This window comes from Photobacterium atrarenae, assembly GCF_024380015.1.
GTDB lineage: Bacteria > Pseudomonadota > Gammaproteobacteria > Enterobacterales > Vibrionaceae > Photobacterium > Photobacterium atrarenae.
Genome location: NZ_CP101508.1, coordinates 1974972 through 2090314 on the forward strand (window position 1 = coordinate 1974972; position 115343 = coordinate 2090314).

The 115343-nt window shown below is 52.9% G+C and carries 91 protein-coding genes and 2 pseudogenes (1 of these 93 only partly in view); 35 read left to right on the top strand and 58 right to left on the bottom strand.

The annotated features are described in order from the left end of the window. Window positions 1-3046: the 3' portion of an ExeM/NucH family extracellular endonuclease gene (locus tag NNL38_RS09420; protein WP_255387794.1), read on the top strand. The gene continues 86 nt to the left of window position 1, outside the view; only the last 3046 of its 3132 coding nucleotides appear in the window; the start codon falls outside the window, past its left edge; the stop codon is at window positions 3044-3046. A 103-nt stretch (window positions 3047-3149) separates the two neighbouring features. Here NNL38_RS09420 and deoR read toward each other — a convergent pair whose 3' ends face one another. Both deoR and NNL38_RS09430 read right to left on the bottom strand, forming a co-directional pair. Next, window positions 3150-3902 (bottom strand): DNA-binding transcriptional repressor DeoR, encoded by a 753-nt coding sequence (deoR, locus tag NNL38_RS09425; protein WP_255387795.1) that lies wholly within the window; start codon window positions 3900-3902, stop codon window positions 3150-3152. Between the two features lie 200 nt (window positions 3903-4102). Further along, window positions 4103-4366 carry a hypothetical protein gene (locus tag NNL38_RS09430; RefSeq protein WP_255387796.1) on the bottom strand — a complete coding sequence of 88 codons (264 nt, stop codon included), beginning with the start codon at window positions 4364-4366 and terminating at the stop codon, window positions 4103-4105. 14 nt (window positions 4367-4380) lie between these two features. Between NNL38_RS09430 and NNL38_RS09435 the strand changes: the two genes are divergently transcribed. Both NNL38_RS09435 and NNL38_RS09440 read left to right on the top strand, forming a co-directional pair. Next, on the top strand, window positions 4381-5481 hold the full coding sequence (locus NNL38_RS09435) for an efflux RND transporter periplasmic adaptor subunit (RefSeq protein ID WP_255387797.1): 1101 nt from the start codon (window positions 4381-4383) through the stop codon (window positions 5479-5481). Then, window positions 5481-8660 (top strand): efflux RND transporter permease subunit, encoded by a 3180-nt coding sequence (locus NNL38_RS09440; protein ID WP_255387798.1) that lies wholly within the window; start codon window positions 5481-5483, stop codon window positions 8658-8660. Before NNL38_RS09435 ends, NNL38_RS09440 begins: the two co-directional genes overlap by 1 nt. A gap of 108 nt (window positions 8661-8768) precedes the next feature. Here NNL38_RS09440 and NNL38_RS09445 read toward each other — a convergent pair whose 3' ends face one another. From NNL38_RS09445 to NNL38_RS09465, 5 genes are all read right to left on the bottom strand, one after another. Beyond that, a complete protein-coding gene (locus tag NNL38_RS09445) occupies window positions 8769-9188 on the bottom strand; it encodes a GNAT family N-acetyltransferase (RefSeq protein ID WP_255387799.1) in 420 nt (139 codons plus the stop codon). A gap of 172 nt (window positions 9189-9360) precedes the next feature. Beyond that, window positions 9361-9756: a RidA family protein gene (locus tag NNL38_RS09450; RefSeq protein ID WP_255387800.1), complete on the bottom strand. Its 396-nt coding sequence runs from the start codon at window positions 9754-9756 to the stop codon at window positions 9361-9363. A gap of 173 nt (window positions 9757-9929) precedes the next feature. Beyond that, entirely contained in the window at window positions 9930-10352 is a 423-nt protein-coding gene (locus NNL38_RS09455) for a DUF1801 domain-containing protein (RefSeq protein ID WP_255387801.1), read from the bottom strand. 58 nt (window positions 10353-10410) lie between these two features. Further along, window positions 10411-10899: a GNAT family N-acetyltransferase gene (locus NNL38_RS09460; protein ID WP_255387802.1), complete on the bottom strand. Its 489-nt coding sequence runs from the start codon at window positions 10897-10899 to the stop codon at window positions 10411-10413. Next, window positions 10883-11224: a GFA family protein gene (locus NNL38_RS09465; protein WP_255387803.1), complete on the bottom strand. Its 342-nt coding sequence runs from the start codon at window positions 11222-11224 to the stop codon at window positions 10883-10885. The genes NNL38_RS09460 and NNL38_RS09465 overlap by 17 nt, the downstream gene beginning before the upstream one ends. Before the next feature lie 181 nt (window positions 11225-11405). Here NNL38_RS09465 and NNL38_RS09470 point away from each other — a divergent pair, with 181 nt between their 5' ends. Beyond that, window positions 11406-12713 carry a YjiH family protein gene (locus NNL38_RS09470; protein ID WP_255387804.1) on the top strand — a complete coding sequence of 436 codons (1308 nt, stop codon included), beginning with the start codon at window positions 11406-11408 and terminating at the stop codon, window positions 12711-12713. Between the two features lie 339 nt (window positions 12714-13052). Here the strand turns inward: NNL38_RS09470 and cydB are convergent, their stop codons facing one another. Continuing rightward, complete coding sequence (gene cydB / locus NNL38_RS09475) at window positions 13053-14051, bottom strand: cytochrome d ubiquinol oxidase subunit II (RefSeq protein ID WP_255387805.1); 999 nt, start codon at window positions 14049-14051, stop codon at window positions 13053-13055. Between the two features lie 8 nt (window positions 14052-14059). Further along, window positions 14060-15427: a cytochrome ubiquinol oxidase subunit I gene (locus tag NNL38_RS09480; RefSeq protein WP_255387806.1), complete on the bottom strand. Its 1368-nt coding sequence runs from the start codon at window positions 15425-15427 to the stop codon at window positions 14060-14062. A 280-nt stretch (window positions 15428-15707) separates the two neighbouring features. Here NNL38_RS09480 and NNL38_RS09485 point away from each other — a divergent pair, with 280 nt between their 5' ends. Both NNL38_RS09485 and NNL38_RS09490 read left to right on the top strand, forming a co-directional pair. Further along, window positions 15708-16121 carry a RidA family protein gene (locus NNL38_RS09485; protein ID WP_255387807.1) on the top strand — a complete coding sequence of 138 codons (414 nt, stop codon included), beginning with the start codon at window positions 15708-15710 and terminating at the stop codon, window positions 16119-16121. A 687-nt stretch (window positions 16122-16808) separates the two neighbouring features. After that, on the top strand, window positions 16809-17297 hold the full coding sequence (locus tag NNL38_RS09490) for a L,D-transpeptidase family protein (RefSeq protein WP_255387808.1): 489 nt from the start codon (window positions 16809-16811) through the stop codon (window positions 17295-17297). A gap of 153 nt (window positions 17298-17450) precedes the next feature. On the opposite strand, the pseudogene NNL38_RS09495 reads toward NNL38_RS09490, so the two are convergent. From NNL38_RS09495 to xsc, 9 genes and pseudogenes are all read right to left on the bottom strand, one after another. Next, window positions 17451-17834: pseudogene (locus NNL38_RS09495) on the bottom strand (cache domain-containing protein); the annotation flags it as partial. A 122-nt stretch (window positions 17835-17956) separates the two neighbouring features. Then, window positions 17957-19297 (bottom strand): TRAP transporter large permease, encoded by a 1341-nt coding sequence (locus NNL38_RS09500; protein WP_255387809.1) that lies wholly within the window; start codon window positions 19295-19297, stop codon window positions 17957-17959. A gap of 24 nt (window positions 19298-19321) precedes the next feature. Continuing rightward, window positions 19322-19885 (bottom strand): TRAP transporter small permease, encoded by a 564-nt coding sequence (locus tag NNL38_RS09505; protein WP_255387810.1) that lies wholly within the window; start codon window positions 19883-19885, stop codon window positions 19322-19324. 74 nt (window positions 19886-19959) lie between these two features. Beyond that, window positions 19960-20958 carry a TRAP transporter substrate-binding protein gene (locus tag NNL38_RS09510; protein ID WP_255390609.1) on the bottom strand — a complete coding sequence of 333 codons (999 nt, stop codon included), beginning with the start codon at window positions 20956-20958 and terminating at the stop codon, window positions 19960-19962. A gap of 200 nt (window positions 20959-21158) precedes the next feature. Then, window positions 21159-22631: an NAD(P)/FAD-dependent oxidoreductase gene (locus NNL38_RS09515; protein WP_255387811.1), complete on the bottom strand. Its 1473-nt coding sequence runs from the start codon at window positions 22629-22631 to the stop codon at window positions 21159-21161. Window positions 22632-22666: 35 nt separating this feature from the next. Continuing rightward, on the bottom strand, window positions 22667-23089 hold the full coding sequence (locus NNL38_RS09520; protein ID WP_255387812.1) for a nuclear transport factor 2 family protein: 423 nt from the start codon (window positions 23087-23089) through the stop codon (window positions 22667-22669). 464 nt (window positions 23090-23553) lie between these two features. Continuing rightward, a complete protein-coding gene (locus NNL38_RS09525) occupies window positions 23554-24504 on the bottom strand; it encodes an FRG domain-containing protein (RefSeq protein WP_255387813.1) in 951 nt (316 codons plus the stop codon). Between the two features lie 12 nt (window positions 24505-24516). Further along, window positions 24517-25560 (bottom strand): YeiH family protein, encoded by a 1044-nt coding sequence (locus NNL38_RS09530; protein WP_255387814.1) that lies wholly within the window; start codon window positions 25558-25560, stop codon window positions 24517-24519. Window positions 25561-25670: 110 nt separating this feature from the next. Beyond that, window positions 25671-27482, bottom strand: a complete 1812-nt coding sequence (gene xsc, locus NNL38_RS09535) for a sulfoacetaldehyde acetyltransferase (protein WP_255387815.1) — start codon at window positions 27480-27482, stop codon at window positions 25671-25673. A gap of 287 nt (window positions 27483-27769) precedes the next feature. Here xsc and NNL38_RS09540 point away from each other — a divergent pair, with 287 nt between their 5' ends. After that, window positions 27770-28747 carry an AAA family ATPase gene (locus NNL38_RS09540; RefSeq protein ID WP_255390610.1) on the top strand — a complete coding sequence of 326 codons (978 nt, stop codon included), beginning with the start codon at window positions 27770-27772 and terminating at the stop codon, window positions 28745-28747. Continuing rightward, window positions 28747-30483, top strand: a complete 1737-nt coding sequence (locus NNL38_RS09545; protein WP_255387816.1) for a cobaltochelatase CobT-related protein — start codon at window positions 28747-28749, stop codon at window positions 30481-30483. The genes NNL38_RS09540 and NNL38_RS09545 overlap by 1 nt, the downstream gene beginning before the upstream one ends. Before the next feature lie 16 nt (window positions 30484-30499). On the opposite strand, the gene NNL38_RS09550 is transcribed toward NNL38_RS09545, so the two are convergent. Both NNL38_RS09550 and pta read right to left on the bottom strand, forming a co-directional pair. Further along, a complete protein-coding gene (locus NNL38_RS09550; protein ID WP_255387817.1) occupies window positions 30500-31258 on the bottom strand; it encodes a sulfite exporter TauE/SafE family protein in 759 nt (252 codons plus the stop codon). Window positions 31259-31286: 28 nt separating this feature from the next. After that, complete coding sequence (gene pta / locus NNL38_RS09555; RefSeq protein ID WP_255387818.1) at window positions 31287-32363, bottom strand: phosphate acetyltransferase; 1077 nt, start codon at window positions 32361-32363, stop codon at window positions 31287-31289. A 177-nt stretch (window positions 32364-32540) separates the two neighbouring features. Here pta and NNL38_RS09560 point away from each other — a divergent pair, with 177 nt between their 5' ends. Next, window positions 32541-33350 carry an IclR family transcriptional regulator gene (locus NNL38_RS09560; RefSeq protein WP_255387819.1) on the top strand — a complete coding sequence of 270 codons (810 nt, stop codon included), beginning with the start codon at window positions 32541-32543 and terminating at the stop codon, window positions 33348-33350. A 100-nt stretch (window positions 33351-33450) separates the two neighbouring features. Here NNL38_RS09560 and NNL38_RS09565 read toward each other — a convergent pair whose 3' ends face one another. Further along, window positions 33451-35841: an ATP-dependent helicase gene (locus NNL38_RS09565; protein ID WP_255387820.1), complete on the bottom strand. Its 2391-nt coding sequence runs from the start codon at window positions 35839-35841 to the stop codon at window positions 33451-33453. A 281-nt stretch (window positions 35842-36122) separates the two neighbouring features. Here NNL38_RS09565 and NNL38_RS09570 point away from each other — a divergent pair, with 281 nt between their 5' ends. The 6 genes from NNL38_RS09570 (at window position 36123) to NNL38_RS09595 (ending at window position 43292) form a co-directional block, all read left to right on the top strand. Next, complete coding sequence (locus NNL38_RS09570; RefSeq protein WP_255387821.1) at window positions 36123-37229, top strand: phosphoribosylaminoimidazolesuccinocarboxamide synthase; 1107 nt, start codon at window positions 36123-36125, stop codon at window positions 37227-37229. A 256-nt stretch (window positions 37230-37485) separates the two neighbouring features. After that, window positions 37486-39354: a methyl-accepting chemotaxis protein gene (locus NNL38_RS09575; RefSeq protein ID WP_255387822.1), complete on the top strand. Its 1869-nt coding sequence runs from the start codon at window positions 37486-37488 to the stop codon at window positions 39352-39354. A 410-nt stretch (window positions 39355-39764) separates the two neighbouring features. After that, complete coding sequence (locus tag NNL38_RS09580; RefSeq protein WP_255387823.1) at window positions 39765-40559, top strand: FRG domain-containing protein; 795 nt, start codon at window positions 39765-39767, stop codon at window positions 40557-40559. A gap of 120 nt (window positions 40560-40679) precedes the next feature. Next, on the top strand, window positions 40680-41462 hold the full coding sequence (locus tag NNL38_RS09585) for a class I SAM-dependent methyltransferase (RefSeq protein ID WP_255387824.1): 783 nt from the start codon (window positions 40680-40682) through the stop codon (window positions 41460-41462). A 98-nt stretch (window positions 41463-41560) separates the two neighbouring features. Beyond that, window positions 41561-42403 carry an MBL fold metallo-hydrolase gene (locus NNL38_RS09590; RefSeq protein WP_255387825.1) on the top strand — a complete coding sequence of 281 codons (843 nt, stop codon included), beginning with the start codon at window positions 41561-41563 and terminating at the stop codon, window positions 42401-42403. Between the two features lie 292 nt (window positions 42404-42695). After that, a complete protein-coding gene (locus NNL38_RS09595) occupies window positions 42696-43292 on the top strand; it encodes a DUF998 domain-containing protein (RefSeq protein ID WP_255387826.1) in 597 nt (198 codons plus the stop codon). Window positions 43293-43465: 173 nt separating this feature from the next. On the opposite strand, the gene NNL38_RS09600 is transcribed toward NNL38_RS09595, so the two are convergent. From NNL38_RS09600 to NNL38_RS09610, 3 genes are all read right to left on the bottom strand, one after another. Further along, the gene (locus tag NNL38_RS09600; protein ID WP_255387827.1) at window positions 43466-43939 is read right to left on the bottom strand and encodes a GNAT family N-acetyltransferase; all 474 of its coding nucleotides are present in this window, start codon (window positions 43937-43939) and stop codon (window positions 43466-43468) included. Between the two features lie 68 nt (window positions 43940-44007). Then, window positions 44008-44226, bottom strand: a complete 219-nt coding sequence (locus NNL38_RS09605) for a VF530 family protein (RefSeq protein ID WP_255387828.1) — start codon at window positions 44224-44226, stop codon at window positions 44008-44010. 545 nt (window positions 44227-44771) lie between these two features. Next, window positions 44772-45674 (bottom strand): LysR substrate-binding domain-containing protein, encoded by a 903-nt coding sequence (locus tag NNL38_RS09610; RefSeq protein ID WP_255387829.1) that lies wholly within the window; start codon window positions 45672-45674, stop codon window positions 44772-44774. 161 nt (window positions 45675-45835) lie between these two features. Between NNL38_RS09610 and NNL38_RS09615 the strand changes: the two genes are divergently transcribed. Further along, entirely contained in the window at window positions 45836-46597 is a 762-nt protein-coding gene (locus tag NNL38_RS09615; protein ID WP_255387830.1) for an isocitrate lyase/PEP mutase family protein, read from the top strand. Between the two features lie 48 nt (window positions 46598-46645). Here NNL38_RS09615 and map read toward each other — a convergent pair whose 3' ends face one another. From map to NNL38_RS09665, 10 genes are all read right to left on the bottom strand, one after another. Beyond that, window positions 46646-47425 (bottom strand): type I methionyl aminopeptidase, encoded by a 780-nt coding sequence (gene map / locus NNL38_RS09620; protein ID WP_255387831.1) that lies wholly within the window; start codon window positions 47423-47425, stop codon window positions 46646-46648. After that, window positions 47418-47624, bottom strand: coding sequence for a ParD-like family protein (locus NNL38_RS09625; protein WP_255387832.1), 207 nt, complete (start codon window positions 47622-47624; stop codon window positions 47418-47420). The genes map and NNL38_RS09625 overlap by 8 nt, the downstream gene beginning before the upstream one ends. Before the next feature lie 151 nt (window positions 47625-47775). Further along, window positions 47776-49323 carry an alanine/glycine:cation symporter family protein gene (locus NNL38_RS09630; protein ID WP_255387833.1) on the bottom strand — a complete coding sequence of 516 codons (1548 nt, stop codon included), beginning with the start codon at window positions 49321-49323 and terminating at the stop codon, window positions 47776-47778. 677 nt (window positions 49324-50000) lie between these two features. Next, window positions 50001-51449, bottom strand: coding sequence for a decarboxylating NADP(+)-dependent phosphogluconate dehydrogenase (gnd, locus tag NNL38_RS09635; protein WP_255387834.1), 1449 nt, complete (start codon window positions 51447-51449; stop codon window positions 50001-50003). 10 nt (window positions 51450-51459) lie between these two features. Next, window positions 51460-52176 (bottom strand): 6-phosphogluconolactonase, encoded by a 717-nt coding sequence (gene pgl / locus NNL38_RS09640; RefSeq protein WP_255387835.1) that lies wholly within the window; start codon window positions 52174-52176, stop codon window positions 51460-51462. Beyond that, window positions 52176-53675 (bottom strand): glucose-6-phosphate dehydrogenase, encoded by a 1500-nt coding sequence (gene zwf, locus NNL38_RS09645; RefSeq protein WP_255387836.1) that lies wholly within the window; start codon window positions 53673-53675, stop codon window positions 52176-52178. The genes pgl and zwf overlap by 1 nt, the downstream gene beginning before the upstream one ends. 172 nt (window positions 53676-53847) lie before the next feature. Beyond that, entirely contained in the window at window positions 53848-55440 is a 1593-nt protein-coding gene (locus tag NNL38_RS09650) for an ABC transporter ATP-binding protein (RefSeq protein ID WP_255387837.1), read from the bottom strand. A 3-nt stretch (window positions 55441-55443) separates the two neighbouring features. Next, complete coding sequence (locus NNL38_RS09655) at window positions 55444-56460, bottom strand: ABC transporter permease (RefSeq protein WP_255387838.1); 1017 nt, start codon at window positions 56458-56460, stop codon at window positions 55444-55446. A gap of 5 nt (window positions 56461-56465) precedes the next feature. After that, window positions 56466-57551, bottom strand: coding sequence for a microcin C ABC transporter permease YejB (locus tag NNL38_RS09660; protein ID WP_255387839.1), 1086 nt, complete (start codon window positions 57549-57551; stop codon window positions 56466-56468). A gap of 55 nt (window positions 57552-57606) precedes the next feature. Beyond that, window positions 57607-59430 carry an extracellular solute-binding protein gene (locus NNL38_RS09665; protein ID WP_255387840.1) on the bottom strand — a complete coding sequence of 608 codons (1824 nt, stop codon included), beginning with the start codon at window positions 59428-59430 and terminating at the stop codon, window positions 57607-57609. A gap of 231 nt (window positions 59431-59661) precedes the next feature. Here NNL38_RS09665 and NNL38_RS09670 point away from each other — a divergent pair, with 231 nt between their 5' ends. Both NNL38_RS09670 and fusA read left to right on the top strand, forming a co-directional pair. Next, window positions 59662-60120, top strand: coding sequence for an RNA methyltransferase (locus tag NNL38_RS09670; RefSeq protein WP_255387841.1), 459 nt, complete (start codon window positions 59662-59664; stop codon window positions 60118-60120). A gap of 388 nt (window positions 60121-60508) precedes the next feature. Further along, window positions 60509-62596 carry an elongation factor G gene (fusA, locus tag NNL38_RS09675; RefSeq protein WP_255387842.1) on the top strand — a complete coding sequence of 696 codons (2088 nt, stop codon included), beginning with the start codon at window positions 60509-60511 and terminating at the stop codon, window positions 62594-62596. Window positions 62597-62689: 93 nt separating this feature from the next. Here fusA and NNL38_RS09680 read toward each other — a convergent pair whose 3' ends face one another. The 6 genes and pseudogenes from NNL38_RS09680 to NNL38_RS09705 form a co-directional block, all read right to left on the bottom strand. Next, entirely contained in the window at window positions 62690-63058 is a 369-nt protein-coding gene (locus NNL38_RS09680; protein WP_255390611.1) for an ATP adenylyltransferase family protein, read from the bottom strand. Window positions 63059-63094: 36 nt separating this feature from the next. Continuing rightward, window positions 63095-63471, bottom strand: a pseudogene (locus tag NNL38_RS09685) (ATP adenylyltransferase family protein); the annotation flags it as partial. A 395-nt stretch (window positions 63472-63866) separates the two neighbouring features. After that, window positions 63867-65063, bottom strand: coding sequence for an amino acid permease (locus NNL38_RS09690; RefSeq protein WP_255387843.1), 1197 nt, complete (start codon window positions 65061-65063; stop codon window positions 63867-63869). Between the two features lie 162 nt (window positions 65064-65225). Continuing rightward, entirely contained in the window at window positions 65226-65387 is a 162-nt protein-coding gene (locus NNL38_RS09695) for a hypothetical protein (RefSeq protein WP_255387844.1), read from the bottom strand. Window positions 65388-65729: 342 nt separating this feature from the next. Next, window positions 65730-66164, bottom strand: coding sequence for a YeeE/YedE family protein (locus NNL38_RS09700; protein WP_255387845.1), 435 nt, complete (start codon window positions 66162-66164; stop codon window positions 65730-65732). A gap of 9 nt (window positions 66165-66173) precedes the next feature. After that, the gene (locus tag NNL38_RS09705; RefSeq protein WP_439651351.1) at window positions 66174-66587 is read right to left on the bottom strand and encodes a YeeE/YedE family protein; all 414 of its coding nucleotides are present in this window, start codon (window positions 66585-66587) and stop codon (window positions 66174-66176) included. Between the two features lie 261 nt (window positions 66588-66848). Between NNL38_RS09705 and NNL38_RS09710 the strand changes: the two genes are divergently transcribed. Next, window positions 66849-68552: an FAD-dependent oxidoreductase gene (locus tag NNL38_RS09710; protein WP_255387846.1), complete on the top strand. Its 1704-nt coding sequence runs from the start codon at window positions 66849-66851 to the stop codon at window positions 68550-68552. Window positions 68553-68752: 200 nt separating this feature from the next. Here the strand turns inward: NNL38_RS09710 and NNL38_RS09715 are convergent, their stop codons facing one another. The 7 genes from NNL38_RS09715 to NNL38_RS09745 form a co-directional block, all read right to left on the bottom strand. After that, on the bottom strand, window positions 68753-70105 hold the full coding sequence (locus tag NNL38_RS09715) for a hypothetical protein (protein WP_255387847.1): 1353 nt from the start codon (window positions 70103-70105) through the stop codon (window positions 68753-68755). Between the two features lie 597 nt (window positions 70106-70702). Next, window positions 70703-71545 carry a DUF4434 domain-containing protein gene (locus tag NNL38_RS09720; RefSeq protein WP_255387848.1) on the bottom strand — a complete coding sequence of 281 codons (843 nt, stop codon included), beginning with the start codon at window positions 71543-71545 and terminating at the stop codon, window positions 70703-70705. Between the two features lie 26 nt (window positions 71546-71571). Continuing rightward, window positions 71572-74637: an NfrA family protein gene (locus NNL38_RS09725; RefSeq protein ID WP_255387849.1), complete on the bottom strand. Its 3066-nt coding sequence runs from the start codon at window positions 74635-74637 to the stop codon at window positions 71572-71574. 23 nt (window positions 74638-74660) lie between these two features. Next, window positions 74661-76862: a glycosyl transferase family protein gene (locus NNL38_RS09730; protein WP_255387850.1), complete on the bottom strand. Its 2202-nt coding sequence runs from the start codon at window positions 76860-76862 to the stop codon at window positions 74661-74663. Beyond that, window positions 76849-77940 carry a non-hydrolyzing UDP-N-acetylglucosamine 2-epimerase gene (gene wecB / locus NNL38_RS09735; RefSeq protein ID WP_255387851.1) on the bottom strand — a complete coding sequence of 364 codons (1092 nt, stop codon included), beginning with the start codon at window positions 77938-77940 and terminating at the stop codon, window positions 76849-76851. Before wecB ends, NNL38_RS09730 begins: the two co-directional genes overlap by 14 nt. Window positions 77941-78001: 61 nt before the next feature. After that, a complete protein-coding gene (locus NNL38_RS09740; RefSeq protein ID WP_255387852.1) occupies window positions 78002-78397 on the bottom strand; it encodes a DUF805 domain-containing protein in 396 nt (131 codons plus the stop codon). Between the two features lie 188 nt (window positions 78398-78585). Then, on the bottom strand, window positions 78586-79488 hold the full coding sequence (locus tag NNL38_RS09745; RefSeq protein ID WP_255387853.1) for a LysR family transcriptional regulator: 903 nt from the start codon (window positions 79486-79488) through the stop codon (window positions 78586-78588). A 168-nt stretch (window positions 79489-79656) separates the two neighbouring features. Between NNL38_RS09745 and NNL38_RS09750 the strand changes: the two genes are divergently transcribed. After that, window positions 79657-81351, top strand: a complete 1695-nt coding sequence (locus NNL38_RS09750) for an L-lactate permease (protein WP_255387854.1) — start codon at window positions 79657-79659, stop codon at window positions 81349-81351. A gap of 83 nt (window positions 81352-81434) precedes the next feature. On the opposite strand, the gene NNL38_RS09755 is transcribed toward NNL38_RS09750, so the two are convergent. After that, window positions 81435-82691, bottom strand: a complete 1257-nt coding sequence (locus NNL38_RS09755; protein WP_255387855.1) for an MFS transporter — start codon at window positions 82689-82691, stop codon at window positions 81435-81437. Between the two features lie 114 nt (window positions 82692-82805). Between NNL38_RS09755 and NNL38_RS09760 the strand changes: the two genes are divergently transcribed. Then, window positions 82806-83699 carry a LysR family transcriptional regulator gene (locus tag NNL38_RS09760; protein WP_255387856.1) on the top strand — a complete coding sequence of 298 codons (894 nt, stop codon included), beginning with the start codon at window positions 82806-82808 and terminating at the stop codon, window positions 83697-83699. A gap of 41 nt (window positions 83700-83740) precedes the next feature. On the opposite strand, the gene NNL38_RS09765 is transcribed toward NNL38_RS09760, so the two are convergent. From NNL38_RS09765 to NNL38_RS09780, 4 genes are all read right to left on the bottom strand, one after another. Continuing rightward, the gene (locus NNL38_RS09765) at window positions 83741-84016 is read right to left on the bottom strand and encodes a hypothetical protein (RefSeq protein WP_255387857.1); all 276 of its coding nucleotides are present in this window, start codon (window positions 84014-84016) and stop codon (window positions 83741-83743) included. 437 nt (window positions 84017-84453) lie between these two features. Beyond that, window positions 84454-85671, bottom strand: a complete 1218-nt coding sequence (locus tag NNL38_RS09770) for a NupC/NupG family nucleoside CNT transporter (protein ID WP_255387858.1) — start codon at window positions 85669-85671, stop codon at window positions 84454-84456. Window positions 85672-86003: 332 nt separating this feature from the next. Then, window positions 86004-86924, bottom strand: a complete 921-nt coding sequence (locus NNL38_RS09775; protein WP_255387859.1) for a LysR family transcriptional regulator — start codon at window positions 86922-86924, stop codon at window positions 86004-86006. A 165-nt stretch (window positions 86925-87089) separates the two neighbouring features. Further along, window positions 87090-88718: a methyl-accepting chemotaxis protein gene (locus tag NNL38_RS09780; protein WP_255387860.1), complete on the bottom strand. Its 1629-nt coding sequence runs from the start codon at window positions 88716-88718 to the stop codon at window positions 87090-87092. A 363-nt stretch (window positions 88719-89081) separates the two neighbouring features. Between NNL38_RS09780 and NNL38_RS09785 the strand changes: the two genes are divergently transcribed. The 4 genes from NNL38_RS09785 to pstB all read left to right on the top strand — a co-directional run bounded on the left by NNL38_RS09785 (window position 89082) and on the right by pstB (window position 92560). Continuing rightward, window positions 89082-89900, top strand: a complete 819-nt coding sequence (locus tag NNL38_RS09785) for a phosphate ABC transporter substrate-binding protein (RefSeq protein WP_255387861.1) — start codon at window positions 89082-89084, stop codon at window positions 89898-89900. Between the two features lie 109 nt (window positions 89901-90009). Continuing rightward, a complete protein-coding gene (gene pstC / locus NNL38_RS09790; RefSeq protein ID WP_255390613.1) occupies window positions 90010-90921 on the top strand; it encodes a phosphate ABC transporter permease subunit PstC in 912 nt (303 codons plus the stop codon). A gap of 4 nt (window positions 90922-90925) precedes the next feature. Next, window positions 90926-91792 carry a phosphate ABC transporter permease PstA gene (pstA, locus tag NNL38_RS09795; RefSeq protein WP_255387862.1) on the top strand — a complete coding sequence of 289 codons (867 nt, stop codon included), beginning with the start codon at window positions 90926-90928 and terminating at the stop codon, window positions 91790-91792. 18 nt (window positions 91793-91810) lie between these two features. After that, entirely contained in the window at window positions 91811-92560 is a 750-nt protein-coding gene (gene pstB / locus NNL38_RS09800; protein ID WP_255387863.1) for a phosphate ABC transporter ATP-binding protein PstB, read from the top strand. A gap of 139 nt (window positions 92561-92699) precedes the next feature. Here the strand turns inward: pstB and NNL38_RS09805 are convergent, their stop codons facing one another. Next, entirely contained in the window at window positions 92700-93626 is a 927-nt protein-coding gene (locus tag NNL38_RS09805; RefSeq protein ID WP_255387864.1) for a LysR family transcriptional regulator, read from the bottom strand. A 158-nt stretch (window positions 93627-93784) separates the two neighbouring features. Here NNL38_RS09805 and NNL38_RS09810 point away from each other — a divergent pair, with 158 nt between their 5' ends. The 3 genes from NNL38_RS09810 to NNL38_RS09820 all read left to right on the top strand — a co-directional run bounded on the left by NNL38_RS09810 (window position 93785) and on the right by NNL38_RS09820 (window position 98919). After that, window positions 93785-94924, top strand: a complete 1140-nt coding sequence (locus NNL38_RS09810; RefSeq protein WP_255387865.1) for an efflux RND transporter periplasmic adaptor subunit — start codon at window positions 93785-93787, stop codon at window positions 94922-94924. A 3-nt stretch (window positions 94925-94927) separates the two neighbouring features. Beyond that, entirely contained in the window at window positions 94928-98029 is a 3102-nt protein-coding gene (locus tag NNL38_RS09815) for an efflux RND transporter permease subunit (protein ID WP_255387866.1), read from the top strand. Between the two features lie 452 nt (window positions 98030-98481). Continuing rightward, window positions 98482-98919 (top strand): META domain-containing protein, encoded by a 438-nt coding sequence (locus NNL38_RS09820; protein WP_255387867.1) that lies wholly within the window; start codon window positions 98482-98484, stop codon window positions 98917-98919. Window positions 98920-99035: 116 nt separating this feature from the next. On the opposite strand, the gene metE is transcribed toward NNL38_RS09820, so the two are convergent. Then, on the bottom strand, window positions 99036-101342 hold the full coding sequence (gene metE / locus NNL38_RS09825; protein ID WP_255387868.1) for a 5-methyltetrahydropteroyltriglutamate--homocysteine S-methyltransferase: 2307 nt from the start codon (window positions 101340-101342) through the stop codon (window positions 99036-99038). Window positions 101343-101608: 266 nt separating this feature from the next. Between metE and metR the strand changes: the two genes are divergently transcribed. Then, on the top strand, window positions 101609-102520 hold the full coding sequence (gene metR / locus NNL38_RS09830; protein WP_255387869.1) for an HTH-type transcriptional regulator MetR: 912 nt from the start codon (window positions 101609-101611) through the stop codon (window positions 102518-102520). Window positions 102521-102570: 50 nt separating this feature from the next. Here metR and NNL38_RS09835 read toward each other — a convergent pair whose 3' ends face one another. Both NNL38_RS09835 and NNL38_RS09840 read right to left on the bottom strand, forming a co-directional pair. Continuing rightward, window positions 102571-102759 (bottom strand): DUF4250 domain-containing protein, encoded by a 189-nt coding sequence (locus NNL38_RS09835; protein ID WP_255387870.1) that lies wholly within the window; start codon window positions 102757-102759, stop codon window positions 102571-102573. Between the two features lie 155 nt (window positions 102760-102914). Beyond that, window positions 102915-103586, bottom strand: a complete 672-nt coding sequence (locus tag NNL38_RS09840; protein ID WP_255387871.1) for an HI_1241 family integral membrane domain — start codon at window positions 103584-103586, stop codon at window positions 102915-102917. Window positions 103587-103896: 310 nt separating this feature from the next. Between NNL38_RS09840 and NNL38_RS09845 the strand changes: the two genes are divergently transcribed. The 4 genes from NNL38_RS09845 (at window position 103897) to glpC (ending at window position 109553) form a co-directional block, all read left to right on the top strand. Then, window positions 103897-105069 (top strand): GGDEF domain-containing protein, encoded by a 1173-nt coding sequence (locus NNL38_RS09845; protein WP_255387872.1) that lies wholly within the window; start codon window positions 103897-103899, stop codon window positions 105067-105069. A 238-nt stretch (window positions 105070-105307) separates the two neighbouring features. Then, window positions 105308-107002: an anaerobic glycerol-3-phosphate dehydrogenase subunit A gene (gene glpA / locus NNL38_RS09850; RefSeq protein ID WP_255387873.1), complete on the top strand. Its 1695-nt coding sequence runs from the start codon at window positions 105308-105310 to the stop codon at window positions 107000-107002. Beyond that, on the top strand, window positions 106999-108342 hold the full coding sequence (glpB, locus tag NNL38_RS09855; protein ID WP_255387874.1) for a glycerol-3-phosphate dehydrogenase subunit GlpB: 1344 nt from the start codon (window positions 106999-107001) through the stop codon (window positions 108340-108342). The genes glpA and glpB overlap by 4 nt, the downstream gene beginning before the upstream one ends. After that, window positions 108339-109553: an anaerobic glycerol-3-phosphate dehydrogenase subunit GlpC gene (glpC, locus tag NNL38_RS09860; protein WP_255387875.1), complete on the top strand. Its 1215-nt coding sequence runs from the start codon at window positions 108339-108341 to the stop codon at window positions 109551-109553. Before glpB ends, glpC begins: the two co-directional genes overlap by 4 nt. A gap of 153 nt (window positions 109554-109706) precedes the next feature. Here the strand turns inward: glpC and NNL38_RS09865 are convergent, their stop codons facing one another. Further along, window positions 109707-110933, bottom strand: a complete 1227-nt coding sequence (locus NNL38_RS09865; RefSeq protein ID WP_255387876.1) for an MFS transporter — start codon at window positions 110931-110933, stop codon at window positions 109707-109709. 102 nt (window positions 110934-111035) lie between these two features. On the opposite strand from NNL38_RS09865, the gene NNL38_RS09870 reads away from it, so the two are divergent. After that, window positions 111036-111908 carry a LysR family transcriptional regulator gene (locus tag NNL38_RS09870; protein WP_255387877.1) on the top strand — a complete coding sequence of 291 codons (873 nt, stop codon included), beginning with the start codon at window positions 111036-111038 and terminating at the stop codon, window positions 111906-111908. A gap of 284 nt (window positions 111909-112192) precedes the next feature. Beyond that, complete coding sequence (locus NNL38_RS09875; protein ID WP_255387878.1) at window positions 112193-113752, top strand: methyl-accepting chemotaxis protein; 1560 nt, start codon at window positions 112193-112195, stop codon at window positions 113750-113752. Window positions 113753-113858: 106 nt separating this feature from the next. Here NNL38_RS09875 and NNL38_RS09880 read toward each other — a convergent pair whose 3' ends face one another. Beyond that, window positions 113859-115307: a hypothetical protein gene (locus tag NNL38_RS09880; protein ID WP_255387879.1), complete on the bottom strand. Its 1449-nt coding sequence runs from the start codon at window positions 115305-115307 to the stop codon at window positions 113859-113861. Window positions 115308-115343 lie beyond the last annotated feature (36 nt).

Below are 115343 nucleotides of genomic sequence, written 5' to 3' on the forward strand. Positions count from 1 at the left end.
TTCCGAGTATGTTGAAGGCTCAAGCAACAACAGAGCAATTGAACTGACTAACCTTGGCACTACCGACTACGCCTTTGACGGCACGATTGCGCTCTATTATGACAACGGCAAATACACAAATGCCATTCAAGATAAAGACGGCAATCCAATCCTGAAGAATGTCATCATTCCGGCGCAAAAGTCCGTAGTCATTATTCATGGCGATGCCAGCCAGGCGCTTAAAGATGCTGTTACATCCAATAACTCCAACACTGTGCCCTCCGGCAACTGGACTCAATCTGGTCATAATTCTTTAAACTTCAATGGTGATGATGCCGTCTTGCTGGCAAACACTAATGATACATCCCAAGTTCACGATATTATCGGTGTCAAAGGCTCATACTGGGGCGCAGATAGAACCCTTCGCCGTCTGAAAACAGCCACCATGCCGAGCGCAACATACAAAGGCAGTGACTGGGCACGATCTGATGTAGATGACTTCTCCGGCCTAGGCGATCCAACCCTTTCCGAACAACCTCCTATCCCAACCCCTTGTACGGATGCCAACGGCAAGTTCGAAACCAAAGCGATTGGTGAGGTTCAGGGCACAGGATTCCGCTCACCTCTCCTGGCGGACGGCAAGTTTGTCAGCGACAACGAATACCAGATAGAAGGCGTGGTCAGCGCAGTGGGTACTAGTCTGATGCAAGGCTTCTACCTCTACAGCAGCGATGGCAATGAGCTGACCTCCGATGGTGTGTTTGTGGCAACCGACTCTTATGTAGATGAAAACCTAGTCGGTCAAACGGTTTGTGTGATCGGCCAGGTTGAAGAAGCCGGCGGCCTGACGCAAATTCTGCCAACCGACGCTCAATGGGAAGTCATTGGCGCTGGTACAGTGCCATCCGCTGTTGACTTAACTCGTATTTCGGCTGATGGCGACAACTTCCGTGCTACCCTGGAGCGTTTTGAAGGCATGAAGGTCAGGCTGCCGCAAGATATGGATAGCAGCGAGGACGGTGCGCAGGATATGCGGGTGTCGCGAGCATTCAGCTATGACTTCGACAGTAAACGCAATAATATGGTGCTGGCCTATAAACGCCCGAACATGCAACCCAACCAGCAACATGTCGCCGGCAGCGTGGAATCGCAACTTCAGGCCAGCCAGAACCAGAACTACCGCCTTTTCGTCGATTCCGACAAGGAACCACAAAGCGGCAAAATCCCATACTATCCAGGTTTCAACACCAAGCCGCACGAAAACTATATCCGAGTTAACGACAGCATCGTTGGCCTGGAAGGCATGCTCACCTACAAAGAAGATGAGTTCCGCCTGGTCCCGACCAATAATATCAACAGTGATAACATCACACACAACACACCGCGCACTTCATCGCCGAAGCTCAACGACGACACCACCTTCGAGCAGTTCCCCATTCGGATAGCGACGCAAAACGTGCTGAACTTCTTCAACTCGCCATACGGCGGCGCGGAGAACCAGCATGGGGATAACCGTGGAGCCGAGAGTGAGATTGAATATACCAAGCAGAAAGATAAAATCGTTGAAGCGATTTATGGCCTGGATGCAGACATCATCGGCCTGATGGAAATCGAAAATAACGGCTTTGGCGATTTTAGTGCCATTACTGAGTTGGTCAACGCAATCAATGCCAAGTACACCGAAGAAGACTATTCAGATCGCCACGGCAAAGAATCGATTGAAAACAAGTATGTGTTCGTCGGGTTCGATTCAGACGGCAACACGGTTCTGGATGAGCTTGACTCAGTGGGCGGCGATGCGATTGCTTCCGGCCTGCTCTACCGCCCGAGCAAAGTGACCCTGGAGTTCTCGAAAGTGATCCCGATGCCGTACCAGAAAGCACCGATGATCACCGATGAGAACGGCGCGGCAATCGTCGACGGCAAAGGCGAAGTTCGTGAAAGCGGCAAGAACTACCAGCGGGATACCGTGGCGGCGACCTTCTGGGTCAATCACACCGGGAAGAAACTGACGGTCGCTGTCAACCACCTGAAATCCAAAGGCTCAACCTGTTGGGAAGACTGGCAGGGCTGGGAGAAATGGGACAACTTTGATCCGACGGAAGACGATGTCAAAGATGATGACTTCCAGGGTTCTTGCGAAAACTTCCGCGTCGCGGCTGCCGTTCAGCTAGGCAAAGAAATGACCAAGATGGGCGGCGATCAAGTGATTATGGGGGATATGAACTCTTACGCCCAGGAAGACCCGATGCTGGTACTGACAACTATCCCAACCGGGAAAACAGTGAAAGCAGCACGGGATACCTTCATTGGCTACAAACCGCAGTTCGGTGAAAACGGCGCAGTGATCACCGACAGCTACGGCTATCTCAATGCGGTGGCCATGAAAGATAAAGAGCATGGCCGAAGCAGCTGGAGCTACTCGTACAATGACGAGATCGGCTCGCTGGATCATGTCCTGATCACTAAAACGCTGGAAAAGAAACTATTGGATGCGACGGACTGGCACATCAACGCAGCCGAATCACCGCTGTTTGATTACAGCGAAAAGCATAAAGGCAGTGCCGCAGATAAACTCTACAAAGCCGATGCATTCCGCTCGTCCGATCATGACTCTGCAATTATTGCCCTGGGCTATGGATATGGTGAAACCGAAGGTGAGCGCGTCATACTACCAAGCAAGAGCGGCCGGATTGAAGTGGCTTACCCGGTGAAAGGTGCGACAGCTGGCCAGGTTGCCAAAATTTCATTCTCGCCAGAGCCAGAAGACATGGCTAATGTTGCCCTGCCGTCTGTGACGCTGACTGAAAATGGCGATCAAACCGTCATGTTCGATGTCAACGGCATCGAACCCGGTGAGTACACCGTCACCATGACGCTGGAAAATCCACTCACCAAAGCCGCGGTTGAGGAATCCACACGGACCATGCAGGTCACGGTGATCAAGCGTGATTCGCTGACGCCGAAAACCACCGTTGAACCGTATGACGGCAGCGGCGGCTCATTCAGCCTGTTTGGTCTGCTGTCGATGCTGGGGCTGGGCTTCCTGCGCCGTAACAAACGTTAACCCGTCGACCAAAAGACACAACCAACATCAAGAGGCCGGGTTCCGGCCTCTTTTTTTATGTGTTGTTTATGAGATAAATGCCCGACGGCATCATAAATGGACGTTACTCTGCCTGACTGAGTGCCGCTTGGTACGCCTCCGGAATATCCCCGTCACAAATAAACTGATCAATCTGATCCAGCTGGCACACAAAAGCCGATTTGACGACGCCCAGCTTGCTGTGATCCGCCACCAGAATTTTCCGCCGGGATTGCGCAATCGCCTTCAACTTATACGGTAACTCTTGGTAGGAATAACAGGTGATCCCCATTGTCGCATCAATACCGGCTGCAGAGACAAACATCAAATCGAAACGCAGATGATCGATCTCGCTCTGTACCCCAAGCGGGTAGAAATTATCATGCTCAGGGTCATATGCCCCGCCGCACAGAATCGCGCGACAGTTGGCTTTCTTTTTCAGAGCCATAAAGGTATTGAACGAGAAGCACACCCCGGTAAATGGGATGGTCGCGTCAATCGCCTCAATTAAATGGATATTGGTGGTACCGTTATCGAAAAAGACCGTCTGATCCTTCGCCACATGTGCCGCAGCGATCGATCCGATCAGCTGCTTTTCCTGCACATGATTGCCGCTTTGCTCCTGCAAGATATAGCGACCGCCCGGCTGATTTCTTGGCTTGCTGACAATATAGCCACCAATCAGACTGACCAGCTCGCTGGGCTCGCTGAAATCCCGGCGGATCGTCATTTCAGATACGCCCAGATGTTGCGCAGCTTGCTTCAAATGGACCTTTTCCCGGCTTGCCAGCAGTTCATTGAGTTGCTGAAGTCTGCGCTCTCTTTTTGTTTCTGCCATTCGCAGCCCTGCTAGTTATCAATCACCAGTCGCCTCAGCATCCATCATTCCAATCACGATGATGTGCAAGGCAACTACTTGTTTCCTGCTAGGATAGAACATGTGTCGCGGGCAATAAAACGAATATTATCAACAGTTTGATCAAGACGAAGAATTCACGGCTTGTGGGATCCAATTCCCACCCGGCAAACCGAGCTTCATCATACAGGATGCTTGTCATCATACTCAGAAGAGGCGACCACGTCATATGTCCCCTCATCATTTTCCCCACTCGAAATTCCCTCTCTGGAGAGGAGCGACCGGATTGTTCCAACTGTTAATTCTCTCATCACAATATTTGAGACATTACGCATAAAAACCAATGAAACTAAACGCATTAGCAGGGTGAATATCTTATCAAGGCCGACAGTCTGGCTGTAAACTAACAATAATCTGTGCTGCTTTTTGCCCACGCTTTCTGCCACAAGGACAGTTGCTCATGTTGCCGTTAAAACAATTACTTTCCAGAAAACCTTGGATTATTTCACTGTGCGTAGTCCTGGGTATTGGCCTCTGGCTGCTCAGCGGACAGACTTCCGATGACGCTACCAAGCAAGACCCGTCAGCGGCCACACGGCAGTCCTCTACACCGCCTTTGGCTAAAGTTGTGGTTGAACAGTTTCAGACCAGCCCAACCCAGAAAGCCATCACGCTGTATGGCCGGACCGCCCCGGATCGCGAAGCAACCCTGGCTGCTGAGGTAGCAGGCACCGTTGAGCAACTCCAGATTCGCAAAGGCCAACGCGTCACCAAAGGCCAGCCGCTGATCCGGCTGGACAAGGCAGACCGCGAACTGCAACTCAAACGAGCCCAGGCACTGCTGCGTGTCAGAGAGAAAGAATTCAATGCCTCCCGCTCCTTGCGGGCGAAAGGCTTACAGGGTGAAGTCGCCCTCAGCCAGGCGGAAGCGGCGCTCATCGAAGCCAAGGCCACCGTGCGGAATCTGGAACTGGCACTGGAAGATACAGTGGTCACGGCTCCTTTTGACGGTATTATTGAAAACCTGCTGGTTGAGCAAGGCGATTATCTCGGCGTCGGCGATCCGGTGGCCACCATCGTCGATCTCAACCCCCTGGTGATCGGCGCTGATGTCAATGAACGCCATATTCAGCAAATTCAGCGCGGTATGGATGCCAATATCACGTTGGTGGACGGCGCAACCACCAAAGGTGAGCTCAGATACCAGGCTTCCGTGGCCGATCCGCAAACCAACACCTTTGCCATTGAAATCGAAATTCCCAATCCCGACATGCGGCTCAACGCTGGGGCCAGTGCCAGTGTCGAGTTGGTCCTTGATACCCGTGAGGCGATTAAGGTCAGTCCGTCCATGCTGGCACTCGATGAGGCCGGCAACCTCGGCATTAAAACCCTGGTCAAAGATAACAAAGTCAGTTTCGTTCCTATCTCGATTGTCAAGGTTGAACCAGACGGCATCTGGCTTGATGGTGTCGGCAAACAGGTATCCGTGATCACGGTTGGTCAAGGGTTCGTCCGTGATGGCGAGAATGTTATCCCGGTACAACAGGCGGAGGCGAAGTAATGCTGACTTTGATTGACGCCGCACTCAGCCGCGCGAGGACCATGATCACCCTGCTGATCCTGATTTTGATCGCCGGGGCCATCATGTACCGCATGATGCCGAAAGAATCGAACCCCGACATCACCATTCCGGTCATCTATACCTCCGTCACCCATGAGGGGATCAGCCCGGAAGATGCCGAGCGCCTCCTGGTACGCCCACTGGAAAAAGAATTGCGCACGATTGAAGGCATCAAGGAAATGGAGTCTTCAGCCGCAGAAGGCTATGCCTCCGTAGTACTCGAATTTAATGCCGGTACCGATATCGAAGAAGCCCTGACCGACGTGCGAGAGGCCGTCGATCTGGCTAAGGTGAAACTGCCCAGCGACAGTGACGAACCCAAGGTGAAAGAAATCACCATCGCCAGCTTTGATCCAGTGCTATCGATGGTCCTTTATGGCACCGTCCCCGAGCGCACCATCGTCCAAATTGCCCGTAAGCTGCAGGATGAGCTGGAAAGTTACCGCCAGATCCTCGAAGTCGACATTGCCGGGGACCGGGAAGATGTGGTCGAAGTCGTGGTCGAGCCGCTGCTGATGGAAAGCTACGGCCTGGATCAGGCCGATGTGTTTAACCTGGTCGCCCGGAACAACCGGGTCGTCGCGGCCGGTTATATCGACAGTGGTTACGGCCGCTTCTCGGTCAAAGTGCCTTCCGTGTTTGACTCGCTGAAAGATATCCTCGAGCTGCCGATCAAAGTCGAAGGCAATACCGTGATCACCTTCGGTGATATTGCAACGGTTCGCCGGGCATTCCGGGATCCCGACAGCTTTGCCCGCCTCAACGGCCAACCGGCCGTCGTGCTGGATGTGAAAAAGCGCGCCGGGGAAAATATCATTGAAACCGTCGAAATCGTCAAAGCGGTGATGGCGGAAGCCCAACAGTTAGACGACTGGCCCGATAACCTGCTGGTGGAATACACCCTGGATCAGTCCAGGGATGTCAAAACCATGCTGGTGGACCTGCAGAACAATATCTTGTCTGCGATCATCCTGGTGGTGATCGTGATCCTGGCTATCCTCGGTGCCCGCACGGCATTGTTAGTCGGGATCTCGATCCCCGGCTCTTTCCTCACCGGCTTATTAGTCCTGGCCGTCAGCGGTATTACCATCAATATCGTGGTTTTGTTCTCGCTCATCATGGCCGTCGGGATGCTGGTCGACGGTGCCATTGTGGTCACTGAGTATGCCGACCGTCGGATGCAGGAAAACATCCCGCGCAAACAAGCCTATCAGGAAGCGGCCAAGCGGATGGCCTGGCCGATCACCGCATCGACCGCCACCACCCTGGCCGCCTTCGCACCCATGCTGTTCTGGCCGGATACCACTGGGGAATTCATGCGCTACCTGCCGCTGACTCTGATTGCCACTCTGAGTGCCTCACTGGTGATGGCAATGCTGTTCGTCCCGGTTCTCGGCAGCGTGATCGGTAAACCGCAATACATCAGCCCGGCGGCGCAACAACGCAAAATTGCCGTAGAAAACGGCCAGTTTGAGCAGGCCACGGGGCTGACCCGCTTCTACCTCCGCAGCCTGAGTATCGCCCTGCGTCACCCGCTGAAAATCCTGATTGCTGCACTGGTCTTTGCAGCAAGCGTCGGCTTTGCCTATGACAGAGCCGGACTGGGTGTAGTGTTTTTCCCGGAAGTCGATCCCCCCCACTTTACCATCAAAGCCCGCTCGTACGGCGATCTGTCGATCTATGAAAAAGATCAGCTGATGCAACAACTCGAAGCCCGGGTGCTGGGCACAGAAGGGATCAGCAGCGTCTACACCCGTACCGGGGGCGACGATCAGATTGGCCACATTCAGATTAACCCGCTCGACTGGCAATACCGGCCACCCGTGAAAGACATTATTGCCGAACTACGGGATAAAACGGCAGATCTGGCCGGCATTGAGCTTGAATTTACTTCTCCGGAAGCCGGGCCACCAAGTGAGCATGATCTGCTGATTGAAATCAGCGGGACCGACAGCGAAGAAATGTCGGATACTGTGCAGCAACTGCGCCGTTGGATGGAATCCCAGGCTGCATTTACCAATATCTCCGACTCCGATAACAAACCGGGGATCGACTGGGAAATCAATATTGCGCGGGACGACGCTGCCCGCTTCGGCGGTGATGCGACCCTGGTTGGCAACACGGTGCAATTTGTCACCAATGGGTTGAAAATTGGTGATTATCTCCCGAACGATACCGATGAAGAAGTGGATATTCTGGTTCGTTATCCGCAGGAAAAGCGGGATATCGGCCAGTTCAACGAGCTGCGAGTCAAAACCCAGTACGGCCTGGTGCCCATCACCAACTTCTCCAGCATTACGCCGTCGCCCAAACAACATACGATCAGCCGGATTGATGGCAAGCGCGTAGTTCAGGTGATGGCGGATATGGCACCGGGCTATAACCTGAGCCTGGAGATCCCCAATATTCAGGCAGCGATTGACAGCATGCCAATTCCTTCCAGCGTCAACGCTGAAATCCGCGGCCAGAACGAGGAGCAAGCCAGCTCACAGCGTTTTCTGGAAACTGCGTTTGTTGTCGCCCTGGCTGTCATGGGACTCATCCTGGTGACCCAGTTCAACAGCTTCTATCAGGCATTTCTGATCTTGAGTGCCGTGCTGTTCTCAACGGTCGGTGTATTCCTCGGCTTACTCGTGTTTCAGCGCCCGTTCGGGGTGATCATGTCCGGGATCGGAGTCATTTCACTGGCCGGGATCGTGGTCAACAACAACATCGTCCTGATCGATACCTATAACCAGCTCCGCAAGCAAGGCTATGAGAAAACCGTCGCGATTATGCACACCGGTGCCCAACGTTTGCGCCCGGTGTTGTTGACGACGATTACCACGATTCTGGGGCTGCTGCCGATGGTGATGGAAATGAATATTGACCTCATCGGCCGCAAGGTCGAGTTCGGTGCACCGAGTACTCAGTGGTGGTCGCAACTGGCCACCGCAGTTGCCGGCGGGCTGACCTTCGCGACCCTACTGACCCTGATCCTCACCCCATGCCTGCTGATGCTGGGCCGGGATCAACACCAGAAAATCCAGCGTCGACGCTTTGTCTATGAGCCCAGCCACCACCAGCAACAAAAGAAGCAAGAAGAAGTGCCGCTGGAGAAAACAGAAGATATTTACTAGCGGTTCACCGCAGTCGCTTGAAGACGAACAACACGCCTGAAAAAACAGCCAGCATCTCGCTGGCTGTTTTTTCTCTGTTCTCAGGCTGCCTTAATGCCGTCAATCACCTCAAGACGGTTGAAGGCTTGGCTTAAACTTCTTCGTCATCCCATGGCTCGACGGCGCGACCATTCTGTAGCCCAGTTTTTCATAAAACACAGGTTCGTCCGCAATCATAGAGACATAAGAACCTTCAAGGGCTACAGAGGCCAGATAGCTGTCAATATGTGCCATGATTTGGCGCCCCAACCCTTGCCCCTGATACTGAGGGTCCACTGCAACATCCACCACCTCAAAATTACAAGCGCCGTCACCGACCACACGCCCCATCGCGATGAGGGCTTCGCCATCGTAAATTGAAACACCATACAAGGAATTCGGTAATCCGATGGTCGCCGCTTGCAGGGATTTTGCGGAGAGGCCGGCTTTCACGCGCAATGCACAGAACAGTTCTGCACTGGGTAATTGTTCAACAATATTTAATGTCATGATTGATCACTCCTTGTTCAGCGGTTAATCATACATCAGAACACTGTATATACAAACAGTATCGTGGTGTTCAGCCCCCAAAAAGCAACTTCAACATGCTAGCTTGGGGACATAGAATTGGTCGTTTCGACATCCACCAACGAAGCAATCCCCGCAGGCACCTGCCCTGGTTTCAGAGTGAGTCGTCCAGCGATATCACTGCATCCAACTCTGTTTCCACCAGCCAGGCAGGATCTATAAACCCTTTCACTTCAACGAAAGTGCAAGCCGGACGGATCGCAGAAAACAGCTCACCATGTGCCCTGGCCGCTTCTTCCCAGCGCGTAATATCGGTCAACATCATTCGGGTTCGGATCACATCCTCCGCCTTACCGCCTGCTTCTTCGAGCGCTTTCAGTGAGATTTCCAGACAATATTTGGTCTGGTTATAAACATCTCCGGGGAAAGCAGTGCCACCCTCTTTAATGGGTGCGGTACCGGCAACTGCAATTTGATTGCCAATCCGGCAGGCACGTGAAAACCCAATTGGTTTTTCCAGGTGAGATCCGGAACTGATGAGTTTCTTCATCTGAGTAGCCCTCCTTGACTCTAGGTTTAAGTCGAAAAATGCGTTGAAGCCAAAACATTCCAGTATTTTTCCAACGCTAAGTGGTTTATCAACATCGCTAATATACCACAGCGCACATAGCCACCATTAAGCATCCAGTATTATATTTTCGAGGTTAACAGCAAGAACAGGAATCAATCGATATTTAATGGGGATGCCCCCAAAAGCGGCTGGTGCTTGATCTTGTGGTAAGTCATCGCCAGCTGAAGACAATGCTTGAGCACGGGCTCAGGCAGCGGCTCAGCGACATTGAGTACAATCGCCCGGTTTCCCTGAAACACCAACGCTTCACCGTACAGCTCCCGAAAAGTATCCACCAGCTTGGTTTGGCAGTTAAAGAAGAGGTAATAGTGGTGCGGCGTTTTCAGTTTCCAGTCGATACGCACAGGGCTCCCAGCAGTGACGGTATAACTCGGCTCTCCCCACTTGAGCGTTTCCTCAACTTCCCCCAACGCATATTCCTCAGCGATTTGATAAATCAGCGACCGTAAATTATCGAGTAAAGGTTGAACGGCTGCCGGATAATCGTTGAATCGGATTTGTACTGCCTTGTCCATGGCGTGTCTCCAGTAAAAATTCATTTTCACGATTTAAAATAACCTCCCCGCCAGTCATCTACCAGCTCATTTCCAGCACTTCCACTGGCTGGCCATTCACCTGAGCCACAAATTCATCCACCACTTTAAACTGATACTTCAGATACAGGCCGAGTGCCGGGCGATTGGACTTGACGATATTTAACGTCAGTGCCCGGCCTTGAGACAAAGTCATGACATGCGCTAATAAAGCACGCCCCAGCCCCAACCGGCGACATTCGGGATGAACGTATAACCAGCCAATCTCTTGATTGGATACCGTGATAAAGCCAGCGATGCTTTTGTGCATCTCCATGACATAAACATCGGAGTTCGTGAACTGCGCCAAGCGCATCGGATCATCCGTCAGAGCACGAGTTTTTATTTTCACCGCTTCATGGGCGAACTCATCAGGTTTACACAGTGCGTAGATATGCTGGATATCGGAAAAGTCATCCGCAGCATATGTTCGAATGATGAAATCATGCTTAGTCAATGCTTCAAACCCACACTTAATAGCTGGCCCCATCGATTTTCCGCACCGGGATGGTGCTGAGCAATTCCGGCTCTGCCATTTGCATGTTGATAGCAAATATATCGGCATCACATTCCGGCGTGGTGACATAGTGGGTGATACAGCCGCACAACCGACAACGGTGGAACTCGACTTCTTTATCGCCCCAGATGTAATGGACCGATTTTTCCTGTTTAAACTCTACCGTGACCTCCTGCGGCGTGTAATAAGCCCAGGACGCCGCATAACGGCGACAAATCGAGCAATTACACTGCGCAACCTCATCCGGCACAGATGCAGCCGAGATCTGAACATTTCCGCAATGGCAATTCACATTCATTTGCAATCATCCCTTTGCTAAACAATCTATACAAATAAAGCCAATTGCCTAATGTACCACCCTTTAAAACGCAGGGATAAGTGCTTTTTTAGTCACACCGATCACATAAACAAAACAGATTGATAACAAGATTGCGTTTTTGTATATACATTTCTATCAGTAAACTATGGAGGGACGACTGATGGAAAATTCCAAATCTGTAACACAGGGACAAGGGCTGCACTACTTCCGGCTATTCGGACTCAGTGCACTGGGTGTATTTATCTTTTTTATTCCGATCAGCTTCAACGGCAAAACCAGTATTCCGCTGGATCATCTGGTCAGTCTGCTCAAAAGCGGGCTCGGCAGCGGGACCAGTTGGTACGCGATGGCGATGATCCTTGCAGGCGCCATTTATCCACTGATCACCAAATCCTGGCGTCAAAGTACCACGGATACTGTCTTTCTGGGCCTGAAATGGCTCGGGGTGGTCGCCGGAATTTTTGCCATCACCGGCACCGGACCGGCGGCGCTGCAATCTCCGGATATGCTACCGTTCTTGTTCAACAAGCTGGTGATCTCCGTGGGCCTGATCGTACCCATCGGCTCCGTTTTCCTGGCGTTTCTGGTCAGCTACGGCTTGCTGGAGGCCATCGGGATCCTGGTCCAGAAGCTGATGCAACCTATTTGGCGCACGCCGGGCCGCTCAGCCATTGATGCCGTGGCATCCTTTGTCGGCAGCTATTCGATTGGTCTGCTGATCACCAACCGGGTGTATACCGCCGGGCAGTACTCTGCGCGGGAAGCGGCCATTATTGCGACCGGTTTCTCGACCGTCTCCGCGACCTTTATGATTATCGTGGCGAAGACGCTGGGTCTGATGGACATCTGGAATGTTTATTTCTGGGCGACGCTGCTGATCACCTTTATCGTCACCGCAATCACTGTGCGGATCCCACCACTCTCGACCATGGATAATCACGCGCAGCACCGTGAGCCGGAATGCGAGCCGGGCAACCGAATCAAAACCGCGCTGGAGACCGGTTTGACCGTGGCCGAAAAGGCGCCAAGCCTGAGCAAAAGTATTCTCGAGAACTTCAAAGATGGCCTGATCATGACCATCAGTATCCTGCCGTCCATCATGTCAGTCGGCCTGATCGGGCTGCTGGTTGCCAAATACACCCCGGTGTTTGACTGGCTGGGGATGGTGTTTTATCCGATAACGATGATTTGGGGACTGGAAGATGGCATGGCTTTGGCGCGTGCCAGCGCCGCCGGCCTGGCTGAAATGTTCCTTCCTGCGCTGCTGATGACCGAAGCCAGCGATATCGCCCGCTTTGCCGCCGGTGTCGTCTGTGTCTCATCAGTGCTGTTTTTCTCGGCCTCGATCCCGTGCATCCTGGCAACCCGGATCCCACTGACGGTAGCGAAACTGGTGATCATCTGGCTGATCCGAACCATGCTGAGCCTATTCCTAGCGATCCCGACGGCCATGCTCCTGCTTGGCTAAGCCACGGCTTGAACAAGAAACGAGTCAGAACGACACACTGACTTAGCGTAGAAACATCAATGGAGGCCGCGGCCTCCATTCTTTTGGCTTTCATCGCTTAATGGCAGTTGGTGACCACTTGCCAAAGCCACTGTAGCCCAGTCCCGGACGGCTTAATCCACGCCACCAAATCTAAGGCAACTTAATCCAAAGCAACTGAGTCTCAGACAGCAACTTCCCAAGCATCTACATCCCGGGCAACGCCCAGCGGATCAACATCGCCATCAGCAGCAAGGCCACGACTCCGCCGGCCCACAGGGCCAGAAACCACAGCCAGCGTTTGAGGCACGGATTAAGCATTTAATGATACCCCTCCCCTTCTTTGAGCCGACCGCGGAACACCCAATAAGAATAAGCGGTATAGGCGATGATCAACGGCAGCAGGAACACGGTTCCGGTTAACAGGAACTTCAGGCTGGTATCCGGCGCCGCAGCTTCTGCATACGTCAGGCTATGCGGCACAATGTAAGGATAGGTACTGACCCCAAACCCCAGCGAAGCGAGGAAAAACAGCCCCAGGCTCGCCAGATAGGCCTTCACCGGTTTATGCTCGATCAGATCTTTGAACAGCAAATAAACCAGGTAGCCAGAGCCAGCCGGGATCAGTAAAAACAGCAAAGCTTGCGGAAACGAGAACCACCGCGCTGCGATTTCATGATTGGAGATCGGCAGCCAGAGGCTGAGGATCGCCACCATCACCACCATGATCAGTGCGCAGCGCTTGGCCGTCACGTAATAACGGCGATGATAAGGCTTTGGCAACTTGATCAACAGCCAGCAGGCACCTAACAAGGTGTAGGCGGCAACCGTCACCAATCCGCAAAACACAGTAAACGGCGTAAACCAGTCAAACCAGCCGCCGCTGTACTGCCGATCCACCACGGCGATCCCTTGCAACAAAGTCCCCAACATCATCCCCTGGGTAAACGTGGCAATCAGCGAACCGATGAAAAAGGAGCTGTCCCACAGGAATTGGCCGCGATGGGTACGAAAGCGATACTCAAATGCCACACCACGGAAGATCAGTCCCAGTAGCATCATGATCAAGGGCGCATACAGCGCCGGCATCACCACGGAATAGGCCAGTGGAAAGACGGCAAACAAGCCGCCACCACCCAGCACCAGCCAGGTTTCATTGCCATCCCAGACCGGCGCAACACTGTTCATCATCAGATCCCGCTCCTGAACCGACTCACCGCCGAGAAACAAGATCCCGATCCCTAAGTCGAATCCATCCAGCGCAACATAAGCAAACACCGCGATGGCAATCAGCATGTACCAGATCAATGCATAATCCATACGGCCTCCTAGAGATTTGAGTGGGTCGTTGAGGTGACGGTGTCACTATCAAGTGGGCGCTCGTACTTGGTGGGTGATTTGCGCATCAGTCGCAAGAGATAGTAAAAGCCCGCCCCGAACACGGTAAAGTAGACCACCACAAACGCCGCCAGAGACACACTGACCGCAGCGGCATTAACCGGAGAAATCGAATCGGCGGTGCGTAACAATCCATACACAGTGAAAGGCTGGCGACCCACTTCGGTGGTGATCCAGCCACAGAGAATGGCGATAAACCCGGACGGTGCCATCACCACACAGCAGCGGTGAAACCAGTCGGCATGGTACAGCTCTTTTTTCTTGCGCAGCCACAGGCTGACCAGACCAACCGCCAACATCAGAAAGCCGAGGGCTACCATGATGCGAAAACTCCAGAAGACGATCGCCACCGGGGGATGATCTTCCTCAGGGAAGGCATCCAGCCCTTTCACTTCGCCGGTAAAGGAATGGGTCAGGATCAGACTCCCGAGGTACGGAATCGACACCTGATAATCTACGGTCTTATTTGCCTGATCCGGCAGTCCGAACAGGATCAACGGCGCGCCTTCATGGGTCTCGAAATGCCCTTCCATCGCCGCCACTTTTGCCGGCTGATGCGCCAGGGTATTGAGGCCATGCAAGTCGCCGACAATCACCTGGATGGGCGTCACAATCGCTGCCATCCACATCGCCATGGAAAACATGGTTCGCGCCAGATGATTTTTCTGAGAGCGCAATAAATGATAAGCACCGACCCCACCCACCACAAAAGCCGTCGTCAGGAAGGCTGCTAACACCATATGGGTTAACCGGTACGGGAAGGAAGGATTAAAGACGACCGCCCACCAGTCTTCGGGAATAAACTGACCTTGCGTATTCATACCGTATCCGGCTGGTGTCTGCATCCAGCTGTTTGCCGACAGGATCCAGAACGCCGAAAGCAAAGTGCCGATCGCCACAATCACCGTGGCCATAAAGTGCAACCGTCTTCCGACCCGGTTCATCCCGAACAGCATCACACCCAAAAAGCCAGCTTCGAGAAAAAAAGCCGTGAAGACTTCGTATCCCAGTAGCGGCCCGAGCACCGGCCCGGTTTTGTCCGCAAAAACGCTCCAGTTGGTCCCGAACTGATAACTCATCACAATCCCGCTCACGACCCCCATCCCGAAGCTGATGGCAAATATCTTGATCCAGTATTGATAGAGCTCGATATATTTTTGCTGGCCCGTCTTCAGATACAGGCCTTCCAGAACCGCCAGATAACTGGCAAGGCCAATCGTAAACGCCGGAAAAATAATATGAAATGACACCGTGAAGGCAAATTGAAATCTTGCCAGATCGACTGCGAGTTCACCCATTGCTCCCCCTTCTCGCCCGACTCACTTAACCACCGCGAGAGCCAGATCACCCCTTCATGAAACTCTCATGCAGATATGAACAAAGTTAAATTATGGTTCATCTCGCTCCGGGCTGGAGGGTTTTCCGGCACTTTCCAGCCCCCCGCCCCCGTTTCTCAGCACACAGCATCACTTATGCCGCTGAGCTATCAATACCATGGTGATGATTCATTAGACGATCCACCGCAAAAACCACACACTGAAGGCACAGGTTAAGCGATTGAAAAACAAGGAGCGAATGATGAGTAAGAAACAAGCCTTCCATAACCCGCACATGCCGGATTTTCGCAATGCTTTCAGCTGGGGGCTGAAACTGAGTGAGTTTGATGAGATCTTTTTCGTGACCGGCCATGCGGACTGCAATCCGGAATTTATCACTCAGTTCCCGGATGATCCGGTTTCCCAAACCCGGCTGATCCTGGATCAGATTGACAACCTGATCCAGGAAGCCGGATTCAGCCGCGACGACATCATTCGAACCGACTGGACGTTTACCAACGATGTCACCCCTGAACAGTTCAGCGACATCGCGAGTGTCTGGGAAGAGTACCTGGCCGATGTCGCCGTCAAACCGGCTACCGGTACCCTGCGCTATGTCCAGCGACTGGGGATGCCGGACATGATGGTCGAGTACGAAATGATGCTGGCAAGATAGGTTTGAAGGAAAGCACAGCCGGTGCCTGACTTCAATAAACGCCTTCACAAGTCCCCCACATGTCACGCCCCATCGCTCGCAGTCGGCTTTACCGGATAAGCCGACTGCCATTTTTCAACCCTTCGAGTTTGTGAGGACTTTCTTATCCATAACAAACAAAAATATTAACAATAAAATCCCGTCAATCACTCTTGTATAAAACAGCACCAAAATCTTTGTAGATACATTTATCAAAAAACTGAGTTTAAACTCAAGAATGCATAATAAAAAAGACATCATAGACTAAACAATCAAACAATTTAGATGTTTGCTTTGCTATTTTTAATGAAAATTAAAAACCAGCAACGACAACATTTTGACGACAAATAAATGACGCATAAAAATGCAAGTATTGGTGTAAAAAAATACTAATTGCAGATCAAGATGTTGAAATAAAGCCGGTTAAAATGGGACCAATATCACCTGTTTTGCACACTGTTTTAAGTTGATCCCTCATCCGGCATTGATTAAAGTCAGCTTTGTCAGGGCAATGTCAAGACGCTAAAAAATCACTAGTAATCACGGCATCATTTCGGGAGGACAGCATTTACGCTCAGGGATGAATACGCATATTTTGCATCTTAATTTCAAAAAACAAATGCCAGTTCAATTTAAAACAAAACAATTGACTTATATATTAATAAGAAAATGAAAACATTATTAGTTATTTTATTCGCGCTATTTTCAAACAGTGTCCTCGCTTTCAGTGCTCTACCTATCGCCGACCTGGTGTTGGTCAAAAAAGCAGAAAGAAAGCTATTTCTGATTAAAGATAATCAAGTCCTCAAAGAATACCCCATCAGTCTGGGTAAACGACCCGTTGGGCATAAACAATATCAGGGCGATTATCGAACCCCGGAAGGCCTGTATACCATCGATTTTCGTAATCGAAATAGTAAGTTTCACCTGAGCCTACACATTGATTACCCAAACGAGCAAGACAGAGACCGTGCCCGTCAGCAAGGGGTCAACCCGGGTGGCGACATTTTCATCCACGGCCTCCCAAACGGCAAGAATATGCCACTGGTCTACCAGGGCGTTGACTGGACCCGTGGTTGTATTGCAGTCAACAACAAGCAAATCCGGGAAATAGCCAGCTATGTTGTCGACGGTACGCCCATCCGGATCCATCCCTAGCACAACCCTTCACAGCCGGTGCAACCGAACCAACAAGCGCCTTAAACGGACATACTGAATCAGCGTAGCAACCTGCCACGCTGATTGAGTATCAGTTCAACCAGCCTCTGACTCACCGCTTCACTCGGGCAATTCCGCTGGTCATGGCTGACGGTGATATCCGACGGCTACAATCACATCCCCCACTCGCATAAAGAGGGTATGTTTGGGCTCACCCCGGCTGTCGACCGGGCTGGTCCAGTGGTATTCAATGCTCCCTTTTCCTGCTTCAACGGCGGTGGTGATCATCTCACGAAAAAAAGGTTTCCCGTACACATCCACCGTGTCCAGCACCGTTTCGCCGGCCAGCACGGTCGACGACCCGCCGCTGGCCAGAAACTGCCCGTCCACCCGGACCGCATAAACGTACAACTCACGGTCGAAGAATTTCGGATTGGTGTTGAAGTCGGTTACCACCTCTGGCCCATATTTCTCAACATGCTTCACCGCTTTATCCAGCAAGGTCATAGCACGGCGCTCATCTTTAGAAATGATGTGCTCGACGGTGGCCTGATTGGCCCAGACAATCGACGCGAACACCACGGCCAACAACGCCGCCAGACCCAGCACCATTTTCGTCGTCATCTTACGCATGACTTCTTCCTCAAAATGATTGTTCATCAATACCCCACCATGGACGGTAGCCACAACGACAGTTGCGGAAAGAATGCCACCAGGAACACACCAATCACCGAGGCAACGACGAACGGGTGGATCCGGGCGGTAATTTGCTCCACGCTTGAGCCGCCAATCCCTGACGCAACGAAGATGTTCTCACCAAGCGGCGGGGTGGCAAAACCAATCGATAAAGCACACACCACCACCACACCGACATGGGTCGGATCAGCCCCCAGCATATACATGATCGGCAGCAGCACCGGCACGATAATCATGATCGCCGCCAGGGTCTCCATAAACATGCCGACAAACAGCAGCAGCATGATGGTCAGCGCCCAGACCAGGTACATATTCTCAGTCAGGCTGAGCAACGATTCCGCAACCACCACCGGGATCTGCTGCTCAATCAACAACCGACCAAACACGGTTGCAGCAAACAGGATCAGCAATACCCGCCCGGTGATCCAGGTTGTCGTGGTCAGCGACGTGAAAATACTCTTGACCGACAGCTCGCGATGGAGGAAAAAGCCAACAAACAGCGAGTAGAAGATTGCCACAATGGCCGATTCCGTCGGGGTGAACATCCCGCTGTAGATCCCGCCGAGGATCAGAAACGGCGCCAGAATCGACCAGGTTCCCCGCTTCACTGTTGCCTTGATATCTGACACCGACCAGGTTTCAGTCAGTCCTTTGTAACCGCGTTTTTTCGCGATCAGATAGTTGGTCAGGATCAGGGTAGAAGCCATCAGCAGCCCCGGGATCACCCCGGCAACAAACAGTTTCGGGATCGACAGCGAAGCAAACTGGCCGTGCTGCGCGACCGCTTCCGGCGGCGGCATCAGGCCCATGGCTGAGATGCCGAATATCACAATCGGGATCGACGGCGGAATAATAATCCCCAGCCCGCCGGATGCCGCGGTTACTGCCGACGCATAGCTGCGTTCATAGTCCCGCTTGACCATCGCCGGGACCATCAGCATTCCCACCGCCGCAGTCGTTGCCGGCCCGGAGCCGGAAATTGCACCGAAAAACAGACAGGCGAACACGGTTGCGGCGCCAAGTCCGCCGGTGACCGGCCCGGCCAGGCTTTCTGCAATATCCACCAGCCGTTTCGAAATCCCGGCTGCCTCCATCAGCGCCCCCGCCAGCACAAACGCCGGCAGGGCCATCAGCGGAAAGTTACCAACCGAGGTAAACGCAATTTGCACCAACGCAATCGGGTTCTTGTCCAGGATCAGATAAGCCGCCATGGATGCCCCGGCCAGCGAGACAGTGATCGGCGCGCCTAAAATCAGCATCAGCAGAAAGCCGCCAAACAAAATCAGGGTTAAGTAATCTTCCATGATAATTTCCTCCTCCTTGGCCCGTTACTGCGCCGCCGCTTGGCGGCTCGCATGCTGCTGGCGCTGTTGCAGTTTTTTCAGCTGCAGGGTTTCCGGATCACTGGCCTCTTTGCCCAGGAACAGGCGCTCGTAGTTGTTCCACAGGATCCGGATGGTCATCAGGGAAAAGGCAATCGGCAGGATCAAATAGAAATACTTCATCGGGATCCCGGTCGTCTGTGACTTCCAGAACAGGTTCATTTTATTAAAAACAAAGTCATAGCTGAGATAGACAAAATAAAGATTGAACGCCACCCAAATCATGTCGGCGGACACTTCACAAACCGTGCGCACCACCGGCGGAAAGAACTTAAAGTGAAAGCTGACCCGGTTATGGGCCGACATCTTGGCCGCAACCACGGCGCCCAGATAGGCGAACCAGACAAACATATAGGTTGCGACTTCATCGCCCCAGGGGATCGAGTATTGAAACAACTGACGAACCAGGATCTGAGTAAACAGCAGCAGAACAAACGCCGCCAGCAGTAAACAGCAGGTGTATTCTTCAATGTTATTCAGGTGCTTGCGCACTGTGTGCATTGCAGACATATGGCCTCCGGAATAGACAACCGGCTGCCCGCCCGGTGTTACATCAGCGGCGGGCAGCACAGACAGCGGTTGGATTAGCGCCCCAACACAGCCAACGCGGTATCGAGTTTTTCTTTGCCGCCGATGCTGGCATAGAATTTCGGCCAGACCGTCTCGGTCACTTTCTCAATCCAGGCCTGCTCGCCGTTGGCCGGATCGGTAAAGACCATCCCCTTGGCCGCCAGCTCATCGCGGATTTTCTGCTCGGTCGTCTGGAGGTAGTTAAAGCTGTATTCGGTCGCTTCTTTGCCAGCCGCCAGGATGGTTTGCTGCATCTGCGGCGATTGTGATTGGAAAATTGATTCACTGACAATCAACGGCTCCAGCGAGAAGATGTAGCGAATATTGGTCACGTACTTCTGGACTTCGTTGAATTTCATCGCATGAATGGTGATATACGGATTGTCCTGGCCGTCGACCACGCCCTGTTGCAATCCAGTGAAGGTTTCAGACCAGGCCATCGGTGTCGGGTTCACGCCCCAGGCCTGATAGGCTGAGATCATGATTTCATTGCGCGGCACACGGATCACCAAGCCTTTGAGATCCTCGGGAGATTTAACCGGACGTTTGGAGTTGGTCAACACCCGGAACCCGGAATAGGCCCAGCCGATAATGCGCACCCCGGCATCCCGGATAGTATTTTCCACCAGCTCCTGACCAATCTCGCCCTGGGTCAGCAACTTGGCTTCATCTGCGCTCTGAATCACATAAGGCATGGTGAGCAGACCGACACTGGGTGAAAACGGCGTCACGTTATTAATCGCCAGCACAGAAAAGTCCAGCAGGCCAATCGCTGCATTGTTGACCGTATCCTGCTCATTGCCGAGTTGCCCGTTGGGGAACAGATCCACCGTCATCTTGCCGTTGGTTTTCTTATCCAGCAGTTCGGCAAACTTACTCCCCATCTCCCACTGGGTCCCGCCGGCAGCATCCCCCAGCGCCATCTTGAAGTTCTTGGCCAGCGCTGCAGGCGCAGCAACAGCCAGGCTGACTGCCGTAAAAATTGGTAGAAGCTTATTTTTATTGAACATCATCATCTTACCCTTTCGTCAATGTCGCACAGTCAATGCGCAATCCATTCAATGACCGAGGTACAACCGGATGCCAAAGTTGGTGACCAACCGTGCTGATCCCACTCCCTTGCGCCCCACCCTTTCAGCCATGTCCCTGTTGTTCGAATTAGTGGTGGTCGGTCTCCGCTTGTGATGGCGCTGACCGACCGCGATGGAGCGGTTTACAACACTTCGTCTTTGAGGTGATACCAGCGATAAAGGAACCGTTGCCCGAACCGGCGGAACGGCGCGAAGGCTTCCGATTCCACCATTTCCCGGAGATTCGGGAACGGCAGTTTCGACTGGAAGATCGGTAAATCAAGCTGCTGGGTATCCCCGGCAATCCACTGGGCGAGTCGCTTGCCCGCTTGTGCCGAGTACATCACCCCGTTGCCACCGTAACCCAAGGCGTAGTAGATCGACTCGCTGGCATTGGGCTGGTAGATGCGCGGCATCATGTCATGGCTGACATCAACCCACCCCCACCAGGAATAGTCGACCTGGATCCCATCCAGCGCCGGGAATTTGCGCACCAAATCGGCCTTGAGCATGGCTTCGTATTTCTGCTCCGGCGCCGCCCGGCCGGTGATCGCACTGCGGGTGCCGATCTGGACCCGGTTGTCCGGCAACAAGCGGTAGTAATGACGCAAGACCCGGGTATCGGTGATCACCTGATGGGTGTGGAACTGACAGGCTGCCAGCTCCGCTTCGGTCAGCGGCCTGGTCACCATGGAGTTTGACAGAATTGGCAGCATGCGGTTTTTCAGCTCACGATGCAGCCCCTGCGAGGTATAGCCACCGGTGGCAACCCCAACGGCGCGGGCTTTGACCACGCCACCCGGCGTTTGGAGGTAGTGAACCCCGTTCTTGGTTTCCCAGCCCGTCACCGGACTGGCCGGATGCACCGTTGCGCCTAGGGCGCGGGCCTTCTTGAGATAGCCAAAGGCCAGCTTACCGGCATGGATCCCAATGCCTTCCGGCTCATGCATCGCCCCGCAGGCTTCCTGATCGCCGACAAACTGGTTCTTCACCGTCTCGGCATCGAGGATCTGGGCGTCATAGTGAAAGGTGTCGCGCAGCAGCTTGGCTTCTTTTTCCAGCGCCGGCATGACCCGCTCCCGGTGAGCAACGTACAGATGACCACCGGGCTGCGGCTCACAGTCAATATCCTTGATAAGCTCCTTGAACGTCGCCATGCCCTCCAGGCACTCTTCATGCATTTTCAGCGCGGTATCCAGTCCCCAGCGTTCAATCCATTGCGAGCGCTTCAAACGCCCGGAAGCACACTGGGCCTGCCCACCGTTCCGGGTACTGCAACCCCAGCTGGCCCGGTTGGCTTCCAGCACCGTCGCTTTGATGCCATATTTTTCCGCCAGGAAAATCGCCGCCGTCAGGCCGGTAAATCCGGAGCCGATAATCGCCACATCGACATCCACATCGCAGCTGATCGGCCCGTCATCGGCAGGCGGCTCTCCCGCCGTTCCGACCCAGTAGGTCGGCGCATATTCAGCGCCCTGACCCGGCGTGGCCTGCACCAGCGGATCGTAAGCCGGATCGTACGAAGAACACGCTTGCGTTGCCCGCTGTTGGGCGCCCGCTGAGGCTGATGCAGGTCGGACGACATCCTGTTGTTTTTCTTCCGCCAGTACACTCATGCTCAAACTCCTTGTGTGAAACCCGATCCCTGAATTTAGCGATTCTCGCCGGTTACCTGCGCCGGACGATCCTTGCGGAAAGCGTTTTTCACCTGGATTTTTCCGTCCTTCAGCGTGAACACATCCACCATCCGCGCTTCAATGCGACTGCCGTCTGGCTTGGTCGCGCAAAAGGTCGACTCACTGACTGCCCGATTGCCGCAGACAAAATGCTCACCGTTGAGCCAGGCTGCATCAGGAAATGTTTTCCAGACCTGCTGGAAACTCTCCCGCACCGCATCACGTCCGGTAAACGAACTCCCCTGCAAACCAGGACCGGCCGCGGTATGGAAAGTGCAGTCATCGGTCATAAAAGTCATCAGCGCGTCTATATCATGATTGTTCCACGCCTCGCTGAACGCCTGTAAAAAAGCGACGCTGACTTCATCTCTGACCATTTCATCCATTTGTGCGCTCATTATTCTTCCCTTCTCAATTAACAGGTTACATAATAGTTTTCGGCCTTAAGCCCATACCTGACAGCGATAACAACCGGACTGAAAGCTGACATCTTTGCCCCTCATCCCTCAAGGGAATACAGCGAGGTGCAATCATTCACTGCGAAGACGATTTCCGGTTAATGGTTCATCCGGCACTCATTCGGAGTGAAAGTAAAACAGAACAACTCATTAACAAAAATTTAACTTAAAATTAGTCTCGGGTTTGGGTTCCGTCAACCTGGTTCAATGAATTTCGAGACAAATAATTCCAAAAAGTGACATGTGATTAAAAAGTTCGATTTTTCCTTGAGTTAACCCCTTCTTTGCACGGCACCGCCTGGCACTAGCCCTGCTCTCAAACCACCCGAATACAAGGCGCAGGATGCCGGCCCCCAGCACAGACGCGGAGGCAGTCAGGCAGCCCGTGGATTCAGAGAAAACAGTTAGTCAAAGTCAAAGTCGGCAGTGTACTGCCGCCGGTACTGGCGCAACCCAGATGGCGGGTGGCCGGAAGATATGGTGCCTGTCAGGGCTGATGCCACCGCCCGGTAGGCCAAGGCCTTGGGAAGTTTCCCCGAGCAACCGCGCAGCTCGCCTTCCATCACATGCGGCGGATTACTCACCTCCCCCGGTTCAGACTTTGCTGCGCCGATCCCGGCACCGGCTGACTCACCCGTGAGCCAGGCATTTAAATGCTGGCACAGGCCATTCAGTCCGGGATACACGGTGCGCTCCGTGATCCCGAAGGTCGCCAGATCCGCCAGCAGTTTCGACTTCATCGCCGGCAGCAGCGGAATTTCCAGCAACCGATCCCGACCATGTAGCTCCTGCTCCAGCGGTACAAAGCCCGCTCCCCGAGCAGCTTCCGGATACGCCTCAGTCGTCAGCGCCGGATGGATGGAGTACCAACTGCGCTGGGCGGTCGCCTCCGGCCGGGCCGCGAGCGGTGAAAACACCCGGGTCTGGCTGATCGCCAGCGGGTCGGTGGCAAAATCGACGTCGTCGAGCCCGTCCGCACGCAGCAGATAAACATAAGGCTCGGCCGCCCCCCGCTGACAGGCAAACCACAGCGCAATCAGCGGATTTTGGCTCCACGCCAGCAACCGGGTTTTCATGCCGAACTGCTGCGCCTGTGACAACAGATGCCAGTCACACACCCGGTCCCCACCGGCGGCGGCTCCCTTCGGGCTAAACTCGCCGTATTGCTGAAACATCGCCAGCATATGGCGCTCGACCGCCGTCGAGATCGGTCGGTTATTCCGGGCAATCGGCGGCAGCAAGGCCCGACGACGATTGGGCTGGCCGCGAAACAGGATCAGTTCGCTATCCGCCGTCAGCTCTCGAACGGCTGCTAAATAACCCGAAACGGAGCCAATATAAGTTGATGTTTGCATAAAAACTCCTTGTTAAGCCGCAGACCACAGACGGACCAGAAAGACCACGGACAACATATAGCCGGCGATAAACAGCGCATTGCCCAACAACAGCGCAATCGGCTGCCAGCCCAGCTCCGCCAGCTTTTCGAACGATGTTTTCACGCCGAGTGCGGCAATCGAAATCACCAGGCACCATTTGGACAGATCCGAACTCAGCGTAATTACCTCAGACGGCAACCATCCCAGGCTGTTCACAATCACCAGGGCCACAAACACCATCAGAAAACCCGGTACCAGCGGTTGCTTCGCAGCGCCAGCCCCACCGGCGGCCACGCGATCCTGATGAAACAACACCATCAGCACCACCACGACCGGCATCAGCATCGCGACCCGGAACATTTTTGCCAGCGTCGCGGCATCCCCGACGTCGGTGGAGATCATAAACCCGGCCCCGACCACCTGCGCGACATCATGGATCGCCCCGCCGAGAAACAGCCCGGCTTCCGCCGTCGCCAAGCCGGTTGCCGAGACCACCAGCGGATAGAGCACCATGGCTGCGGTCGAAAATGCCGCCACGCCAATGGCCGTCAGCAAGGTAAAGTGCTCATTGTCGCGGCTCTGGGGCAAGGTGGCTGAAATCGCCATCGCGGCGGAAATCCCGCAGATCCCGGTCGCACCACCGGAGAGCAGGCCGAGCATCGGCGGCAACCGGAGCACGCGCGCGAGCAGCAAGCTGAACCCAATCGTCAGCCCGACCGCCCCGGCCAGGGCGAATACACCCACAGTGCCGATGGCATGTATGTCGCTGACGGCGATCCGAACCCCGAGCAGCGCCACCCCGATCCGCACCAGTTTCTTGGCGGCCACTTCAATCCCGGGCAAACATTTCCCGTTGTCAGCCAGAAAGTGAAACGCCATGCCGATCAGTAAGGCGTACAAGAATTTCGGTCCACCATACTGTCCGGAGACAAAAGAAGCGGCAGCAGCAATCACCATGCACAGCATCAGGCCCGGCACCAACTGCCCCAGCGCACCAAAGGTGTTGCGCGGTTGACTGAGTGTATTTGTCGCCATCAGAAATCCCTTCTTGGCAGGAAAAAAAGCCTGGCTCCATCTCACCCGCACCACCAGATGTCACACGGTGAGCATCGGGTGCCGGAGCCAGGCCAAAAGGTCACCAAGGATCAGACGTAGTCTTTGTATTTATCCAGGTAACGGACCGGCTTGGAGAGTGCATCGCGGCGGAACGGGTCGCCCAGCTCCTGGGTACACATGATCTCAATCACCGTGGTTTTCCCTTCGTTCATCTGCATATCAATCGCTTTTTGCAGCGTCGGGCCGACATCTTCCAGACGGTCAACCGTGATCCCTTCCGCGCCCATCGCCCGGGCAATTTCGGCAAAGCTCTGGTTATCCAGCTCACCGGCCACGAAGCGGCGGTTGTAGAAGTCGACCTGGTTCTTCTTCTCCGCGCCCCACTGGCGGTTGTGGAACACCACCGCAGTCACCGGAATGTTATGACGAACACAGGTCATGGTTTCCATCAGGCTCATGCCCCAGGCACCGTCACCGGCATAGGAAATCGCCGGGCGATGCGGTGCCGCGGCCTTGGCGCCGATAATCGTCGGGAAGGCATAACCACAGTTACCGAAGCTCATCGCGGCAAAGAAACTGCGTGGTTTTTCAAACCGCAGGTAGCTGTTGGCAATCGAGTTGATGTTACCGATATCGGTCGAGACCATGACATCGTCCGGCATCGCTTTTTCCAGCTCACGCAGTACCTGGCGCGGGTGCAGATATTCGCCGCCGGAAAAAGGTTTCTCCTGGGCATTTTTGTCGATCATATCGAGGCTGAACTGGTCACGTTCGTGGGTCCACTCATCCAGCTCTTTCTCCCAGATCTCTTTCTCAGCCTGAACCTTGGTAAAGCGATCATCTTTGGTCGCATCACACGCCAGCGTGCGGCCTGCCAGACGCTCGCTCAGGGCCACCGCTGCCGCCTTGGCGTCACCGCAGATCCCGACCGAGATTTTCTTCACCAGACCCAGCATCTTATGGTCAGCATCAATTTGAATGATCTTGGCGTCTTTCGGCCAGTAATCCATCCCGTGCTGCGGCAACGTGCCGAATGGTCCCAGGCGGGAACCCAGCGCAATCACCACATCGGCCTGGGAGATCAGTTTCATCGCCGCTTTCGAACCCTGGTAGCCCAGCGGACCGCACCACAGCGGGTGACTGGCCGGGAACGAGTCATTGTGCAGGTAGCTGTTGACCACCGGCGCGCCCAGACGCTCCGCCAGTGCCTTACACTCTTCGACCGCATCGCCCATCACCACGCCGCCACCGGAAATAATGACCGGGAACTTCGCCTCGGCCAGCAGGTCGGCCGCATCATTCAGGCTCTGCTCGCCACCTGGGCCGCGATCCAGACGCGCCGGTTTTGGAATTTCACAGGTAATTTCGCCATAAAAGTAATCTCGGGGAATGTTCAGCTGGGTCGGCCCCATCTCGCTCATCGCGCGGTCAAAACAGCGACCCGTGTATTCCGCCATCCGGCCCGGGTGAGTCACATGTCCCTGATACTTGGTGAACTCCTGGAACATCGGCAGCTGGTTACACTCCTGGAAGCCCCCCAAGCCCATGGTGTTGGTCCCGGTTTCCGGGGTCACAATCACCACCGGGCTGTGTGCCCAGTACGCCGCCGCAATTGCGGTGACACAGTTACTGATCCCCGGACCGTTTTGTCCAATCACCACCCCGTGGTTCCCGGATACCCGGGAATAGCCGTCCGCCATGTGCGCAGCACCCTGCTCATGGACCACCGGAATCAGGCGAATGCCGGCCGGAGCAAAAATATCCATCGCATCCATAAATGCAGAGCCCATGATGCCGAACATATCCGTCACGCCATTGGCCACCATGGTTTCAACAAACGCCTCTGACGGCGTCATCTTGGTCGGGCCGGTTACCACGCTACGTGCTTCTTGCTCACTCATATCCTTTCTCCTTGATGATGGGACACTGAATCCTTAAAAAGTGGAACCAAACGTCTCGTTATTGAAATTACAGTTTTAAGCTAGACGGTGGTTTTTTAATCGTCAATAAAATTTAATTAATCGATATGAAATATTCCGAAAAACGATACTCATGCAACATTTTTGAAGATTGTACGTTTTGATTTGCGGATCACTCGTTAACAATGACAGTCAGATTTTTGTCCGAATCGCGATCCGGATCCTGATCCGGCGCAGCAGCGAACGACAGTAAAAAGGAGCAGATCATGATGGAAATGGCAGCGAACCAGCCAGATATTGAAGTGTCCGTGCGCGAGGTGTTCGGAATTGACAGCGATCTTCGGGTCCCGGCCTTTTCGGTTCGCGACGATCATGTGCCGGAGATCGATCCCGCTTATCGTTTCAATCCGGAAGTGACCCTGGCGATCCTGGCTGGGTTTGCCCAGGATCGCCGGACCCTGATCCAGGGCATGCACGGCACCGGCAAATCCACCCATATCGAACAGGTTGCCGCCCGGCTGAACTGGCCCTGCGTGCGGGTCAACCTGGACGGCCATCTCAGTCGGCTGGATTTAGTCGGGAAAGATACAATTACGCTGCGCAACGGCCAGCAAGTGACCGAGTTCCAGGAAGGAATTATTCCCTGGTCACTGCAGCGTCCGGTCGCCCTGATCTTCGATGAATACGATGCCGGGCGTCCGGATGTGATGTTTGTGATCCAGCGGATCCTGGAGCGGGACGGCAAATTTACCCTGCTGGATCAGAACCGGGTGATCCAGCCCCACCCGGCCTTCCGCTTGTTTGCCACCGCCAATACCGTCGGGCTGGGCAACCTGTCCGGGTTGTATCACGGCACCCAGGTGCTCAATCATGCACAAATCGACCGCTGGAATATCGTCGCGACCCTGAACTACCTCCCGGCCGAAGAAGAATTGGCCATCGTGCTGGCCCGGGTGCCGGAAAAAAACAGCGACGCCGGCCGCGCGCTGCTGCGCAAAATGATTGCAGTCGCGGAGCTGACCCGGAACGGCTTTGCCGCCGGGGATATCTCAATCCTGATGTCGCCGCGCACCGTGATCACCTGGGCAGAAAACTGCACCATCTTCCGCAATCCGGCGCTGGCCTTTCGCTTCTCGTTTCTCAACAAATGCGATGAAGCCGAGCGGCCGCTGATCGCTGAATATTTCCAGCGCTGCTTTAATCAGGAGCTGGAAGAATCCTGGGCTCACCAAATGGAGCTGAGTTAATGAAAGCGCACTCCCGCCAGCAGCAGAAAACGGTCGAGCTCTGTGCCGCCAGTGCAAGGGCCATCAGCCGACAACCAAACCTTCACTTTCGCGGTCGCCAGCTCTATCGGGGCAACACGCCACAGCCGAGTCCGGCGGTTCACGTGCGCGAGCATGACGCTGAGCGCCCGTATGCCGCCAGTCGCGGCCGGGCCGATGCGATAGCCCTGCGCCTGCGCCACTCCGATTCGCAGCTGCACCAGCAACAAGCGCCGACCGCCCCGATTGCCCGGCTGATTTTCGATCTGCTGGAACAATGCCGGATTGAGTCACAGGCACCGGTCCATCTGCCGGGTGCTGGTGCCAACATCAACGCCAATTTCGAACACTGGGCCAGCCACTATTTCCACACCGGGCTGGCGGAAAATCATATCGGCAACCTGATGCTGACCCTGATTTTAATCGTCCGCGCCCGGATCAACGCCGCGCCGGTGCCGGAATACGCCGAGACTGCCATTGAAGCGACCCGGGCTGCCATCGTGCCCGTGATTGGCCATGCACTGGCTGAACTCAAAGCCTGCCGTCACGATCAGGCCGCTTTTGCCCGGCCAGCCCGCCAACTGGCAGAAACCGTCTGCGCCATGATCGAAGCCGAGCTGGCCGACCAGCAAGAATCCGGGGACGCAGAGCAATCGGACAACGCCCTGGCCGCATTCCCGCTGTTATTGGAGATGGAAGAAGAAGGCTCTGAAACGGAGGCCATTGCCACGGCCAAAACCGGCCGCAGCGCGACTTTTAGCAAACATCATCAGCAATATCACATCTATACCACCGAGTTTGATCAGGAAGTCGCCGCCGCCTCCCTGATCCGGCCTGCACTTCTCACCGAGCTGAGAGCACAGCTGGATCAGCAAATCCACCAGCAGGGGATCAATGTCCGGGAGCTGGCACGCAAGCTGGCCGCAGCCCTGAACCCGCCACAACAACACAGCTGGCTGTTCGGCCAGGAAGAAGGCCGGATCGACGGCAGACGACTGAGCCAGCTCGTCAGCTCGCCGACTGAACGCCGCCTGTTTTACCAGGATCACCACCAGCCGACCCCGGACGCGGTGGTCAGCCTCCTGATCGACTGCTCCGGCTCGATGCGCGAGCATATTGATCAAGTCGCGATCATCGTCGATGTGATGGTCAAAGCGCTGGGTATGGCCGGGATCACCAGTGAAGTCCTGGGGTTCTCGACCGCAACCTGGAACGGTGGTCGGGCCCATCAGCAGTGGCTGAGCCGGGGGCGACCCGCACAGCCGGGCCGACTCAATGAAACCTGCCACCTGATGTTCAAACCGGCCGAGCAAGGCTGGCGCCAGAGCCGAAAATCAATCGCTGCGTTGCTCAAAGCTGACTTATTCAAAGAAGGCGTTGATGGCGAAGCCGTCACCTGGGCTTGCCAGCGTCTGCGGCTGAGGGCGGAAGGTCAGCGTTATCTGCTGGTGATCTCGGACGGCTGTCCGATGGATACTGCCACCAACTTAACCAATGATCCCTTCTATCTGGATAATCATCTCAAAGCGGTGGTGGCGCAGGAAACCCATCGAGGTGGGATCACCATTCTCGGACTCGGGGTCGGTTTGGATCTCAGCCCTTACTATCCGCGCAACCTGGCGATGGCAGGCGCCACCGCCGTGGATAACCGCCTGATGACCGAGATCGTTGAGCTGTTCGCATCATCTCGTGGCAAAAACTCAGGGACCCGGCGCTAGCAGTAGCGGCACCAGGCTAAAACAGCGCCACCAGCGCATTTGCAATCAGGTACAGGCCAATCAGCATCAACAGCCCAAACACCATCCGCCGCATCGCTGCTGCACTGAGCGGCGGCGGAAAGCGCCTTGCCAGTATGGTGCTGATCATCACCACCGGTACGGCAATCCCGGCCAGCAGCACAATATCCATGCTCAGTTGGCCCTGTACCCCAATCAACAAACTGCGGGTGGCAGACGTGAAGGCAAAACTGATCAGCAACATATTGCGAATGGTTGTCAGCTCAAACGGCTGGCGGTAAAACTGATAGATCAGCGGCGGTCCGGCCATGCCGAACAGCCCGCCGGTCAGCCCGGAGCCAAACCCACTGACCACAAAACTCGGATGGCCGGAACGTACGGTTTTCTGCGCCGGTCGCAACAGGAAGTTAACCGCACTGTAGACAATCATCCCGCCCAGCAAGCCCTGTAACAAGCTTGTGGCCGACTGGCTGAGCAGCTCCAGTAACCAGACGCCGGCCCCGATGCCGGGTAACACGCCCAGCACCACGGCTGACACCGCGCACCAGTCCATCTGCTTCGCTGCGCCCGGCAGTGCCACCGCACAGTTCACCAAAGTGACTAAGCTCACCACCGCAGCAATCACCGCGACCGTAGTCAGATCCAGGGCACTGGTGGCCCCCACCACAATGATCCCCAGGCCAAAGCCGGTCACGGTCTGAAAGTATGTGCCGACCATAATGATGGCGAGCAAAATCAATAAGGTTTCTGTGCTCATCGCTTCTCTTCTCCTGAGCGTATCGGGTTCAACAGGGATCGCTTTGTGTCGCCGCAACGATAGACGGCGCTGCGGGTTTCTGGTGGGGTGCTTGCTGGTGGTGGAATGCTTGTTGCTGCGCCTGAACCGCCGTCACCGCAATCACGTGATAAATATCCTGCTCGCTGCAACCACGGGAGAGATCATTCGCCGGTTTAGCCAGTCCCTGCAACAATGGGCCGATGGCAACAGCACGGCCGACACGCTCGGCGAGCTTATAACCGATATTGCCCGCCTCCAGGTTAGGAAAAATCAGCACATTGGATTGTCCTTTCACCTGCGAGTCCGGCAATTTACGCGCTGCGATATCCTGAACAATCGCCGCATCAAGCTGAACATCACCATCGATGGCCAGCTCAGGCCGGCGGGATTTCACCAGTGCGGAGGCCGCAACCACTTTATCGACCGCCGCATGACGGGCACTGCCACTGGTCGAGAACGACAGCATCGCCACCCGGGGCGTTTCCATCAGCAGCTGGCGGGCACTTTCGGCGGCCGAGAGCGCAATATCGGCCAGCTCCTCAGCGCTGGGCTCAACCACCAGCCCGCAATCGGAAAAGATTAGGCCGCCTTTCAGATCATGAAACGGTTCACACAACATCATCAGGAAGAAACTGGACACCAACCGGCAGTCCGGTGCCAGCCCGATCACCTGAATCGCACTGCGAACCACATTGGCGGTGGTCTGCACCGCCCCCGCCACCGAGCCGTCGGCGGCGCCATAGCGAACCAGCAGGTTGGCATAACAGAGCGGGTCCAGCACGGCTTGCTTTGCCTGCGTCCGGGTCATCCCTTTACCAGCCCGCAGCGCGAACAGCATATCGGTCAGCGCCGGCCGCAAGGGGGACGTCGCCGGGTCGATCAGGATGCAGGACGCAATACACGTGCCTTCCTCCTCGGCCCGGGCCTGGATCTGCGGCGTATTGCCGACCAGGATCACCTCGGCAATCCCGTCCTGCGCGGCCTTGGCGGCGGCACGAAGCACCCTGGTATCATCCCCTTCACTCAGTACGATCCGCACCGGACGCTGCTTTGCCTGTTCAATAATACGTTCAATAGCCTTCATTTCTGCCTGCCTTGTTTGGGTCCCACCACAACAAACAACAATTAATGAGACGATTTATTCCAAATATTAACATACAATTTGAATATTAATTGTTCAGCCGATTATGGTCAACGAATATTCAAATAAACGGTATAATTGCTATTATGTATTGATGATACATAGGGAAATCAAAGCGATATGACGAGTACAGTGAAAGAAACAACCGATCTTGCCCCCGTGCGTATCGAGGGAGACACGCCGACCCTTCGCCTGTTCTCACTGCTGGAAGTCATTGCAGAGAAGGACGAATTTTTCTCGCTGCAGAAACTGGTGGAAGAGACCGGGCTGCCGAAGCCGACTCTGCACCGGATGCTGCAACAACTCGAAACCGCCGGGATTATCCAGCGTGACGGGGATGAACGGCACTACAGCACCGGTGTCCGGCTGCGGCGTCTGGCGGAAAAGCTGTTGCTGAACAGCACCACCCACAGTGCCCGGCATGCCGTGCTGGCCCAGCTGAAAGAGGAAGTCGGCGAAAGCTGTAACCTCACCGCGCTCTCCGGCGGCGAAGTCATTTATGTCGACCGGGTCGAAACCGAGGCCCCGCTGCGGTTTTATCTCCACCCCGGCTCCCGGGTACCGGTCCACTGCTCCGCCTCCGGCAAACTGTTTCTGGCCAGTATGAGCAGCTCGCAGCGACGCCGACTGCTGAGTAATGTCGAGCTGACCCAGTACACGGAAAAAACCATCACCGATTTCGACGCGCTGGAAACTGAGCTTGATAATGTCAAACGCACCGGCTATGCCATCGATAACGAAGAATTCCTGCCGGGCCTGTTCTGTGTCGCCGTTCTGGTGCCGGTCCCATCCGGGCGCTCGAACCTGGGTATTGCGATCCAGGCACCCATCATGCGATTAAAACCCGAGCAGGCGCTGCACTTTCTGCCGGCGCTACAGCGCGCCGCAGAAGCCCTGGCCAGAATTGAAGCGGAAAGCTGGCCGGAATAATACGCCCGGCTCGCTTCAGCAGAAACAAGGCCACGTTCCGAAAGAACGTGGTCCAGGTTCGTGGTCCCATAGATGGGTCCACAAATACCACTGTGGCAACTCAGCGTCGTACCCGACTTCTGGCATGGGTAGCAACAATCAGGCGATTGACCAGGACCTGCTGCTTGGTTGGCGGGGCTGATTTCAACTCCCGGCACAGGCGGCTGATCTCGCCATCAAGATATTTGGCAGTTTTGCTCCGGATCATCGCCTGCAGCACCTTGGTAGCATTATCCGGCAAAGGTTGGCGCAGCGCCCAGCCATAGCTGTAATCCGGGTGCTGTCCTGCTGCGATTGCTAACCCGGACGCTAAATCCTCAGATGCTGCCGCATCCAATGTCGAAACCGCTTGTTCTGGTGTTTCTTTGCAAGGTGCTTCTTGCTTAGGTGGCTCTTTGCAAGGCGCTCGCACATCGGCTTCCCGTCCCAGCCGCTTGTAGTATTCCGCGACGATCGGTGAGGCGTGATAAGGCAGCTCGCCCTCCTGATACAACAGCGGACCGACTTCTGTCGCCACGCCGGCTTTGGCCTCCAGCACAAAGGTACTGGCGTTGGTGGCTTTCCCGGCATTGGCAGCGGTCTTCTCCGGTTCGGTGAAGTAAACTGTCGCTTGCTGCTTAGCCCGGGTCATGGCGACATAAGCTAACCGCCGCTCTTCTTCAATGTCTGCGCCGATGCTGCCGGACGACTTGTTCATATAAGGAAAGGCATCTTTGTCCCAGAACGGCAGGTAAACCCGATCATATTCGCAGCCCTTGGCGCGGAATATGGTGGTCAGCTGTACCCCGCGCGCACCCGCTTCCCTGTCATGATTAACCGATTGCTGGGTATAGTATTCGAAATACTGCAACGCTTTCTCGCACGGCTGATCCATGGTTTCCAGCACGGTCGCGACACTGTCGAGCCGCTCCACTGCTTCTTCGATCTCGGTCGCCGTGGCTTCGGTTTTCCAGATCCAGTTATCCAAACCGCTTTCATTTCGGTACTGGTTAAAAACCTCCAACGCCTGAAAACTGCCCTTGCGTTGCAGCCGAACCAGCAAGTCCAGCCGCTCGATCAGGTTCTCGAGCTTGAGGCTGCTGTTGGCTTTTTCATAGCGGCGGATAAAAGTCAGCCACTGGCCGGAGTCCATCCCAGCCAGCTGATCGCACAGCGGGCGCAGGGTTTTGTTCGGCACATAACAGTGCGGGAAGCTCATCAGGTTAAACAACAACTGCCCTTTGTTCGACTCCGGCAATTGATCATAACGGCCGGTGGCGAGCGACATCAGTTCGATCAGCAATTTCACTTCCCGGCTACTGGCGAGCACCGACGGCACCGGCATATGGTACGGCACCTGCTTACTGAGAAACGCCAGCTCAAACAGCAGGGTCTGTGACCAGCGCCGGACCAGAATCGCCTGCTGAGACGGATCGCTCCCTGCCGCCAGATCTTTTTGGATCGCCTGGGCAATTTCGCCGACCTGACGTGAAGTGCCGAGTACCTCAAACCGGGTATCGTCGATCCCCCTATCAGAGACAGTCAGAAAATCATGAAAGCGCTGCTTGTTGTTGGCAATCAGGTGGCTGGCAGAGAGCGCCAGGCTGTGACCAAAGCGGAAGGTTCGTGACAGGGTATAAGTTTTGGCCGGTGCAAAATCCTGCTCAAAATTGAGCATAAACTGCGGCGCACTGCCGCGCCACTTGTAGATACACTGGTCGACATCCCCCACCGCCAGCAGTTGGGTCTGCGGGCCGAGCAACTGCTTGAGCAGCCGGTACTGGGCGGTGTTGATGTCCTGAAACTCATCGACCACCACCAGCTTGCAGTGTTGGTGATAATGGCTGCGGATCGCCTCATTGTTCTCCAGCAGCTTGACCGACTCCACCAGCCAGTCGTCAAAGAACAACACTTTTTGTTGCTTGCGCAGGGTTTCAAACTGCTCAAACCCATCAAGGATGAACAGATAGTCCCGGCTGATCTCTGCCAGTTGAAACACCTCCCGCGGCGGCAGCATGTAGGCTTTGACCAGACCGATAAAGCTCAGTAACAGCTCGATGGTTTTCGGATCTTTGATCATCTGCTGGCGCTGATAGTTTTTTTCTGTGCCGGCGATGGCGCGAAGCACCTGCTTGACCAGGGATTTATCACTTTCGCCGCTCTGATAATCAACCCGATATCCCGTCTGGGCCATGAAGCCGGATTGATTGAGCAGGCGCAGACAAAAGCTGTGAAAGGTGTGGACCGGAACGGCCTGGCCGAGGCCACTGTCCTGGAGCTTCTGCTGAAAGTCGGTACGGATATCGCGGTTAAACATCAGCACCAGCATTTCCCCGGCCGGAATATGTGCCAGCTTTTGTTCAATCAGACCAACCAGGGTGGTGGTTTTTCCGGTGCCGGCTCCCGCGATACAGAGGGCGTTGCCTGAGTCATGATGAATAAATGCGGTCTGCTCGGGAGTATAGCTCGTCATAGATAGCGATGGCCTGAGTCTGAAAGAAAATAAGCTGACAAACCAGAGATTTTGCCACAGGCGCGGCCATTTCGCCTGACAAAAATTTCATTTGGGTAAGATGTGACCACCCGGCCTTGCTGCTCTCCAAAAATTAATTGCGCAAACGTTTGCTTTTGTTGCTGAAAGCCAGTTACGGTTTTGCTATCATCAGCGCCATTGGCAGCACGAGCCGTGTTGATTGTTCAACTCGCCGCGCGGCCTGTTTGACTGTATCCCGACTCTTGAAATAGGAATTCACCATGAGCCTTGCCGATCAAGTTCTCGCTGTAAATGATGACCTCCCGATCCGTACTGACCAGCCTGTCCACAGTGGTAAAGTACGCTCTGTCTACTGGCTGACGGAAGCTGACAGCCGCCGCCTGATCATAGAGAAAGGCTACAACGTGAAGCCGGATGCCCCGCTGGCCATCATGGTGATCAGTGATCGGATTTCGGCCTTTGACTGTATCTGGCACGGCGAAGGCGGCATGAAAGGCGTTCCGGGCAAAGGGGCCGCTTTGAATGCGATTTCCAACCACTGGTTCCAGCTTTTCCGTGACAACGGCCTGGCCGACAGCCATATCCTGGATATCCCGCATCCGTTTGTCTGGATCGTTCAGAAAGCCAAGCCGGTGAAAATCGAGGCGATCTGCCGCCAGTACATCACCGGCTCGATGTGGCGTGCCTACGACAAGGGCGAGCGTGCATTCTGTGGCATTGAAGTGCCGGAAGGGCTGAGCAAAGATCAGAAACTGCCGGAGCTACTGATCACCCCGTCGACCAAAGGGATCCTCAAAGGCATTCCGGGCGTGCCGGAAGCTGATGATGTCAATATCACCCGCCGCAATATCGAAGACAACTACGCCGCGTTTAACTTCAGTTCTCCGGCAGACATCGACCGCTACGAAACCCTGCTCAAAGACGGTTTCAAGGTGATCAGCAACGCGCTAGCGAAATTGGATCAGATCTTCGTCGATACCAAGTTTGAGTTCGGCTATGTTACCGATGCCGAAGGCAAGGAAAAGCTGATTTATATGGATGAGGTCGGCACCCCGGATTCCTCACGCATCTGGGATGGTGCCGCGTATCGTGACGGCCGCATTGTTGAAAATTCAAAAGAAGAGTTTCGTCAGCTGCTGCTCAACCACTTCCCGGATCCGGATATCCTGCTCAATAAAGACCGCATGGATGAGCGTGAGGCGCTGGCGCGTGATAACGCTCTGCCACAGGAAGTCCTGATGCAGGTCTCCAAAGTCTACACTGGCATTGCTGAGAAAATTACCGGTCAGCCGATTCACCTCAGCGATAACCCGAAAGCTGAAATCATTGATATCTTGCGCAGTGAGTATGATTTGATCGCAGAATAAGGTTTCAACTCTGTTAAAAATGGCGGCATGTATGCCGCCATTTTTCGTTTTGTTGCATATTTAATCGCTGAAAAGTTGTTGATAGGAACAACATTTCGCTGTCGAACCACGCCAACCCGTTCAAGATTTAAACAAAAAATGACCTGGAACAAATTATTCATATTCCATGATCACATAATTCGACATCTTTGATTAACATCTCTATCACCAGCGAGGGACAATACGGCACATCATGTGCTCGTTGAGGTCTCATTCTATGAAGTTCAGCCATAAGATTGTTGCAACATCCTCTGCCATCTTGCTTGCTGCCCTATCCCTGCTCTCCGCCAACCAATATTTCAAAACCAAAGCTGAGATTCAGTCTCTGGTTGTCCACAGTATCGATGAAATTGTGTCCGGCATGAGTAATACCATCAATGCGGAGCTCAACAGCAGTAAATCGCTGGCCCGCTACGCCACCAGCCTGATTGAACAGGATCTGTCGGCGGACAATATCCAGACCGTGCTGAATCAGCCGGCCATCCATAATGCTTTCTTGCTGGCCGGACAGGGTTTCGAACGCGATGGCAGCTACATCAGCAGCGATCCAAACTGGAACCCGGGCGCCAACTGGGATCCGCGCAGCCGCCCTTGGTATAAAGCCACCCAGCAGAGCCGCGACCTGATCATTACCCAGCCGTATCCCGATACCCTGACCAAAGAAATGCTGGTGTCTATCGCCACCCCTTTATTTGAGCAAAACCGATTTGTAGGCGCCATTTTCTTTGATGTCAGCCTGAGCGGCCTGGCTACACTAGTGAACCAGGTCTCGCTGTTTGATGCCGGGTACCTGTTTATCGTCGACAATCACGGCACCGTGATTGCCCACCCGAATGCCGACTATAACGGTCAGGCGATGTCGTCCTTCCTGGGGAACATCGCGATCAGTGAACAACCAGTGACGCTGGACCAGGACGGTAAGCAGCTGAACGTTTCATTCACTCAGGTGCCGGGTCAGAACTGGTATGTCGGTGCCGTGCTGGATGAAAGCCTGGCCTTTGCTACGGTCGATAAGCTGAAAACCGATTCCATCCTCTACTCGGTGATTGCGCTGATCACCGGCATCGTGGCCCTGCTGCTGCTGATCAAAGTGCTGATGCGCCCGATCCAGGATCTCAATGATGCGATTCAGGATGTCGCCTCCGGCCATGGCGATTTGACCCGCCGCCTGGATACCAATACCGATCAAGAATTTGCCGAGCTGGCGAAAGGCTTCAACGCCTTTACCGAAAAGCTGCAACACTTGATCATCGAGTCCAAGTCACTGAGCCAGGACATCCTGCACAGCACCGAACAGACTGCCGCCGGGGCCAAGGAGTCCGCCGGGGCAATGTCCTCTCAGCTGTCAGAGCTGGATCAGCTAGCGACAGCAATGCATGAAATGGCGACAACCTCTGCTGATGTCGCCAGCAATGCCCAGCATGCTGCCTCTGCCGCCCAGGCCGCTGAGTCCTCAGTGTCTGAAGGGAGCCAGATTGTCTCCCACACCACCGCAGCAATTCATGATCTGTCTGCCCAGATCGATCGCACCGTCGACGTGGTGAAACAGCTGGAAAGCGATACCGGCAACATCGAGTCCATCTTGCAGGTGATCAACGAAATTGCCGATCAAACCAACCTGCTGGCCCTCAACGCCGCGATTGAAGCGGCCCGCGCCGGGGAATCCGGCCGTGGCTTCGCCGTTGTTGCCGATGAGGTTCGGACCCTGGCCCAACGCACCCAGGAATCCACCACCGAAATTCGCCAGATGATTGAGCAGTTACAGTCCGGCGCGACAACGGCTGCCAATGTGATGGGTGACAGCAAGCAAACCGCTGCCAATACGGTCATCAAGGCCCAGGAAGCGGACGAGGCTCTGAATCAAATCAATGTTGCCATTGAGAAGATCAACGAAATGAACCTGCAAATCGCCTCAGCAGCCGAAGAGCAAAGCCTGGTTGCCGAAGAGATCAACACCAACACCCTCAACATCAAAGAGCTGTCGGTGCAGGTGGCTGATGGTGCCGAAAACACCAATCAGGCGATGGAGCAACAGATCCAGAAAGTCCATCAGCAGGAAGAAGTGATGAGTAAGTTCACGGTTTAATCGTCCCTACCCCGAAGACCCAAAAGCCACGATGTTTCATCGTGGCTTTTTTGTTGTCTGTGTCCCGCCAACCCGATGAAGAACCGCTGATAGACAGTCATCAATGGTATCCTCAGGTTTGCAATATTCATCGTATCGTTCACGAGGAAAAAAAGGCGCTCTTAGCACAGGATCTAAAACTCTATTTATCTGATATTAAATACTTTTCTATGATAATCTGGTGCATACGAGGTCTCATGACATGCATATAATAGCTTTGCTCGCACGAAAAACCGAGCATAGATATCAAAGCCAAACCTAAGTGCTTGCTCCTCAAGATAATGTGTTTAAAGTCTAGGCAAGATGATACGCATGTTATTTAGTATTCAGCATCATTGACTGTTAAGGCTTTATTCAAACAAGGAGTAATAATGTTTAAATCTGTTGATGAATTTTGGGTTGAATATCTTTCCTTTGTTTATAAAGATAAATCAGGTGGCCCAGAATATGTGTTTAGGGGAGTTACAGATCAATCATACAAGTTGATTCCTTCTCTTGGGCGTGGAATAGAGGATGGTGTACATGGCGATATTTCTTCAGTAGAGCATAATTTGAATGAAGAGTTTAAAAGATTATCGGCACCTGTGTTAAGCTCGGATGATACACCAAAAACAGATTTTGAGTGGTTGTTTCTAGCGCAACACTATGGGCTCCCAACCCGATTATTAGATTGGACATCTAACCCTCTGGTCGCACTGTTTTTTGCAGTTGAAAAAGACGACGAAACGGATGGTATGGTATATGCCACTAAGCAGATCATAACAGATCAATATGAAATATTTGATCCAACAACTGCTAACTATATGAAAGAAAAATCTCAAGAACCAATAAGTATATTCGCGTTGCAATCTAATCAGGGGAGTTTCATTTTTATCCGCCCTAAGTATAACGATTCGCGTTATTTGAATCAGCGTTCAGTATTCTCTTGCCCGGCTAATCCATTTAAACCACTAGAGTTAGATGATGTCAGTTTGTTTAAGATTAAAGGATATTGGAAACCCGAGCTAAGACGTAGGCTCAGAACTTTTGGGATATCAACATCATTTATCTACCCGGGTTTGGCTGGCATTGCTCAAGAAGTTAAATCCTTTGTTCACACGCCAATTGAGTCTGGGAAAATGTCAGTATATACAGCAAAAGTAACTCTTGACCTATCACAGCCCTAAAGGCAACAAGGTGATGTGTTATACTCGGCGATTTCGGTTTGGAGTTTCGTGGGCTTGGTGAGTTGATCGTGGCAAACCTTATGCCCACTGAAAGAATAAACTTTATAGAAGGAATTATTGGTGGACGATTTTTACATAGATCCAAAAGGATTAGCTGCATACTATGAGATTCAATGGCTTGATAAACTTCGCCTAAATGGAGTAACTGAACAATTAGAGAGCAAATCTAAGCACGTTCCTGAGTCATTTATCGAATCAAGTCACACACAAAGCGTGGCTCAGTTTGTTATTGAGGCTATCGAAGCTGAAAATATTTATCCAAAAAGCGCATTAGAAGTGGGGCCGGCTTTAGGAAGAAATAGTTACGAATTAGTTACTAACATTCCCACCATTCGCTCTGTCACAGTCGTTGAACCATCTCATCGCTTACTATCAAATTTCAAGCAGATCATTATCGAAGGTGCTAAATGTCAATTCCCTTATATCAAGAGTTTGAAAGAGCTGGGTTATTTTGAATTTGATGCTTCACCAATAGCAAAAGCATGCAATCATGTTGCATTCACCTTGATAGAAGCACCTTTTGAACATGGTCTGGTTCCCAAAAAATTTGACTTAGTCATTTGCCTCAATGTGCTTGATCAATGTGAGTCGCCAAAAACCATAGTTGAAGCGTTAATGGATGCAACTGCTTTAAATGGGATGCTGATTTTGTCATGTACTTATCAGTGGAGCAAAAAACACTTAAAAGAAGAAAGTGAAGCAGTCGATGACATTAATGACTACTTTGGTATAAATTGGGAAAAAATATCCGAAGATGAAATTGAGTACAAAATAAGGTTTAATGAACGGTATTCGTTACTTTTTCTTTCCCATGTTGTCGCTTACAAAAAAGTTGGTAAGTAATATTTAGTGTATGCGAATAACAACACGCCCTGAGGTGACGATTAGAATGATGAGAGATTTACAAATCCATGTCATCCGTTAGCATTCAAGAGAGAGTTATGAAGTATTCTATATTGTTAATCATCCTTCTGTCGTTTCAATCTTTTGCACTTGAGCAAGTCGAATTTATCCCTGAAAAGACAGAAAAAAATGGATATGTCGAACCTTTTCAGATGTTCGATGACCTGTACTACGTGGGAGACAAGTGGGTATCCGCGTATTTAATCACAACTTCAGATGGACTTGTTCTCGTTGATTCCTTAGAAAGCCCCTACGGACGTTGGATCCCTGAAAATATCGAGAAACTCGGACTAAACCCAAAAGATCTAAAATACATAATCATCACGCATGGGCATTCTGACCATGTAGGTTCTGCAGAATATATTCAGAGAAAATATGGTAGCAAGCTAATCATATCCTATGAAGGCTCCCTGTTGGCAAAATCTCAATCGGAGAAATCCAAAGGAAAAAATCAATTTGTGCCACCAAGGGTGGACAAATTCGCTCAAGATAAAGATGAACTCGTCGTTGGAAACAAGCGATTTAAATTCTATTCAACGCCAGGACATACAAAGGGAACCTTTTCAATAGACTTTTTCGTGAAAAACAAAGGCACTGAACACAGAGCATTTATTGTTGGTGGAAATGGTACCAACTTCAATGGCCTGGATTTAGCTGAAAAATATGTTCAAAGCGTAGAAAGGATCAGGAGCATTTCACAAGCCACGCCTGCAGTCGAAGTTAATTTGGCGAGTCACCCCCATCTGGCTCAGATTTTTGCGCGAAAAGCTAAACCCTCCGAAGGAATGAATCCGTTTATCGATAAAGATGGGTTCCAAGATTTTCTGGATGTCCTTGAAGCGCGTGGCGCAAAAAAATTGCTGGAAGAACAAAGCAAATAAAGAAAAAAATCAACCAACTTCGCCCCAACAACGCCGGGCGCGCTTAAGCGCGCCGGTGATTGTGCATTTCATGACGCAATGTTGACCGATTGAAGATGCACTGTTTTGTGAATCAACAACTTGTCTTGATGCTCCTCACCATGGATACTGAAGCTCATTTCAGCAAAATCAATGCCATGGACAGATTTAGACATAATGGCTTCCGGTGTGTATGAATCAGACATACCCCGTTGGAAAAGCCTGATGAGGTGGATTCCATGACATTGATGAGTTTTCAAGGAGGATTTCAAACATGGAAAGTTTGATTCAGTATGCTGGCATCGCTGCATCCATATGGATAGTTCTTGGTATTTATATCGCTTCCCTCTTCTATCCCAACTACAGCCATGCCACACAATTTTGTAGTGAGCTGGGTGCATTGGACAGCCCCACGCAGAAGTTGTCGCCAGCAATCAATAATTATCCCCTGGGTTTTCTTTTCATTCTATTTGGCTACTATCTTGTATCAACCGACTCCGCATCCATAGCGACCATTGCAATCGGGTCAATGATCATTATTCACGGCTTGTGTACGTGGGTTTGCGGTTTTTTCCCGATGGATGCTGATCCTTACACGGCAACCCCATCGACAAGTTGCAATATTCACTCATGGTCTGGCGCGGTCATGCTGCTTTCATTCATCATTGCTCCGGCCATTGTCCTTTTTTCAAGTTCATTCCCATTCGCGCTCCGGACAATTTCCTTTGTTTGCCTGATTGGCAGCTTGTTCTTTTCATACACGCTGAGTTTGGCTTTCAAAGCCAGGACGAATCCTGGCCTGCATCAGCGGCTAAGCTATGGCTCTCAAATTATATGGCTGTTTGTTTTTTCTATCTTCGAGATATCATGAAAGAGAAGTAACGCATTATCACAGTCGCCACGTGGCCGGGACAAAAATAGGCGTCATTTCGAAATCAGGCTGTTCCAATGTAACAAGACCTGATGAGGATACGCCCGACTTAAAACCCTGCACTGATAGCGGTGATAAGCGCCCCTATTTAACGGAGGCTTGCCGACTCACCCTTATCCTATATTCTTAGCCATGTTGTAACCGGTGATCGCAAAACCAACGTCCTGGTACAGCTTGAGGGCGCGCTGGTTATGATAAGCGACTCGGAGCTTGATCTGCGAAACACCAGCCAGAGCAAGCTGATTTTCCAACGCGGCTATCGCTTGTTTGCCAATACCTTTGCCACGATATCCAGGGTCAACGAAGAAGTCATAAATGAATGTCGAATGATCGGCGGCATGAATCGAGTGCCAAAGATAGCCGACTAAACACACCTCACCGTTGACCTCAGCATCAATACACAACAGAGAATGATCGTTCTTTTCAAGGCCATTCGGGAAGCTTCGGCGTAAATCCTTTTGGGCTAACGCTACCGCAACATCCATGGAATGACCGTAGTTTTGCGCAATCTCGCGGCTGTAATCATCAATAAAATAATCACAATATGCGGGATATTCTTCCTGGCGCATTTCCCTTAATACAACCATGTACCTTCCTTGCTCGTTTTGTCAGATAGCCCAATGCTCGTAGCCAAAGCGCTGCATGTTTTTCAGGATCAGGTAAAAGTGTGAATATATAATGATTCGACTTTGTCCCTCGCCCACTGCGTTTTGCGCAGAAACTTCAGGGAAGACTTTATCGATGGATCGTTGTAGAAGCAGTTCACCTTGATCTCGTTATATAAGCCATCCCAACCGTAATGTTCGACTAAGCGTGTGAGGATCTTTTCAAGCGTCAGGCCATGTAATGGGTTGTTCGGTTGTTGCTGGCTCATGGAGCGGTTTCCTTTGTGAAATAGTCAATGCCGTGCCTGATCCAGAGGGAGCTGTCACAGACACAATTTTGGGATTTTACCAGAAAACGCTGTCAACCACGCGATTATCATCGCTCTCTTACTGTGTCACAGACGGTCAATGTCAGATTGGTTGACACTGCCTCAAGACGCTTCAAGTCCATCAACGCAACTTCACTTCGGCTGTTCGCCCCAGTCTTTCCACACACCTGATCGCGCGATGCCTTCTATTGAAAAATGGCGCCCTGCCACTCAGTGAGTTTAATACTGCTGTCAGTATGACTTCCCACAAAGTCTTTGACGCTCGCCAATGACGTGAATTGATCCTGATCGGCATGGATCACATGGAGCGGAACTGTTGGTTGAGGTAAAACCATCGTTGGTATTACTGAATTAATGATGGTTGCAGTTCGAAGCGCAGGATTGCGTAGAAACGCTATCAGAAAAGAAACCGCGGACACAGCGCCGAGTAGCGGATACAATTGGATTCATCCAAAACTTGGATCAATCACTTCGGTAATGAGGGCTCATCCTCCCCCGCTCGTCATCGCGGTTTTCAACCACTGCATAAAAATCTGTAAGCGAGCTTTTTTCGCTGAGTGCGGATCGTAGACGAAGTAGCGTTTCACCGAGTTCGGATGTGGCTGCTCGAATGGGATCACCAATTCACCCGTCTCGAGTTGCCGACGACAGAGGTAAATCGCAGCCAACGTGATGCCATGACCACTCAACACCGCATTTAAGGCCATATCTGTGCTGCTGACACGCGTCCACTGTTCATGCTCCTCCCAACCGTCAACGCCGGCACCTTCAAACCAGTGATGCCAGCTATAGTTGCCGGGATTTTCCAGCGTGACGAGCCAAGTGGAAAGTAAATCTTGCGCAGACGTGAATGCCAGCTTTTCGTGAAGCCGGGCTGAACAGACCGGATAGACAAAGTCTTCGCCAAAATACTCACAGGCAAGGCTTTTCGGCGTGTGTTTCTCCACATCAACCCCGAATCGGATCGCCAGATCGATATGCGAGTGTTTGAGATCATCAAAACCTGGTGAAGAGACGATACGCACTTGGATCTCCGGGTGTAACTCGGAAAAGCGCTGCAATCGCGGCATCAGCCATAACGTAGTAAACGCCTGGGTCGAGCTGATGGTCAGCTCCCCTGCAATCTCTTCGGTGTGAATATGATTCAAAGTGCGGTTGATCATTTTCAGTGCCTGTTGCGCGCCATCAAACAGGGTCTGCCCTTGCTGGGTCAGTAACATTTGCCGGTTTTTCCGAATAAACAGCCGGCATCCTAAATCCCGCTCTAACTGTCGCATTTGCTGGCTGACGGCGGCTTGAGAAATACAAAGCTCTCCCGCTGCCAGGCTGTAACTGTGATGCCGGGCAGCACACTCAAATGTCACGAGTAAATTGATATTTCTATACATTTTGGAATTCTGCGGGCAATTCACGAGCAAGCATTATAAGCATTGCTTATTTAAAAAGTCGATTTGTATCGTTGGCGTTCATCCATGCCGAGAAGCACAATGAATACAGCAACAAAGGAATGACGCGACAGCCACCAAAACCCTATTGAGGAACCAAGCGAATGCACACATTTACCCAGTTACACCAACAAGCAACTCCATTACTCATCGGCAACGTTTGGGATGCCGCCAGCGCCCGTTGTGCAGAGCAAGCCGGTTATCAGGCCTTAGGCACCTCCAGCGCTGCGATCGCCAGCCTGCTTGGGTATGACGATGGCGAACAGATGCCATTTCACGAGTTGGTATTTATGGTCCGGCGGATTGCCAGCGCAACTTTATTGCCGTTAAGTGTGGATATCGAAGCGGGTTACAGCCAGTCGCCGGAAATCATTGCGGATCATATTCAGCAACTGGCCGAGCTTGGCGTGGTTGGGATCAATTTCGAAGATAGCCGTGTAGAGACAAACCGTCACCTTTGTGATGCCAATGAATTTGCAACCCTGCTTTTGAACGTGCGCGAAATCTTGCAACAACGCCAGGTAGAAATCTTCATCAATGTTCGCTGTGATACATTCCTACTGGGTGTGGACGAGGCGCGTGCCGAAACCATCAAGCGCGCGCAACTATATCAGGCATCCGGAGCCGATGGCCTGTTTGTCCCCTGCATCACCCAGCCGGATGATATCCAAGCTGTCGCAGAAGCAACAAAGCTCCCTCTCAATGTCATGGCGATGCCGGATCTGCCGGGTTTTGAGATCTTGGCTGAGTTGGGGGTCAAGCGGATCAGCACCGGTAATTTTGCTTTTGAGCGGATGTACACTCATTTGAGCCATCAGCTGGTAGAGATGAAACAGCACGGTTCGTGCGCAGCGTTATTCAGCTAAAAATGACTCGGAGAAGTGCCGCCGCAGCACTTCTCCGGCTCATCACGCTCAAGCCGGAATTTGCTCGCCTTCCCGCAAGGTTAAAACTTCGAAGCCGTCGGCGGTGACCAGCACGGTATGTTCGAACTGGGCCGACAGCTTTTTATCCCGGGTGATCACCGTCCAGCCATCGCGCTTGGTTTTGGTCTTTTCGGTGCCCTGGTTAATCATCGGCTCAATGGTGAACGTCATTCCCTCATGCAGCATCAGCCCGGTATCCGGCAGACCGTAATGCAGCACTTGCGGTTCTTCATGCATTTCCCGGCCGATACCGTGGCCACAATATTCGCGCACCACGCTGAATCCGGAGCGTTCGGCATGCTGCTGAATGGCATGGCCGATATCTCCCAGCCGAGCCCCGGGGCGCACTTTCTTGATCCCCTGCCACATCGCCTGATAGGTGACATCCACCAGCTTGCGGGCAATCGGGGGGGCATCCGGCATCACGTACATCTTGCTGGAATCGGCAATAAAACCGTCTTTTTCCAGCGTAACATCAACGTTGATAATGTCCCGCCGACCCAGCTTTTTCTGCTCACTCGGCATCCCGTGGCAGATCACTTCGTTGATCGACGTGTTCAACGCATACGGGTAATCATACTGACCTTTGCTGGCCGGTCGGGCCTTCAGCTCACCAGTGATGAACGTCTCAACCCGATCATTGATTGCCATGGTCGTCACGCCGGGCTCGATAAAGTCATCGAGCATGGCGAAAACCTGCGCCAGCAAACGGCCAGATTCGCGCATTAAGTCGGCTTCCTGGGCCGTTTTAAGCGCCACCCTATTCATTGACGACCTCCGCCGGCGGCACCACGGTTTCACGCAACAGCATTTGAACTAACTCGTTATAGCTCATGGTCGGATTCATCTCGGCCAGCATCCCCATCTTTACCCAGAACTCAGCTTGGGCATTGATCGAGCGGGACATTACCTGGCTGGCTTTACGGATCTCCTCGTGGAGATCATCGGAAATTTTCACAATACCCAAAACAGGCCACCTTGATACACATTAGATATAGAATATATACGGATTGTATATAGATGGTATGCTGGGTGCAATCGTGCATAGCAACAACCAGACACACAAAAAAAGGGTTAGCCGAAGCTAACCCTTATCTGTCATGAAATGTTTGCCGTGATTAGGCGATCGGCTTCACCGGCTCACCATCCACATCTTCAGGCTGCACAGCAGGCTTACCTGAATCTTTCAGACGTTTTTCCCAGAAGTCCGCGTTTTTGATGCCCAGCTTCACTGGATCAAAAGTGAACTCTTTCACGCCGGCTTTCTGTTGCGCTTCATAGTCTTTCAACGCTGCCAGAGCTGGTTTCGCCATGAAGAAGATGATCAGGATGCCGACAATATTCAGCCACGCCATCAGGCCAACACCCACATCACCCATGGCCCAAGCCAGATTCGCAGTCTTCACCGTACCGTAGAATACCGCAGCAGTCAGGACCACTTTCAGCGCGAACATCATGCCCGGAATTTTCACGGAACGACGGATGTAAGCAATATTGGTTTCCGCAATGTAGTAGTACGCCAGGATAGTAGTGAAGGCGAAGAAGAACAGTGCAAAGGCAATGAACGGTTTACCAAAGCCAGGCATGGTGCTTTCAATCGCCATCTGCGTGAAGACCGGACCGTTGGCACCAATATCAGCCGCCAGGTTCTGAACCAGGAAGGTTCCTTCCGCACCACCGTGAACGTTGTACGCGCCAGTGATGATAATCATGAAGGCCGTTGCAGAACACACCAGCAGGGTATCGATGTAGATCGAGAACGACTGAACCAGACCTTGCTGAGCCGGGTGCTGAACATCAGCCGCCGCAGCAGCATGTGGACCTGTCCCCTGACCTGCTTCGTTCGAGTAAACACCCCGTTTAACACCCCAGCCAATCGCAGCACCCACACCAGCCATTGGTGTGAAAGCATCACCCACAATCATACCGAACACGGTTGGAACCATGTCGATGTTTAGCAGAATGATAACGAACGCGATGATGATGTACGCCAGCGCCATGAATGGCACCACGATTTGCGTGAAGTTTGCAATTCGCTTCACACCACCGAAGATAATGAATGCCAGAACGATGGATACCATAGTACCTGTGATGATCTTCGCCAGGCTGATGGTGCCCATGGTGGTTTCGATCATGCCGCCAGTACCAAACGCCGCTTCAACCGCGTTACCGATACTGTTGGACTGAACACCCGGCAGCATCACACCACAGGCAATCACAGTCGCGATAGCAAACAACCAGGCGTACCATTTCTGCCCCATGGCTTTCTCGATATAGTAAGCCGGGCCACCACGGAACTGACCGTCTTCATCTTCTTCTTTATAAATTTGCGCCAATGCAGATTCAGTGTATGCAGTCGCAGCGCCCAGGAAGGCGACAACCCACATCCAGAATACTGCACCTGGACCACCAAAACCGATTGCTGCTGCAACACCAGCGATGTTACCGGTACCTACACGTCCTGATAAAGAAACGGCGAGTGCTTGAAAAGAGGAAATACCTTGATCAGAACTTTTACCGGAAAGTAGCAGGCGCCACATTTCACGGAAGTGACGGACTTGCACGAAGCGTGTGGTAATGGAATAAAACAGACCTGCACCCAGGCACAGATAAATCAGTACCGGGCTCCATATAATTCCATTCAGAAAATCTACGATCGACTGCATTAAGTTCTCCCTGTCTTATTAGATTATGGTTAATGCTGGTCAGTATAATAAGCAGATTGTAAGTTGAATGTTAAGATTTTTATTTTGTCACTCAATTCAGCGTGAACTCCAGCACACTTAAACAACAATAAAACAACATCCAGGGTCTTTGTCTTTTTGCCCTAAGTCACATAGGTATTCATTCTTTTGCGCATAAAAACACACCACAAGCGATTTGTTCAGTTAGTAACCGGACAGCCAATTTTTATGTTATCGATCACACTTAATCCAGCATGAATCCAGTTATTCGCACCATTTCAACATTTTATCAGCACAATCTTTATACGAAATGAGTGCAATTCATCGCCTGGTTTTGACCGATAAAACTTTATGCTATGCAAAATCGTATTTCAGCGAATTCTCAGCTCTGGCTGCCAAAAGTGTATTTACATCACAATTATGGATTAACTTAATTCATCCAAAAGCAGAGATTCATGAGACCGATTCTACCATGGGTGAAATCATGTCAGGCTGATTGTTCCTATCCAGCTATCTGATGCTTGCCGTCAGTCCGTGACTGAATATGCAGTCTGTTAGAAGCGGGATGGAGGGATGTGAATGAAGGGATATGAAAGATAAAAAAAGCGCGGTTGGTTCAACCGCGCTTGAGTGATGAGTGCTTGTTCGGCAACGTAAGATTAAACGTCGTACGTCGTCGACGAAATATCGCCGCCTTTACCGGTCCAGTTGGTGTGGAAGAACTCACCACGTGGCTTGTCGGTACGCTCATAGGTGTGCGCACCGAAATAGTCACGCTGCGCCTGTAGCATGTTGGCCGGCAGACGCGCCGTGGTGTAACCATTCAGGAACGTCAGCGCCGAAGACATACATGGCATTGGCAAGCCGGATTCAAACGACTTGGCAACGACTTGACGCCATGCCGGCAGACAGTTTTCCAGGATTTCCTTGAAGTAAGGATCCAGACCCAGGAAGGCCAGCTCAGGGTTGGCTTCAAACGCATCACGGATGTTGCCCAGGAACGCGCTGCGGATGATACAGCCGCCACGCCACATCAGCGCCACGTTGCCGTAGTTCAGATCCCAACCGTTCTCTTCCGACGCTTCACGGATCAGCATAAACCCTTGCGCGTAAGAGATGATTTTCGACGCCAGCAGTGCCTGACGCAGGGCATCAACCCATTGCGCTTTGTCACCGTCAATGCTGCTGATTGGGTTGTTAAACAGCTTCTCAGCTTCGACACGTTGGTCTTTCAGTGAAGACAGGCAGCGTGCAAATACAGAGTCAGTGATCAGCGTCAGTGGAATACCGTGCTCCAGGGCGTTGATCCCGGTCCATTTACCGGTGCCTTTCTGGCCCGCAGTGTCGAGGATTTTCTCAACCAGCGGCGCACCGTCTTCATCTTTATAGCCCAGGATGTCGGCGGTGATTTCGATCAGGTAGCTGTCCAGCTCGGTCTTGTTCCACTCGGCAAAGATCTGCTGCATCTCATCGTGCGACATGCCCAGGCCTTCTTTCATAAAGTGGTACGCTTCGCTGATCAGCTGCATGTCACCGTATTCGATGCCGTTGTGAACCATTTTCACAAAGTGGCCGGCTCCTTCTTTGCCCACCCAGTCACAACAGGCTTCGCCTTGCTCGGTTTTGGCAGAAATCGCCTGGAAAATTGGCTTCACATGCGGCCATGCTTCCGGATCGCCGCCCGGCATGATAGACGGTCCGAAACGGGCGCCTTCTTCACCGCCAGACACTCCGGCACCGACGTAGCGAATACCTTTCTCGCGCAGTTCAGCGTAACGACGGTTGGTATCCGGATAATTGGTGTTCCCCCCATCGATGATGATGTCACCCTCTTCCAGCAGTGGCACCAGGTTATCGATGAACTGATCAACCACCCCACCGGCACGAACCATCAGCATTACTTTGCGCGGACGCTCCAGTTGGTCGACCAGATCCTGCAGCGACGTTGCACCCACGATGTTGGTGCCTTTCGCCGGACCATTCAAAAACTCGTCAACTTTCGACACGGTGCGGTTATAAGCAACCACTTTGAAACCGTTATCGTTCATGTTCAGGATAAGGTTCTGGCCCATTACCGCCAGGCCAATTACACCAATATCTGCTTTCATTTCATACTCCTCACGCTAGCTCTTGGGCTGCTTCTGAATCTAAATACCACTCTGTCAGGCCGTCAATGGCCTTGACCTGGGCAGCCGGATAAGCTGTCGCTTGCTCCGCTTCGTCATGAATTTCTTTAATCACTGATGCTTTGCTTGCGCCCATCACCAGGTAGGTAATGCGCTTGGCATGGCGGATCAGGTGGGCGGTTTTGGTCACCCGGATTTGACGATTTTCCGGATGCGCCGCAACGGCTGCGATCTCAGTGGTGTCGTAATCTGTCTGGCCCGGGAACAGGGACGCCGTATGGCCGTCGGTTCCCATGCCCAGAATCACCCAGTCAAATGCCGGCACACCGTCTTTCTGCGGGATCTCTGTCAGCATTTCTTCGGCAAAACGACCCGCTTCTTCCGCAGCAAAGTTCTCACCACGGATGCGGTGGATGTTTTCTGCCGGAATCGCGATGTGGTCAAACAGCAGCGCCTTGGTTTTGCCGTAGTTGCTTTCCGGATCTTCCGGGCCCACGCAACGCTCGTCACCCCACCAGAAGTGCAGGTTCTGCCACGCAATTGACTCGGCCCAAGGGGCTTGTGCCAACGTTTTGAACAGCAGGGCCGGCGTGCTGCCGCCCGACAGTGAAATGTGGACCGGACGATTTTCCTTGCTGTACTCAAGCAAGGTTTCAGCCAGTGAAGTCACGACATGATCAGGTGTTTCAAATACTTGATAATTCATCATTATAACTCGCAGTAGTCGGTATCTGTCAGGTTCTTACATGGGAAGCGCCATTCACGCTGGTCGTTGGCCAGCAGTGTGTCAGCTTCCTTCGGTCCCCAGGTACCCGCCGCATAGCCATAAAGATGCTCAGGATTCTCTTTATACTCGAGGATCGGCTGAACATATTTCCAGCAGGCTGTAACTGCATCGGAACGGGCAAACAGGGTGGCGTCCCCCTTCATTGAGTCCAGCAGCAAACGCTCGTAAGCCGTCAGCATGTTGGTCTCTTCCAGGCTCTCATAATGAAAATCCATCGAAACTTCTTTCGATTCAAAGCCTGCGCCCGGTTTTTTGAGGCCAAATCTCATTAAAATGCCCTCATCCGGCTGAATACGGATGATCAGCTTGTTCTTTGGCGCATTGGCGCTGAACATCGGATGTGGCGTTTTCTTAAAGTGGATCACGACTTCGGTGACTCGGGTTGGCAAACGTTTACCTGTGCGGACATAGAAAGGCACGCCGCTCCAGCGCCAGTTGTCGATGAACATTTTCAAGCCGACATAGGTCTCGGTCCGGGAATCATCAGCAACACCCTGCTCTTCACGGTAGCCCGGCAGGTGATCACCGCGAACATCGGAAGCCGTGTACTGACCCAGCACCAGATTGTTGTGCAGATCGCTTTCCGACAGTGGCTGGAAGCTGTTCATCACTTTCACCACCTCATCACGCATCGAATCGGCGTTAATCGCTGCCGGCGGCTCCATCGCAACCATCGACAGCACCTGAAGCAGGTGGTTCTGGAACATATCCCGCACTGCACCGGCACCATCATAGTAGCCGCCACGCTCTTCCACACCGAGGAACTCCGCAGCCGTGATCTCAACATAGTCGATGAAATTACGGTTCCACAGCGGCTCGAACATCCCGTTGGCAAAACGGAACACCAGAAGATTCTGCACGGTTTCTTTGCCCAGGTAGTGGTCGATGCGGTAAATCTGATGCTCTTTGAAATGCTGGTGCAGTTTCTCGTCCAGAACTTCCGCAGACGCCAGATCATAGCCAAACGGTTTTTCAACAATCAGGCGTTTCCAGCCCTGGGATTCATCATTCAGGCCATGGGCAGCCAGACATTCCGGGATCACGCTGTAAAGGCTTGGCGGGGTCGCAAGATAGAAAGTCGTGTTGCCTTGGGTGTCATTCTGTTGACCCAGATCATCGAGGCGGTGCTTCAGTTTCGCGTAATCTTCAACATCGGACGTGTTGAGCGCTTGGTAGTGCAGGTGCTGGCAAAAAGCGTCAAGGGTCGCTTCATCGACTTTTTCTGAGGCTTCAAGTGCAGCTTTGAGCTTGTCCCGGAAAGCTTGATCTGAGTACTCGGTGCGGCTAACACCAAGAATCGCGAATTTTTCCGAAAGCAGGCCGTTGGCATAGAGGTGATAAAAAGCGGGGATCAGTTTCCGATGAGTCAGATCGCCTGACGCACCGAAAATAACAATGCAATTATTTTCTGGCTTAACCATGAGTTTATCCATTCAGATCACACAATACGGTGAACGCGTTCCTGATGGACCGAGATATTAACATCTAAATTAATATGAGATACATGGTTTTACCTATTATTTTAATCGGCCAAACCTAATATTTTGTTTTTTTACATATGCACACGCCGACATTAAATGTTCGAACCCGCTCTCAAACCGATGACAAATTAACCAATTCTTGGGTATAAGCATGCTGTGGCTCGGTAAACAACCGCCGGGTTTCTCCCTGCTCTACCACCTCCCCCCCCTTTAATACCAGGGTGTAATGACACAAAGATTTCACAACATGTAAATCATGGCTAATAAACAGGTAACTCAGCCCGTGCTTTTGCTGCAGCTTCTTCAGCAGGGTCAGGACCTGAAACTGCACGGTGCGATCGAGCGATGAGGTGGGCTCATCGAGCAGGATAAACTCCGGTTTCAAGACCAACGCGCGGGCAATGGCGATCCGCTGCCGCTGGCCGCCGGAGAACTCATTCGGAAACCGATAACGGGTCGCCGGATCCAGTTCGACCTCGCGCATCGCCTGACAAATCACCGCATCTTCTTCCTCAGCTGAGAGCGTCTTGTGCACTTTCAAGCCCTCGCCGATGATCTGCGCCACCGACATCCGAGGATTCAGCGCCGAAAACGGATCCTGAAACACCACCTGCAACCGGCTGCGATATGGCAGCATCTGCTTGCGGCTCAGCCTCGAGATATCGTGACCGTCAAATTCAATCTGGCCTTCGCTGCTAAGCAACTTGAGCAGCGCCATCCCAGTGGTCGACTTGCCCGACCCGCTCTCTCCCACCAGCCCGACGCTATGACCGCGCCGCAGCACAAAGCTAACATCCGTCACCGCTTTAATATGATCTTTCACCCGTTTGAGGATCCCGCCGGTAATGGGGAACCACACCCGCAGTTTTTCGACCGTGAACAACGGCGCGGCCTTGGCATCGACCGGCACTGGCAGGCCACTGGGATCGGCGTTGATGAGCTTCACCGTATACGGATCGGAAGGGTTGGTAAAAATCACCTCCCGGGTGTTCGTTTCAACCAATTTGCCGAGTTGCATCACTGCCACCCGATCGGCAATACGACGCACGATACTCAGATCATGAGTGATGAACAGCATCGCCATCCCCATCTCTTGCTGCAGATCTTTCAGCAATTCAAGGATCTGGGCCTGGACCGAGACATCCAGTGCGGTGGTCGGCTCATCGGCAATCAACAGCTCCGGCTCATTGATCAGCGCCATAGCAATCATCACCCGCTGGCGCTCCCCGCCGGAAAGTTCATGGGGGTAGGCCTGCATCCGCTTCTCAGCATTGCGGATCCCGACTTTCTTCAGCCAGCTCAACGCCCGCTGCTCTGCTACGCGCTGCCGGGTTCCGTGGTGAATTGCCAGCGTTTCACACAACTGGCGACCAATTTTATGCAGCGGATTGAGCGACATCATCGGCTCCTGGAAAATCATCCCGATCCGGTTACCGCGGATCCCACGCATCTCCCGCTCGCTACAGGAAAGCATGTCGATGCCGTCGTAGCGGATCTGACCGCCGAGATAACGGGTCGATGATTTCGGCAGCAGGCGTAAAATGGCATTGGCCGTCACAGACTTTCCCGAGCCGCTCTCCCCCACCAGCGCCAGCGTTTCCCCACGGCGGACCGACAGACTGACTTCCTGCGTCACCTGACTCACGCCGCCGCCGGTCTGAAAACCAACGGATAAATTTTCAAGGGTTAATAATGGTTTCGCCATAATTTATCTCTGATGATGGGGATCAAACGCATCCCGGACCGCTTCACCGACAAACACCAGCAAGCTGAGCATAATCGATAACACTACAAAAGCTGACAACCCCAGCCAGGGTGCCTGCAGATTGGTTTTGCCCTGAGCCAGCAGTTCCCCCAGCGACGGCGAGCCGACCGGCAGGCCAAAACCAAGGAAATCGAGCGAGGTTAAGGTGGTGACCGAGCCGCTGAGAATAAAAGGCATCATGGTCAGCGAGGCAACCATGGCGTTCGGCAGCATGTGGCGCAGCATGATCCGGCCATCCCCCACCCCCAGCGCCTGTGCGGCACGAACATAATCGAAATTGCGGCAGCGAAGAAATTCAGCACGTACCACGCCCACCAGCCCCATCCAGCTAAACAGCACCATGATCCCCAGCAGCCACCAGAAGTTGGGCTCGACAAAGCTCGAGAGAATGATCAGCAAAAACAGGGTCGGCATCCCGGACCAGACTTCAATAAAGCGCTGGCCGAACAGATCCACCCAGCCGCCGTAATAGCCCTGGCAGGCACCGACAATCACCCCGATCACGGTTGAAATCAGGGTCAGGGCGAACCCGAACAACACCGAGATCCGGAAGCCATAGATGATCCGGGCCAGGACATCCCGCCCTTTATCATCAGTACCAAGCCAATTGACCGCATCTGGTGGCGATGGGGCCGGACCGGGCAGGTTATAGTTGATGGTGTCGTAGTGAAAGCGGATCAGCGGCCAGATCATATAGCCGTCCGCCTGGATAAGCTCCGCCACATACGGATCGGTATAATCCGCTTCCGATTCAAACTCTCCGCCAAACTCAGTTTCGGTATATTCCGTGACAATCGGGACATACCAGCTCTGGTTAAAACGGATCAGCAAAGGTTTATCATTCGCTATCACTTCCGCAAACAGGCTGAGCATGAACAGCAGACCAAACAGCCATAACGACCAGTAGCCCCGCTTGTTGGCCCGAAATCTGGCCCATCGCTCCTTGGTTAACGGGTTCATCTTCACTAGCGCGCCTCAAAATCAATCCGGGGATCCACCAGGGTATAAGTAATATCGGAGATGATGTTCAGGATCAGCCCCAGTAAGGTCATGATATACAGGGAGCTGAACACCACCGGGTAATCACGCTGGGTAGTCGATTCAAATCCCAATAAACCGATCCCCTCAAGTGAGAACATGACCTCAATCAGCATCGCCCCGGTAAAGAAGATACTGATAAAAGCCGCTGGAAAGCCGGCGATAATAATCAACATCGCGTTGCGAAACACGTGGCGATACAAAATACTACGCTCATCCAGCCCTTTGGCCCGCGCAGTCACCACATACTGTTTGTTGATCTCATCGAGGAAGGAGTTTTTGGTCAGCATCGACAAGGTCGCGAAGCCACCAATCACCATGGCGAAAATAGGCAGCGCCAGGTGCCAGAAGTAATCGAGAATCTGCTGGTACCAGGCCAGTTGGTCAAAATTGGACGACACCAGTCCCCGCAGCGGAAACCAGCTGAAGTAATTGCCGCTGGCAAAAAAGATAATCAGCAAAATGGCAAACAGAAAACCGGGGATGGCATAACCGACGATCACCACCGCACTGCTCCAGATATCAAACCGCGAACCGTGATGAATCGCCTTGGCGACCCCGAGCGGAATGGACACCAGATAAATGATCAGGGTACTCCAGAGCCCGAGCGAAACCGAGACCGGCAGTCGATCGATAATCAAATCAATCACATTGCCGCCGCGAAACAGACTCTCCCCAAAGTTAAAGGTGGCATAGTTCTTCAGCATCTCCCAATAGCGCTCATGGAGCGGTTTATCAAAGCCGAACTGTTGCTTGATGGCATCCACCACCTCCGGATCCAGCCCGCGGGAGCCCCGATAACCGCTACCGTTCTCATCTGAAGCCACGGCCTGAACTTCCTGGCCGCCACCGGTAAAGCGCTCCATGATCCCGGAGCTGCGCCCTTCGAGCTTCGCCACAGCCTGCTCGACCGGGCCGCCCGGCGCGATTTGGATCACAAAGAAGTTAATGGTGATGATCGCCCACAACGTGGGGATCACCAACAATAAACGACGAATAATATAGGCTGACATCTTCCTTGATCCCTACGGCTTGGCAGCAAGTGCTGTCCGGTGATTATCGGTTCACTTAACGTCGCGCTTCGGGCAGCTTCGCGATCTTGGCGGAATCAATCCACCAGGTATCAAGCCCTAACGCATACTTCGGCCGCACCGACGGGCGGGCAAACTTATTCCAGGTCGCGACCCGGAACTGACTGATGTGCCATTGCGGGATCACAAAGAAATTCCACTGCAACACCCGATCCAGTGCCCGGCCCAAACTCAGCAAGGCTTGCGGATCTTCCTGATGCTTGGCGATTTCCGTGGTGAGGTAGTCAATCGCCGGATCGTTGACCCCTGCCGTGTTATAGGTGCTGTCGATATACTGACTGTTCCAGGCAATCATCAGGTTCGGGCTCGGGTACGGATTCGCACTGTAGCCGCCCGAAACCATATCAAAGTCGCGGTCCCGCAGGCGCTTGGTAAACTGGGTGGTATCCACGGTGCGAATTTTCATCTCAATACCCATCAGCTTGAGATTCTTCTGGATCGGGATCGCCAGCCGTTCAGTGGTCGGACTGTAGATCAGCAACTCAAATGCAAACGGCTCGCCGGTTTTCAGGTTCGTCATCACCCGGTTTTTCACCTCCCAGCCCGCCTGCTTCATCAATTGCAGCGCGGTCCGCATCTGTTTGCGGATCCGGCCAGAGCCATCCGTAACCGGCGGCTGATATTCCTCGGTGAACACTCGCGGCGGGACTTTGTCTTTAATAGGCGCCAGCACTGCTCGTTCGGCTTCGCTTGGCAAGCCCCTGGCTTCATAATCAGTATTCTGGAAATAACTGCGGGTTCGGGTGTATTGGTTATAGAACAACGTTTTGTTCATCCACTCGAAGTCCATCGCATAGCTGAGTGCCTCACGCACCCGCGCGTCCTGGAAATACACACTTTGGGTATTGAAGACAAAAGCCTGCATCGCCTGAGGGATCTCGTGGGGGATCTCCTCTTTGACGATATAACCCTGATCGAAGTTCGTGCCTTCGTACATGGTGGCCCAAAACTTGGCTACATTCTCCTGGCGAAAATCGTATTCCCCGGCTTTAAATGCTTCCAGGGTCACGGTTTCGTCGCGGTAATAGTCATAGCGTTTGGACGCAAAATTATGGCGACCGACATTGACCGGCAGCGTTTTGGCCCAGTAGTCATCCACCAGGCTATAGGTGACGCTCTGACCGGGCTGATAATCCGTCACCCGGTAAGCACTGCTGCCAAGCGGCGGTGTGGTGAGTGGCTCACTGAGGTTTTTGTCCTGCCAGAAATGCTGCGGCAGCACGTTCATTCCCTGCACCAGCGAGAACAACATTTCCCGATTCGGTGTAGCCATGTCGATCCGGGCGGTCAGGGTTGATTTCGCGGTCACCGACTTGACGTCCTTATAATAGACCCGGAACTGCGGCACCCCTTCTTTCATAAACTTATCAAAGGTAAACGCCACATCCTCAGCGGTGATCGGGTGACCATCGTGAAAGCGGGCCTTGGGGTTGATGTCCACTTCCATCCAGGAAAAATCATCAGCGTAGCGCACTTTCTCGGCTATCAGCGGATAATAGCTGTCGATTTCATCGGTCGAGGCCACAAATAGGGTGTCATAAATTTCATCGGCCCCGGCTGCTGAAACGCCCCGGCTGGCATAACGGTTAAAACTATCGTAAGTGCCAACTTGCGCAAATGTCACTGCGCCGCCTTTGGGTGCGTCCGGATTAACGTAATCAAAATGGGTAAAATTGCTGGGGTACTTGGCCTCGCCAAACCCGACCAGGCTGGTAGACTCAATCACATCTGCAGCCTGCAGACTGAAGGCTGTGCCAAGTGCCAGTCCGGCTGTCAGCCACGATGAAATGATGATCTGCATCCGCCCCTCCCTGCTTTATCCTTCCTTGAGGATGTCCGTGAAAAAGTTCAGCTTTTCATACTTCTACGATAGGACAGGAATCAGGTTTCAACAATGTTAACCATCAGTTTGTATGAAATAGTGCCGCTTGTAATACAGACTTGGACCCCTCCTTTCGCTGTGCCGGACCTGCATTTTGGATCAGAATCCGTATAATGACGCGCTCTGTTTCCTACTGATGATAGACACGATATGAGCAAAGGCTACGCCTGTGTCGGGCTATTTAACCCGAAAACGCCTGAGAATGTGGGGTCGGTCATGCGGGCGGCGGGCTGCTACGGCGTGAACTCCGTCTTTTATACCGGTACCCGCTATGATTTAGCACGGCAGTTTTGCACCGATACCTATAGAAGCCACCACGACATTCCGCTGATCGGGGTACAGGACTTAAAAGACATCATCCCGCTGGATTGTGTACCGGTCGCCGTCGATCTGATTGAAGGGGCCAAGCCGCTACCCAAATATAAACACCCTAAGCGGGCCTTTTATATTTTCGGCCCGGAAGACAACACGTTAAAGAAAGATATCACCGATTTTTGCCGGGAAACCATTTACGTGCCAACCCAGGGGTGTATGAACCTGGCTGCAGCAGTGAATGTGATTTTGTATGATCGCCTAGCCAAAGGCGACAACTTCTCGAATCACAAATAAGCACCGGCACGGGGCTTCAAAAACAACCCACGGCGGCTTCACCAAACGGACCTGTCCAACGAACCGGGATCGCAGAAGTGTCACACTGGTAGGCTAGGCTTTCTCAGACTAGACTTAATCCGATTTAGCCGTGAATGGCCAAACTTCAAGACACAAGAACGGTGATCTCAATCACGAAAGGGCATGAGTGAAAGCCGTTTCCCATAGATTGTTCTATCACCAAACCGATCCTGTGGTTTTCTTGAGCGTTTAAGCCAGAAATATGAAAAAGACGGAGCAAAAACAAACAAATGTTCATTTAATCTTAAATGAGCTATGTCATGTTTGCCTAAATCAGTGATATACTCCCCCACCGAATAGTGACAGTAATTGTTTATAGAGAAAAACAATGACAGATTTATCTAAATACAGAAACATTGGTATTTTCGCGCACGTAGATGCGGGTAAAACTACCAGTACCGAGCGTATCCTGAAGCTGACTGGTAAAATCCACAAAATTGGTGATACTCACGACGGTACTTCTACTACTGACTTCATGGAGCAGGAAGCAGAGCGTGGTATTACAATCCAGTCTGCTGCGACAACCTGTTTCTGGAACGACCACCGCCTGAACATCATCGATACTCCAGGACACGTTGACTTCACCATTGAAGTTTACCGTTCCCTGAAAGTACTTGACGGTGGTGTTGGTGTATTCTGTGGTTCTGGTGGTGTTGAGCCTCAGTCAGAAACGAACTGGCGTTACGCTGACGAATCTAAAGTATCTCGTCTGATCTTCGTGAACAAACTGGACCGTATGGGTGCAGACTTCTACAAAGTTTGTGACCAGGTTAAGAAAGTTCTGGGTGCAACACCACTGGTGATGACGCTGCCAATCGGTACTGAAGATGACTTCGTCGGTGTTGTAGACGTACTGAGCCAGAAAGCATACGTATGGGATGACTCTGGTCTGCCAGAAAACTACGAAATCACTGATATCCCTGCGGATATGGTTGATGACGCTGCTGCTTACCGTGAAGAGCTGATCGAAACTGCTGTTGAGCAGGACGACGATCTGATGGAAGCTTACATGGAAGGTGAAGAGCCTTCTGTAGAAGACATCAAGCGTTGTATCCGTAAAGGTACTCGTGACCTGGCATTCTTCCCAACTTACTGTGGTTCTGCATACAAGAACAAAGGTATCCAGCTGGTTCTGGACGCTGTTGTTGACTACCTGCCAGCACCAACAGAAGTTAACCCACAGCCTCTGACTGACAAAGAAACTGGTGAGCCAACTGGTGAAGTTGCAACTGTTTCTGCAGACGAGCCGCTGCGTGCTCTGGCGTTCAAGATCATGGACGACCGTTTCGGTGCCCTGACCTTCATCCGTATTTACTCTGGTAAACTGAAGAAGGGTGACACCATCCTGAACAGCGCAACAGGTAAAACTGAGCGTGTTGGCCGTATGGTTGAGATGCACGCCGACGAGCGTAACGAGATCGATTCAGCACAAGCTGGTGACATCATCGCCGTTGTTGGTATGAAGAACGTTCAGACTGGTCACACGCTGTGTGATCCTAAGCACGAATGTACTCTGGAACCAATGATCTTCCCAGATCCAGTAATCTCTATCGCTGTTACTCCGAAGGACAAAGGCGCTTCTGAGAAGATGGGTGTTGCCCTGGGTAAGATGGTTGCAGAAGATCCATCTTTCCAAGTTGAGTCTGACGACGAGACTGGCGAAACTATCCTGAAAGGTATGGGTGAGCTTCACCTGGACATCAAAGTTGATATCCTGAAGCGTACTCACGGTGTTGAGCTGACTGTAGGTGCACCTCAGGTTGCTTACCGTGAAACAATCACACAGCCAATCGAAGACAGCTACACGCACAAGAAGCAGTCTGGTGGTTCTGGTCAGTTCGGTAAGATCGACTACCGCATCAAGCCAGGTGAGCCAAACTCAGGCTTCACGTTCTCTTCAACTGTTGTTGGTGGTAACGTACCTAAAGAATTCTGGCCTGCAATCGAAAAAGGTTTTGCTGGCATGATGGACAACGGTGTCCTGGCTGGCTTCCCAACGCTGGACGTTGAAGTTGAACTGTTCGACGGTGGCTTCCACGCAGTTGACTCCTCTGCTGTAGCTTTCGAAATCGCTGCAAAAGGCGCATTCCGTCAGTCTATGCCTAAAGCGGGTCCACAGCTGCTTGAGCCAATCATGAAAGTTGACGTATTCACTCCGGAAGATCACGTTGGTGATGTTATCGGTGACCTGAACCGTCGTCGTGGTATGATCAAAGATCAGCAAGCTGGTACAACTGGCGTGCGCATCAAAGGTGATGTACCACTGTCTGAAATGTTCGGCTACATCGGCTCTCTGCGTACAATGACTTCTGGTCGTGGTCAGTTCTCTATGGAGTTCTCTCACTACGCACCATGTCCTGCGAACGTTGCTGAAGCAGTGATTGCAGAGCAAAAAGAGAAAGACGCTAAGAAATAATTTTTCTTAACGCCCTCTTTGATAACCCCGGCCCGGTGCCGGGGTTATTTTTATCTACAACATCACATGGCACCCTCTCAGTATCCCCCACCATTATCCCACGCTACACTCCGTCAAATACCGGAAAAGACCGTACTGTTTCAACCACGCCAGCTGCTCAGGCCGCTTCACCAAAAAACGGCCGCTATAGTTGAGCGCATTGGCAAACACTTTCTCAATATTATTCTGGCTTCGCGGCAACACCAGCATCCAGCGTGCTGTCAGCAGGATGTTATAGGGTAAACACGCGGCACTCTCCCGCCCATCTTCATCCATCAAAGACAAACGCACCAAGGCATCAAGATAAGATTGATGTAAAGTCTTGGCATCCAGACTCTGCTGCGGGTACAGCACATGATGAAACGGTAGTTGACCGCTGATGATACATGGCTCGAGCGGGATATTGGCTTTGACCAGTTGCATGTGTCGGTGCGGTTGACTCGCCCCGGCGATAGGCCCGCTGTTATAGAAACCCAGCACATCATCGCTGGTAAAACCAAGTAACCAGGCGTGAAAATCCTGCTGGGTCAGAGGAGCCGATTGCGACACGAAGTCTTTTGAGCAAATCAGCAAATGTGGCGAGAGCACGGGAACTTGTTGAGCAGGCAAACATGGGCCGAACCGGCCTGAGCCACGTACATGGATGGCTCATAAGGCAGGAAAGGATTCGCACCCGGAGCCAGTGCAATGGGCTTCTTACTGGCATTGGGGGTGACGACGTAGCCGAAAAATTTTGTGCCCGCTTCCGACATCATTTCCGCTTCCGTCGTGATCGGCATCAGCGCGCCACTTTCCAACGCCCGCTGCGTGACTTTCTCCGCTTGCATCCAGAACATTCACTTATCCTTCTCACACCACCAGAGCCCGAATGGAGACTGAGGCACCTCGCCTCTCACTCTCCCCGATAGCTTGTTGATTTCTCAAGCATGTGTATGCATTAGTTTACACTTTAACGCAGGTTCCATTGATGCACAAATCCGGCAATTGATAGCCGTCACAGCAGAAAATTTGTATTATCAACGGCGTTGAAAAACAGGCTTCTTATTCTATTCCCTGAATACTCCAAAAACGAAGCCGGATAAACTTCGTTCGGTCAAACCAAGTTTATCACACGGGCATGAGCGTTCGGTCAAACCTTCATGCCCGCCTATTTCAACAATCAATCTCTGAAAAAAGGGCGCTTACCTCGCGGTAAGCGCCCTTTTTGCCGTGCCTCAATCAGGTGAGAGAATTAGACCAGCTCAGCCGCCAGCAGGAAGCAACCAAACAGGAAGCTCATAGCCAGGGCCAGATGCCCCCCAGCCGCCTGATAACTTTCGGCAGTGACTGCCTGGCTCTCTTGAGCAGCTTTTGTGGCAACCGGCAGTTCCGGCCCCCGCCGTACTTTTATCGTCATCGCCATCGGCACAAACACCGCCAGGAAGACCAGAATAATTCCCGCATAACCCAGCACCGCCAGGAATTTATCTGCCGCCCACAGCGCTCCCATCAGCGGAAGAATGAAGGTCAGCACATAAGTCACGGCTTTGTTTTGCTTGAAGGTGTCGACATTCTGATCAAACAGGGCCATCGCCACTCCCAAGAAAGAGGTCAGCAGCGCCAAACCGGTGAAGACAGACAGGACTGCGCTAATCATGCGATGGTTCGCGCCCAGGGCCGCAATCAATTCAGATACATTGCCGAAGGTGCCCATCTGCGCCGGCGATAAGTTGCCCATTACCGCGTAGAGCCACAACAGGTAGCTAAACAGCGGGATCAATGAGCCGAAAATCACCATGTTTCTCAGCTGTCGGTGGGAAGCTTCCTGGTTGTAAGAGACCAGGGACGGGATCACCACCATGAAACCAAAGCTGGTAAACAGCACTGAGCTGGTCTTCACCAGAGCCAGCTTGTCGGCGCTACTGGCAACCAGCAGATAATCCATCGACATGGTTGGCACCAGCGACATCAGTGTCACGGCCAGCATTACCACCATCACGGCAAACAATGCCCGGTTAAGCTTATCAATTACCGCGGTACCGGCGGCAACCACAGCCCCCGACAGCAAGGTAAAGGCAATCTGGCTTTGAACCATTGTCAGCTCAAGCCCGATACCGGACAGTAATTTACGCACCAGGTCACCGGCTCCAATGATATAGGCCATCAACAGGCACACCAACAAAGCATAGAGTAAGCCATTGGTCACCAGCTGGCCGCCTTTCCCTAATGTTTTGCGGGCAATACTATTCATGCCCATCCCACCGCCGGACTTAATGCTGGCTTCCAGCAACAGCAAAGCGGCATAGGTGGTTCCCATCCAGATGAATAGCATCATCAAGGTGCCCCACAGCCAGCCAAACTGCGCCAGCACCATAGGGATCGCCAGCATACCTGCACCCAGCGCAGTGCCCGCGATGATCAGCGAGCTTCCTAATAACTTCAAATTCACAACAATAATCTCTGAAAAAAGGGTCTAAAAAGGGTTTTCCAGCATCAGAATACTGAGGCCAGGATCAGTTTTGTCTATGCATTGGTTTTCCAGAATGTCACTGTGGTCAGCAGTGTTCATTTCAAACTGGTGAATAGAACCCAAAAGGGCACAGACAAAAAATTAGCGTGAAAAGCTAAATCGAGAGACGGTCAGAAAACCGTAATACTGGGAGGTAAACGCAGGAAAGCGATAAGATTGGCAATATAAGCGCTTCACGGTGCTGAGCACCGAGGTCAGGCGGTTCATCGCTGTTATTCGCAGCCCAGGCGAATGATGTGTCATTTATCGTACTCCAAAAAACGATATCGTGGATTTCAGAACAATCATCCTTTGATTATTCTATTTTCGTTCGGTCAATTAGCAACTTATAGAGCTGAAGTACAAACCACAACAACCGATAATGAAAAATAAGATCCCATTTATGAAAAACTAGTGCTTAATTGACTTCATCATCATTCACTGCCTTTCTCATGCGTAGCACGTACCAATGATCGGCTAGAGCACTTTCACGCTCATTGCAGACGACCCGCTGAAGTGAACGCCTGAAGTCATGGCCTGACTATAAATGCGTTCACCTTGCTCAGATCAGCCGAATCATCCTCGCTCAAGAGTAACCGCTGTGTCTTATTCACGCTTTTTAGTGAACAAACTGCTTACCCATATCCCGAAGATCATGCTGACGACGAAGACCAGCATTTCAAAACTGCCGCCTGACAGCGAGGTGACTGCCGGTCCCGGACAAATGCCGGCAATCCCCCAGCCCAGGCCAAACAGCACCGAGCCGCCCATCAATCGGCCATCAATTGCTTTGTTCTGGCTTAAGTGAAACTCAGTAGTACAAAGCGGCTGAGGGCGACGGCGGATCAGCAGCCCATACGCCGGGGCGAATATCAGCAATGCGCCGCCCATCACAAATGCCAGGCTCGGATCCCAGTCACCCGCTAGATCCAAAAAGCCAATCACTTTGGCCGGATCGACCATCCCGGACACCATCATGCCCGTGCCAAATAACAAGCCAGCCCCTAAAGCAACCAGTCGGGAAATCAAATTGAAAAACATCACAGCCTCTTACCCATGAACACGAACAAACACAGTGGCAAATGCCGTTGCCATAAAGACCAGCGTCGCAACCAGCGAGCGTTTCGAGAACCTGCCCATGCCGCAGATCCCGTGACCACTGGTACAGCCGTTGGCGAGCTTAGTGCCCATGCCAACCAACAGCCCGGCAACCGCCAGCAAACCCAGCGAAGACACCGGCAGCGACTGCGGCAGCGCAAAGCCCAACAAAGGGACAATCCAACCGGCGCATACCATGCCAATCAGGAACAGGAGTCGCCATGAGAACTCACCCGGCTGCGGTCTCAGGATACCGGCTACTATCCCGCTGATCCCGGCCACGCGGCCGTTAAACAACAATAACAACACTGCAGAGCCCCCCAACATCATGCCTCCGAGTAATGCTTGCCAAGGCCATGTTTCCATAATTTTCTCCCAACCAATAAGTGATTCATCTTTTTATTAGAGGTTACTGATACACTAAAATTTAGTCAACACTAAATTAGATTGGCATTAATTAGACAATGCTAAATTTTGAGTTTATAGTGACATCATTTCATCGGCCATCTATCCGGCCGTCATGAACCTTAGTAAGCTGGGCATTCAGAATAATCCGGTGTAGCAGGCCACTTTACATATGGGTCGGCCATCACCAGTCCGGTGATATCAATCGTTTTGGAGCAAGCAATGACAAAAATTCTTATCGTGGGTGGCGTTGCCGGTGGTGCTTCAGCTGCTGCGCGCGCACGACGCTTGAGTGAAAGTGCGCAAATTATTATGTTTGAGCGTGGCAACTTCGTTTCCTTTGCCAATTGCGGCCTGCCCTACCATATCGGCGGCGATATCAAAGATCGCAGCAAGTTGTTACTGCAAACCCCGGACAGCTTTCTGGCCCGGTTCAACGTTGATGTCCGGGTGATGAACGAAGTCACCGGGATTGATCGCCAAAACAAGACGGTGACAGTCAAAAACCTGCTCGATGGCAGCGAGTACAACGAAAACTACGATTTTTTGCTGCTCAGCCCGGGCGCAGCACCAGTGATCCCACCGATCCCCGGCATTGATAATCCGCTCACCCACTCGCTGCGCAACATTCCGGACATGGATCGGATCATTGACACCATCCGAATGAACAAGCCCGAGCATGCGACGGTCATCGGTGGCGGCTTTATCGGCCTGGAAATGATGGAAGCCTTCCACCAGCTCGGGATCAAAACCACCCTGATTGAAATGGCCAATCAGGTTATGACCCCGGTTGACCGTGAAATGGCCGGCTTTGTCCACGCTGAAATTCGCGAGAAAGGGATCGATCTGCGCCTCGGCGTCGCACTGGAAGCGGTTGAGTTTATGCCGAATGTGTCTGTCGCCAGCCAAGATGCCGGGGAGCCTGTGGCGCATCAGCATCTGGAAGGAGAGCTGAAACTCAGCCTCAATAATGGCGAACAACTGACCACAGATCTGCTCATCATGGCGGTCGGCGTCCGTCCGGAAACCACACTGGCTGCCGAAGCCGGGTTGAAAGTCGGCGAACTGGGGGGGATCTGGACCAACGCCCAGATGCAAACCAGTGATCCGTCGATATTCGCAGTAGGCGATGCGGTCGAAACACAGAATTTTGTCACCGGGCAACCAAGCCTGGTACCGCTGGCCGGGCCTGCCAACCGCCAAGGCCGGATGGCCGCGGATAACATGCTGGGACGAAGTGAAACCTATCAAGGCACCCAAGGCACCGCGATATGTAAAGTGTTTGATTTAGCCGTCGCGTCCACGGGGACAAACGAGAAACAGCTTCAGCGTGAAGGCATTGGCTACGAAAAAGTCTTCGTCCATGCCGCCAGCCACGCCGGCTACTACCCAGGCGCAGAGATTGTCTCGTTCAAAATGCTATTCGATCCGCAATCGGGCAAAATCTTCGGCGCCCAAGCCGTCGGAAGAGATGGTATCGACAAACGGATTGATGTGATGGCCGTGGCCCAGCGTGCCGGCATGACCGTCGAGCAACTCCAGCACCTGGAGCTGACCTACGCGCCGCCTTACGGCAGTGCTAAAGATGTGATCAATCAGGCTGCATTTGTTGCCAGCAATATCATCAAAGGTGATGCGACTCCAATCCACTTTGATGAAATCGATCATCTGACCGACGACCAGATACTGCTGGATGTCCGCAACCCGGGTGAGCTGGAAAACATTGGTTACCTCGAAGGGGCGGTGAACATTCCGGTTGACCAGTTGCGCCAACGGATCAATGAACTGCCGAAAGATAAAGAGATTGTAGTTTACTGCGCTGTCGGCCTGCGCGGCAACGTCGCTTACCGCCAACTGGTCAACAACGGCTTCAAAGCCCGCAACCTGATCGGGGGTTACCGCACCTATCAGTTTGCCAACGCATAGAAATGGACGAGATGTCACCAATAGCAGCTGGATAGCTGTTTCAGGTGATTTTTTCAGTCCCAAGAAAAAGCCTAAAGCGACTCACTTTAGGCTTTATACTATACCAATCGTAGTAAATAAGGGGTCAACCTAGCTGGTTAAAACGCTCAATAACTACATTAGAATTTTTGATAAACCAATAATGATGGTCCATCGTTCACTTAATAGTCATGATGCCATCTGCCATGGTACTGTCTCCAATCATATTGATGACGGTAGTGGTGATACCATTTTTTGTGGCTCTTCTTGCTCATGTCTACTGCTTCTAAATCAAGAATGAACATGCAGTCAAAATACAGAGGATCACCAACGCCGCTATTAAATTCGGATAAGTTCACCATGCCGGATAAACGAACGGTCCCCTGATGCCCCCCATATTCACCAGATGTGGCAATAACACTATTTTCATCGCTTGATGCCCCGGTAATATGAGTAATCTCTTCACCGTCTGGCGTGACGGTGGGCTCGTTTACGGGCTGAACCGTCGTCTTACCTCGAGTGACAATTTGTCCATTCGGCAAGTTAAAGAATGTGGTTCCAACAAGTTTCAACCCGCCATTTTCGCCAGGCTCAATATTAGACAAACAATCCGTCGCTGTCCCCACAAGCTCACCATCTGCAATATTTTTCAAGTCAACATCAAAGCAAAATGCAGGATCAGGTTGGCCGTCACCATCAATATCCGGAACCTCCATTTCATACATCTCACCAGTGCCCACTAAATTCAGAGCTAACCGTTGCTTCTCTGCATCATCACCGGTGCCATAGCCGCCCGCTGTATCATCCGTAGCATCATCCCCGTGACCATAACTACCTGTCATGTCATCGCTTGTGTCATCACCAGTGTCATAGTCATCCGCTGTATCGTCCGTGGTATCATCGTCGTAACCACCAGCCATGTCATCGCTTGTGTCATCACCGGTGTCATAGCCGTCCGCTGTATCGTCCGTGGTATCATCGTCGTAACCACCAGCCATGTCATCGCTTGTGTCATCACCGGTGTCATAGCCGTCCGCTGTATCATCCGTGGTATCATCGTCGTAACCACCAGCCATGTCATCGCTTGTGTCATCACCGGTGTCATAGCCGTCCGTTGTATCATCCGTGGTATCATCGTCGTAACCATAACTACCTGTCATGTCATCGCTTGTGTCATCACCGGTGTCATAGCCGTCCGTTGTATCATCCGTAGTATCATCGTCGTAACCACCAGCCATGTCATCGCTTGTGTCATCACCGGTGTCATAGTCATCCGCTGTATCGTCCGTGGTATCATTGTCATAACCATAACTACCTGTCATGTCATCGCTTGTGTCATCATCGGTGTCATAGCCGTCCGTTGTATCATCCGTGGTGTCATCATAAGATGCCGTATCATCACCACTTACCTCGTGATTTGTATACGTACCTCCATCATATACAGAACCACTCGAAACATAGTTTTCTGAAGCAGCAAAGCCGGAATAACCAATACACACTGCCAGTAATGATAGTGTAACCTTATTTAGTTTCATCTCATTCCTCCGCGGACTCATTATGACTTGCAAAATAAAACTCATGGTCATGAAGTATAACCACACAATCTAAATAAAAACGCCAACGATGTTTTTAGCATTCATTCCACGAACCAAAGAATATATTAAAAAATAGGTGTAAGTTAATAAAACCCAAGACACTTATTCTCAATTCTCACAACTAAGAAGTCACATGAGATGAGAGAGAATTGAAGGTGAACAATTTTAAAACAAATAAAACCCATCAAACAGCAACAAAACAAACACCAAGAAAACAACCACACAACACAAGACAAAGCAATATAAAACAACATCTTACACCAATAACATGTGAACAATAACCCTTACCCTCCTCTCAGAATCATAACGAAATCTATGCAATAACAGATTTAACCCATGGGTACCAAAATAATAAAACGACTGTATCTGTAAATAACGAAAATAAAAACAACACAGCACTTTTTAAAAAATTAAATAACTCTAATAGCAAACGGAAGATATACACATATAGAACATCAGATTAATAACGAGAAACAGAACTTTCATCACCTTAAAAATACATCACTGACAATGCTTATATTTTTACCAGCTTGTATTTTATTTTTCTGATGTCAGTACCAACTGCAACGGCTGCGCCGGAAGTGGCAGGTATCGCATGGAGAACAGGGCGCGGGGATGACAACTGGTTTGATGACGGATCTGCTGATAGGCCGCTGCTTCAAGGCGCGCCGCTTGAAACTGGCGGCTACTTTTATCTTGCTGAAAAATCTCTTTGACCAACCCGACATTACACGGTAATTGTGACAAATATCGTTGACGGGTCGCGCTGTCGAGGCTTTGCGTGCCAGCGCCATCCTGGACATAAACCCGGAGTCCCATTGCTGTGAGCTGCGAGACCCATTCAGCAATTTCAGCATCAGTCAGTTTTCCGGCCAGATACAAGCTGATCATCAGCGGATACGGATAACGGTCTACCTGCCGGGCCAGAATTTGAGAGAGTTGTGCCCGTTGGGCCGCCGTGGGAAAGTCATAATCACTGAGCTCAAGCGGCAAATACAAGCCCCGGATCTGGTGTCGGTGACGATTGAGCCAGGGCTGCCATTGCTGGTACGTCGCATTCACAGCGGCGAAGTATTGGTACAGGTAGTGCTGCTGCGATCCAGCATCACTGTGAATCTTCTTAAAATACCCTGGATCTGAATAAAGCCCGAACCACAGTGGCAAACCTGCCTGCATCAGAGTCTCCAGATTTTCAGCCAGCCAACCTTGGGGGCCACCGAAGGTCTCAGGGCCATAGTGCGACCACTGCACAATCAACGTGGCGATCCCCTCCTGGCGGAGAGTGTGTGCCAGCGTCGTCCACTGTCGTTCGCTGACCGGCTGATCCTGATTCAGCGGCTGGTAAAACAGGTCCGTCGCCGGTTGGCGGCTCGGGAGCACGCTACACGCACCGAGCAGAAAACTGGTTAAAAAAAAGATGAAAAGCGCAGCAACACGGCGTTGCCTGTATCTTCCAGTGCATCGCTGTCGAGTATATGTTGCCATTCCAGCCCCACTTCAGAAACGACATCATAACCGTCGTAATGGCTCGGGTACCATTCCCAGCGCCAGCTGGCCCCCAACCCGACCCGGCTATCCTGCTGCCTGGCCAGTTTGCTTTCGTTTTCGCTCCGTTGGCCAAATCCATACGGCGTCAGCAACTGGCGGTGTCGCACCGCTATTTTAAACGTCTGGCCCAGCTCATAACGGCCATATAAAGCATGTCCGTCATCTCGGTTCAGATAGTACAAGCCATCAAGATACAGGTTTTGGTACAACCAGTGTGCCTGCCCGAGTTTCCAGGATTTACTCCAGGCATCACGGGAAAACACATCCGCGCTGAACCGCACATACGGCCGGGTTTGGGAGCCCCCACCTGAAAAAGATTGCTTGAGGCCGGCTTTTAAATAGTAATTCCAGTTTTTCAGCGGCTGATAGACAAACCCCAAGTCCAGTTCATGGGTTGCCTCACTGCCATTACCTGATCGGTACTGTCCGCTGTGCAACCCGGCAAGCGACAGCGCGCTGCGCGGTAGCCAAGTCTCATCCAAATAATAGCGGGCCTCTTCATAAAGGAAGAAATCACCGGTGACGTCTGAGTAGCCGGGAACAGCCTGTCCATTGCTCTCCCCGACCCAACCGGCCACGGTGAATTTCCAGCCCTGCTCCAGATCGCGATGGGCGCGGCGGAAATAATCCAGCTGTTGCCGCTGCCCCACCTCAAGCGTTGCGTTTGCAGCCAGCTGGTCGATATTTTCCGCATAAAGTTCCGCTGCCCGAACTTTCCGCCCATTCTCAGCAGCCACCCGGGCATATTCAGACTTTAAAGTCAGATCGGTGCGATACGGCTCAACCTGAACAGCTTGCCGAAACAGTTTCTCCGCTAACAGCGGAGACGTCGGCGCCAGCAGATAGCCCAGCGTGGCGCTCATCTCACCACGCTGATCAGCGGCATCTTTCTCAACGACGGTCGCCGTTAACACCCGTAACGCCTGAGTATCACCTGTCGCCAGATAACGCTCAGCCAACTGCCTGGCGACCTGTGGTGATGGCGCCCGGTAAAAGGCCAGCTTTAGCCGCGTGTCAAACACCCGTTGATCATTGAGCTCTGCAGCCAGGTTCAACCCCAGTAGCCACCAGTATGGATTGTCCTGCTCAAAATCCGTGTTCCGCCAATACAACTCGGCCAGCTCAAACTCTCCAACTTCATACAAAGTACGAATATAGAGATACCGATCCCCTTCCGACAAGACTGCCGCATTCATGTTGCGCCAGTACGGGTAGCTTTGCCGGTAAGCCTGGGCCTGAGCATACCAGCGTGCAACAATCGTGCTCTCTGCCAGGCTCGGCGTCTCCGACAAAGTCGCCGCATACAGTTTTGCCGCAGCTTCAGGCTGCTCAGCAACCAGGCAATACGCAACCACCCGCCGGGCGAAGCGCGCTGTAGCGTAGCGGTCCTGCGGTGTCAGGGCATTACATTTACCCTGGACCTGCCATTTATAGGGACCAACCTTCGCGCTTTCTGCCAGTGCCGTGTTCAACAAGTCGATCTGCGATACCGTGAACCAGGCGACATTCTGATAAGCCAGAGTCGCAGCACGATTGACCAGGTTGGCGTGTTTGAGGAAGGCCTTCGGCGTTAAACGCATTCCTTCGGTAAACATCGCCGCCTGTCGCGCCGGTTGAGGTTCGGACAAGGTACTGAGGGTGTAGGTCGCCGCATCAAGATACGCGACATTGCGCGTGCGCTGATACAACTCAAACAGAATTTTCGCCGCATCCTCTCCCATCCCGACCTGACGCATGGCCTCAGCCAGCACTTTGCGATCCCCTTCGCGCCGGCTGTGTCTCAGCAGGGCGATAACCCGCCGCCATTCCCCTTGCTGCTGATAATGTTTCACCAAAACAGCACGACGCTTACGCGCCAGTTCCGGCGATTGAAAAGATTGCTCTGCCAGCAGGGAATACGCCCCCAGAGATTCCGCCAGCGCCAACCATTTGACCGGGTTATCCTCAACCGGACACTGTGCCAACACAACCCTGCCCCGCTCATCTTCGTGCGCTTGCGCCAGTCTCATGGCTTCTTTCATGCACGGGCTCAGTACCCGCCTCTCCTCCGTGATTTGTTGCAGTTGTGCGGTACTGAGCATATTCAAACGTGCCCGCTGTTCACGATGGCGATCCGTAAGCAGGCCCGCCTGCGCCAAGGTATTCAGGACTGTTTTGGCTTCCGCAAGCCGATTGGTGCTGAGCAGTTCATCGACATAGCTTTCCCACAGGCGCTTTTTCACCCCATCATCGGGAATACGGGCCACCGTTTGACGGAACGCGGCGGCCTGCCCCAGGCTCATATACATCTGCGCCAGATATTCAAGGTCTTTGTCACGCACCGGCTGCTGCTCCACCAAAGGCTCAAGAATCACGACCGCTTGCGGGTAACGGTGCAGTTGATACAAGGTATAGGCTTCAAATCGCCGGGCTTCGGCAGATTTGAACCGCTCAGGCTGCTTGAGACTCCAGTTCAGGGCTGCTGTTGCCCCTTTTCGGCTTTCAATAGCGTATAAATGCGTCAGATACCATTGTTGTATTTGAGCGTCACTCAGCCCTTGCGTCATGGTTTCCAACTCAAAGGGGGCGTATAGCTGGGCATTTTCCGAGGCCTTCAACCGGAGATCCAGCAACAAATCATCCCGCTGCTCGGCAGGGATCCGGATCACCAGATGCTCAAGTTCTTCCTCCGGCCGTCCGGCCTTTACACTCAGCGTATAGGCGTATTTCAGAAAAGGCACATGCTCCGGAAGCAGCTTCAGCGCCCGGTTGACCTCCGCCAGCGCCGCGTCATAATCCTGCTGCTGCTCTTTACGAAATGCTTTATCGATATATGGGTAAGTCCGAAATTGCTGGTACTCTGTGAGCCCCTGATAAATATCGCCCGCGGGCTCGGCAGCCCAGACAAGACTCCCTCCCGATGCCTGGCAGAATACAAGCAGCATGAATCCCACCCTCAGCGCGCGCTTCATTGTCGCTCCTCCCGATGCCGCGCAATGAGTTGTGAGATCGTCAGCTGTTGTTCGGCCTGCACCTGCAATGCCTGCTGCACACCGGCCTCAGAGACATAACCGCGGCTGACCAGAAACGCTCCCAAACTCTGGTCCTCGACCGATTCGAACACCAGCAACGCCTGATGTAACACTGCCGGTTCAATTTGCCGGGCCGAAAGCAGACAAGCGCCCAATTGGCATTGCGAGGCATAATAGCTATCTAAGATCACTCGCTGTTGGTCCGGCGAAATCTCGCCCTTGTTGAGCGCAGCCGTCAGGGCCGGAGTCGGGTTTGTGTCTTTCGCCGCCAGATACCAGTAGCGAAGTCCCAGGGTCACTGCGCCATTAGTGGTGATCACCCACTGAACCGGGCGCTTTATGCGGCGCTCAATCGCCGCCAGGGCCACCGGGCTGAGTGCTGCTTCTTTGCCCAGGATCACCGTGTTATTGTCCAGGGCGATCGGCAGTGCTGCATATTTCAGTGCCAGTTTCTTCGGCAGCAGCGCAATCAGGCTTTCATCCAGGGTAAAGGGATCGCATGCCTGATAGCCGGCATGATACTGCTCAGCAATCGCCATACTGAGCGCATGGTTGGTGACCTGCCGGGTACATACCAGATATGTCCCCAATCGTTGATACGGCGGACAATCCAGCACGGCTCTATCAAGCCGTGCCTGGCTCAAATGGCCATGCTCAACCAGGATCTGGCCGAGCGGAACCTTGCGCGATTCGGTGTCGACACTGGGGAAATAGTGCTCGGTTTTATCCCAGGCGACCCGGCGCGGATCACCCTGCTGGAGCACCTGGTACAACGCCCGCAGGTTGGCAGAAAAATTGATGATGTTGCCCCACAGGATCCGGAGTAACGACAGCCCCCCTTCCCGGTAGCCGTAATACTGGCTCACGAAATAAAACCGCTGCAGCAAGCGGTTGAGCAACAGCAGGGTGTTGATATAGAGCAGTGTCCGGGTCAATAGATCATCGGTGATGATCGCCATAAACCGGTAGCTGTCGTCCGACAGATAACTGTAGATCAGCAGCGAAAGCAGTTGTAGCAACAGCAGCATCGCCAGAAAACCAGCGGTATTGTTGACCAGACCACGCCGATCCCGCCACAAAAAATAATTGACCCGCCAGTCTTTGGTCCACTTATGAGTTTTAAAGCCCTGAAACACAATACCGATGATCCAACGGCTCTTTTGCCGCACGGCGGTGTGATAGGTATCCGGAAAGTGCTCGCGAACACAGACCACACTGCCTTCGCGCATCGACACCCCGCGCGCGTTCTCCCTCAGGGTGGTTTGCTCCCGATCTTCAACCGGAAAGCGAACAAAAATTTCATTCATTCCCCACTGTTTGAGGCGAAATCCGATATCGTAATCTTCGGTCAGCGACTGAACATCGAACGGCAACCCGTCCCCTTCCACCAACAGCCTTAAGATCGCCTGGCGACTAAAACAAGTGCCGACACCGGCGCTGGGCACCTGGCCGGCAATCGCTTCGCGCACCACAACATCCTTACCGTGCAGCTCGGCAAACTCATCGGCATAGTGTCCCGGCGTCATCTCGTACCATTTGCGGGTATAAGGGTAGACCGGCAACTGGATCAGATCTTTACCGGGCAGCAGGTAGTTAAAGAGCCGCAGTTCCATTGGCGACAAGATATCTTCAGCGTCATGGAGAATGAAGCCGACAAATTCCAGCTTGGCTTTTTTTTCAAACTCAACAATGGAGGCAATGATGTTATTGAGACAATCGGCTTTGCTGGTCGGTCCCGGCCGGGCGCAAACCACCTTATGAACATGGGGATAACGGGCGCACACGGAATCTACATCTTGCTGGGTTTGCGGATCATTGGGATAGGTGCCGACAAAAATCTGGTAGTTTTCATAATCCAGTTTAGAAGCGGCCAGCTCGGCCATCTTGTCGATCACCCCGTGCTCCTGCCAGGCCGGCACCATAATCGCCAACGGCTGCTCAACCTTGCGATAGAGCTCTACCGCCTGCTTGCGGGTGTATTTCTTATAGACGGTGTTTGAGCGCCAGGCGCGCCGAATCCAGTAGCACAAGTCAATCAAGAGATCGTCGAGGCCACAGATCATCAAGGTGATCATCAGCACAATCAGCACTGACTTCAGGCCGTAGAGATACGTAACGAAGAAATCAAACCCGCTCATCAAACACCTGTTGCACCGCTTCGACAATCAGGTGGGCGGCCTGACCGCTCCCATACGGATTGATGACACCCTTTGCCCGACCGAGCGCCAGTAACGATTCCGCCGCTGAGACAATTCGCGCCACATCCGTGGCCCCGGCCAGCTGCGACAACCCCATCGCCAGCGCTTCCGGCCGCTCGGTGGTTTCGCGCAGCACCACCACCCGGGTACCGAACGTCGGCGCTTCTTCCTGGATCCCGCCCGAGTCGGTCATGACCAGCACCGACTGAGCCAACACCTGTTGCAGCTGAACATAATTAAGCGGCGGCACCACGGACGCCGCCGGACAGTCCGCCAGGCCATCCAGCACAGCCTGTTTGACCGCTGGATTGGGATGGGTAGCAACAATAAATTTCAGGCCCGCCTGTTGTTGGCTCAATGCTTTGATCGCAGCACAAATCGTCGGGATCGCGGCCCAGTTTTCACGCCGGTGGGCCGTGACCAGTACCTGGTTGGTCTCCCTGGCAGTAATCGCACCACTTGCCAGCAGGTACTGCTGGGCATCAATCGCCGTATTCCCGGTGACGAGAATCCTCTCCCCGCTGACGCCTTCTTGCAGCAAAGCCTGCTCAGCCGCCCGAGTCGGAGCGAAATGGTAATTCGCAATTTTCGCAACCACGACGCGATTGAGCTCTTCGGGAAACGGATGATGCAGATCGCCAGAACGCAGTCCGGCCTCAACATGGCCGATGACCGGTACCTGATGGTAGAAAGCGGCCAGCGCACCGGCCAGGGTTGAGCTGGTATCACCATGAACCAGGACACATTGATAAGCTTTCCGGTGCAATTGCTGATCAATATGGTTGATCAGTCCGCCCAGCAGTGCCGGCAGGCCCGTTCCCGCCGGACGCTCGAAGACGACATCAGGCTGAATGGCAAACACCGCAAAAGTTTGTGCTGCCAGTGAATCATGCTGCCCGGTATGGCACCAGTCAATGGCATATCCACTGCTTTGAAAAGCCTGGTAGACCGGTGCCATTTTGATAATTTCCGGCCGGGTGCCCGTCACGATCAGGATTTCATGCACATGCTTCTTCATGACTCTCCCAACAACATTCAATCAATATGGCTGTGTGATGATTACCTTCGGTTTTTCCGCTTCAAACCTTAAAGTGTCCCACCGAATCGGTATCGATCTCTTTGGGGTTGAGGCCGTATTCGTTGGCACCGGGCTGACTGTCCTGAATGAAAAAATACACCAGTACAAGGGTGCCAATGAGCGGGATCAGCGCCAGCAACATCCACCAGCCCTTGCGACCGATGTCATGCAACCGACGAACCCCAACGGCGATACTGGGGATCAGCACCGCCAGTGAATACACACTGGCCAGCATCCCGGCCCCTTCCCCACTGGGTGGGCTGCCGATCAGCTTATCGACCCCGGTCAGGGTGAGGCTGATCAGCAAATTAAACAGGAAAAAATACCAGTATTCCTGCCGCCGTGCCCGGCCCCGAAAGACCGCGTAATTTTTCAGCACATAAAGATACCAATACATTGTTTTACCTGCCTGAGATGACCTACTGAAAGTATATCCAGCCAGAACCTAGACCGTTTCTCTGTTCTAAAACAGGACCCGGTAGTGGCAGCTGTTGAGGTTCAGAGTAGGCTGCCTGCGCCTGATGTGTGAGATGGATTCAGGGGGTTGATGCAGGCAGCAACTTCGGGCGCCGTAACGCGGGGGGATTAAAAATAGTGGTTCATGGACAGGTAACGGTTACGGATATGTTCTATCAGCAAGCGTATTTTTTGAGACGGTTGGCGGGTATAGGGATAAACAGCATAAATGCCCAGCTTTTTGCCGACTTTGTCCGGAAAAAGATCCACCAGTTTGCCTTCCATCAAATCGTGATAGACCAGGCAACGCGGTACGTAGGCGATGCCATAACCACCTAAGGCCGCTTTGCGCAGGGCTGTAGCATTATCGGTCGAAAAATTACCATCAACACGCAGGATATAGTTACCCTGCGCACCAATGAACTCCCATTCTGCGGCGCCGGTGGTCTGGTAAGCGTATTGCAGGCAATTATGATCCACCAGATCTTCTGGTTCCCGCGGCCGACCGCGGCGGCTGATATACGCCGGAGCAGCGCAAATCACCCATTGCGAGTCGAGAATATGGCGGGCAATCAGGCTCGAATCTTCCAGATACCCGGTTCGGATCACCAGATCATATCCATCCTCAATCAGATCGACGAAGCGGTTATCCAGCGACATATCGACCGTCAAACCGGGATGCAGGGTACAAAATTCCGCCACGGCATCCGCCAGCAACAAGTCACCGGAGATGGTCGGGACCGACATTTTGACGTGACCGCTGACTTTTTCGCCATACCCACTCACCGCATCGACTGCTTCCAGTGCTGCCTGCTTCACATTTTTCGCACCTTGATACAGCACTTTGCCCGCTTCACTCACTGTTAACTTTCGGGTGGTCCGATACAAAAGCTGCACTCCGAGATCTTCTTCCAGCCGAGCAATTCGCTTGCTAACCACTGAGTTCGTAAGGGAATTTAGCTCCGCCACCTTACTGAACGAGCCATGTTCCACCACCTGTGCAAACAGGATTAAGTCATCTGTTTTAGCCATGTATCGCCGTTATTTATCAATATTTGGAATTAATCTTTTTCATTATTTCCCTATATCAGAAAAAAATAAAGGGTCATCATCACACCGAATTAACAAAAGCATCACAACCGATAACACTTAATACTGAACCTCTGACACACAACATCGCTGTACGAAGGAAGTACTATCATGAACGATACCCTACTCGCGTTACTTGCGTTCTCCCCGATCGTAGTAGCCGCCGTGCTGCTGGTCGGCCTCAACTGGCCGGCGAAACGCGCTATGCCGGTGGCCTTTCTGCTCACCGTAGCTATCGCCCTGTTGGGCTGGGAGATGTCCGCGACCCGCATCTTTGCTTCGACACTGCAAGGACTGGCGATCACCGTCTCGGTACTGTGGATTGTGTTTGGCGCCATTTTCCTGCTCAATACCCTGAAGCACACCGGCGCCATCACCACCATCCGCAATGCCTTTACCGATATATCCGCTGACCGGCGGATCCAGGCCATTATTATCGCCTGGTGCTTCGGCTCCTTCATTGAAGGTGCTTCCGGTTTCGGGACTCCTGCTGCAATTGCTGCCCCGCTTTTAGTCGCCATCGGTTTTCCAGCTCTTGCCGCCGTCCTGATGGGCATGATGATCCAATCCACCCCGGTTTCTTTCGGTGCCGTTGGTACACCGATTATCGTCGGGGTGAATAAAGGCCTCGACACCCATAATATTTCCGAAGCGCTGGCGAACAATGGCGCAAGTTGGGATTTCTACCTACAGCAAATCACCACCAACGTCGCCCTGATCCATGCCACGGTCGGCACCCTGATGCCGGTGCTGATGGCGATGATGCTGACCCGCTTCTTCGGCAAGAACAGGAGCTGGACCGAAGGGCTGGATATTCTACCGTTCGCCCTGTTTGCTGGGGTGGCATTCACCGTGCCCTATGCCCTGACCGGTGTCCTGCTAGGTCCGGAATTCCCGTCTCTGATCGGCGGCTTGATTGGCCTGGCGATTGTAGTCACCGCTGCTAAGAAAGGGTTCCTGGTACCGAAAACCCAGTGGGATTTTGAAAGCGAGGACAAGTGGCCGCAAGAGTGGCTGGGGTCGCTGAAAATGGATATCAAAGAAACACAAGGTAAACCTATGGGTTTGGCGCTGGCCTGGGCACCCTATGTCCTGCTGGCTGTGATCCTGGTCGCCAGCCGGGTCAGTGCCGATTTCAAAGGCTTTCTGGTCGGCATCAGCCTCTCTTTCTCCAACATCCTGGGTGAGAGCGGGATCAGCGCGGCAATCCAGCCGCTGTATCTGCCGGGCGGGATCCTGGTATTTGTTGCCCTGCTGGCCGTGTTGCTGCAATCACGCAAAATCGCACCAATGATGCAGGCGTTTCATGAATCAAGCAAAACCCTGGTGGGCGCTGGTTTCGTACTGATCTTCACCATCCCGATGGTTCGTATCTTCATTAATTCCGGGGTCAATGGCGCTGACCTGGCCAGCATGCCGGTGACCACAGCAAACTTTGCCTCAAACCTGGTGGGCGATCTGTTCCCGGCCCTGAGTGCGACCATTGGTGCCCTGGGTGCCTTCATCGCCGGCTCCAACACGGTCTCAAACATGATGTTCAGCCAGTTCCAGTTTGAAGTCGCGCAAACCCTGACCATCTCCAGCGCCGCCGTGGTGGCCCTGCAAGCGGTCGGTGCCGCCGCCGGAAACATGATTGCGATCCACAACGTCGTTGCAGCCTCAGCAACCGTTGGTCTTCTGGGCCGCGAAGGAGCCACACTCCGTAAAACCGTGATCCCGACAATTTACTACCTGGTGATGACCGGGGTGATTGGCCTGGTGCTGATTTACGGCTTCCAAATCACTGATGCGTTGATGGCCCCTTAAAGCCTGGTCAGCAACGTGGTTTCCAAGCGGCTGAAGCACTCTTCAGTCGCTTTTCTTCTCTGCCTCAGGCGCGATGATGACCGTCAGGTGCGCTTCCTCACCATGCCACTCAATGCCAGCATGACCAGCCCTGCCGAGACAACAAATGTGACTGCAAACGCAACGACCGATTGAGGCTGCCCGGTTGGCGCAACAGCCATTGCAACGAGATACACCCACCCCAACACGGAGGCGCCGGCCATCAGGCCCAGGTTGCGGGAAAGATTCAGCAGTGCTGACGTTACACCTTTGCGCCCTTCTTGAACGTTTTTCATCACCAAGGTGTTGTTTGCCGCCTGAAACATCGCATAGCCGGCCGTGATCATCACCAAGGGAACCACATAGCCAAACGCTGCCGCTCCAGGGAAGCTCAACCCCCAAATGGAGAGCAGCGCAATAAGCAAGCAGCCAGACAACATCACCACAAGCCCCGTCCGGATGACAAAACCGGGGCCCCGGTTATCGGTTAACTTTCCGGCAGGCGCTCCGGTCACGGCAGCAACAACCGGGCCGAATGCCATCACCAAGCCAATCTGCTCCGTCGTCAGTCCGATCCCATCGCTGAGGTAAAACGGGCCCACCACCATGGTCGACATAATCACTGCCGAAACGAGAAAGTTTGCGCCACAGCTGCGTTGCAGCCCTGTGCTTTCCCTGAGGTGGTGCCACAAATGGCCTTGCGGAACCGAACTTGGGGCGACCGAACGGCGATCCGGCAACTGGCGCGCCGAGATCAAAAACGACAAGATGCTCACCGGTAGACTGACATAGAACAGAGCATGCCAGTGAAAATACGTGATCAACAACCCGCCCAAAACCGGGCCAAGGGCGGTCCCGACCGCAGAGGTGGTGCCCAACACACCCATCGCAAGTCCCGTTTTTGACGCCGGGAGCAAATCGCTGACAAAGGTCATCGCCAGGCTGATCATCAGCGCAGCCCCCACCCCTTGAACCAGGCGCGCCATGATCAACGGGGTCAGACTCTCTGCTAATACGCAGCCGATGGTCCCCAGCGAGAAAATACAGATCCCCGACAACATCACCGGCTTGCGCCCCCACCGGTCGCCCCACCAGCCTGCCATGGGCATCAGACAAGTCATGGCCAGCAGATAAGTCACGACCAGCCATTGCACCGCCGGCATCGACACAGCAAGCCTGTTGGCCAAGTCGGGTAGCGCAACATTGACCACACTGATATTAAACGACGAGAGCAACAGCCCCATGGCCAGCCCTACCAATGCCAACCGACTGGCCAGGGGGAACGATTCCTCCCGCGCCAGCTCTGAAATATCTTCTCTCATACACACTTCTCCGGATTGAAAATCAAGTTTCAATCCATTCTAAAAGCGCCCCATATACAGCGGAAGGTGCATGATTTACACTCATCACATGCACCAAACGCCATAGGTGAATCAATGAAAGACAACGACTTGAATCTGCTCCCTGCGCTCAACATTCTGCTTGAAGAGCGCAATGTTGCCCGGGCCGCAAAGCGGATGAATCTGAGCCAATCCGCCATGAGCCGGACGCTGGCACGGTTGCGAGCAACCATGAATGATCCGCTGTTAGTCCGGGCCGGACGAGGCTTGGTGCCATCCCCGCGAGCGTTGGAGATTCAGGCTCGGGTCAGTCGATTGACCCTGGACGCCGAGGCGATCTTAAAACCTGCGACACCGCTGGATATTGCCGGAATCGAGCGGACCTTTACCTTAGTTGCCAGTGACGGGTTTATGGAAAGTATTGGCGGCGAGCTGGTCAAACGCGTGGCAGCACAAGCGCCGGGCATTCGTATTCGCTTCCTACCGCGCGCCGCCTCCCAGGGCAACGGTTTACGCGATGGCAGTGTGGATATTGAGACCGGAAAACTCAAAGCAACCACCCACCCGGAGCTGCTGGTCCGCAGGTTGTTTGACGATCGATTCATCGGGGTGGTCAGCAAAGATCACCCCCTTTCTAACACCAAAGTTACGCTGAGCAAATATCTCGACGGGCGACATATCGGTGTATTCCGGGACAATCAAAACAACTGCCACCTGGAGTCCATGCTGAGCAAGCCGGAGCGCCTCCTCACGATTCAGGCAGTTGTCGGCAGCTATACCGGTGCAGTCGCGCTGGCGCGGGCCACCGGATGTATCGCAACCGTTCCGGCCAGGCACACCGCAAGCTTTTGCCAAGAAATGCATCGCTTCCCGCTGCCCTTTGACGTCCCCGCCATCACGGTTTCTATGTTTTGGCACCCAAGAATGAATGCAGACCAAGCCCATCGCTGGCTGAGAGAAAAAATCATCGAAATCAGCGCCGAGCTATAAAGCCGGCGCCAAAAACAGCCGGCGTATTTGATCGCACTCACTTAAGCGCGCTTGATCCGTACCACTTTCATCACTTCCATCTCAAACCCGGCAATCGTCTCAATGCTCGGGTAATAAGTCATATTGACCGGGCAGCCTTTGAGGCTCTGATACTTTTTCTTGCGGCGAAACTGAAACGGCGCATCACACCCGTCGATCATCAGGGTATGCAGGATCCAGTCACCATCTTCGCGTTGGGTATGAGAATATACCTTCAGCGCTTCAGAATGAACCAGCTGGGCATGGCCTTGCAGTAATTTATCAACCGGCGATTTCATGGCGTCCCTCATGTTGTCTGCGTTTGGTATCTTGGGCCTGTCGCGTCAATGCCGCTAGAGACTTTCACATCGCATCATGGTACATCGACTGCGCCTGCGCTCGCAAAACAGTTCCGATCATTGGCACACCGGCCTCCAGCCTGTTTCGCAACGAACTGTTGCAAACCAAGGGCGCAACAGCTGCGTCATTTCTGGATGAAAAGACCCAAAAGGGTTGAATGCCGCATCCGTATCAGGATTAAGACACTTTGGCCTCCGGGTGTCCGCTAGTATTTAACTTGCCCTTAGGTCTTAGATGTACGCACAAAGAAAGCCCGCGATGCGGGCTTTTTTTGTGGTAATTTTTTGGCCTGGCTCAATACCGGAACCGCATTCTCAGCGCTAACAAAAACAGAGCGCCGAAGCGCTCTGTGGTCATTGCAGCCATTGCAGAAAAATCAGAAGGACAAGAAAACCCCGGCAACGGTCGCACTCATCAGGTTGGCCAGCGTCGCTGCGAAAATAGCTTTCATCCCCAGGCGCGCAATGTTCGGACGTCGGCTCGGGACCACACCGCCCAGCCCCCCCATCAGCATGGCAATGGAAGTCAGGTTGGCAAAGCCACACAGGGCAAAGGTCACAATCGCCTGCGAATGCTCGCTGAGCTGCGCTTTCACCGCCATCAGATCGGCAAACGCGACAAACTCATTGACCGCGATCTTCTTGCCGATCAGGCTCGCAGCCACGGTCGCTTCAGACCAAGGCACACCAATCAGCCAGGCAACCGGGGCAAACAGATAGCCAAACAGCAACTCCAGGCTCAGATGCTCCAGCCCAATCAGTTGACCCAGATGACCCAGGCCACCATTGAGCAGGGCAATCAGGCTGATAATCGCCAGCAGGCTAGCACCCACCGCCATCGCGATTTGTAAGCCGCTCAACGCACCTTGCGACGCCGCATCGATGATATTGACCGGCGCATTGTCTTCTTGCGTTTCCAGTTCATCTTGCTCCAGCGGCATTTCGGTCTGCGGCACCAGGATCTTAGCCATCATCAGACCAGCCGGGGCCGACATAAAGCTGGCCGCGATCAAATAACTGATTTCAACACCCAGCCCGGCATAACCAACCAGGGTACCGCCGGCCACCGAGGCCAGACCGCCCACCATCACAGCGAACAGCTCAGAGCGACTCATCTTGGCCAGGAACGGACGGACGACCAGCGGCGCTTCAACGGAACCGACAAAGATATTGGCCGTGGCCGACATCGACTCAGTCCGGCTGGTCCCCAGCAGACGTTGCAATGCACCGCCCATAGCGCGGATCACCCACCCCATGACACCGAGGTAGTAAAACACGGAAATCAAGGCAGAGAAGAATACGATGGTCGGGAGAACATTGACCGCGAAAATAAAGCCGATTTTAAACTTCGCCAAGTCGCCAAACAGAAACTCAGAGCCGATACGGCCGTAATCAATCACACCGGAGACAGCGCCGGACACCGTGTTCAACACGTCTCGCCCAAGCGGTACGTACAGTATGAAGCCGGCAAACACGAGCTGAATCCCAAACGCACCGCCAACGGTCCGCCAGTTGATCGCCCGACGATTTTCAGAAAATAAGATAGCAACCGCAAATAGTGTGACAACGCCTAATAGGCTGACCAGATAACTCAAGGTCATTCTCCAGTGTAAAGCTTGTAGTAAACGATTGCGGCGGCATTGTAGGGATAAATAAAACTGTGACAAGGTTCAAATTGTTATCGCTTTTTACACTTGCGATACACCCAAAGGGAAAATTGCCGACTTTCCCGCCAAAGCAAACGAAATCGGCAGATTGGTGCCTCACAGGAATACTGTTGTTTCTCTACAGAACAATCCCCTCCCTCAATTCCCCGCGAGAATTTATTGTCGCTCCTCAATGGACCATCATTTTTCCAGGAGTCATCCCCTCGCATTCGCCGGATATCGCCTAGACTAGTCTAGGGAAATCACCACTCTCTCATCTCTCAGAACAAAGTCCGGTCCCAGATAGCAGGCTCACCGATATGCGCCCGGACGAAATCAATAAAGACTTTGACCTTCAGGGGCAAAAACTTGTGGCGCGGATAAATTGCATATAAAGGCAGGTGCTGACTCAGTTCCCAGTCCGGCATTAAGCGGATCAGCCGCCCTTCGCGGAACTCATCTTTCAGCAGATAGGTAGCCAGATAGCCGATCCCATTCCCTGATAGGGTTGCATCACGTATGGCATCAGCAGAATCAACCCGGTAATTTCCCTTCACCTTCACATTCTGGGTTTGCGCGCCCTGCCGAAAACACCAGATATCATCCTTACGCTCCCGGCTATGGTAGGTAATACAATTATGCGCGCCCAGATCCTGCGGCTGATACGGTATCCCGGACTTCGCCAGATAGTCCGGGCTGGCCGCCAACACAAAACGGCAATCGGTCAGATGCCGAGCCACAAAGCCTTCCGGCGGTGCATCCATCATCCCAATCCACAAATCCAATTGCTCTGCAATTAAATCCACCTTGTGGTCAAACAGGCTCATTTCCAGATCCAGCAACGGATACTGCTCATGAAACTCAGAGATGTAAGGCCCAATATGATTGAGCGCAAAGGACTGAGCCACACCGACCCGCAGCGCCCCTTGCAAGGTATCGGGGTCGGTCAGCAGCTCGCTTTCCGCCTCGTTGATTTCATCAACAATACTGGCACAATGGCGGGCAAACCTGAGCCCGGCTTCTGTCAGGGCAAATGAGCGTGTGGTCCGCTGTACCAACTGAACCCCAAGCCGGGCTTCGAGCTGTTGGATCTGCTTACTAACCTGAGGCCGGGAAATATCCAGAAGCTGCGCGGCACGGGTAAAGCTCTGCTGCTTATTCAGCGCATGAAAGATCACCATCTGCTGGACTTGTTTAAGCATATACACCTTAGTTATGTTGTTTCCTGCCCGTATGCTTACCAAAAGAGTGTGGTTGTCATCCCAACCTGAATCAAATAGGCAAACGGTTTTTGGTGCCAAAAACAAAAAGACCTGTCAGTGACAGGCCTTTGATGTTGAGGATGTCTTTTATTTTACGGCAAACGATCAGATCTTAAAGAAGGACAATTGCTGCTTTTGCTGCTCCGCCAGCTGAGACAGTTCGCCGCTGGCAGCTGCACTCTGGGTGATCCCCGCGACATTCTGATTGATAATTTCAGACATGTTGGTCACGTTACGATTGATCTCCTGCGTTACTTGAGACTGCTGCTCCGCTGCTGTCGCAACCTGGGTATTCATATCATTAATTTGCTCGATAGCATTGGTGATCCCCATCAGCGCTTCATTGGCTTCATTGGCCAGCTGCTGGTTGCGTCCCAGCATTTCCAGGCTGGATTGCATGCTTTCATTGGCCATATTCGACTGTGATTGCAACTCTTCGATAATCGCCTGGATTTCCTGGGTCGAGTCCTGAGTCCGAGCCGCCAGCATCCGAACTTCATCGGCCACCACGGCAAAGCCGCGGCCAGATTCACCGGCACGCGCTGCTTCAATTGCGGCATTCAGTGCCAGCAGATTGGTCTGCTCAGAGATCCCCTGGATTACTTCGATCACCTTGCTGATTTGCTCTGATTGCTCTTTCAGACGAGTCACCACGCCCGCAGCATCGTTCAGCTTCTCACCCATCTGGATGCTCGCTGAGTTACTCTGATCAAACTTATTCAACCCTTCGCGAGCCAGCTCATCGGTTTCTTTGGCTGATGCATCAGCCGCCGTCGCGGTATCGCTGACATTATCCGCCGTGCTGGACAGCTCATTAACCGCCGAAGCCACCTGATCCACTTCATTCAGCTCCGCTTGGGCATTCACTTCCGCCTGAGTCATCACCGATGCCAGTTCGGTTGAAGCCGAAGCCACATCTTCGCTAATCCGAATCAGGGCATTAACAGTGGTGCGCAGCTGGGTTACGGTTTCATTGACATCGCCACTCAGTCGCGCAATCTCATTGGTTCCGTCCTGCTCGGCCCGGACCTGCAAGTTCCCGCCGGCAACTTCACGCATCACCGCCTGCAGCCGGGCAATCGGGTTAACAATCAAGCCGGATAGCCACCAGGCCACCAGCATCGCCAGAACAAAAATCGCCGAAATCACCATGGCTGCCTTGCTCTTCAGAGCCTGGCTGTCTGCCAGGCTATCATCCAGCCGTTCACCGGAAAACCGGTTCACCTGCTGCGACAGCGCATTGACTGAAGCGACCATGTCCCCACCGATCTGCTTGTACCGGTCAATAAAGGCATCAAACTCACCCTTCGGAAGTAAACCCTGATCATAACGATTCAGTACAGGCACCGCACGTTGAGAGTAGCTCGTATAAGCTTGAATATTGGCATTGACCTGCTCAACCTGAGCTCTGAACACCGGCTCTTGCGCCAGATTATCTAAGGCCGTAGAAATACTACTTGTCACGGCTTGCAGTTCCTGTTGAAACGCAGAACGTCTTGCGGGATCATAGATCGCATAAACAGCACTGATTCGCAAAGGATAAAGCTGATCATCCACTTGGGCCAGGGTATCTTTGTATTCAATCAGGGACGATGTATTGTGAAAAATTTCTTCCTGCTCATGTTCCAGTTCACTTTTTACCACCACCAGGGAAATAAACATCACCACCACGATGAACAAGACGGGTAACAGCACCTGTAGCCGCACCGATAAATTTTTGATTAATGACTGCATCAAAACCTCAAACAAATAAAATGTCGCGTCCCTGCACGAACTCGGGCGGCATTATGCTGATAAACAGCACCAAAAGATAGATTCAAGTCACAAAAAAATACAATTTAGGATGACAGGGTGGCAAAAGTGTCATAATGCCGCCATCGGGCTATTACGACGGCAAATCTATGGCGCTTGTTACCCCGGAAAAGCAACAAACCTTGAAAAAACATTCCCTTGCGAGCGCCAAAAAAAGAGCAAAGCTCATGATCGTCATATAGTGTTCAAAGTTCTGAAACATGAGTGTCATAAAACTCTCCTAATCTTTCCCTCGTTCATTCAAAACCGACTGGCAAAACAGCCAAGCATTTAAGGATTAGGAAAATGAAAACTAAGGTTATTGGTGCACTAGCCCTGGCAGGTTCAATGGTATTCAACACTGCTGTCGCCAACGAAACAATTTCCGTTGTAGGCTCAAGCTCCGTATCACCTATCATGGAAGTTCTGGGGGAAACCTACGCACAACAACACGACGTGACGGTTGAAGTTCAAGGCCCAGGCTCATCTGCTGGTATCCGTGCCGCTCACGATGGCTCTTCAGACCTGGGCATGAGCTCACGTAACCTCAAGTCTTCTGAAAAGGCCGACAATATTACAGAAGTTGTGATTGCACGCGACGGTATCGCTGTTGTCGTTCATAACAACAACCCAGTTTCTGACCTGACAAAAGAAGAAGTTGCCAAAATTTACAAAGGCGAAATCACAAACTGGAACCAGGTTGGCGGCGAAGACAAGCCAATCGTTGTTGCGACCCGTGACACCGCTTCTGGTACCCGTGGCGCTTTTGAAGACATCATGAAGCTGAAGAAGAAAATCAACGGGACTAAAGTCTCTGCAATTTCTCAGCGTGCTCAGGTTGCCAGCGGTAACGGTCAGCTGAAAACCATCGTTGCCAACAACCCGTTTGCCATCGGCTACATCTCTCTGGGCTCTGTAGACGGCTCCGTGAAACCACTGGCAATCGAAGGCCACAAACCATCTGTTGAAGCGATTAAATCCGGCGAGTACGGTGTTCAGCGTCCGTTCCTGGTTGTATACAAAGACGGTCGCCCTTCGAAAGCCGCGCTGGAATTCCTGAACTGGATTCAGACCAAAGACGCACAGAAAATCGTATCAAGCAAAGGCTTCATCGCGATTAACTAATTCACTTGCAACTCCTTTGCCGGCCAGCGTCCGATTTGGCGATGGCCGGTCTTTCTATTCCTCGATATTTACTCGCCACAACTGTGGTTAAATATCTGGAGAACTCATGATGACCATCGCAAATAATATCGAAAGAACGACCAAAGGATCGTCGCTCAAGGCCAAAGATAAAATTGACTGGCGCGAGCTCTTTTTCAAATACCTGTTCTTAGGCAGTGCTGCCCTGGGTATTTTCTCACTCATCACGATCGGCTACTTTATTTTCCGTGAAGGCTACGCAGCCATTGAACACTCCGGGGTAACCGGCATTGTGTTCGGTAACGACTGGTTACCACCTGCGCTTTACGGGATTGCGCCAATGATTGTCGCCTCAGTCGTCTCAACCGCCGGTGCGGTTGTCCTGGGTGTGCCAATTGGTGTCCTGACCGCAATTTTCATTGCCGAAGTGGCCCCGAAACGTCTGTCAGACATCATCCGCCCGATGATCGAGTTGCTGGCCGGGATCCCTTCTGTGGTTTACGGCTTCTTCGGCCTGGTGATTATCGTGCCGATGATTCAGGATATCTTCCAGGTTCCGGCCGGGAACACTGTACTGGCCGGGGTGATCGTCCTCGCGGTGATGATTCTGCCAACCGTAATCACGGTTTCAGAAACCTCCATCCGTGCCGTACCGCGCAGCTACAAAGAAGGCTCGCTGGCATTGGGTGCCTCGCACATGTTCACCATCTTTAAGCTGCTGGTTCCGGCAGCCCGCTCCGGCATCATGACCGGCGTGATCCTCGGGATTGCCCGCGCCCTGGGTGAAACCATGGCCATCATCATGGTGATGGGGAACTCACCAGCCATGCCGGAAGGCCTGCTGGATTCTGCCCGGACCCTGACTGCAAACATTGCCATCGAAATGTCATACGCCACCGGTGTTCACGCCAGTGCGCTGTACGCCACCGGTATTGTACTGCTGGTCTTTATCATGATGTTGAACGCAGCCCTGCTGTACCTGAACCGCGAGCGTGCGAGGTAATCCTATGACTATTCATTCGCAACACGCTGCCAAACAGCAGCTCAAAGATAAAATTTCGCTCAGTATCATCTGGCTATCAGCCTCCATCACCGTCGGCTTCCTGCTGTGGGTGGTGTGGTATATCCTGAGCAACGGTCTGGCCCATGTTGACTGGGAATTCATTACCAGTAACTACACCACCATCGGGCAAGAGTCCGGGATCTGGCCAATGATTGTCTCGACCCTGTACATGGTCGCAGCCTCGATTGCCGTCGCAGCGCCGCTTGGGATCATGACCGCAATTTATCTGACCGAATATGCCAAAGTCGGCAGCCGCCTGGTGAAAGTGATTCGTTTCTGTACCGAATCCCTGGCCGGTATCCCGTCGATTATTTACGGCCTGTTCGGGATGACATTCTTCGTCGTGGTCCTGGGTTTCGGATACTCTATCCTGTCAGGTGCCCTGACCCTGAGTATTCTGATCCTGCCGGTCATTATCCGGACCACAGAAGAAGCCCTGATGGCCGTGCCGCAAACCTACCGTGAAGGTTCATACGGTTTGGGCGCCTCAAAAATTTACACTATCTGGAGACTCATTCTGCCAAGCGCTATGCCGGGCATCGTGACCTCCATCATCCTCAGCGTAGGTCGCGTGATCGGTGAATCTGCACCGGTGTTCCTGACCGCAGGTATGGTTGCCCGCATTCCGGAGAGCATGCTTGACTCCGGTCGGACTCTGACTGTTCACCTGTATAAGTTGACCCAGGAACTCTACACCATCCATGAATGGAACCAGGCGTATGCGACCGCCACCATTCTGATTGTGGTTGTTCTTGTGATTAACATGATCACCAAACTAATTGCGAACCGATTCAACACTGCGACGTACTAATTTTTGAGGAAGAGAGACATGAACAAATTTGATATTGAAAACCTGGATCTGTACTACGGCGACAACCAAGCGCTGAAGAAAATCTGCCTGCCCATCCCACAACGTCAGGTCACCGCACTGATCGGCCCGTCTGGCTGTGGTAAGTCCACTCTGCTGCGCTGCCTGAACCGAATGAACGACCTGATTGAAGGCGTGAAAATCGACGGCAAGCTGACCATGGACAATGAAGACGTCTACGGCAACATCGATGTGGCTCAGCTGCGAATTAAAGTCGGTATGGTGTTCCAGAAACCGAACCCGTTCCCGATGAGCATCTATGAAAACGTGGCCTATGGCCTGCGCGCCCAGGGGATCAGCGACAAGAAACACCTGGATGAAGTGGTTGAGCGCTCCCTGCGCGGCGCCGCACTGTGGGATGAAGTGAAAGATCGCCTGAAATCACACGCCTTCGGCCTGTCCGGCGGTCAGCAGCAACGTCTGTGTATCGCCCGTACAATTGCTATGGAGCCGGAAGTGATCCTGATGGATGAACCGACATCAGCACTGGATCCAATTGCAACCAAGAAAATTGAAGACCTGATGGAGTCGCTGAAAAAAGATTTCACCATTGTCATCGTCACCCACTCTATGCAGCAGGCACGCCGGATCTCAGACCGCACGGCCTTCTTCCTGATGGGTGAACTGGTTGAACACGATAGTACGCACGCACTGTTTACCGATCCACGGGATGATCGCACCCGTGGCTACGTCAACGGTGACTTTGGCTAAGCCAGCCACTTTTGACCATCTTCCTCGGCTCGCAGTCCGTGTAACCAAATAATAAAAAGCGATGGTACTTATTGCCCTCTTCTCGTAAGAGGGCTTTTTTTTGATTTTTTAACGCCATTACGCATTCACAAACCAGGGATCACATCAGCAACCCGCGAACATCGCCTTCCGGGGCGCAATGGGGGTAGCTTTCCGCTTCCGTCAACAAAAAGTCGATGAAAGTTCTCACCGCCAGGGATTGATAATTGCGCGATGGATATACCAGCCAGCCAAAGCTCATATAGGGGTCCACGTCTTCAAACAAGCGCAGTACCATGCCGCGTTCAACATAGTAGCTGGCCAGCTCATGGGGCATCTGAATAATCCCCCGCCCCTGTAGGCAGGCTTCCATGATCAGCGGCACGCTATTCATGATTAAGTTGCCTGAAACTTCAATGGTTTTTCCCGCGCTGAGCGGCATCTGGTTTTTCAGCGTGCCGTTGGGATAGCGGTAGATAATGAAATTATGATTGGCCATATCTTCCGGCGATGTCGGCATGCCGAACTGTTCGATATAGTCCCGCGTCGCATAGTAGCCGAAGGACGCCGACTTAAACGGCCGTGCGATCAAACTGGAGTCTTCCAGCTTCTCGCCAATCCGCAGCGCCACATCGATATGATTTTCAATCAGATTGGTTTCTTCCGAGCTGCAAATCACCTCAATACTGACCTTCGGGTACAGGTCCATAAACTGGAAAATCAACCGGCCGATTTCCATGATCCCCGGCAGCGGCAACAGCTGGACTCTTAAATGACCGGAAATCTCGTAAGTCGGGGCTGTGATCTCCTGAATACTGAGTTCCAGATCAGCCAGAATCGTTTTGGTCTTCTCGTAAAACTTATGGCCGGCATCGGTCAACTGCATGGAACGGTTATTGCGGTGAAACAGCCGTATTGACAGTTCTTCCTCAAGCGCTTTGATCCGCCGGCTCAGATTGGACTTGGGCAAATCAAAGATTTCTGCCGCCCGGATCAGGCTGCCGGCATCCACGATTTGATGGAAAAGCTTGATATCTTCGGTTTTCATCACATCCCCTTTGCACACAAACGACGTTTATTGTAAATAATTTTTCCGCCATTTACGTTTCATAAAACAGAACACATCTTTCCAAATAGTCCGGTTATTCGCAACCCTAAGCAACGCTATAGTATTGACACGCCACGCTAACCAGGAATTATAACAAGATGAAGCCTACTAAGCTCAGCCTCATAGCCTTGCTCATCGCACCGCTGTTGTCCGGATGTGATGACGCCGAGAGCGCGATTCAACCCGCGCCGGCCGTCCGCCCTGTCAAACTCATGACCATCGAAGATACCAAGCTTACCCAGCAACGTCTCTTTCCTGCCAAAATCGCAGCCAGCCAGCAAGCCGATCTGGCATTCCGGATTGGCGGCGAGCTGGTGACGCTGGATCTGGTTGAAGGCCAGAAAGTCGCCAAAGGCGACCTACTCGCCCGACTCGATGACCGCGATGCCAAAAATGCCCTGCTCAACGCCGAAGCCAACCATGAACTGGCCGAGGTCGATTTCACTCGGAAAAACGAGCTGTATCACCGCAAGCTGATCTCGAAAGCAGAACTGGATACCGCCAAAGCCACACTGAAATCTGCCCGGGCCGCACTCAACACCGCCCGCGACCAACTGGCTTACACCCGGCTGGAAGCGCCTTTTTCCGGGACTGTCGCCAAAGTAAACCTGGATAACTACCAAAATGTCCAACCCACCCAAGTGGTGCTGACCCTGCAGGGGAACGAGACCGTCGACGTCAGCATTCAGGTCCCTGAGTCGCTGTTGCTGCCACTGAAAAATATCGCCTTCGATGAGGCCTTTAAACCCCGCGTCCGTTTCAGTGCGCCGCAAACCCTGTCCCTGGAGAAAGGCTTTACCCCGACGCTAACTTCACCGCGCCACTCAACCGCCTACCCGGTGCAGTTTAAGGAGCGGGCCAGCAAGGTCAGCCCGGGCAGCCAGACCTATGAAGTTGTCTTTACCCTGGTCCCGCCGGCAGATCTCAACATTCTGCCGGGGATGAGCGCCGAGCTGCTGCTGGATATGTCTTCCCTCAGCCAGCACCAGCAAGCCATCGCAATTCTGCCGATGACCGCAATTGTGCGAGCAGACAACACCGATACAACCCAGGTGTGGCGCTATGATCACACCACGAACCAGGTTGAAGCCGTCACGGTAGACTTGGGACAAATCCGCGGCACCGGCATTGAAGTCATTTCCGGTCTGAAAACCGGCGATCAGGTGGTGGCCGTCGGCGCGACCGCGCTGAAAGACAATATGGAAGTCAAACCCCTGCGTTGGGAACGGGGCGTTTAATCCATGAACCTTGCTCATTACAGTATTAAAAACAAAGTCGTCAGCTGGATGTTCGTCCTGCTGATGCTCATTGGCGGCGCCGTCTCATTCACTGGTCTCGGCCAGTTGGAATTTCCCGAATTTACCATCAAAAATGCCCTGGTGATCACCCCCTATCCGGGAGCGTCTCCGGAGCAGGTCGAAGAAGAAGTCACGCTGCCGCTGGAAGATGCGATCCAGAAAATGCAGCAAGTCAAACATATCACCTCGATCAACAGCGCCGGTCTGTCCCAGATCGAAATCGAGATGAAAGACAGCTATGACGCCAGTGAACTGCCGCAAGTCTGGGATGAACTGCGCCGCAAGGTGAACGATACCGTCAGCACCCTGCCGCCGGGAACAGCCGAGCCGATGATCATTGACGACTTTTCCGATGTCTACGGCGTGCTGCTCAACATTCGTGGCGAGGGCTATGATTACCGCGAACTGGAGAACTATGCCAACTACCTGCGCCGGGAACTGGTCCTGATCGACGGGGTTAAAAAAGTCTCGGTTGCTGGCGTGCCGGACGAGCAAGTGGTGGTCGAAATCAGCCAGGAGAAACTGACTGCGCTCGGGCTCGATCAGAACTATATCTACAGCCAGATCCAGAATCAGAATGTGGTCTCGAACGCCGGTAAAATCCTGATTGGCGGCAACCGGATCCGGATCCACCCGACTGGTGAATTCGACGATGTTTCGGAGATGAACCGCCTGCTGGTCAGCCCGCCGAACAGCGACGACCTGGTTTATCTCGGTGATATTGCCAAAGTTTACAAAACCACCACCGAGACCCCAGATATCATTTATCACAATCAGGGACAACACGCCCTGTCGCTGGGGGTCTCCTTCGCCGGTGGCGTCAACGTCGTCGATGTCTCAAAAGCCGTCTCGACGAAGATCACTGCACTTCAATTCCAATTACCGCTCGGGATGGAACTCAACACTGTCTATGATCAGGGCGCTGTGGTGGAAGTCTCGGTGCAGGGCTTTTTGATCAACCTGGCGCAATCGGTCGCGATTGTAATTGTCGTGCTGCTGGCCTTTATGGGCCTGCGCTCCGGGATCCTCATGGGAGCCGTTCTGCTGCTGACGATTTTCGGCACCTTCATTATGATGAACGTACTGGGGATCCAGCTGCAAATCATCTCCCTCGGCGCACTCATCATCGCACTGGGGATGCTGGTCGATAATGCGATCGTGGTCACCGAAGGGGTGCTGATCGGCATTCAGCGCGGCCAGTCTCGTTTTGAAGCCGCCGGCCAGGTTGTCAAGCAAACCCAGTGGCCGCTGCTCGGTGCCACCGTGATCGCGATCATCGCTTTCGCGCCCATTGGCCTGTCTGATGATGCCACTGGCGAGTTTCTCAATACCTTGTTCAAAGTCCTGCTGGTCTCCCTGTTTATCAGCTGGATCACGGCGATTACCATCACTCCGTTCTTCTGCCACCTGCTGTTCAAAGATGGCGAAGTGAGCAATGAGCCGCAGGAACTTTACCAGGGCTGGTTTTTTACCCTGTACCGCACCCTGTTGACAGCTGCACTGCGATTCCGGGCCACCAGCATCGGATTGGTGTTGCTGATGCTGATCGCTGCTGTTTACGGCATGGGCCATGTGAAAAATGTCTTTTTCCCACCGTCGAACACGCCGATTTTCTTCGTTGACGTCTGGATGCCGGAAGGCACGGATGTCCGCGGCACCGAGGACTTTATTCAGCAGGTGGAAGACGAAATCCTGCACTATGAAGCCGAAAACGATGTGGGCTTGACAAACCTGACCTCGGTCATCGGTCAGGGCGCACAACGCTTCGTATTGCCTTATGTACCGGAGAAAGGCTATGCCGCTTACGCCCAGCTCATTATCGAGATGGACAGTCTGGCGCAGCAAATGCGCAATATGCCGCAGCTGACCGCGCACCTTCGCAAAAGCTATCCGGAAGCAGAGTTTCGGGTCAAATACCTGGAAAACGGCCCGACGCCACCGGCCAAGATTGAGGCCCGCTTCTACGGCGAAGACCCGCAGGTGTTGCGCCAACTCGCCTATCAGGCCGAGCAAATCATGATTGCCGAACCGACCGCGGAAAATGTGCGTCACAACTGGCGCAACCAGGTCACTGTGGTACGCCCGCAGCTCAACCTCGCTCAGGCGCGGGAAGTGGGGATCAGCAAGCAGGACTTGGATACCGCACTGCTGACCAACTTCAGCGGCAAAGTGATCGGAACCTATCGCGAACAGTCGCACCTGATGCCAATCCTGGCCCGAGCGCCGGCGCAAGAGCGACTGGATGCCGACAGCCTGCACAAGCTCCAGGTGTGGAGTTCGGAGTATAATACCTTTGTTCCGGTCAGCCAGATTGTTTCAGCATTTGAAACTGAGTGGGAAAATCCGATCATTATGCGGCGCGACCGCAAACGCATGCTAACCGTCATGGCCGATCCGATTTTGGGCACGGATGAAACGGCAGACTCCGTCCACCGCCGGATCCGCGACCAGGTTGAAAGCATTACCCTACCGGACGGCTACCAGCTGGAATGGGGCGGCGAATACGAAACCTCCCGCGACGCCCAGGCCAGCGTGTTCCGCTCACTGCCGATGGGGTACCTTGCGATGTTCCTGATCACCGTCTTGCTGTTTAACTCGGTCCGCCAACCGCTGGTGATCTGGTTCAACGTCCCGCTGGCGATTATCGGCGTGGCATCCGGTCTGCTACTGCTCAATGCGCCACTCAGCTTTATGGCAATTCTTGGCATGTTGAGTCTGAGCGGGATGATTATCAAGAACGGCATTGTCCTGGTGGATCAGATCCGCGCTGAGCTCGACAGCGGCAAAGCGACCTATGATGCCATATTCGACTCTTCCGTCAGCCGGGTCCGGCCGGTGTGTATGGCAGCCATCACGACTATGCTGGGGATGATCCCGCTAATCTTCGACCCTTTCTTTGAAGCGATGGCGGTCACCATTATCTTCGGTCTGGGTTTTGCCACTTTGCTGACCCTGATTGTCTTACCGGTCAGCTATGCCCTGCTGTTCCGGGTGCCCCATCCGCACCGGGCGCAGACTGCCGAACCCACGCTGGCGACGTCATAATGTCAACCATGTAAATTAAGCGACTCGCTGCTTTGCCCGCCAACCTGGCGGGCTTTTTTATATCAGGCCACCATCTCATTCACTCGGACAATAAATCCTTATTGAACAACGGCCTGAATCCGAAATGAGCCAATAACTGACATCGGTCTAACAAATCTCACACTATTTTTTGCCAAGCTATCTGTCATACCAATCGTAGTCAATAACGGGTCATCCTAGCTTGTTAAAATACTCGATAACTGCGTTAGAATTTTTGATTGTAGAATAACAGCAGCTCTGCCTGGTGAGGTCCTGTTCATGTACGGTTCAACCACAGCTGCGCATCATAAGCATACGTACCTGGCTCTGGTCACTATACTCAAGCGATAGTACCTTGAAAAATATAGCGACAGTACCTTGAAAAATATCAACAATTTACCCGTAACCATTCTGAATCCGTTGGGGAATGAATCATGAAAAAGCGCTTACTGACAGCTCTCGCCTTCACCACCCTGTTGTCGGCCTGTGCCGCCGACAAGCCAACACCACCAAAAATGATTGCTGAAACTGACTTGGCAACCCACAACTGGGTCCTGACCAAAGTGGACAGCTCCCCCGTCACCATGCCGGAGCCCTTCTCTGCACCGACGCTGCAATTTGACCAGGACATGGCGGCCAACGGTCACTCCGGCTGTAACCGATATTTCGGTCAGGCGGAACTGAAAGCAGGCAAGCTGCGCATTGAAAAAATGGGCATGACCATGATGGCCTGTCCAGCACCGGCGATGGAAATGGAACAACTGATGAGCAGCACCCTGATGGACTGGAGCCAAGTCAGCGTGGTTGGCAATGAACTGGTGCTGAGCAATCCAGAGCACACCTTAGTGTTCAAACGCCAGGCTGAGCACTAATCCCGGGCTCGTATTCACACACACCTTTCAGCAAACAAAAAGAGCGCCGCAGCGCTCTTTTGTATACCCGTGTTCATACCAATCGCAGTAAATAAGGGGTCGTATAAAACTAAAGATTAACTGACTTTCGCCTGCCACTGCTCACGCAGTGTTTTGGCCGCTGCGACCATGTTGTGCAGGGCAGCTTCCGTTTCTTCCCAGTTCCGGGTTTTCAGACCACAGTCCGGGTTAATCCACAACCGTTCTGCCGGGATCAGCGCTTCGGCTTTCTCCACCAGCTGGGTGATTTGAGCTACTTCCGGAATATTCGGCGAATGGATATCATACACACCCGGACCAATTTCATTCGGATAGTCAAAGGCTTCAAATGCTTTGAGCAGTTCCATATCTGAACGCGAGGTCTCGATGGTGATCACATCGGCATCCAGTGCCGCAACCGACTTGATGATATCGTTGAACTCGCTGTAACACATGTGGGTATGGATCTGGGTTTCCGGTTCCGCACTGGCAGCAGAGATCTTAAACGCATTCACCGCCCAGTCCAGATAGGCTTGCCATTGCGAGGCTTTCAATGGCAGCCCTTCACGGATCGCCGGCTCATCAATCTGAATCACTTGAATGCCTGCGGCCTGAAGATCGGCCACCTCGTCACGTAACGCCAGCGCAATCTGGTTTGCAATCGCTTCACGACTCAAATCTTCACGCGGGAAGGTCCAGCCAAGAATTGTCACCGGCCCGGTCAGCATGCCTTTAACCAGTTTATCAGTCAGCGACTGCGCATATGTGATCCACTCAACCGTCATCGGCTTGGCACGATAGATGTCCGAGACAATCACCGCAGGTTTCACGCAGCGTGAACCGTAGCTCTGAACCCAACCAAAGCGAGTTACCGCAAAGCCTTCCAGCAACTCGGCAAAGTATTCAACCATGTCGTTCCGCTCGGCTTCACCATGCACCAGCACGTCAAGATCCAGCTTCTGCTGCCGCTCGATGGCATCGGCGATATGTCCTTTCAGCGCCGTGTTGTACTCCGCTTCAGACAAGCGACCCGCTTTGAAGTCACGGCGCTGCAGCCGGATCTCGTCCGTCTGCGGAAAAGAGCCAATCGTGGTTGTCGGCAGCAGCGGCAAGTTCAGGGCCGCACGCTGTTGGCGGGCGCGCTCCGCATACGGTGCCTTGCGCTCCGCCAGGGCCGGGGTGATCGCCTGGGTACGCTGACGGACTTCCGGATTGTTCACCAGCGCGCTGGTCGCACGCGCCTGGATCGGCGCGCTGTAGTGCTGACATTCCTGCACTGCGACGCCGCTACCGTCAAGCGCTTGGGCCAGCAGGGAAACTTCACGACATTTTTGCTTGGCAAAGGCCAGCCACTGACGCACTTCTGCCGTCAGTTCAGTTTCCAGGTCGAGATCAATCGGGCTGTGTAGCAGGGAGCAGGAGCTCGCCAGCCACAAGCGCTCACCCAGTTGGGCTTTAACCGGAATCAGGGTTTCCAGCAGCTGTGCCAGATCTGCGCGCCAGACATTCCGGCCATTGATGACACCGGCAGACAGCACCCAGTGCTCCGGCAGCGCAGCAACCACGCCGTTGAGCTGTTCAGGCGAGGCCGACAGGTCGATGTGCAGGCCGTCTACTTTCAGTTCCACAATCTTATCGAGGTGATGAGTGATATTGTCAAAATAAGTGGTCAGCAACAGCTTGGTACTGCCACTCAGCACCTGGTAAGCCAGCTTGAATGAGTCCGCCCAGGCGTGCGGCAGTTCCAGCGCCAGCACCGGCTCATCAATCTGAACCCACTCAACCCCAAGGGCCGCCAGCTTATTCAGGATTTGCTGGTAAGCCGTCAACAAACGCGGCAGCAGCGTCAGGCGATCAAAATCCGCTTCTTTCTCTTTCCCCAGCCACAGGTAGGACACCGGACCCAGCAGCACAGGTTTCACGTCATGGCCAGCTTTCTGCGCTTCGGCCACTTCTTCAAACAACTGGGTCCAGCTGACGGTGAATGTGTCATCTTTAGTGAATTCAGGAACGATGTAGTGGTAGTTGGTGTTGAACCATTTGGTCATGTCTGACGCCGCGCAAGCACAGCCGGTCGGTGCTTTCCCGCGTGCAACACGGAACAGGGTATCCAGATCCGGGAAACCATGGTTATGGCGCTGCGGAATGTGCCCCAGCAACATGCTGGTTCCCAGCACATGGTCATACCAGGCGAAATCACCGACTGAGACATAGTCGAGACCGGCACCGACTTGATCCCCCCAATGGCGGTGGCGCAGCAGGCTGCCGACTTCTTTCAGTGCCTGCTGGGTGATTTCTCCGCGCCAGTATTTTTCCTGGGCAAATTTCAGTTCACGCTGGCTCCCCACGCGTGGGTAACCAAGAATATGGGTGGTAGTTTTCGGTGTTGTGGTTTGTTTTGTCATCATCATTGCCTTATGAATGCGGTTCCATGTCGATGACTTCACAATGGCGGAACACCGTTTGATGAACAATGTCTTAAAATTCAACCTGAACATGAAGAAACTTAATAATAAACTCTCATATTAAATTTACCAGTTTGGACGTCCAGATGTTTACACATCCATATTTTGACGGTACATTGACTTTATCTCTTTATCCGGAGCATCGATCTCTTTGTCGGGAATAGGCGACGGATCAAGTACTTGCACAGGGACGGTAGGCAAACCCCATGATCGAAATTAAACATCTCAGAACACTCTCGGTACTGCGTGACACCGGCTCTCTGACGGCAACCGCCACCACACTGTGCCTGACACAATCGGCATTGTCGCATCAGCTTAAAGATCTGGAACAGCGGTTAGGCGGGCAACTCTTCTTGCGTAAAACCCGGCCGGTAAAATTTACTGCCGAAGGCGAAATTCTGCTGCGCCTGGCAGATGAACTGATCCCGCGCATCGCCAAGGCCGAGCATGAGCTGTCCAGCCTGAAAGAAGACAGTCACGGGCGACTGCACATGGCGATTGAATGCCATTCCTGCTTTCAATGGCTGATGCCAGCACTGAAGGAATATCAGATCCACTGGCCCAGCGTGACCCTGGACTTCTCATCCGGCTTTGGTTTCGAGCCCCTGCCCGCTTTAAGTGCCGGTGAACTGGATCTGGTGATCACATCCGATATCCAGCCGCGTAGCGAAATCCATTTCGAGCCTTTGTTTGACTTCGAGATGCGGCTGGTCGTCTCTCCTCAGTCACCGCTGGCAGACAAACCGTTTATTTCGCCACAGGATCTGGCTGATCAAACCATGCTAAGTTACCCGGTTCAGAAAGGACGGCTGGATGTGGTCAAACACTTTCTCCAGCCCGCCGACATTGAGCCGAACCACTGGAAACAGGCAGACAATACTTTAATGCTGGTGCAGATGGTCTCTGCCGGGCTGGGTGTGGCCGCGCTACCCAACTGGGCAATCTATGATTTTGCCCGCCAGGGACTGGTCGTCAGCAAGCCGCTTGGGGATGGCCTGTGGCGACGCTTATTCGCCGCGATCCGGGCCTCAGAGCGCGACCGGCACTATCTGCAGGCATTCTTTGCCACCGCAAAGCAGCAGTGCCAAACCCATTTGGAAGGTGTGAAAGCGGCTTAAGGCTCGTGCTGCCTCAGCCGCTTTATGAAGGATGATTCAGTGGTGCTGACTCACTTATATTGATTCGAGATGGGATCGTAGCGAAAGCCTAAAGATTCCATCTTGTCATTTAACTCATCGTAATCCAGCTCATAACGGCTGACCAAATCATCAATCGACGTGCATTCGAGCCGCAGCTTCTCATTGACGATCCCCAGCACAATATTGCCGTCCATCTTCAACAAGTTTGTAATTTCCATACATCCCCCTGACCGGAACAACCTTGGTAGCTATCAGTAAGCATAGTCATTGCTGCAAAGAGAGTCGCGAAAGAGTTTCAAAGGTTAAAGCCAAATTTAACAAAAGAGCGCCGATTCGGCGCTCATGTCATCATCGGTCAACTACCAATTGGCAACTACAAAAACGCGAGCTGCATACTGCCGGAAGCAACCAGTAAGATGGAGGCTGCCAGCAACTGCCAGCGATTCACCGTTTTACCCAGGAGAATATGCCCGGCCCATACCAGCAGTGACAGAACCAGCAGTAACAGCGCGCCGACGACATCGCTCACCAGCAGCTCAAGTTGCGCTTCATCCATTCCGGACAGCAACCAAAGGATCGCCAGGATACTCACCATCGCACTGACAAAACCGGTAAACGGCAGAATTCGGTGAAATGCCTGCAACCGGGTACGTGCCTGAGTCAAGAGCAGATGCGCCAGAGATGCGCCAAACAACGGAATGGCCATCAGGCTCAGCATCATTTCCGGCAATTGCATCGCCGGCAATAGCCCCAACCAACTCACGGTCGCAAAGACACCTGCGGCATAAAGCACCTTAAGCGGCCCCGCATCCCGTGTTTTGCCGGTTTTTACCTGAAACGTGAAATAACTTAAAGCCAGCAACGGCAACAGAGCAACCGGATGGCTCACCACAACGAGCAACCAGCCTGCCAAAATAACAGGGAGCGTTTTATGCACCCGGCCACGCTGCCCCGGACAGATCTCGCCTTTGGTCAGCACCAGTGTCAGAACACATTGAGCGCCAAGCAGCGCAGGTACAAGAAATGTTAAATAATCTGTGAACATGAAGGAATCTGAACTATGAAAAACTGGCCGTCATCATAACAACTTCCCGCTATATTTGCACAATCCCAGCCCCAAACCTACCTCTTTCGGATGAGTAAATCCTCGAGCTGGAGCACAGAAAAACCGCCTTTAATCTGGATCAGTATCACGGTTTAAAAACCCAAGCTGTAGAATAATTATCCAGATATACACAGACAAAATGTGTTGTTTTTCGAAAAAAAATCATCCATATAACCCAAATATTCAGTCATCGCGTGCAATCAACTGACTTCAGCAAGTCGGGACGACAGCCGCCAAGCCGGTCAAAGGAATGCAAGAAAATCAAGAACAACTGATCAAGACACTGAAGCTTTATGTGCCGGATCTCTGGAGCGCCAAAGCCCATAGTGCCAGCTTCCAGCACACCCGCAGCGGCTACTTACGGAACCGTGTTTCGATGCTGTGTATCGTTTGGGGAGTATTGATTGTTCTCTGGGCGCCTTTCGATCTGATTTTTTTATCTGAGAACGATGGCGTGCCATTAGCGATTGCCCGTGTCACCCTCGGGCTATTCCTTTTTACCATAGCCAAAGTGAACAATCAGCAGACTTCGCTGCGAAAAGCACAATGGTGTATGGCATTGATGGTCCTTGGATTAAACCTGTTCTACCTCTATACCATGCAAGTGCTGGACTACCCCATGGTCTCCAGCGGATTTAAATATGGCTACACACTGCTGCCGATCCTTCACGTAGCGATCCTGACTATTTTGCCTATCACGCTCAAAGAAAGCCTCGGCCTGCTGGCTATGACTGCCATCACCCAGATTTATGTCGGATTTCAAGCTGAACGCCTGTTTACACCGGAGAATATCGCTGATCTCTGGCTTCAGAATGTCCTGGCACTCATGGTGATCTGGTCCCAGCTGTCCAAGCTCTCCATGTTGATGCGACTCTATCGCCAGGCCACCCTGGATCCGCTGACCGGGATCTACAATCGCCGCATGCTGCTGCAACTGGCACAAAAGTCCCTGAAGTATTGCGAGGCGAAAGATGCCCCGTTCTCAGTTTTGCTGTTCGATATTGACCGCTTTAAGCGCATCAACGATACCTGGGGCCACAGCGCCGGAGATAAGGTTCTGCGCGGATTCGCCGATTTTATGCAGAGTAAAATGCGCAAAACTGATCTGTTTGGCCGCTATGGCGGTGAAGAATTTATTGTCTTTCTGCCGCGCTGTAACGGAAAGATGGCAGAACAAATTGCCGAACGCATGCTCACCTCAATTCGCCAACTGGAACTACCGCTGGGCTATGACGACACCACACTCAAAATCACCACCAGCATCGGGATTGCCACCAACTCCGGCAGCGACACTCTCTCCTCCCTGATTGAACGCGCCGACCGCGCCCTGTACGAATGCAAAGATTCGGGACGGGACTGTTGTCGGTTCCATCATATCGGGCATCAATATCTCGGCAATGAGCGACGCCGCGCCCTGGCCTGACATTACCGCTAGCCCGCAAGATCCTGATCTCACAACACCATCGCGCGCCCCGGCGCTTTTTTATTGTGCTGCGTCGCGCAATTGCGCCCTATAGAAAAATACGCGAAAACAACTTTCGTTCGCTCATTTAATGGTTCAGATCAATGAATCGCCTTACATTTAATGGCATGTTTGGGGCATATAAACAAGGAATCAAACTAATTCCTGAGTCATTGACAATAAATAAGCGAATACGAACATGACAAGTTGGTTTGAAACGGAAGTTGTAATTATCGGGGGCGGTGCCACTGGAACCGGGATCATGCGTGACTGTGCCCTGCGTGGGATCCACTGCATTTTAGTAGAGCGCGATGATCTGGCCTCAGGCACCACCGGGCGAAATCACGGCCTGCTACATTCAGGAGCACGGTATGCAGTTACCGATCAGGAATCAGCCCGCGAATGCATTCAGGAAAACAGGATCCTGAAAAACATTGCTCGTCATTGTGTTGAAGACACTCAGGGGCTGTTCATCTCATTGCCGGAAGACGATCTGGATTTTCAGGCGCAATTCATCACGGCTTGCCAGCAAGCTGATATTGATGTCGAGCAGTTGGATCCGAAACAAGCCCTGGCGCTGGAGCCCAACTGTAATCCGGATCTGATTGGTGCCGTCAGAGTCCCGGATGGCACCCTGGACCCATTTCGCCTGGCGGCTGCCAATATGCTTGATGCCACCGAGCATGGGGCGCGGTTGATGAACCATACTCAGGTGACAAGCCTCATCCGCGACGGGGATACCGTCAAAGGGGTCAATTGCCTCAATCTGCGCACCGGCGAACATATCGCAATCTACGCCAAGCAAGTGATCAACGCCGCCGGGATCTGGGGACAGCAGATCTGCGAGTACGGCGATTTATCGCTCAAAATGTTCCCGGCCAAAGGCTCGCTGCTCATTCTTGATTACCGGATCAACAACCGGGTGATTAACCGCTGCCGGAAACCTTCGGATGCCGATATTCTGGTGCCGGGCGATACCATCTCGCTGATCGGCACCACGTCTGAGCGGATTGATTACGCCGACATTGACAATCTCCGAGTGACCCCTGAAGAAATTGACATTTTGCTTGAGGAAGGCACCAAACTCGCACCGATCATGGCCAATGCGCGGGTCCTGCGCGCCTATGCCGGCGTTCGTCCATTGGTGGCGGTCGATGGTGACAGCAGCGGGCGCAATATCAGCCGAGGCATTGTGCTGCTTGATCACGCCGAGCGCGACGGCATGAACGGCCTGATCACCATCACCGGCGGCAAGCTGATGACCTACCGGATGATGGCGGAATGGGCCACGGATATGGTGGCCAAAAAACTTGGTAACACCGAGCCTTGTACGACCCATCAGCAACCCTTGCCGGGTTCGGAACAGCCGGAAAGCAAGCCACAATCCACGGCCAGTCTGGCCAAGCCGGTCTATCAGTCGGCGATCTATCGCCACGGTGAACGGGCACAGCAATTTCTGAAAGCCGACAAGCAACGCCAAGCCGTGATCTGTGAGTGCGAAATGGTGACCTGCGGTGAAGTCGAGTACGCCATCAAGTCGCTGGATGTTCACAACCTGGTCGATTTGCGCCGACGAACCCGCGTCGGGATGGGTCCGTGCCAAGGCGAACTCTGCGCCTACCGGGCGGCCGGACTGTTTACCGAGTTCGGTTCCAACTCCGGAAATCAGGCCAGCCACCTGCTGCATGAGTTTCTGGAAGAACGCTGGAAAGGGATCAAACCTGTGTTCTGGGGCGATGCCCTGCGTGAAAGCGAATTTACCTACTGGATCTATGAAGGCCTGTTCGGTCTCAGTGACTTGCCCGAGCAATCACCGGTTGCCCATCCCCCCGGTGAATCCGGCCCTGGCAGCACGCATTCCCACCCGCAATCAACCGAGGAGGTCGAGTCATGAGATTTGACAGTATCATTATTGGCGGCGGTGTCGCCGGCCTCAGTTGCGCCATTCGCTGCGCCGAAGCGGGATTAAAAACCGCAGTGATTGCTGCCGGGCAAAGTGCACTGCACTTCTCATCCGGTTCAATCGATGTGCTCAGCCAGTTACCAGACGGCACACGCGTGTCCCATCCGTTCACTGCCTTCGACGCCCTGTACCAACAAAACCCGAACCACCCCTACAGCCTGCTGGGCAAAGACACCGTCTGTGAAGCGGTCCAGTGGTATCAGGCCATGATGGCAACGTGTGGCGTACAGCTCCAGGCACAACCGGATCAGGCCAACCACCTGCGGCTGACCCCGATGGGCACCTTCCGGTCGACCTGGCTATCGCAGCAAACGGTTCATCCGTTCCCACTGACCGAGCCGGCCTGGGGCCTGAGCCGGATTGCATTGGTCACCCTCGAAGGATTTCGCGATTTTCAGCCGCAGCTGGCTACCGACAATCTGCGCCGCCTGTCCGCCTTTGATGCGGTTGATATCCATACCACAGCCATCACCCTGCCGGGATTTGACACCATGTTGCGTAACCCGTGCGAGTTTCGCTCCATTGAAATCTCGCGGGTCCTGCGGGACACCGCGAAGCTGCATGAGTTTGCCAAGGCCCTGATCCAGCAAGTCGGCCAGGCCGATCTAGTCGTGCTACCAGCTATCTTCGGTAATGGCGACGGTGCCGCGACCATCAAGCTTCTGGAGGGGTTAACCGGCTATCGTATTTGCGAACTCCCGACCATGCCACCGTCACTGCTGGGGATCCGGCTGGAAGAAGCCATGAAGCTCCACTTCCAGGCGTTGGGCGGGTTACTGCTCAGAGGCGATGAAGTCACCGGGGGGACGTTTGAAAACGGCCGCTTGCAACGGATCTACACCAAACACCATCAGGATATGCCTTTGGTTGCTCAACAGTTCCTGATCGCCAGCGGCAGCTTTTTCAGCCGGGGGCTCCATGCCGAACGCAATCAAATCAAAGAGCCTGTGTTCGGCCTGGATACAGCCAACATTCCGGATCGCAGCCATTGGTATCAGGGGGAATTCTTTGCCGCCAGCAGCCACCCATATCTGAACATGGGCGTGCAGTGCAACCGGCAATTACAACCAACCCTCAACAACCACACCATCGACAACCTGTATTGCGCCGGTGCCCTGCTGGCCCATTACGACCCGGTGAAAGAAGGATGCGGTAGCGGGGTTGCGATCAGCACCGGCTACTTCGCTGCCGAACAGATGATCGCCGCCATCCGTGCCGATCAGGACACCACCACCGAACCAAATGAACAATCAAAGAGGGTTTACCTATGAACCTGCCGCGCAAAGACACCAGTTTTGATCAATGCATCAAATGCACCGTGTGTACCGTATACTGCCCGGTGGCCAAAGCCAATCCACAGTATCCGGGTCCGAAACAGTGCGGTCCGGATGGTGAACGGCTGCGGATCAAGAGCCCAGATTTCTATGACGAAGCCCTCAAGCTATGCACCAACTGCAAGCGATGCGAAACCGCCTGCCCATCCGGGGTGAAGATCGGCGATCTGATTGCCGTTGCCCGGGACGAGCACGCCAAAAAGCCACTCAGCATCAAAACCATCCGGGATTTCGTGCTGAGTCATACCGATCTGATGGGCTCTGCGGCAACACCGTTTGCCCCCATCATCAACACCATGACCGGGATGCAGCCGATGAAACAGGCGATGCACCACACCATTGGCGTTGATCACCGTAAAACCCTGCCGAAGTATGCCCATGGCACGTTCCGCCGCTGGTATAAACAAAACTGCACCAGCCAGGCGCTCAATCCCCGGCAGGTACACTACTTCCACGGCTGCTATGTCAATTATAACTATCCGCAACTGGGTAAAGATCTGGTGCGGGTGATGAACGCCATGAGTATCGGCGTCCAGTTGCTCGATAAAGAAAAATGCTGTGGCGTTCCCCTGATTGCCAACGGCTTTTTCGACAAGGCCCGGAAGAACGCACGACTGAACGTCAACAGCTTCAAAGCGGCCGTCGACAAGTATGATGCACCGATTATTTCAACGTCATCGACCTGTGCCCTGACATTGAAAGAGGAATATCCGCATGTCCTGAAAGTGGATAACAGTCAAGTTGTCGATAACATCGAATTTGTCACCCGCTTTTTACTCAAGGAGTGCATGAACGGCAACCTGCCGAAGCTCAAGCCCATTCATAAAAGAGTGGTTTACCACACCCCGTGCCATCTGGAGAAAAGCGGCGGCAGCCTCTACACCATTGAGTTGCTGAAACAGATTCCAGGGTTGGATCTGGTCGTGCTCGACAGCCAGTGCTGCGGGCTGGCCGGCACCTACGGCTATAAGGTCGAAAACTATGACACCTCCATGGCAATTGGCCACCCGCTGTTTAGCCAAATCAAACGTGAGCATGCCGACTTTGCCGTGACCGACTGCGAAACCTGCAAATGGCAAATTGAAGAGAACACCGGCTTAGAAGCGTTGCATCCGGTGTCTTTGCTGGCGATGGCCCTGGCCGACTAATCCGCGCCCACACCTCGCCTTCCGCACCTCACCTCCCACAACAACGCCGCAGCACTGCTGCGGCGTTTGCTTTCCCCTCCCAAACACTGATCTCAGCGCTTAATCACCAGACTCTGGGAGTCAGACCTAGAACATCGTGCGATTTACTCCCGTCTATAACACCGACTGCGAGTTACGCTCCGCCGGTTGCACCACAGGCGTCTGATGTTTAGCCACACCAATCAAACGCAGCGACAGCAGGTAAATCAGGGCATAGAGCACACTGCCGCCCGCCAGAACCCCATACCAGCCACTGTATTCCCAACACGCCACCAGGAAGAATCCCCCTAAACTGCCCCCGGCGTAATAATGCACCAGATACAGCGCCGTGGCCGTGGCCTTCGCATGTGTGGCTTTCTGGCTGACCCAGGCATAAGCCAGCGAGTGGGTGAAAAATGCCCCGGAGCTAATCAGCATCAAGCCAACCAACATCGCCGGGATCGATTCCCACGCAGCCACCCACATCCCGGCCAGACTGATCGTGGTCCCCAGTAGCATGCCGGTGATTGGGTTAAAGGACAGGGTCCATCGACCGCTCAGTTTCGCCGTCACGCTACCGCCCAGATAGCAAAGGAAGATCATCGACGCTAGGCTCACCGGGATCAGATAGGGCGCAGCCACCAGCCGGAACCCCATCACGGTGTACAGGTTCACAAACAAGGCAAAGTTCACCCCACCAATCAGCATCGCATAACGCAGCACCGGCTGGCGAAAATGCTGGAAAACGCTTCGGGTATGCATCCCCAATTGCCCTTTGCTGGCAACAAAGTGCTGTTGAGGTGGTAGTAAGCGCCACACGATCACCGCCACCAACAGGCTAAATCCGGCCATCCCGATCACTGCGGTTTGCCAGCCCCAGTGATCAGCAACAAATCCGCCCGCCAGTCGTCCGACAATGCCGCCGAGCGAGTTCGCACTGATGTAGCCACCGACCGCCACCACCAGCGCGCGCGGGGTGAATTCTTCAGCCATATAAGCCACAGCCACCGCCGCGAATCCGGCCAGTGACGCTCCCATCAGCGCCCGGCCGATACTCAGCCACACCAGATCCTCCGCGGCCAGCATCAGCAATCCAACCACCGGCATCAGAAACAGGCTAATCAACATCACCTGACGTCGACCAATCACCTCCGAGCCCACCGCCCAGGGCACCAGCATCAGCGCCAGCGCCAGCGTACTGGCCGCCAGCAGCCAGTTCACTTCTGTCGCGCTAGCCGAGAACTCTTTAGCCATCAACGGCAACATCGGCTGAAACAGATACAAATTACAGAAAATCAGGAATGAGCCGAGGGCAAGTGCAAAACTGGCACGTCGGTACGCGGGGGTTTTTAGGTCGATCATCCGGAGCTGCCTTGTGAGAAGTGACAGTGAAAACAGTAGCAATCCACCAGTAATAATGAAAATATATAAAAAATATGGAGATGATAAAGAGAATTTATAGCGATGGACTTTCGCCAACTGACCTATTTCGTCACCCTGGCTGAAACCAGGAACTTTACCCGCGCCGCCGAGCGACTGCATATCGCTCAACCGGCGCTGAGTATCGCGATCAAAAAACTCGAACACCAGCTGGATCTGGAACTGGTGCATCGCAACGAACGCAAAGTCGCGCTGACCCATGAAGGGGAAGTCCTGCTTGAGCACGCAAAGCTGATCCTGCAACAAGTCAATGATGCCAATATTGCCATGGCCGAGCTCAAAGGGCTGGAGAAAGGCGAAGTACGGCTCGGGCTGCCCAGCATGCTGGGATCTTATTATTTCCCGGAAATTCTGATGGGCTTTAAGAGCCGCTACCCGAACCTGAAGCTGACCATTGTCGAGGCCGGCACCCAATCCATCCGGCGGATGCTGATCAGCGGCGAGCTGGATCTCGGCATTATCCAGAATGCCGACGTGCCCGACAGCCTGGAGACCGAGCATCTGCTGCGCTCACAAATGGTTGCTGTAGTCAGCCCGGAGCATCCCTTCGCCCGCCACAAGTCCATTGCATTCGATGCCTTCTTTCAGCAGGAGCTGGTGATGTTCAAAGCGGGCTATTTCCACCGCGAGTTTATCGATGAAGTCTGTCACCAGTACCAGCTCAGCCCGAACATCGCGTTTGAAACCAACCTGCTGCCGATGATCCTGAAAATCGTCCGCAACGACTTCGCCATCACCGCATTACTGGAAATGGTAACGCAGCACGAACCTGGTCTGGTGCCAATTCCATTTGCTGAGCCGGTGTTTCTCGATATTTCGATTGCCTGGCGCAAAAACGGCTACCTCTCCGTCGCCGATCGCGCATTTATGGAGTTCGTCAAGCAACATGGGCACTGAGCGAACCGACTTAAACGCCTGGTCCATACTGCTGTCAGCCCCCCTAAAGCCCACCTCATGTGGGCTTTCCACTGCCATAAATTCATCGCAATATGCAACAAAGAGAAACGTTTCCGTTCAGTTCAAATCAATTTCTTAACTAAGTTATTGAATATTTTAATCATTCCTACCACCTGACCATTCCCAGGGGGAATTATCGTGTTACAATTGGCTCGATCTATTCATATTCTATTAATAATACTATTGATTGTGCTGATTCACTCTGATTGGCGCAAAGGTTTTCAATGAGCATGCAACGTCAAATCACCCAACACGAAATCAAACTCACCCAAGATGATCAACTGGTCACTACCACAGACTTACAAGGCGTCATTACCTATGCCAACGAGTCGTTTGTCGAAGTCAGCGGCTATTCGGCTGAAGAGCTGATTGGCCAACACCACAATATCATTCGCCATCCGGATATGCCGCGCCAGGCCTTTGCCGATCTGTGGCAACACCTGAAAGCCAAACAACCCTGGCGCGGGATGGTCAAAAACCGCTGCAAGGATGGTCGCTATTACTGGGTCGATGCCTATGTCACCCCGATTTACGTAAACAATCGCATTTCAGGCTATCAATCGGTGCGCCGAAAACCGAGTGATGCCCTGATCCAACGAGCCAGCTCGGTTTACCAACAGCTCAATCAACAGAAGCAGCCTGCTGGCTTCTCCCTCTCCGCTAACCTGAAGCTTACCCTGGCCCTGTTCCTCTCTGCCCTGACCATGTTTCTCGGCCACTTGCTTCCGGATAACCTTGGGGCTTATAGCGCTCTGGCACCACTGGGGTTTCTCAGCCTGATTTATCGCCAGGAGCTGTTCGTCACGCCGAAGTTTTGCACCCAGTTGGCCAGCCAGTACGACAGCTTGACCCGGGTCATCTATAGCGGCGATTCCCAATGCTCGATTGCTGATTTTCATCTCAAACTCAATCAGGCCAAAATGCACACCGTCCTGGGCCGGATCGAGGATACCGGAAATGTCCTAAAAGGGGTCGCCAGTGCGATGCAGGACGCCTCGACCTCAACTAAAGCCTCGATTGCCCAGCAGGATCAGGATACCCATACCATCGCATCCGCGATCACCCAGCTGACCACCGTCTCGAGCGAAATTGCGCAGAATACCCAGCTCACCGCAGATAAAGTCGCCGCGGCACAAGCTCAATGTCAGGAAACCACGCAGTCGCTCAACGCGACCCAGACCACGATTCATGAACTGGCACAAGAAACCCAGGCATCGGCTGAAACCGCCCGCTCTCTGGCCAATATTTCCACGCAAATTGAAACTATGATGAATGAAATTCAGGGCATTGCCGAGCAAACCAACCTGCTGGCGCTCAACGCAGCCATAGAAGCCGCGCGGGCCGGAGAGCAAGGGCGCGGTTTTGCGGTGGTTGCCGACGAAGTCCGGGCGCTGTCGCAACGCACCCATGGTGCTACCGAAAAAATGCAGGTCAGCATCGGGGAAATTCAGGTTGCCTTGAACCGATGGCAAGCCCGAACCGGGCAGACCACAGAGAAAACCAACCACTGCGTCGAGAGCACCGAAGCCACGGCGCAGCGGATCCGTGATGTGTTTGGCATGATTGACGAAATTGCCAACATTTCGACCCAGATTGCCACCGCTGCTGAAGAGCAGGGACTGGTCTCAACAGATATTTGTCAAAACATCACTCAAATTTCAGCATCTTCCAGCGAGAATCTGAACCAGGTGGAGAAGATCGAGGCATCCTCGCGACTGATGAGCCAGAAAGTCCAGATGCTGGAGGGGTTAGCAAAATCCTTTGGTAGTTCAATTTTACGGTGATGCCGATATATAGCTGGCATTTTCACAATTAGTGGTAAATTTGGGTTTTCACTGTGCGAAATGAGTGACACAGGAGCCATGAAAATAGGCTCCTGTGTTTATAGTTTTAAGCTTTTTCTGGCTCATTGATGGGGGCATTTTTCTTTGCAGAGAGCATTTTCGCCGGATCATGTTGGTAATCCGCACCACTGCTGAGCCCGCTAACTGCTTGAAAACTGATATCGCCACTATATTTCAGAACCGCTTTGCCTGGTCTCATGAATGAAGCGAATACTTCGTTGAAAGCATCGTCAAATTGATTATTGAAATCCTCTATAGAATCGAACGCATCGGTCATTGTTGCCCAGCGACCCCACTCGTTAAAACCTAATGTCAAGATATTACTAAAAATACGCCCCCACCAGTCAAAGTCGCGTTTGACGATATCCAGTTCTGATGCATTAATCTCCTGGGTGATTTTCCCGTTAACATTTTGATAATGAATATCGATAGTACCGGTCGCGGTGACTTTTTCATCACCCGCCCAGTGGTCAACCACAAACAGGATTTCATAGTCAACTTTGATTCCCTCTCCCTCACATTTGACATCACACTTTCGCAATGTAGTTTTCTTGATATTGTCCGGGTTGTTCAAGGTCACATTTTCACTCAGTGTGGCAGTTGCAGGAGTCCCAGATTCGATACTACCGTGGTCAACCTTAAATCGGCATTTATAGCCAAAATTTAACTTGAGGGTTGGGAGCACAAATTTTTCCAACATAGTACCGCCAGAAACGGCCAATGAAATACCGTTGCCTGGCAGAACAAAGCTCTGGCTGAAATTCCCGACGTTACCTGTAGGTAACTCATCGTCATCGAGCATCAACAGAAAGTTCAGATCACCGCTTCGATACACTTTGTTTTCAATATGCTTATAGGTTGAGTAGGTAAATGCTGTCGGCTTAAGCGGCCCTTTAGTTTTGAACTTTTGCTGAATCCTTGGAATCTTCACCGCACCGAACATTACGGCTTCCGGGTCATCTTCTGCCAACTGTTCCAGTTGTTTTTTAATAATGTTGGCCAATCCAACTTCAAAAGCACCAATATCAACCTCGATTTTTTCACTAGTGTTGATCAAATCGATTTTGCTTATGCGGCTTAAATCCATAAAGATTGCCTGTACTTGGAAGTCCTCATCAGACCATTGTTCGTGCTCGATGCTCCGCATTGGTGTAACGACATAAAAGGTAAGTTCATCTAGATTTTGACTACGTTTTTCCGCCGTCATTTCGCCGTCTTTTTCTACTAAGCTGTAGTAAGTAAGGTTGCCATGTTTGACCTGCATTTTTAGGCGGCACCCGTTTTTAACTGGGGTATTGAAATCAACTTCAGGAGCATAAAACTCATCAATATTAACAGTCCATTTACCTTTTGACTCTTTCAATACCCAAGGAACTTTCGGAAATGTTGATTGATTGGTGCGTTGTTGTCCAAATACCCTAGCCATGTCTTGATTTATGGCATGCTCGCTGACCGCCAACACCATAGGAAATCCGCTTAAGCCCTTAACATTCATAAAAAACCCTCCGTTACTTATATTTTACACTCATTG

What these genes read in the sequence shown, in the direction of transcription:
- NNL38_RS09565 (WP_255387820.1), bottom strand. Translation starts at nt 35,841, where the DNA reads ATGACGAGCTATACTCCCGAGCAGACCGCATTTATTCATCATGACTCA.
- NNL38_RS09810 (WP_255387865.1), top strand. Translation starts at nt 93,785, where the DNA reads ATGAAGCCTACTAAGCTCAGCCTCATAGCCTTGCTCATCGCACCGCTG.
- zwf (WP_255387836.1), bottom strand. Translation starts at nt 53,675, where the DNA reads ATGGTTAAGCCAGAAAATAATTGCATTGTTATTTTCGGTGCGTCAGGC.
- metR (WP_255387869.1), top strand. Translation starts at nt 101,609, where the DNA reads ATGATCGAAATTAAACATCTCAGAACACTCTCGGTACTGCGTGACACC.
- NNL38_RS09660 (WP_255387839.1), bottom strand. Translation starts at nt 57,551, where the DNA reads ATGTCAGCCTATATTATTCGTCGTTTATTGTTGGTGATCCCCACGTTG.
- NNL38_RS09605 (WP_255387828.1), bottom strand. Translation starts at nt 44,226, where the DNA reads ATGAGCCAGCAACAACCGAACAACCCATTACATGGCCTGACGCTTGAA.
- NNL38_RS09845 (WP_255387872.1), top strand. Translation starts at nt 103,897, where the DNA reads ATGCAAGAAAATCAAGAACAACTGATCAAGACACTGAAGCTTTATGTG.
- glpC (WP_255387875.1), top strand. Translation starts at nt 108,339, where the DNA reads ATGAACCTGCCGCGCAAAGACACCAGTTTTGATCAATGCATCAAATGC.
- NNL38_RS09700 (WP_255387845.1), bottom strand. Translation starts at nt 66,164, where the DNA reads ATGTTTTTCAATTTGATTTCCCGACTGGTTGCTTTAGGGGCTGGCTTG.
- NNL38_RS09715 (WP_255387847.1), bottom strand. Translation starts at nt 70,105, where the DNA reads ATGAAACTAAATAAGGTTACACTATCATTACTGGCAGTGTGTATTGGT.
- NNL38_RS09595 (WP_255387826.1), top strand. Translation starts at nt 42,696, where the DNA reads ATGGAAAGTTTGATTCAGTATGCTGGCATCGCTGCATCCATATGGATA.
- deoR (WP_255387795.1), bottom strand. Translation starts at nt 3,902, where the DNA reads ATGGCAGAAACAAAAAGAGAGCGCAGACTTCAGCAACTCAATGAACTG.
- NNL38_RS09665 (WP_255387840.1), bottom strand. Translation starts at nt 59,430, where the DNA reads ATGCAGATCATCATTTCATCGTGGCTGACAGCCGGACTGGCACTTGGC.
- NNL38_RS09440 (WP_255387798.1), top strand. Translation starts at nt 5,481, where the DNA reads ATGCTGACTTTGATTGACGCCGCACTCAGCCGCGCGAGGACCATGATC.
- NNL38_RS09435 (WP_255387797.1), top strand. Translation starts at nt 4,381, where the DNA reads ATGTTGCCGTTAAAACAATTACTTTCCAGAAAACCTTGGATTATTTCA.
- metE (WP_255387868.1), bottom strand. Translation starts at nt 101,342, where the DNA reads ATGACAAAACAAACCACAACACCGAAAACTACCACCCATATTCTTGGT.
- pgl (WP_255387835.1), bottom strand. Translation starts at nt 52,176, where the DNA reads ATGATGAATTATCAAGTATTTGAAACACCTGATCATGTCGTGACTTCA.
- pstC (WP_255390613.1), top strand. Translation starts at nt 90,010, where the DNA reads ATGACCATCGCAAATAATATCGAAAGAACGACCAAAGGATCGTCGCTC.
- NNL38_RS09865 (WP_255387876.1), bottom strand. Translation starts at nt 110,933, where the DNA reads ATGATCGACCTAAAAACCCCCGCGTACCGACGTGCCAGTTTTGCACTT.
- NNL38_RS09445 (WP_255387799.1), bottom strand. Translation starts at nt 9,188, where the DNA reads ATGACATTAAATATTGTTGAACAATTACCCAGTGCAGAACTGTTCTGT.
- NNL38_RS09805 (WP_255387864.1), bottom strand. Translation starts at nt 93,626, where the DNA reads ATGAAAACCGAAGATATCAAGCTTTTCCATCAAATCGTGGATGCCGGC.
- NNL38_RS09655 (WP_255387838.1), bottom strand. Translation starts at nt 56,460, where the DNA reads ATGAACCCGTTAACCAAGGAGCGATGGGCCAGATTTCGGGCCAACAAG.
- NNL38_RS09745 (WP_255387853.1), bottom strand. Translation starts at nt 79,488, where the DNA reads ATGGCTAAAACAGATGACTTAATCCTGTTTGCACAGGTGGTGGAACAT.
- NNL38_RS09560 (WP_255387819.1), top strand. Translation starts at nt 32,541, where the DNA reads ATGACGAGTACAGTGAAAGAAACAACCGATCTTGCCCCCGTGCGTATC.
- NNL38_RS09680 (WP_255390611.1), bottom strand. Translation starts at nt 63,058, where the DNA reads ATGCAACTGGTCAAAGCCAATATCCCGCTCGAGCCATGTATCATCAGC.
- NNL38_RS09485 (WP_255387807.1), top strand. Translation starts at nt 15,708, where the DNA reads ATGAGTAAGAAACAAGCCTTCCATAACCCGCACATGCCGGATTTTCGC.
- NNL38_RS09870 (WP_255387877.1), top strand. Translation starts at nt 111,036, where the DNA reads ATGGACTTTCGCCAACTGACCTATTTCGTCACCCTGGCTGAAACCAGG.
- NNL38_RS09500 (WP_255387809.1), bottom strand. Translation starts at nt 19,297, where the DNA reads ATGGAAGATTACTTAACCCTGATTTTGTTTGGCGGCTTTCTGCTGATG.
- NNL38_RS09520 (WP_255387812.1), bottom strand. Translation starts at nt 23,089, where the DNA reads ATGAGCGCACAAATGGATGAAATGGTCAGAGATGAAGTCAGCGTCGCT.
- NNL38_RS09705 (WP_439651351.1), bottom strand. Translation starts at nt 66,587, where the DNA reads ATGGAAACATGGCCTTGGCAAGCATTACTCGGAGGCATGATGTTGGGG.
- pta (WP_255387818.1), bottom strand. Translation starts at nt 32,363, where the DNA reads ATGAAGGCTATTGAACGTATTATTGAACAGGCAAAGCAGCGTCCGGTG.
- NNL38_RS09545 (WP_255387816.1), top strand. Translation starts at nt 28,747, where the DNA reads ATGAAAGCGCACTCCCGCCAGCAGCAGAAAACGGTCGAGCTCTGTGCC.
- NNL38_RS09760 (WP_255387856.1), top strand. Translation starts at nt 82,806, where the DNA reads ATGAAAGACAACGACTTGAATCTGCTCCCTGCGCTCAACATTCTGCTT.
- NNL38_RS09880 (WP_255387879.1), bottom strand. Translation starts at nt 115,307, where the DNA reads ATGAATGTTAAGGGCTTAAGCGGATTTCCTATGGTGTTGGCGGTCAGC.
- fusA (WP_255387842.1), top strand. Translation starts at nt 60,509, where the DNA reads ATGACAGATTTATCTAAATACAGAAACATTGGTATTTTCGCGCACGTA.
- NNL38_RS09750 (WP_255387854.1), top strand. Translation starts at nt 79,657, where the DNA reads ATGAACGATACCCTACTCGCGTTACTTGCGTTCTCCCCGATCGTAGTA.
- NNL38_RS09740 (WP_255387852.1), bottom strand. Translation starts at nt 78,397, where the DNA reads ATGTATTGGTATCTTTATGTGCTGAAAAATTACGCGGTCTTTCGGGGC.
- NNL38_RS09835 (WP_255387870.1), bottom strand. Translation starts at nt 102,759, where the DNA reads ATGGAAATTACAAACTTGTTGAAGATGGACGGCAATATTGTGCTGGGG.
- map (WP_255387831.1), bottom strand. Translation starts at nt 47,425, where the DNA reads ATGAATAGGGTGGCGCTTAAAACGGCCCAGGAAGCCGACTTAATGCGC.
- NNL38_RS09580 (WP_255387823.1), top strand. Translation starts at nt 39,765, where the DNA reads ATGTTTAAATCTGTTGATGAATTTTGGGTTGAATATCTTTCCTTTGTT.
- NNL38_RS09765 (WP_255387857.1), bottom strand. Translation starts at nt 84,016, where the DNA reads ATGAAATCGCCGGTTGATAAATTACTGCAAGGCCATGCCCAGCTGGTT.
- pstA (WP_255387862.1), top strand. Translation starts at nt 90,926, where the DNA reads ATGACTATTCATTCGCAACACGCTGCCAAACAGCAGCTCAAAGATAAA.
- NNL38_RS09755 (WP_255387855.1), bottom strand. Translation starts at nt 82,691, where the DNA reads ATGAGAGAAGATATTTCAGAGCTGGCGCGGGAGGAATCGTTCCCCCTG.
- NNL38_RS09490 (WP_255387808.1), top strand. Translation starts at nt 16,809, where the DNA reads ATGAAAACATTATTAGTTATTTTATTCGCGCTATTTTCAAACAGTGTC.
- NNL38_RS09630 (WP_255387833.1), bottom strand. Translation starts at nt 49,323, where the DNA reads ATGCAGTCGATCGTAGATTTTCTGAATGGAATTATATGGAGCCCGGTA.
- NNL38_RS09510 (WP_255390609.1), bottom strand. Translation starts at nt 20,958, where the DNA reads ATGATGTTCAATAAAAATAAGCTTCTACCAATTTTTACGGCAGTCAGC.
- NNL38_RS09470 (WP_255387804.1), top strand. Translation starts at nt 11,406, where the DNA reads ATGGAAAATTCCAAATCTGTAACACAGGGACAAGGGCTGCACTACTTC.
- NNL38_RS09570 (WP_255387821.1), top strand. Translation starts at nt 36,123, where the DNA reads ATGAGCCTTGCCGATCAAGTTCTCGCTGTAAATGATGACCTCCCGATC.
- NNL38_RS09840 (WP_255387871.1), bottom strand. Translation starts at nt 103,586, where the DNA reads ATGTTCACAGATTATTTAACATTTCTTGTACCTGCGCTGCTTGGCGCT.
- NNL38_RS09590 (WP_255387825.1), top strand. Translation starts at nt 41,561, where the DNA reads ATGAAGTATTCTATATTGTTAATCATCCTTCTGTCGTTTCAATCTTTT.
- NNL38_RS09460 (WP_255387802.1), bottom strand. Translation starts at nt 10,899, where the DNA reads ATGGGGCCAGCTATTAAGTGTGGGTTTGAAGCATTGACTAAGCATGAT.
- cydB (WP_255387805.1), bottom strand. Translation starts at nt 14,051, where the DNA reads ATGGATTATGCATTGATCTGGTACATGCTGATTGCCATCGCGGTGTTT.
- NNL38_RS09480 (WP_255387806.1), bottom strand. Translation starts at nt 15,427, where the DNA reads ATGGGTGAACTCGCAGTCGATCTGGCAAGATTTCAATTTGCCTTCACG.
- glpB (WP_255387874.1), top strand. Translation starts at nt 106,999, where the DNA reads ATGAGATTTGACAGTATCATTATTGGCGGCGGTGTCGCCGGCCTCAGT.
- NNL38_RS09455 (WP_255387801.1), bottom strand. Translation starts at nt 10,352, where the DNA reads ATGGACAAGGCAGTACAAATCCGATTCAACGATTATCCGGCAGCCGTT.
- NNL38_RS09875 (WP_255387878.1), top strand. Translation starts at nt 112,193, where the DNA reads ATGAGCATGCAACGTCAAATCACCCAACACGAAATCAAACTCACCCAA.
- NNL38_RS09780 (WP_255387860.1), bottom strand. Translation starts at nt 88,718, where the DNA reads ATGCAGTCATTAATCAAAAATTTATCGGTGCGGCTACAGGTGCTGTTA.
- NNL38_RS09820 (WP_255387867.1), top strand. Translation starts at nt 98,482, where the DNA reads ATGAAAAAGCGCTTACTGACAGCTCTCGCCTTCACCACCCTGTTGTCG.
- NNL38_RS09465 (WP_255387803.1), bottom strand. Translation starts at nt 11,224, where the DNA reads ATGAATGTGAATTGCCATTGCGGAAATGTTCAGATCTCGGCTGCATCT.
- NNL38_RS09525 (WP_255387813.1), bottom strand. Translation starts at nt 24,504, where the DNA reads ATGCAAACATCAACTTATATTGGCTCCGTTTCGGGTTATTTAGCAGCC.
- NNL38_RS09785 (WP_255387861.1), top strand. Translation starts at nt 89,082, where the DNA reads ATGAAAACTAAGGTTATTGGTGCACTAGCCCTGGCAGGTTCAATGGTA.
- NNL38_RS09540 (WP_255390610.1), top strand. Translation starts at nt 27,770, where the DNA reads ATGGAAATGGCAGCGAACCAGCCAGATATTGAAGTGTCCGTGCGCGAG.
- NNL38_RS09730 (WP_255387850.1), bottom strand. Translation starts at nt 76,862, where the DNA reads ATGAGCGGGTTTGATTTCTTCGTTACGTATCTCTACGGCCTGAAGTCA.
- NNL38_RS09550 (WP_255387817.1), bottom strand. Translation starts at nt 31,258, where the DNA reads ATGAGCACAGAAACCTTATTGATTTTGCTCGCCATCATTATGGTCGGC.
- NNL38_RS09615 (WP_255387830.1), top strand. Translation starts at nt 45,836, where the DNA reads ATGCACACATTTACCCAGTTACACCAACAAGCAACTCCATTACTCATC.
- glpA (WP_255387873.1), top strand. Translation starts at nt 105,308, where the DNA reads ATGACAAGTTGGTTTGAAACGGAAGTTGTAATTATCGGGGGCGGTGCC.
- NNL38_RS09670 (WP_255387841.1), top strand. Translation starts at nt 59,662, where the DNA reads ATGAGCAAAGGCTACGCCTGTGTCGGGCTATTTAACCCGAAAACGCCT.
- NNL38_RS09505 (WP_255387810.1), bottom strand. Translation starts at nt 19,885, where the DNA reads ATGTCTGCAATGCACACAGTGCGCAAGCACCTGAATAACATTGAAGAA.
- xsc (WP_255387815.1), bottom strand. Translation starts at nt 27,482, where the DNA reads ATGAGTGAGCAAGAAGCACGTAGCGTGGTAACCGGCCCGACCAAGATG.
- NNL38_RS09575 (WP_255387822.1), top strand. Translation starts at nt 37,486, where the DNA reads ATGAAGTTCAGCCATAAGATTGTTGCAACATCCTCTGCCATCTTGCTT.
- NNL38_RS09710 (WP_255387846.1), top strand. Translation starts at nt 66,849, where the DNA reads ATGACAAAAATTCTTATCGTGGGTGGCGTTGCCGGTGGTGCTTCAGCT.
- NNL38_RS09530 (WP_255387814.1), bottom strand. Translation starts at nt 25,560, where the DNA reads ATGGCGACAAATACACTCAGTCAACCGCGCAACACCTTTGGTGCGCTG.
- NNL38_RS09775 (WP_255387859.1), bottom strand. Translation starts at nt 86,924, where the DNA reads ATGCTTAAACAAGTCCAGCAGATGGTGATCTTTCATGCGCTGAATAAG.
- NNL38_RS09610 (WP_255387829.1), bottom strand. Translation starts at nt 45,674, where the DNA reads ATGTATAGAAATATCAATTTACTCGTGACATTTGAGTGTGCTGCCCGG.
- NNL38_RS09650 (WP_255387837.1), bottom strand. Translation starts at nt 55,440, where the DNA reads ATGGCGAAACCATTATTAACCCTTGAAAATTTATCCGTTGGTTTTCAG.
- wecB (WP_255387851.1), bottom strand. Translation starts at nt 77,940, where the DNA reads ATGAAGAAGCATGTGCATGAAATCCTGATCGTGACGGGCACCCGGCCG.
- NNL38_RS09600 (WP_255387827.1), bottom strand. Translation starts at nt 43,939, where the DNA reads ATGGTTGTATTAAGGGAAATGCGCCAGGAAGAATATCCCGCATATTGT.
- pstB (WP_255387863.1), top strand. Translation starts at nt 91,811, where the DNA reads ATGAACAAATTTGATATTGAAAACCTGGATCTGTACTACGGCGACAAC.
- NNL38_RS09815 (WP_255387866.1), top strand. Translation starts at nt 94,928, where the DNA reads ATGAACCTTGCTCATTACAGTATTAAAAACAAAGTCGTCAGCTGGATG.
- NNL38_RS09515 (WP_255387811.1), bottom strand. Translation starts at nt 22,631, where the DNA reads ATGAGTGTACTGGCGGAAGAAAAACAACAGGATGTCGTCCGACCTGCA.
- gnd (WP_255387834.1), bottom strand. Translation starts at nt 51,449, where the DNA reads ATGAAAGCAGATATTGGTGTAATTGGCCTGGCGGTAATGGGCCAGAAC.
- NNL38_RS09725 (WP_255387849.1), bottom strand. Translation starts at nt 74,637, where the DNA reads ATGCTGCTTGTATTCTGCCAGGCATCGGGAGGGAGTCTTGTCTGGGCT.
- NNL38_RS09695 (WP_255387844.1), bottom strand. Translation starts at nt 65,387, where the DNA reads ATGACACATCATTCGCCTGGGCTGCGAATAACAGCGATGAACCGCCTG.
- NNL38_RS09450 (WP_255387800.1), bottom strand. Translation starts at nt 9,756, where the DNA reads ATGAAGAAACTCATCAGTTCCGGATCTCACCTGGAAAAACCAATTGGG.